Genomic DNA, 113,471 nt, shown 5'->3' with positions numbered 1-113,471 from the left:
CGCCCACGAGCCGACCGTCTCGGTCCACACCGAACGTTTCTCGCCGCTGCCGGTGCAGCAGGGCCGCCCGTTCCGGATCCGGTTGCGGCGCAGCGGTCACACCGTGGACGTGGCCGCCGACGAATCGGCCCTGGCGGCCATCGGCCGGGTCCTGCCCGACGTCGCCTATTCGTGCCGGCAGGGATTCTGCGGCACCTGCGCGGTGACCGTGCACGCCGGCGCGGTCGACCATCGCGATCGGCGGCTGAGTCCCGCCGAACGCGAGACCACCATGCTCACCTGCGTCTCGCGCGCGGCGGGCGACACTCTCGAACTCGACCTGTGAGCACGAGACCGGTTGTTTCGGGCAACGACGCCCGCACCGAAAGGAATTCGACGATGGCAGTATCCGAGAGCGCCCCCGCCGAACACACGCCGATCGCGGTGATCGGCGCCGGAGTCGCCGGAATCGGCCTCGCGGTGTCGTTGCGCGCGGCCGGATTCGAGGACTTCCTGATTCTCGAACGCGCCGACGATCTCGGCGGCACCTGGCAGGCCAACACCTATCCCGGCTGCGCCTGCGATGTGCCCTCGCACCTCTACTCCTATTCCTTCGCGCCGAATCCCGACTGGTCGCGCACCTACGGACGCCAGCCCGAAATCCTGGGCTATCTGCGCGATGTCGCCGAGCGCCACGATGTGGTGCGGCACATGCGTTTCGGCACCGATGTGGTGCGCGCGCAGTGGGACGAATCGCGGCGGCGGTGGCTCGTGCGCACCGACCGGGGAGTGCTCAGCGCCGATGTACTGATCTCGGCGGTCGGCCCGTTCAGCGAGGCGAAGATCCCGAATATGCCGGGGCGCGAGACCTTCCGCGGCACCCAGTTCCACTCGCTGCACTGGAATCACGAGCACGATCTGACCGGCGAGCGCGTCGCCGTGATCGGCACCGGCGCCTCCGCGGTGCAGTTCATCCCCGAGATCGCGCCGAAGGTGCGACGGCTCACGGTCTTCCAGCGCTCCGCCCCGTGGATCGTCTCCCGCCTGGATCGGTCCACCCTCGGCGTGGAGCGCGCGCTGCTACGCCGGGTGCCGCTGCTGGGCACCGCGCTGCGGGGCGCGTACTACGCGGGTATCGAGAGCTTCGGACTGGTCGGATTCGTCGACCGTCGCTTCCGCCATCCGTTCCAGGCGCTGTCGGGGATGCAACTGCGGCGCCAGGTCCGCGATCCGGCCCTGCGGCGGAAACTGACCCCGGACTACATGATCGGATGTAAGCGCGCGATCTTCTCCGACGCGTACTATCCGGCCCTCACTCGCGACAACGTCGACGTGGTGACGGAATCCATCGCCGAGATCCGCCCCGGGTCGATCGTCACCACCGACGGTGCGGAACATCCGGTCGACACCATCGTCTGGGGCACCGGGTTCGGCGCGATACCGAAGCTCTACGACCGGATCGAAGGCGTCGGCGGACTGACCGTGGCCGACCACTACCGTCGCCGGCCCAGCAGCTATCTGGGCGCGGCGATCGCGGGCTTCCCCAATATGTTCCTGACCCTCGGGCCGTTCGGCGCCGCCGGGAACCAGTCCGCGATCTTCATGATCGAATCGCAGATCGCCTACATCGTCGACGCGCTGAAAACCCTGCGCGACAACGATGTCGACCGCGTCGAGGTCCGCGCCTCGGTGCAGGACCGGTTCCTCGACGAGATGCGGCAGCGCAGTCGCGATACCGTGTGGCTGGGCGGCGGCTGCGACAGCTACTACACCACCGACAAGGGCGAGAACGCCGGGCTGTATCCGAACTGGAGTTTCGAATACCGCCGCCGCGTCGCGAGTTTCGACGCGGACTCCTACCTGCTGTCGCGCCACGTAGCGGATCCGACCACCGCAGAGATGAGCAGTATCCGATGATCACAGGACCGTTCGATATGGTGCGCACGCTGCTGGCCCCGGTGCTCGGCGGAGGTGAGCGACTCGACGTGCGCGACAAGGTCGTGGTGATCACCGGCGGCGCCGCCGGCATCGGCTACGAGCTGGCCCGGCTGCTCTACGACCGCGGCGCCTACGTCGCGCTGTTCGATATCGACGCCGAGGCCGTGCGCGCGGGCGCGGCCGCACTCGGCATCCGGGCCGTCGCGATCGCCGTCGACGTGGCCGACCGGGAGGGGGTGCGGCTGGCTGTCGGACAGGTCCGGGAGAACTTCGGGCGCATCGACGTGGTGGTGGCCAACGCCGGCGTGGTCCCGCGCCCGGCCACCGTGCGGCTGCTCGATCCCGAGGAATTCGACCGGGTGCTGGCGATCAACCTCACCGGCGCCTTCAACACCGTCCAGCCCGCGCTCGACGACGTCATCGCGGCGCACGGTCACGTCGTCGTGGTCTCCTCGTGTGCCGCGTTCGCACCCGGAATGGGCGGTTCGCCGTACATGGTGAGCAAGGCCGGGGTGGAACAGCTCGGGCGCGCGCTGCGGGTGGAACTCGGCGGAACGGGCGCCTCGGCCGGAATCGCCTATTTCGGCGTGGTGGAGACGGCGATGACCCACGACACCCTGGACGAGGACGAGCTGGGCGCCGAATTCGGTGCGCTGCTGCCTTGGCCGCTGAATCAGCGCATCACCGCCCGGCGGGCCGCCGAGGTGATCGCCGGTGCCATCGAACGCCGGTCCGCGCGCACGGTGGCGCCCGCGGGGTGGGAGCCGTATGCCCTGCTGCGGGGCGCGGTGAACGTGGCCCTGGATCACAAGCTGAGCGTCGACGAACGGGTGCGCTCGCTGACGCAGCGGCTCGAACAGCGCATCCTCGCAGATCGCGGCCGGTAACCGGGTTCGCAAATCTGAGAGATTTCAAAGGATCGGCACAGCCTCCGATCAGGACCGATCGGCACCATGGAACCCGAGGATCCACTCGGGGAGATGAGGTGTGCGATGGTCGATATCGAGATCACGGGTACGACGGTGACCGTCCATGTCCGTGGCACGCACCGTTTGCTCTCGCTGTGCGAACGGGTGCGCTTCGACCTGTCCCACGTCGTGGCCGTCGCGCCCGCCGAGGTCGATCTGCGGCCGCCGTGGATGCGCGCGCCCGGCACCTTCTTCCCGGGCGTGATCGCGGCCGGTGTCTTCCGCGGCAAAGGCCGCAAGGAGTTCTGGGATACCCGCTTCGACGGCCGTGGGGTGCGGATCGAACTGACCGGCACCGAATTCAGCCGGATCGTCGTCGACGTGGAGGAGCCGGACGAGATGCGCCGGATGCTGGCGCGCGCCGCTGCCGCCTGAGTCCCCGCTCGCGCGCCCCGAACGGGGTGAAACACGCTGCCTCACAGCCCATTGCGACACGCCGAATCGGCGTGCCGCGCGCGACACGCCGAATAAGTCTGGCATTGGGGCTAATCCGCAGTTTCGCAGATGGCGGTTCATCGACTATGAATGGCATGTGCCGTTCCCACTTCGTGAACACTTGCCGGCCACCGTATCTCACCGGGCGGTGGTCTAGTTGACCGTCGAACACCCCGGAGAAGATGAGGTCAGGCAGCTCGCGCGACGGGTCGAGAAGGCCCGCGGGCGGCTTGCGTACCAGTTCGATCCGGCGCTGACCGAGGCCCTCTCCGAGAACGAGCTGCAGGCCGAACGTGAACTCGCGGAGAAGATCCGCGAGCAGGAACGCGAACAGCGCTGGAAAAATGTACAGGCGGCGGCATCGACGTCCGACCGCGCCAGGCAGACCTCCGAAGCGATCGCGAAGGCCGATATGCGAGATCTGTTGATGGCCCGCAAGGCAATTGCGGCGCAGAGACGAGAATCCAGCCCGCACGCCAAGGTGGCGTCGCTGTATCGGCATCGCGCCTGGTCGATGCGCGCTCTCGCGGGTGTGGTCATCGCCGGCATGCTGTGGTCGGCCGTCAACGTCCAGCACAACATCGCTCCCGGGGGTCCCACCGATCCGCTGTACTGGTTCAGCTACCTGCTCGAAGGCATGATCAGCGTCTGCCTGGTCATCATCATGATCGGCACCAACAAGGTCGCCGAATGGGGCATCCTGGAGAGCCGCCGCCAGGTCGCGCTCGCCGAACTGGCCCTGCTGGCGCTGACCGTCGGCCTCAACACCTACCCGTACCTGCGCAGCGGCGACTGGTACAACGTCGGCGTGCACGCCGTGGCGCCGGTGATGATCGGTGTGGCGCTGCTGGTGCACGACGCGGCCAGCCAGCGCTACGGCCAGGCCATCACCCAGGCCACCGATCAGATCCGCGATCTGCCCGACCCGGCCGAACAGATCCGCCGCAGCATGCCGACCTTCGTCAGCTTCATCCGGCAGTCCGCGCCCGATACCCGCCCGGCCCCGATGGCCGCGCTGCCGGGCGCCGGCGACACCGCCACCGAGGCGCCGGCCACCGAATCCGCGCGCACGGTGGAGACGGTCGATCCGATCGTCGAGCCGGACATCTGGACCCCGAAGAAGTCCTCGGGTCGCCGGTCCGATACCGACGCGGCGGATTCGGTCGCCGACGGCAAGGCGAGCAAGGCCCCGAAATCCGAGGCCGCGGACGACGACTCGGATCCGCTGAGCGCCTACGACACCGGCCAGTTCCGCATCGCGGACAGTCTCGAGCAGGAACTCGAACAGATCCGTGCCGAGCGGAAGGCGGCCCGCGCCGCGAAGCAGCGCGCGGCCTCCAACGGCTCGATCATCGACTGATCCATACCCCGGTACGTCCCCTCGTACCGTCTGCACAACAGCCCGGCGCGACCAGCGCCGGGCTGTTGTCGTTCCCGACCGGCGTGGCATGGGTCACAACCGGCCGCCTCCGGCTACAGTGCCTGCGGTCAGCGCAATCATTGCCGGCGTTTTCGGGTTTCGTGGGGAAGTTCGAGGAGGCGTGGTGAGTATCCGCAAGCAGGCGCTCGGGTTCGGCGCATTCGCCATCGTCTCGGTTCTGGTCACGGTGGTGATCTGGAATACGCTGGCGCGCACGGTGAACGGCCCCACCGACCGTTATTCGGCGATCTTCAGCGATGTGCTCGGGCTGCGGCCCAACGACGACGTGCGCATCGCCGGTGTGCGGGTCGGCAAGGTCACCGCGATCGGCTTCGACGTCAACCCCCAGACCAACAAGCATCTGGCGAAGGTGACCTTCGAGGTGCAGCGCGATCAGCACCTCTACAGCGACACCAAGGCGCTGGTCCGCTATCAGAACCTGATCGGTCAGCGGTATCTCGCGCTGGCGCCCGGCACGGCGCCGGATTCGCGCCTCCTCGCGGCCGGTGGGCGGATCCCGCTGGAACGCACCGAGCCCTCCTTCGATATCTCGGCGTTCCTCAACGGTTTTCAGCCACTGTTCGAGAATCTGCTCCCGGAGCAGGTGAACGACCTGTCGACGACGTTGATCCAGGCGCTGCAGGGCGACGGGGTGTCGTTGTCCGCCTTCATCACCCAGGCCGCCGCACTGGCCACCGACTTCGAGCGGCGCGACGCGATCCTGAAAGACATCATCACGAACCTGTCCGGGGTGATGTCGGGCCTGGCCCGGCGCAGCGACGAACTGGAAACCCTGATCACCCAGACCCGCGCGCTGATCAGCGGCCTCTACGACCAGGGGCAGTCGCTGCTGGCCTCGACGCAGCAGATCGCCGGTGCCACCGATAGTTTGGTGGCGATGGTCTCGCAGGTGCAGCCGAAGCTGGCCCCCGCGCAGAACTCCACCCGGGACGCCCTGACGCTGCTGATAAACAACGGCGCGAAATTGGATCAGGCCGCGATCGATCTGCCCGGAATCCTCTCCGATGTCGGCAAGTTCTCCGGGGACGGGACCTACGCCACCGCGTATCTGTGCTCCCTCGACATCTCGCTGTACGGCATCCTGTTTCCGCGTGGATTGTTCTCGCAGATCGGCGGGCACAACCAGTCGGCGGTCTGCCGCCCCTGACCCCATGACGCCAACGGGCCCGGCTCCGAAGCAGGAGCCGGGCCCGTTGTTCGTGCGCTCAGGCGCGACTGCGGATCGCCTTGTAGATGACCAGAATGATCACGGCACCGACGATCGCGCCGAGGAAAGTGTGCTGGACGGGCGGGTGGACGCTGAACTTGTGCGGGGCGAAGACCAGACTGCCCAGGGTCCCGCCGACGTAACCGCCGACGATGCCCAGCACGATGGTCAGAATCCAGCCGAAGTTCTCCTTACCGGGAACCAGGAGGCGAGCGATCGCACCGGCGATGAGGCCGATGATGATCATCGTGATGATACCCATGGTGAATCTCCTTGCGGGCAACCTGTAGGGGACCCGACGGTAGCAGGGGAAAGGGCCTGTTCGCAGGCACACGACGTCGCCCCAGGCGAATTCGCGCCCGAGGCGAAGGGTGGGCCGGCCGATTACAGGTCGACGGGAGTTTTCTTGGCCACGCTGCGGACCTCGACGGCGTAGATCATCTCCATCACGCCCATGAAGATCAGCCACCAGCCGACGACCAGTGCCAGCACGGTGATCGAGTGGATGGGCCAGACCACCAGTGCGATACCACCGATCAACAGCAGGATGCCGAAGAAGATCGACCAGCCGCGACCCGGAACCCCTTGCGGCGTTTCGGCTCCCGCGACCATGGCGGCGATGCCGCGGAACAGCCAGCTGATGCCGATCCACAGGCCCAGCAGCACCAGGGAGTTGCCGATGCTGCGGAAGGCGAAGAAGGCGAGGATGAACGACAGGATGCCGCTGATGAGGGTCAGCACCCGGTAGCCGGTGCTGACGTGTGGGCCGAAGGCGGCGATCAACTGCAGAATTCCGGAGATCAGCAGGTATACGCCGAACAGAATGCCGGCCACGGCGAGCGTCGGACCGGGCCAGACGAGCACGATAATCCCGACGATCACCGACAGCAGGCCGATGACCAGCAATGATTGCCATGCGCCACGGGCCAATTGGTGCAATGGCCCCACGTAAACTCCCTCTTTGCTGGTTGTCATGTGGGCAGGATAAGTCCAGTGGATGTGATAGCGGGCAATTAACCAGTATCGAACGAGTTACGGTGTGCGAGTGGGAGCGGCAGCGGGGATGGCGAGAATTCGCGCCGCAAGGCCGCCCGATGCACGAAATCGGCGCAGCGCCCCGCCCCGGCGGGAGTTTTCGCATCGGCCGGTGCGCTGGATAGCCGGATATGCCTCCCGGATCACACCCTGATCGAGCGCGGGCCCGCAGTCCCGCGGTCGAGACCCCTTACCGGGAGATGGAGTGCTCATGATTCTCGTAACCGGATCCACCGGAACCGTCGGACGTGCCGTGATCGATCACCTGCTCGCCGTGGGCGAATCGGTCCGTGCCCTGACTCGTCGTCCCGCTGCCGCCGCGTTGCCACCGGATGTGGAGGTGGTCGGCGGCGATCCCGGGCGACCGGACACGTTGACATCCGCCCTCCGCGGTGTCTCCCGGGTGTTTCTGCTGTCGACCGGCCCGGATCTCGCCGAACACGACCGCAATATCGCGACCGCGGCCGCGCGGGCGGGGGCCGAGCGCATCGTGAAGCTGTCCTCGGGGCGCGCCGGCGATGCCGAGGCGACCGATCCGATCCCGGCCTGGCATCGCGCCGGTGAGCGTGCGGTTGTCGACAGCGGGCTCGCGTGGACGATCCTGCGCCCCTTGGGCTTCATGTCCAACGCTCTGCACTGGGCGCCGACGGTCCGCGAGCACGATACGGTCTACGCGCCCTACGGACACGGGCGTATCGCGGTGATCGACCCGGCGGATATCGCCGCGGTCGCCGTCGCCGCACTGGTCGAGGCGGGGCACGACGGCCGTATCCATACGCTGAGCGGGCCGCAGGCGCTGACGCCGGGGGAGCAGACCGGGATTCTGTCGGAGGTTCTGGGGCGGCCGCTGCGCTATGTGCCCACCGAACCGGCGCAGGCGCATGCCGCCCTGCTCGCCGCCGGGGTCGACGAGGTCATGGCCGACGCGATCATGGCGCTGCGGGCCACCGCGCTGGATTCGTTCACCTCGGTGATCCATCCGGGGGTTGAGCAGATCACCGGCCGCCCCGCCCGCACGTTCCGGGAATGGGCCCTCGACCATCGCGCCGACTTCGAATAGGCCACGGCCGCAACGGATCCCCGTCGTCCGCGCCGGTCGTCGGCGGTCGGCGCGGCGGCGATGGATAGGCTGGGTGCGGGTATCGACACCTGTCCACCGCTGCGCAGAATCGAGGCGTCATGGAACTGAGTCTGCACTACTGGAACTTCTCGACTCCCGCCGATCCGGCGCGCACCGCCGGTGCCATCGCGGAGACCGCGCGGATCGCCGAGGAGGGCGGTTTCACCGAATTCACGGTGATGGATCACTACTTCCAGATGGAACACACCGGGGTGGCCGAGGAGCCGATGCTCGAGGCCTACACGACCCTGGGGTACGTCGCCGCGCTGACCGAGCGGCTGCGCCTGGCCGTGCTGGTGACCGGGGTGATGTACCGGCATCCCGGTCTGCTGGCCAAGATCGTCACCACCCTGGATGTGCTGTCGGGCGGGCGAGCCCAGCTCGGTATCGGCGCCTCCTGGTACGAGCGGGAGCAGCGCGGGCTGGGGGTGCCGCTGGTGCCGATGGGGGAGCGCTTCGAACGACTCGAGCAGACCCTGCAGATCTGCCTGCAGATGTGGAGCGACGACAACGGCCCGTATCACGGTACGCACTACCGGTTGGACGAAACACTGTGTGTACCAGCGCCGTTGAGCCGTCCGCGGCCGCCGATCCTGATCGGTGGTGGCGGCGAGAAGAAGACCCTGCTGCTGGTCGCCCGCTACGCCGACGCGTGCAATCTGTTCGCCTCCTCGCCCGAGGACGTCGCGCACAAACTCGACGTGCTGCGCGCGCACTGCGCGGCGGAGGGACGCGATTACGACGCGATCCGCAAGACCGCCACCTATATCGGCCCGGTCGTGAACGATCCGGACGCTTTCGTCGCCGATGCCGAACGCTATGCGGCACTGGGGATTACGCAATTCGACATCATGCCCGACCGTGATCCGGTCGAATACGCCGAACGCGCGGCGGAGCTGGTGCCGCGGCTGCGTTCACTCTGATCCGTTCACCCCGATCCCTTCACCGCGATGCGCGGCCGTAATCGCCGAAGGCCGGTTCCAGCAGATCGAAGATCCGCTCGGCCTCGGCGGTGACGGTGGCCGCGACATGGTGGCGCGAGGCGCCGGAGAGTTGTAGCTGCTGAATCCGCTCGAACAGCAGTCGGCAGGCCGCCGCGAACTGGGCGGCGGCGGCCCGCCGCAGCAGATCGTCACCGGGCAGTACCTCGGCCAGGGCCTGTTCGCGCAGTTCGTGGAGTTCACGCATCCGCGCGGTGAGCGTAGGGCTGCCGGCGAGCATGCGGCTGAACTCCGGTCCCGAGAAGCCGAGGTCGGCGGCGTGATCCTGTGCCGCGGTACGGAACCGGCGGCGCAGCGCGTCGAGGGCCGATTCGTTGGCGGCGCGGGCGGTCACCGCCGCGGCGAGGGCTCCGACGAACTGTTCGTGATAGTCCAGCGCCAGATCCTCCTTGCGGGGGAAGTAGTTGGTGACGGTCTTCTTCGCCACCCGTGCGGCCTCGGCGATCTCGGCGATCGTGGTCGCCTCGAATCCGCGCTCGATGAACAGCCTGGTCGCGGTGTCGGAGATCTCCTGGCGGGTCTGCTGCTTCTTGGTCTCCCGCAGTCCCGGGGGTGCGCTGGTCATGGACCAAAATATTACCACCGACATAAAAATCGCCTTGACGTACGTTGAGACTTCCGCCTAATCTTACGTCGGTAGTAAGAATTCGATGAGGCTGCCCGGCAACCGCTGCCGGGTCATCCGAGTCTCAGTCGCGGCCGCATGCCGCCCCGGTCGAAAGGCGCTGTCAGTGCGCGCAATTCAGTTCACTCCCGACGCGGATCGCCTCGCCCGTGCCCGGATCGTGGAGATCGAGCGTCCCGTGCCCGGCCCCGGGCAATTGCTGGTCCGCACCGCGTTGACCGGGGTGAGTGTCGGCCTGGTGCGGATGCTGCGGGCCGACGCCTCGGCGAATCCCGGCGGGGAGATGGTCGGAACGGTGGTCGCGGTGGGCTCCGGCCTCGAAGAATCCTGGATCGGCGCCCGCGTGGGTGGGGTGGTGTTCGCCTCGTTGTATGCCGAATACGTCTGTGCCACACCGGCGATGGTCACCGAGATCCCGGCCGGAGTGCCGGCGGCCGATGCCCTGGCGGTGGTGCGTGGCGGCCTGGTCGCGATGGGCGTGGTGCACGCCGCGAAATCCGTTGCGGGCAGCGCGGTTCTGATCACCGCGGCCGCCTCCGGGGCCGGACATCTGGCGCTTCGGCTCGCCCGGGCGGCCGGAGCGACCCGGGTGGTCGCCGCGGTCGGATCGGCCGGCAAGTTCGATTTCGTGCGGGAGTGCGGCGCCGATGCCGCGGTGACCTACGACCGTCCGTGGTCCGAGACCTTCGATATCGTGCTCGACGGTGTCGGTGGTGACCTGGTGCAGCGCGGGGTGGACAGCCTGGGACCACACGGCACGCTGGTCGCCTTCAGCGCGGGGGGCGGCGCGGTCGATACCTCCACGCTGCTGGGTGAACTCAAAACGGTCACCGGTTTCTCGATGGGATTGTTGTCGCGGACCGAGCCGCAACTGATCGAGCGGTATCGGGCGCAGTTGTGGAAGCTGTTGGAGGAGAACATGTTACGGCCGCATGTGGAGGTGCGTGACTGGGCCGAGCTGGATGCCGTCGTCGATCTGATCGCGACCCGCCGCACCGTGGGGCGGATGGCGATCAGCGCCGGACCCGCCCCGTGGTGAGCCCGCTAGCTCACAACACCGCTTGGGTCTGGGTGACCTTGCCGACGAGTTTGCCCGCGTCGTCATGGATTTCGGTCTCCACCACGATGAAACTGCGCCCCGCGTGCAGCGGCGTCGACGAGGCCACCGCGTAACCGGACCGTACCGCCCGCAGGAAGTTCGTCTTCGACTCCACGGTCGTGGTGCCCTGTTTGCCCTCCGGCAGATTCAGGTACGCGCACACCGCGCCGGTGGCGTCGGCCAGCGACATCAGCACCCCGCCGTGCAGGACGCCGCCCAGCGTGCACAGGCTCTCGTCCCATGCGAGCCGGCTGCGCACCAGCTTCGGCCCGTGCTCGAGCACCTCGACCCCGAGCTTCTCGGTGAACGGCATGGTGCTGTGGAACAGCCGGGTTCCTTCGGTATCGATCATGATGTCGAGCTTGCCGGTACGCGTGCGCGAGGTCCATTACCTTCGGGGTAACGATCGCGGGCGGGCCGCATCGGCCACCAGTTCAGCGGGCCCATCAAGCGCACCAGCGCCGGCACCAGCAGCATCCGCACCAGCGTGGCGTCGATGATCAGCGCCACGATCATGCCGAGGCCGAGGAATCGCATCGGGGTCAGCGGGGACAGCGTGAAGGCGCCGGTGATGAACACCAGAAGCGTTGCGGCGGCGGTGATCACGCGGGCGGTGCGAACCGTGCCGGTGCGGACCGCGGACACGGTGTCGCAACCGGCGTCGCGGGCCTCGACCATGCGCGAGAGCAGGAAGACCTCGTAGTCGGTGGAGAGACCGAAGACGACGGCGATGATCAGCACCATCATCCCCGCCGAGAGCGGTCCCACGCTCACGTGCAGCAGGTCGGCCAGATGGCCCCGGCAGAAGATCCAGGTCAGGATGCCGAAGGTCGCCGCCAGGCTGAGGAAGGCCAGCAGTACCGCCTTGACCGGCAGCACCGCCGAGCGGAACGCCGCGCCGAGCAGGATCAGCGTGGCGAGCACCATCACCGCGATCATCAGCGGCATCCGGGAGGTGATGGCCGCGACGCTGTCCACGGTGGCCGCGGTGTCGCCGCCGACCTGGATGTCGACACCGTCGGGTGGGTCGAGTTCCCGTATACGCGTGACGGTTTCGGTGGCGGCGGGGGAGCGATCGGGGTCGTCCAGCGCCGCGTGCAGCACGACCGCGTCGTCCACCGTGGCGAGTCGCTGCACGTCGTGCACACCCGGGACCGCGCCGAGCGCGCGGATCGCGGCGGCCGTGGGCCGGGAGTCGGGTGGGGCGCCGTCACCGCGCAGCAGGACGGTCGCGCCGCTGCCGGCCTCCGGGAACCGGGTGGCGAGTTCGTCGACGCCGGCGCGCACGGCATTGCCCGCAGGCAGGGCCGTGTGGTCGACATCGCCGAGGCGGACGCCGAGCACCGGGGTGGCGAGTACGAGCAGCAGTCCGCCGACGGTGACTGCCACGACTCCGGGCCGGCGCACCACCGCGTCGACCACCCGGCCCCACCACCGCTCCGCGCGCCGCTGTCCGCGGTCGAAGGCGTCGCGGCGCCAGCTCCAGGCGCCGACGCGGTGACCGAGCAGTGCGAGCGCGGCCGGCAGAACGGTCAGTGACAGCCCCGCGGCCAGCAGTACCGCCGCGATGGCCCCGAAGCCCAGCGACCGCAAGACGGCCTGCGGGAAGACGAACGTGCCGGCGAAGGCGCAGGCCAGCAGCAGCGCCGAGAATCCGACGGTGCGACCGGCGGTGGCCAGGGTGCGGGTCACCGCCTCGGGCACCGCGGCACCCGCGGCGAGTTCCTCCCGGAATCGGGTGACCACGAACAGCCCGTAGTCGATGGCCAGGCCGAGCCCCAGCAGCGAGGCCACGTTCACGGCGAACACACTCACCTCGGTGACGTGTGCGATCACCCCGACCGCGCCCAATGAGCCCACGACGGCGAGCACACCCACCAGCAGCGGCAGGCCGGCGGCGACCACCCCGCCGAACACCAGCACCAGAATCGCCAACGTTATCGGTAGCGAGACCGATTCGGCGAGAACGAGATCGTGGCGGGACTGGCGGTCGATCTCGTCGGCGAGTGCGCTGTAGCCGGTGAAGCGCACCGAGACGCCGGGAACGGTCAGCGCCGCGGCGATATCGTGGTAGGCCGCGATGCGCCGATTGTCGTCACCGGCGGCGAACACCACCGCCAGCCCCTGCCGGCCGTCCGCCGACCGCAGGAAACCCTGGCGCGGTGGGGCGTTGTTCCAGTAGGTCTGCACCGGCTGGGCCAGCAGCGCCGGATCGATGTGGTCCACCGCCTGCTGGACGCGCGGGCCCAGTGCGGTGAGGTCCTGTCCGTCGGGCGCGGTGTAGATCGCGATCACATCGGGGTTCTGCCGGCCCAGATGCGCGGTGACGACCCGGTCGACGAGCGCGGATTCGCTTCCGGGATCGGCGAATCCGGCCGCGCTCACTCGCTGCTGGACGTCGGCGCCGAACAGTCCGCACACGATCGCCACACCGATCGCCGCCAGCAGAACCAGTGTCGGGCGGGTACCGACGATCCGCGCCCAGCGCGTCATGCGAGGACCGAATCCGGTTGCGGCAGGCCGCTTTCCAGTGTCGCCGCGATGCGGTCCAGTAGCGTTTCGAGCCGATCCTCGATGCCGTGGCCGTTGCGCGCGGAGACCGTCAGCTCGGTGCGGCCGCCGGCCTCCACCATCGCGAACAGCAGCGGCATCGCGACGCTGTGCTGCGGCAACACCCGCACCGACGTGGGCGACCAGCCGGGCACCGCCAGTTCGCTCGGATCGAAGCGGCCCATATGCGAGACCGTCGCCGAGGCGAGGTTGCGCCCGAAGCGTGCGCCGAGCGCGTTGGTGGTCCGCAGAATGGTGCGGCCGACGGCATGCGGCGCGTTGGCGATCGCGCTGGCAGCCAACTGGTTGAGTTCGGTGCGTTCCCGCAGACCCGCGCGCATGTCTTCGCGCACCTGCCGCCAATCCTGGTCGGGCCGGATGTCGAGGAACAGCGGCAACGCCAGATTCGCCGTCGACCGCAGTTGGGGGTCGTGGCGGCGCAGATCGACCGGCACCATGATCCGCTGCGTGCTGCCCGCGGCGTCGGCCAGCAGCGCCGACACTCGCGCCACCGCACCGGAACCGGTGGCGGCGATACTGCGGTGCCGCAGCAGATGCCGGGGGCTGCCCACCTCCTGACGGCCGTGACCGACCGCCGCGCGGAAGCGGGGAATCATCGCGGTGGGGCGGCCGGGTGCGCCGAGGCGCCGTACCAGTTCCCGGTCGGCGACCGGGTCGCGCAGTTCCTCCGGCTGCTCGCCGCGCAGCGCGGCGAGGACGTTGCGGGCCCACAGCACCATGCCCATCCCGTCCATGACGCCGTGGAACACCCGGAAGATCACTGTGACCGGGTCGCCGGTCAGCAGCAGCACCTCACAGGTGGTCTCCGGGGTGGGGCCGATCGCCGACGCGAGGACCGGATCCGCCTCGAGGCGGCCGTAGTTCACGACGTGACCGGGAATCTCGCGCACGGCGGGCGGCACACCGGTGTCCACCCAGTACTTGCCCTCGCACCGCAGCCGCGCGCCCGGGCAGGCGGCGGCCGCGACCGCGACCGCCCGGCGCAACCGCTCCGCGTCGAGGGTCCCGGTTCCCGGAATCGCCAGTTGCATCAGAAACGGCGGCGCCATATCCCGCATCGGGAAGTACATGCGCTCGGTGGGCGAGATCCGCCGCCGGAAGACGGTACTCATGATCGGCTCCTGACTATGGGTTATCGCAGCTCGCGGGTGAGTTGCTCGATACCGCCCTCGGATTCGAGCCAGGACAGGAACCGGGCCAGGCCCTGTTCGCGGTCGATGATCGGCGCGTAACCGAAATCCCGTGCCGCCGCGCCGGTGTCGTAGGTCGCGGTGCGAGTCAGCAACGCCACCACATAGCGCGACAGCGGTGGCGACCAGCGCCGTGCGATCGCCGGTACGCGCCAGACGGTTTCGATCACCGAGACGGCGGCCGCCAGCACCCGAGGATCGGGTCGCCGGCTGGGCGCCGGGTAGCCGAGCCCGCCCGCCACCTCGGCGAGAAAGGCCCACACGTCGGTCCTCTCCGCGTCGGCGACGAAATAGGCCTTGCCGCCGACCCGGTCGGAGGTGGCGGCGCCCAGGCATGCGTGCACGATGTTGTCGACATGGCACAGCGACGCCTGGACCGAGCGGCCGAACGACAGATCGGGCAGACGTCCCTGCGCGGTCCGGCCGAGCAGGCGCACGATCGGCCCGGAGCGGTCGCCGGCTCCCCAGATCGCGCGCGGCCGCAGCGCGCAGGTGGTGAAACCCGCGGTGTCGGCGGCCAAGACGGCGCGCTCGGCGGCGGCCTTGGTCTCGGAGTAGAGGTTCAGATAGTGGCGCGGATACGGCACCGATTCGTCGATGTCGATCTGATCGCCGCCGTCGCGATCCATCAGGGCGCTCGGGCTCGAGATGAACACGAATCGCGTCGCGCCCGCGGCCCGGGCGGCGCCCAGCAAAACTTCGGTGGCGCGCAGGTTTTCGGCGCGAAACTGTGCGCGGGTGCCGCGCTCGTCGACGCGGGCCGCACTGTGGAACACCACATCGACTCCGGCGCAAGCGCGTTCGAGCGACGCTTCGTCGGTGAGGTCGCCGAAGGCGACCCGCACACCGTCGAGATCGGGCAGATCACCGAGGTTGCTGGTGCGCCGCGCGAGCACGGTCACCTCGTGGCCGCCCTCGCGTACCAGGCGGCGGACCAGCGCGCCGCCGAGAAATCCGGATGCGCCCGTGACGAGTGCCTTCACCGTTCGTTCTCCTCGAAAGATGCCGTGCCGCAAACTATTTCGGTACGCCACCAGGTGAGCCCGAACAGCTGCGTCATGAGGGCCGTGTGCAGGCGGGAGCGGCCGCTGCCCCGTGCGGCGCGTAACGCGACCGGAATCTGGGCGGCGTGCACGCCGATGCTGAGCACCGCGTCGATCCACCACAGGGTTCGCAGCCAGCGGCGGCCGGAGTCCCGGATCGCCGGACCGGCCAGCAGAAACAACCACCCGGCAATCGGAATGCACCGCAGTGCCACGACTTTCATCGTCATCGTGCCGCCTTCGCGGTCTGCCGGGTCGCCCACACCGCGAGCTGCTCGCGCCCGATCTTGGCGTTGTGCCGGATATCGACCGGGAAGTTCGGATGGAACAGGAAGTCCGAAATCTTCGTGGTGAGCTCGAATTCCGCGCCACGGGCGCGCAACGCGGCGGTCACGTCGTCGCGGTCGGCGTCCGCGCGCAGTTCCACACACAGCACGGGGCGCTGCGCTCCGGCCGGGCCCACCCCGACCAGCGCCGTGCGCGCCACACCGGCGACGGCGTTGAAGATCTGTTCGACCTGCACCGTGAACATCGGCCCGTCGGCGGTGCGTACTCGCTGGGATTTGCGCCCGCAGAACCAGATTCGTCCCTGATCGTCGATCCACGCCAGATCGCCGGTGCGATGCCAGACGGTCTCGCCGTCGACGATCTTGCCCGTCGCGTTCGCCGCGGCGGGCCAGTAGTAGCGGGTGCTCACATTCGGCCCGGCCACCACCAGTTCGCCGATGCCGCCGGTGGCCATCACGTCGCCCTCGCGAGCCTGCGCGTCCGCCCAGGTGGGCAACGGGTCGTCGGTGATCGCCACGATGCGCGCCCGCACCCGGTCGGCAGGGCGGCCGATGCAGGTGCCCGCACCGGCGCGGGCGCGTCCGGACAGGCCGTCCAGCAGCTCACGCGATTCGATCGTCGACATCGGCAGTGCCTCGGTGGATCCGTATCCGGCGTAGACCAGCACATCCTCGTCGAGCACCGCGCGCAGGCCGGCGATACACCAGTCCGGGACCGGCGCGCCCCCGGAGTAGATACTGCGCAGCGTCGGCAGCCGGGTGCCGGTCTGTTCGAGATGCCGGAGCAGCGGGATCAGCACGGCGGGGGAGGCGAACATGGTGCGCACCCCGAATCGGCCGATGGCGTCGGCCACGTGTGCCGGATCGGTCGAACCCACCTTGCTGGGGATCAGCGGCGGCAGGACGCACTGGGAGCCGAGCAGCAGATCCAGGATGCCGACCAGCGGCAGCGTGATCAGCGAGGTCTGCGGGGGTACGTGGCCGCGCGCGGCGTGGACCTGCTCGACCATGGCCGACAGATTGCCGTGGGTCATCTCCACGGCCTTGGCGGGTCCGGTGCTCCCGGTGGTGAAGGCGATCATCAGCAGGTCGCCCTCGGGCGCCGGCGTGCGCTCCGGCGCGGTGCCGGACGGGCGGCGACCCCAGCTGCCGAAGGTCGCTCCGCCCCAGAACCACCGCCGCCCGACCGTGACCGCGACCCGGACCCCGCGGAAGTAGCGGCGGAACAGCACTCGCGCCGCATGCGCCTGCGGAATGCCGATGAACGCCTCCGCGTCGGCCGCCTGCAGGCACCGCAGCATCCGGCGCAGTCCCATGCCCGGATCGATGACCACCGGAACGGCCCCGATCTTCAACAGGCCCAGCATGATCGCGTACAGCTCCGGCCCGGGCAGCACCAGCACGATCGTGCGTGTTCCGCTGCCCACGCCCGCGGCGGTGAGCCGCTCACCGATCGCGTCGGACCAGCGATCCAGGTCGGCGTAGCTCAGCCGCCGATAGTGCGGTGTGGGCGTGTGCCCGGCGTCGGCGAAGTACACCGCGGTGCGGTCCGGTGCCGCGGCGGCGACCACGCGGAACCGGTCGACCGCGCGCCAGTAGGTACCGCTCACGCCGCCGCACCGGCCGCGACCGGCAGGCGGTACATCGCGGCCGCCGCCGACGGTCCCGCGCCCGCCGCGACGAACAGCACGGTGTCGAAGCCGATGAGCGAATCCTCCTCCACCGCACGGTGATAGGCCAGCGGCAGCGAGGCGGTGTGCGGATCGCCGGCGGACAGGTCGGGGGTGCGGACCGCGCCGATACCGAGGGTGTCCGCCAGCAACAGCGGGAACTTCGGGGTGGGCGTGGACGCGATGAGAACCGTTGCGGCGGGATCGATTCCGTCGGCGTCGAGGGCGCGCCGTCCGGCGTCGGCCGCGATCTCCAGCAGCCGATCCTCGAATCCGGGTTCGCGTTCCACCGTCATCAGTCCGCGTCCGGCGGTACCCATCGTGGTGACGTCGACATACGACTGCACCGCGGGGGAGCCCGAACCCGCGACGGTGTGTACGCGGCCGAAGCCCACCGGCTCGTCGGTGTGCTCGAGCAGCAGCGCGGCACCGGCGGTGGCGTAGGGGAATTCGTCGTCGGCCGCCGATCGGGCGAGCGACGGATGGGTGTCCCCGGAGACGATCAGGACATGGCCGGACGCGGCGGTTTCGAGAATCGACTGGGCGACCTGGACCGCGTTGAGCACACCGGTGGCGCCGTTCATCAGGTCGAACGAGAACGAGCGCGGATCGCCGAACCGGTAGTCCAGTCCGATCCCCGCCTCCTTCTGGATCAGCGCCGACACCGCCGGTTCCACGGTGTTGGAGTCGCGGAAGATGCCCGCGTTGATGAGCACCCCGACCTGCTCCGGCGCCACCCCGGCGCGTTCGAGGCTGCGCCGCGCGGCGCGGCCACTGTGCTCGACGATGCTGAACGTGTCGCTCTCGCGACTGATTCCGGTGGATGTGATGGCAACGCCCATGACCAGTACCTCAGACCTTCAGAGACGAAATCGTGGTGGACAGGAAGCCGCCGACCACGCCGGAGGCGGCCGGAACCATCAGCAGTTTCGAGCCGGCCGGGATCTCCCCGCGGCTCAGATGGTCGTGCAGCACGATGAAATGCGAAGTGCTCGAGGTGTTCCCGTATTCGGTCAGCACATTGAGGTCGGGCGGCATCGGGGCGCCGAATTCCCGTTCCGCGATGGCGTTCATGTACGGGATCGCCGCCGCGCCGAACTGATGATGGATGACGAAGTCGAAGTTCTCCTCGGCGAACGTGGTACCGCGCTTGTCGTAGAACATGCGCTGGGTGTCGGTCCACAGCAGGAAACGCGCTTCGTTGTGCATCTTGCGGTTGTCGGTATAGAGCGCGACGCCCTGGGATTTGTCACTGGGCATGCCCAGGCACAGGTGGGAGAACTCCGAGGCGGTGACCAGCTCGATGTAGTCGATGCGGTCGGCTTCGTCGACGGAACGGTCGAGCACCACAGCGGCCGCGGAATCCCCGACGGTGAGCGACGCGAATTGCAGATCGTATTTATCGGAAATTTCGCGCACGGCGGTATCGGCGATCGGAGTAATGGCTTCGCCGCTCACCACTATGCCGTTGCGCACCATTCCGGATCGGATCATCCGATCGAGAATGTAGGTTCCGCTGAGCATTCCCGCGCAGGCATTGGAAAGGTCGAAGGTGATCGCGTTCTGCGCGCCGATCCGTTGTGCCAGAGCCGACGCGAACGACGGCTCCATATATATTTTGTCGGCATCCTTGCTGCGGGTGATGGAGGTGGAGATGACCACTTCGATCTCCGGCCCGGAGTACTGTGACCTGGATAAACACTCGTCCAGTGCCTTGCCGGCCAGGACGAACGAGTCCTCGTAGGATTCCGGGCGAGTGTCGTGAACGCGGCGTTCGCGCACACCTGTGATCTTTTCGAGATCGAATGCCGGTGGTACGGCGAGGCGCGATATCAATTCCTCGGTGGTGACCCTTTTTTCGGGTAGATATGCGCCGATCGCTTCGAAACGAGAATGCGGCACGCCGCCTCCTGAATTGACATGACGAATGCTTGCGGAATTTGTTCGGGACGTGATGCTACCCGAGAGTAACTAGCGCATTCTTGATCCGCATCTCGACGCTTCGGTGGAGTGGTGGCGGAGAAGACGTATTTGTGACAGCAAGTCGCAGCAAGTAGTAACTACTCAGCTATCGATGGGTGTCGGCTCTACGACGGAATTTTGCCGCAGCGGGGAGCGCGCCGAGCATCCCGCTAACTCGCAGAGTGTCGAATTGTTGGTGAAACTTCACATCAGTCGGCGCCGTTGATTGTGAGAGACCTCACCGACTGCGGGGCCGCCGGGACCCGGCTCAGCCGAGCCGAGCCATGACCGCGCGGGGCAGTCGCGGCAGCACGAGGTTCAGTGCGCGCCAGGGCCATTGCGGCACACAGGCGCGCACCGGCTCGGCCTCGATCGCGGCGACCATCGCCGCCACTCCGCGCTCGAGCGGAACGATCAACCGCGCGTCGTCGGCGCGTGCGGACATCTCGGTGGCGATGAAGCCCGGCTGCACGGTGGTCACCGCGATCGGGCTGCGGCGCAGTTCGATCGCCAAACCCTCACCGAGCGCGGACAATCCGGCCTTGCTCGCCGAATACGCGGCCTTCTTCCCGGGCAGTCCGCGCACCGCGCTCATCGACGAGATCAGCACCAGATGTCCGGCGCGCTGTTCGCGGAAGATCTGCAGTGCGGCCTCGGCCTGAGCGAGCGCGCTCACGAAATTCGTTGTGGCCGTGGCGATATTGGCAGCCGCCCGGCCGGTGCCGAGGGCCGCGCCCTTGCCCAGGCCGGCGTTGACGATCACCCGATCGAGTCCGTCGAACTCGTCGCGGAATTCCCCGAATACGCGGGGGACCGCCTCGTGATCGTCCACATCGAGCGTCCGCAGCGAAATCCGGATATCGGGATGTGCCGCCAGCAATTCGTCCCGCAGTGTGCGCAGGTTCTCCATGCGGCGCGCACACAGCGCGAGATCGCGTCCGCGCGCGGCGAACTGGCGGGCCATTTCGGCTCCCAGGCCCGCACTCGCGCCGGTGATGAGAATTCTGCGCCTGGTCATGGCGCCCACCCTAGTGCGGCGCGGCCGCGTGATCAGGAAATCCGGCGGGCTCCCGCGGCGGGTACGGCGACGAAGAATCGCGGTGCCGAGAAACCATCGTCGCGAAATCGCCGCCGGATGGCCGCCGCGATCGAGTCGGTGCGGTCGGTATCGGTCACGGCGATGATGCTGCCGCCGAAGCCGCCGCCGACCATGCGCGCACCGTGTGCGCCCGCGTCGAGCGCGGCCGCCACCGCCGCATCCAGTTCCGGCGTCGAGACCTCGAAATCGTCGCGCAGCGAGGCGTGGGCGCTGGTCAGCAGCGGCCCGATCGCGCGCGGATCGCACCCGTCGCGCAGCAGTCCGACGACGGTCAGCACCCGGGCGTTCTCGGTGACGACGTGGCGGGCGCGCCGCCGCAGCACCGGATCCGTCAGTCGCTCGGTTTCCGCCGGATCGGTGACGGCCCGCAGCGAATGGACGCCCAGGGCGTGCGCGGCCTGCTCGCATTCGCGCCGGCGCCGGCCGTATCCGCCGTCGGCCAGCCGGTGCGGGGTGTCGGTATCGGCCACCAGCAACTGCAGCCCGGCCCCGGCGAGATCGAAGGGAACCTGGGCGGAGTCGCCGGTGGCGAAGTCGAGGAACAGGGCGTGCCCCGCCGTGCAGAGCAGCGACGCGGACTGGTCCAGGGTCCCGGTCGCGGCGCCGACGTACGAGTTCTCCGCGGCGCGCCCGATGTCGATCAGCTCCGCACTGTCGGCGGCTATCCCGAACAGATCGCGAATCGCCAGTGCGACAGCGCATTCCAGCGCCGCCGAGGACGACAGTCCGGCGCCCACCGGCACCGCCCCGTCGATCTCCAGCACCACCCCGGACAGTTCGTGACCGCGGCGCCGGTATTCGTGCACCACGCCCAGCGGATAGCGGGCCCAGCCGGTGACCGCGGATTCGGCGAGTCCGTCGAGTGATTCGCGAACCTGCCCGGCGTGCTGTTTCGAACTCACCCGCACCGCGCCGTCCGTGGTGACCTCGGCGGTGCAGGTCACGACCTGCGGCAGCGCGATCGGCAGTGCGTAACCGTCGTTGTAGTCGGTGTGCTCGCCGATGATGTTGACCCGGCCGGGTGCCACCCATACCCCGCGCCCGGGTGGCGCGCTCACCGCACCTCCCGCAACTCGGCGGCCACCGTCTCGGGGGTGGTGTCACTGATGAACACGTTCATCCCCGATTCCGAACCGGCCAGATACTTCAATTTGCGCGCCGTCCGCCGGATCGAGAACAGCTGCAGGTGCAGCCACCAATCGACGCCGGGCACAACGGATTTCGGTGCCTGATTCCACGCCGCGACATAGGGCATGGGGGTGTCGAACCGGCGCGCGAAGCGTTTCTGCACATCCAGGTAGAGATGTGCGAAACCGTCGCGCTGGGCATCGTCGAGATCGGGGATGTCGGCCACCCGGCGGTGCGGAAAGAGCTGGACCTCGTAGGGCCAGCGGGCGAACGGCGGTACGAAGGCGGTCCACTCCTCGTTCGCCGCGACCACCCGGATCCCGGCGGCCCGCTCGGCGCCCAGCAGATCGCCGAACAGATTGCTGCCGTGCGCCTTTCGGTGGCGGGCCGCGTTGGCGACCATCGTCGCCGTGCGCGGGGCAGGGAAGGGGTAGGCGTAGATCTGGCCGTGCGGATGCGACAGCGTGACGCCGATCTCCTCGCCGTGATTCTCGAAGCAGAACACCTGGGCCACTCCGTCGAGCGCTCCGAGTTCGGCACTGCGCTGCGCCCAGGTGTCCACCACCAGGCGTGCCCGGCCCGGATCGAGCTGGGCGAACGAACTGTCGTGGTCGCTGGTGAAGCACACCACCTCGCAACGGCCGAACCCGTTGCGCAGCAGCGTTTCCGGCGACCCTTCGACGTGGTCCGGAAGCGCGGCGCGGCCGGTCGACAGCGACGGAAAGCGATTCTCGAACACCACCACCTGGTAGTCGGTCTCGGGAATTTCGGTGGGATGGCCCGGGCGCGATGGGCACAGCGGGCACAGTTCCGCCGGTGGCAGGAAGGTCCGGCTCTGGCGGTGCGAGGCGATCACCACCCACTCGCCCAGCAGGGGATCGAAACGTGCCTGGGAATGCGTGCTGGTCCGGGGCAGGTCCCGGGTGTCGGCGGCGGTGCGCGGTACCGGATCGCTGTCGAAGTAGATGATCTCGCGGCCGTCGGCCAGCGACCGACGACTCACCACCGGACTCGGCCGCGCCATCGCATCCCTCCGCTCGATCCACCGGATCTCAGCGGACAGTAACACCGCGGACGCGGCCGGCGGCGGGTGCCGGATCCGGCGCGGCGCCTCCGATCGGAGGAACCACGCCGGATCGGCCTCGCTCAGTACTCGCTGCCGAACAGCCCTCCCGGCCCGTAGGAACCGGTCGGCGGCGGCGCCGGCATCATCACCCAGCCGCCGCAGTTGGCCGAGGCGAACGCGACATCCGACGATTTGATCAGCACCCGCACCGGAGTGGTGTGGGTGCGGTCGCTGGCGACGATGGCGGCGTTCGGGTCCGGCGGATCACCGGGTTCGGGGATCTTCCACAGGCGCTCCCAGGAACAGTCGTGCGCCGGGTCCGCCGGCCCCGCGGACTGATAGATACCGGGCGCGATATCGACCCCGACTCGGTAGATCCCGTCCCCGGGAATGGTCGTCGCCGGATCGGCGGCCGCGGTGCCTGATCCGAGCATCGTCACCGCGGACGCGACGGTCCCGGCGATCACAAACGTGCGTCCACGCACGGCGGTCCTCCTCGATCTCGCAGACGGCCGTCGACTATCGGGCGGCCGGAGAAGATCCCCGCATCTTCCGGGGCCTTGGTCTATCAGAATTCCGATAGGCGCGGACCGGATCGATGAAATATCTGGAGATTCGACAACGCCCGGCGAGCGGCGTGCGGGAGGTCCGGAAATGCCGTCGCTGAACGTCCCCGCGGGATCCCCTCGCGCCCACGGGGACGGCACCCACATGCGGTTCGACCGCCGAGGTGCGAGATGGGAACGTACTGCAGCGTCGAGAGTGAGTGCAACACAACGGTATTTCAGAATTGAATTACTCTGGCGAATCATCCCGATTCAGCATTCCGGTTTTTTCGCTCGCGGGCCTGGATATCGGCGGATTACGCGGAAGTGAACGGCGGCAGCGACATTCGGGCAATGATGCGCATTCGGTTCGGATCCCGCCGCATGTGGTCAGCGACACAAACCTGCCGGTTGTTCTGCGACGCCAGCGGTCCGGGCAGCGGTGAGATAGCTCTGAAATGTCCGTTTCTCGCCGGGGTTGACATCGGATTCGCCGTGCGACCGGCGTGTCTGCGGAAATGGCGTGTCACTACTGCTCTGATAGGGGTAACGGTTCAGTAACTGAGCTTGCGCATGTGATGCTGCCGTTGCAACAGTGAACCACTGGGTTTGATGTTACTAGTGGGAAGGGAGGGGTGTGCCCGTCCCGGGTGCGCCGTCCGAACATGAACCATCCACGCATCATCAAGACCGGAGTCAGGATCGCCGTCGCCGCCGTCACCACGGCCGGTGTGCTGGCGCCCGCCGCCGCTCTCGCCGCGCCGGCCGCGCCCGCAGATCCCGATATGTCGACCAGATTGGCGGGTAAGACGGTATTTCTGGATCCGGGCCATCAGGGCACGAACCACTCCGAAGACCTCGATCGTCAAGTGAACGACGGGCGCGGCGGCACCAAGGAGTGCCAGACGACGGGAATGACCAGCCGCGGCGGCGTGCCCGAGCACACCATCAACTGGAATGTGGCGCAGCTGGTCCGGCAGTCGCTCGAGGCGCTCGGCGCGCAGGTCGTGATGAGCCGCCAGGACGACACCGGCTGGGGCGGATGCGTCGACGAACGCGCGGCCGCCGCCAACAACTCCGGCGCCGCGGTGGCCGTCAGCATCCACGCCGACGGCGCACCGGAACAGGACCACGGATTCCATCTGATCGTGCCGCAGTTGCCGGTCCCGGACGCCAAGGCGAATCAGGCGCAATCCGGTCCCGGCCAGGTCGCCACGAACGCCGTGCGCGACGCCTACAAACAGGCCGGATTCACGCCCGCGAATTACGCCGGCGCGGTCGACGGTCTGCAGACCCGGTCCGATATCGCGGGTCCGGCGCTGACCGAGGTGCCCGATGTCTTCATCGAAATGGGCAACGGCGCGAATGTCGACGACGCGAAATTGCTCGAGCAGCCCGACGGGCAGCTCAAACACGCCATCGCGATCACGACCGGGCTGGTGAGTTATCTGATCGGAGTGGCCCCGGGCGGTACGTCCCCGGCCGCATCGCCGGCCGACAGTCCCGCGAGCGCGCCGCAGGCCGGTGCGTCGGAGAGCACCACGTCGCCGAGCACCACCCCGCAGAGTCCGGCACCACAGAGTCCGGCACCACAGAGTCCGGCACCGCAGAACGCCGTGCCGGAGAGTGCGTCCCCGCAGGGATCGACGACGCAGAATTCCGGTACCCAGAACTCCGGCACCCAGAATTCGGGCGCTCAGAGTTCGGGCGCTCAGAATTCGGTTGCACCGCAGCAGAATTCGGCAACCGACGCGTTGCGTGGCGCGCCGAACTCCGGCACCACGCCGTCCGCGCCGGCCACCACGCAACCGGGTTCGGATCCGGCAGGCGCTCCGGCCGGCACCTATCACACGGCGCCGGGGACCTATTCGACCACCGATCCGGGCACGTCCGGGGCCTCGCCGCAGACCTCGACGGCACCCGGAACCGACGGCACCCAGAAGACGCCGCAATCCGGTTCCGCCGCCGGTAATCTCGCCACCACCGCGATGCGGCTGCTGCTGCCGCTGGCGAAATCGCTGGGCCTGGGCGACGGTGCGCTCGATTCCGAACTGGTGAATCTCGCCTACACCCTGGTCTCCACCCTCCTGGGGCCGAGCAAGTAATCGGTCCCGTTCGTGCCCGCCCCTCCGCACGAAGGGGCGGGCACGTCCTCGTCCGGGCCTGGGTAAGCTCGGCCGAATGGATCGGCGCATACCTGTTCTGGTGGTCGCGGGATTTCTGGGAGCCGGTAAGACCACGCTGCTGAACCATCTGCTGCGGCGACGCGAGGCCCGGATCGGGGTAGTGGTCAACGATTTCGGTGCGGTGAACATCGACGCGATGCTGGTCGCGGGCCAGGTGGACGCCATGGTCTCGCTGGGCAACGGCTGTGTGTGCTGCGCGGTGGACGTGACCGAACTCGACGAGATGTTCGCCCGGCTCGCCGAGCCGCGCCACGGCATCGACGTGATCGTGGTGGAGGCCAGCGGCCTGGCCGAACCCCGCAATCTGATCCGCATGGTCATCGGCAGTGACAATCCGCGCATTCGCTACGGCGGACTGATCGAGGTCGTGGATGCCGAGCATTTCGACGACAGCCGCGCCCGCCATCCTGAACTGGCCAAACATCTACGTCTGGCCGATCTGGTCGTAGTGAACAAGGCCGACCGGGTACCGGCCGCACGGCTGGACGCAGTGCGCGCCGAGATCGAGCGAATCACCGCGGGGGCGCCGGTCTATGCCACCGCGCACGGCCGCATCGATCCGCCGCTGCTGTTCGATGTGCCCGAACGCGGCGAATCGACGGTCGCCCGCCAGCTGTCGTTCGACGAACTGCTCGACGATCACGATCACGACGAACCCGGCCACCACCATCTGCACGACGGCTACGACAGCGTATCCTTCACCACCACAACCGATCTCGATCCGCGCCGTCTGGTGGGCTTCCTCGAGGATCCGCCGCCGGGGTTGTTCCGCGCCAAGGGCGCCACCGCCTTCGGCGTGGGCGGTGAGAGCCGAAAGTTCTTGCTGCACATGGTCGGCCGGCATCTGGTCTTCGAGCCGGCGGCGTGGTCGCGCGGCGAAACCCGCGAAACCCGTTTGGTGCTCATCGGATCCGGACTCGATCCGGAATCCGCGACCGCCCGTCTGCACGCCACCACCCACACCGGACCGGAACCGCTGGACGAACAGGTGTTGCTGCCGGTGTGGCGGTATGTGCCGAGGGGCGACACGGATCGGAGTGGCTGAAAATCAGAGCGCGTGAATATCGGGCGCCATCTCGATCAGGCGTTCCAGGCGCGGCGGGGTCCATGGCCCGTCCGGTCCGAGAATCACGTGGTCCATTCCCGCGGCGGCCAGAGTTTTCAGATGCTCCAGCACGGGTCCGTGACCCGCGTCGATATCCAGGGCCGTGGTGACGGTCTTCTCGATCGTGGCATAGTCGCGGCCGATCTCGTCGCACCGGCGCCGCAGCACCGTGAGTTTGTGCGCCAGATTGTCGGCGTAGCCGGTACCGGGGAGGTCGAAGAGATTGCAGGCGTCGGCATATCGCGCCACCAGCGGCAGGGTTTTGCGTTCGCCGCTGCCGCCGATCAGGATCGGCGGATGCGGGCGCTGGATCGAATTCGGTGAATTGAGCGGCCGCGCCAACTCGTAATGGTTGCCCCGAAAGGGCGTCTCGTCCTCGCTCCACATGCGGTGTGCGATCTGCAGGAGTTCCTCCAACTGTTCGAAGCGTCGCGGTAGGCGCGGGAACGGAATGCCCAGACCCTCGGCCTCGAACGTGGTGCGTGGTCCCATCGGTTCCGGGTCGAAGGGCGCCCCGGCGCCGACGCCGAAGATCAGGCGGCCGCCGCTGAGTATGTCGAGGGTGGTCGCGGATTTGATCAGCACGCCGGGGTGGCGATAGGGCACCGCCGTGACCAGGGTGCCGAGCCGGATGCGGTCGGTGATTCCGGCGAGAAATCCCAGCGCGGCGTAGGCCTCGAGCATGGGCGACTCCGGCGGATGCCCGCTGATGCCGATCTGGAAGAAGTGGTCCATCACCCAGAGGCTGTCGATCCCCGACGCGTCGGCGGCCTGCGCGAGGTCCGTGACCGCCGAACCGATGCCGCTGCCCGGGATAGGCCAGGAGAAGTCGGTGAGCGCGATGCCGATGTGCACGTGTGTCTCCCGTTCAAAGTTATTAGCCGGGCAACGACTATAACGTGAGTCGGCTAACGAAAACAACACCTCTACGCTGAACACACCATGACCGACGACGACTTCCAGACCGCGTTCTGGTCCACCAAACACGCCCTCGCCGTGGCGGCGGCCGCCGCCTACGCCCGGCACGGCGTGTACGAGGGCCAGCAGTTCATCCTGCGACAGCTCTGGCAGGAAGACGGTCTGACGCCCGGTCAGGTGGCCAAACGACTCGGCCTGGCGACGCCCACGGTCACCCGGGCGACCACCCGGATGGAAGCGGCCGGACTGGTCCGCCGTGAACCGCATCCCACCGACCGCCGACTGGTCCGCCTGCATCTGACCGCGCGCGGGCGCGACCTGGAGCACGAGATCGAAGCCGAGAGTGCGCGGCTCACCGAACGGGCGCTGACATCGTTCAGCGCCGCCGAACGCGCCGCGCTCTTCCGGGCGCTGCGCCGCATCGAAGCGAATCTCACCGAGACCGCGCCCGCGACCGAGGCGAAACCCGGCCGGCAAGCACGCTGACTCCGCCTACCTAGCCGCAGGCGTTGACCCACTCGGACATGCCGTCGGCGAACAGTTGGCGCTTCCAGATCGGCACCTCGTGCTTGATGCGGTCGACCAATTCCGCGCACGTCTCGAAGGCCTCGCGGCGGTGCGGTGCGGCGACCGCCACGGTGATCGCCAGATCACCGACGGTCAGCGCGCCCACCCGGTGCACCGCCGCGACGGGCAGGCCGGCGGACTTCCCGACCTCGGCACACACCCGGGCCAAGAACTTCTCCGCCTCGGGGTGGGCCGAATACTCCAGGGCCGAAACCGCCTGTCCGCCATCGTGATCGCGGACCTTGCCGGTGAAGACGACGACCGCGCCGTGTTCGGGTCCGGTGACCGCGCGCTCGACCTCCTCGGGCTGCAACGGCTGATCGCTGATGCGGGTGAGCGGCGTGTACTCACTCATGGCGGCCTCCTCCGGCGACCTGGGCCAGCAGATGATCCAGCAACGGTTCCAGGACCGCGATCCCGTCGCGGACCCCACCCGGTGAACCGGGCAGATTCACGACCACCGTAGTGCCGGACAGGCCGGCGACGCCACGGCTCAAGGCGGCCAACGGAAATGCGGCCGTGCCGCGCTGGCGGATCAGCTCGGCCACGCCCGGCAATTCCCGATCCAGCACCGCCAGCGTCGCCTCCGGAGTGGCATCGGAGGGCGAGGCGCCCGTACCGCCGGTGGTGATCACCAGTCCCGGCGCGCCGTCGAGGGCGTCGCGCAGGCCGGCCGCGATCTCGGCGTCGGCGTAGACCAGCGGTCCGCGTACGGAAAAGCCCAGTCCCGCAAGCCATTCCGTCAGAACCGGACCGGTCTTGTCGACCCGGGTACCGGCCGCGACGCCGGTCGAGGCGACGACCACGACCGCGGTCCGGGAGCCCTCGCCGGAGTGCGTCGCGCCGTACGCCGCATCGCCGTGATGTCCGCCGGGGGCGGGGTGCGCGCTCTCGGGCGATTCCGCCTGCTGCCGGGCCGGCTGAACCTCGGGCGTCCGATGTGCGTGGCGTTGCCGGTGTTCCGTGGGCGCCACGGCTTTCGGTTGCGGCGGAGCTCCGGCCGCGGGGTGGTCGGTGTGGGCGCGGTCGTGTGCAGCGCCGGTGGCCGGCTCCCGGTGTGCGGGCGCGTCGAGATCCGGTGTGGGTGCGGCGAACGAATCAGCCGATACCGCACCATCTTCGGGCCGGGTGGCATCCGGCCGTTCCCAATGACCGCGCTTACCACCGTCTTTCGTCAGCAGGCGCACACCGTCCAGCACGGCCGCCGGATCCACCGCCTTCACCATGTCGTGCAGCGTGAGGCCGGCGATGGCGACCGCGGTGAGCGCCTCCATCTCGACGCCGGTGGGGCCCTTCGTCTTCGCGCGCGCTTCGATCGTGATCGCGGACTCGGCGAAACCGAAGCGCACATCCACCGACGACAGCGCCAGCTGATGACACAGCGGAATCAGCTCCGAGGTCTTCTTCGCCCCCGAGATACCGGCGATGCGGGCCGTCGAGAGCACATCGGCCTTCGGCAAGTCGTCGGCGCGCACCAGCGCCACCACCTCGGGCGTCGTCCGCAGCAGGCCGGCCGCGACCGCTACCCGTGTCGTCTCGGCCTTGGCGCTCACATCGACCATGCGCGCCCGGCCTTCCGCATCGACATGCGACAAGGTGCCGGCATCAGGCAGTTCGTTCACAGTTCGCGCACCCTCACCAGCGAACCGGCTGCCACAGTGGTGACCTCGGCCGGGATCTCGATCAGAACATCGGCCTGGGCCATGGCCGCCACCAGATGCGACCCGGGGCCCGACACCGAACGCACCCCCGCACCTTCGCGCCGGCCCCGCAGGAACTGGCGCCGGCCCGCCGGGGAACGCACCGGATCCAACAGCGCCACCTCGTAATTCGGCACCGGGGCCAATCCGCTCAGCTGCCGCAGGATCGGCCGCGCGAACACCTCGAACGACACCATCGTGCTCACCGGATTACCCGGAAAACTCAGAATCGGAATCCCGTCGACCACACTGACGCCCTGCGGACCGCCGGGCTGAACGGCCACCGAACCGAACTCGCCGCCGAAATCGGCCAGCACTTCCTTGACCACTTCGAAATCGCCCTGCGACACCCCACCCGAAGTGAACACCACATCCGCGGCCGCCGTCGCGACCGACAACTTGCGGCGGAACTCGCCCGGATCGTCGCGGCTGTGCGAAACATCCACCACGTCGATTCCGTTGGCGCCCAAGGCAGCAGCCAGCGCGATGCCGTTCGAGTTGTAGATCTGACCAGGACGCAACGCGACACCCGCCGATACCAGCTCGTCGCCCGTCGTCAGGACCGCCGCCCGGATCCGCCGCGCCGCCGTCACCGAGCTGATCCCCACCGCCGCCAGCGCCGCGATCCGATGCGGCGACAACAACGACCCGGCCGCCACCAGTAACTCACCGCGGCGGATATCGGTACCCGCCTCGCGCACGAAATCGCCCGCGTTGCGGCCGCGTTCGATCGACACCCCGCCGTCGACGGCGCGGGTGTCCTCCACCGGCACCACACAATCGGCGCCCGGCGGAATCGGCGCGCCCGTCATCACCTTGACCGCCGCCCCGTCCGGCAATCGGTCCGGGCCGCCCTGACCGGCGGCCACCACGCCGGCCACCGGCAGCGTCACGGGCGTCACCGCTACCGACTCCGCCCGGACCGCATAGCCGTCCATCCCCGAATTGCGGAATACCGGCAGATCCAGCGGCGACCGCACATCCTCGGCCAGCATCCGCCCCCGCGCCCCGTGCAACGCCAACTGCTCCACCTGCCGCGTCGCCAGCGGTCGCAGCAACTGTTCGATCCGCTCCCGATGATCCTCGACGGACCGAGCCACAGTCTTGGCAGGCTGACTCATAGACGTCAGCCTAGCTCTGTCTTTGGCCTCCGCTTCGCTGCGGCGGGTCTCGGCCCTCTGGGCCGAGACCGTCGGCGGTTCACCCCTGCGGGTGGGTGCGGATCGGGTGATCGGCCTCCGCGTTCGCTTGCTCCGGGGTGCTCGGCTACCTCACAGGTGGTGACTTGCGGGACGTGAGGTGGGGGTGGCCCGCATAATGGAGGAGTGACCGTCGTTCTCATGGGGATTCCCGCCGTCCGGGGCGGGCGGCCCTCGCTGGACGGACGGCCCGACACGGACCTGCTCGTCGACAGATTCGGGCGTACAGCCCGGGATCTGCGCGTATCGATCACCGAAAAGTGCTCGTTGCGTTGCACGTACTGCATGCCGGAGGAGGGGCTGCCGGCCATTCCGGCCGACGAATTGCTCTCGGCCACGGAGATCGTGCGTCTGGTGGAACTCGCGGTGCGGCGGCTGGGTGTCCGCGAGGTGCGCTTCACCGGCGGCGAGCCGCTGATGCGGCGCGATCTCGAGCAGATCATCGCCGGATGTCATGCCGCCGTTCCCGACACACCGCTGGCCATGACCAGTAACGGCGTCGGGCTGGAACATCGCGCTCGCGCGCTGGCGGCCGCGGGACTCGGCCGGGTCAACATCTCCCTCGATACCGTCGACCCCGCCGGATTCGCCCGGCTCACCCGCCGGGATCGGCTCGGTTCGGTGCTGACCGGCATCCGCGCCGCCCATGCCGCCGGGCTCTACCCGGTCAAGGTCAATGCCGTCCTGATGCGCGAAACCCTTTCGGGTGCGGTCGATCTGCTGCGGTGGTGTCTGAACGAGGGATGCGAACTGCGCTTCATCGAGGAGATGCCGCTCGACGCCGATCACGAATGGGCGCGGACCAACATGGTCACCGCGGCCGAACTGCTCGACGTTCTCGGCACGGCCTTCACCCTCACCGAGGCCGGGCGCGCCGACCCGTCCGCCCCGGCGGAGACCTGGCTGGTGGACGGCGGTCCGGCCACCGTCGGCATCATCGCCTCGGTCACCCGCCGATTCTGCGGCGACTGCGACCGCACCCGCCTGACCGCCGACGGCATGATCCGATCCTGCCTGTTCAGCGACCAGGAATATGATCTGCGTTCACTGCTGCGCGCCGGCGCGAGCGACGACGAACTGGCGCGGCTGTGGCGCGGCGCGATGTGGAACAAATGGGCCGGGCACGGCATCGACGCCGCCGATTTCGTTCCCCCGGAACGAACGATGGGAGCCATCGGTGGTTGAGGTCAGATATTTCGCCGCGATCGCCGACGCGGTCGGCAAATCCAGCGAACATCTCGACCTGCCCGAGTCGGCAACGGTCGGTGATCTGCGCTCCGCATTGCGCTCGGCCTACGGCGCCGACCTGGATCCGATGCTGAAGGTCTGCGCGTACCTCGTCGGCGAGGAACTCACCCGCGACGACAACACGCGCCTGACCGCCCGCGTCGATGTACTACCACCGTTCGCGGGCGGCTGACGGGCGGATCAGCTCTCTTTCCACCACGTGTCCAGCGGCGACACCGGAACGGTGCGCTTGTGCCTGGTGTTGCGGTAGATCTCCTCGACGCGCTCGGCGACCTCCGGTGAGACGTCCTTACCCTCGAGGTAGTCGTCGATCTGGCTGTATTTCAGGCCCAGCGCCTCTTCGTCCGGCAGGGCCGGGCGGTCGTCTTCGAGGTCGGCTGTGGGGACCTTCTGCCACAGCCGCGGCGGCGCGCCCAGCTCCTGCAGCAGCGCCGCTCCCTGCCGCTTGGTCAGGCCGGTCAGCGGAGTGATGTCGACGCCGCCGTCGCCGTACTTGGTGAAGAATCCCGTCACCGCTTCGGCGGCATGGTCGGTGCCCACGACCAGTAGATTCAGCTGTCCGGCAACCGCGTACTGGATCACCATGCGCTCGCGGGCCTTGATATTGCCGCGGACGAAATCGCGCAACTGGGCCTGTTCGCCGAGCAGCTCGCGCACACCCTCGGCGGTGGCGGCCGCCACCGCGTCGGCGCCCGGTTTCACATTGACCTCGACCGAGCGGTCGGGTCGGATGAAATCCAGTGCCACCTCGGCATCCTCGGCATCGGCCTGGGTGCCGTAGGGGAGCCGGACCGCGACGAATGTGGCATCTCGGCCACGGGACCGCAGCTCCTCGGCGGCGAGCTGGCACAGTTTGCCGGTCAGCGTGCTGTCCTGACCACCGCTGATGCCGAGCACGAAACCCGTTGCCGGCGTGGAACTCAGATAGTCGGCCAGGAATTCGACGCGGCGTCGCACCTCGACCTTCGGCTCGATCCCGGCCGCGACACCCAATTCGGCGATGATCTGTTCGCGCAGGTTCCCCATGGGGCCACTCTACTGGGCGGGCGCCACGAGTGCGCGCACCACGTTTTCCCAGTGGTCGGCGATCTGTTCGGGACGATAACCCAGGACCCGCAGTTGATGGAGCACCAGGCCGGCGTCGAGGATGGCCAGCAGTGTGTCGGCCGTCAGCGCGATATCGCCGCCCACCTCGAGCTGCCGAAGCAGCAGCGAGACATGGGTTTTCGAGATGTTGTACGGCGCGCTGGCGTAGCGGCCGGATTCGTCCGCTGCGCGGCGCATTTCGCCCTCCACCTCGATCCCGGCCAGACGGGCGCGTCCGTAGGCGATCAGCCGCTGCAGCGGCGGGGCGCCCGGTCCCAGCGGAGGCGGCCCGAACATGAACCCCGCCTGCAGTTTCTGCTCGGACTGGTCGAGCAGCGCCAGCATGAGACCGGAGCGATTGCCGAATCGCCGGAACACGGTGCCCTTGCCGACGCCCGCGCGTTTCGCGACCGCGTCCATCGTGACGCCGTCCGCGCCGAATTCGCGGACCAGTTCCTCGGCGGCGTCGAGCAGCAGTTGCCGGTTGCGTACGGCATCGCTGCGTTCGGAGTGCTCGGCCACCGGCAGCGCGGTGGTGATCGAGGACGGCGGCAGTTCGATGGCCACGGCCTCCAGCGGCAGTGTGCCGGGACGCGGCACGGCGGCGAAAACCGGATCCGAGGCGGGCGGATCGGATGAATGGGACGAATTCGACGGCGGCGAATCCGGAGTGTCGCAGTTCACAGTTCGGTTACCCCATGACCCGGGAATGAAAGCGGACCGTAGTCCGGTTAACGTGTCGTGAAAGCGGAAGCCACCGCCGCCCCACCGCACAAGGAGTGATCATGTCACAGACTCGCATTCTGGCTCTCGTCGGCAGCTTGCGTGCCGGTTCGATCAACCGGCAGCTGGCCGAGGCCGCCGCCCAGACCGCACCGGAAGGTGTCGAGGTCGATATCTACGACGGTCTCGGGAATATTCCTTTCTACAACGAGGACATCGACGTACCGGGTCAGGTGCCCGCGCCGGCGCAGGCGCTGCGTGACGCCGTCGCCGCCGCCGACGCGCTGGTGCTGTTCGTCCCCGAATACAACGGCACCATCCCGGCCGTGCTCAAGAACGCCATCGACTGGGCCTCGCGTCCCTACGGCGCGGGTTCGATCAAGGCCAAGCCGGTCGCCGTGATCAGCGCCTCGATCAGCCAGAACGCCGCGAAGTGGGCGCACGGTGACACGGTGAAGGCGGTCGGCGTGGCCGGCGGCACCGTCGTGGAGAGCGCGCACCTGCACTTCGGCACCATCGGCCAGCGCTTCGGCGAGGCCCATCCGCGCGAGGACGCGGAGGCTCTGACCCAGCTCGCCGCCGCGATCACCGAACTGGTTGCCGCGCGGGAATCGGTCAACGCCTGAGTGTGAGACGGTATCCGGCTCGAGCTTTCGAGGGGTCGCACCCGACGGTGCGGCCCCTCTGTGGCGTTGGGGCGGTCATCGGTCGGGCTCGACGTGACGGGCGTCCTAACGGCCGCGGCACCCGGCTCTATAGGATATGAAAACCATTTCCAATAGGAGGTCGTCATGAAGGTGCGGAACTCGCTGCGTTCGCTGAAGGACAAGCCGGGCGCCCAGGTGGTGCGGCGCCGTGGCAAGACCTATGTGATCAACAAGAAGGAGCCGCGGTTCAAGGCTCGCCAGGGCTGATCCGGTCCGGCGCCGACACGCCGAAGAAGCATGGCAGGGTGCCGCGTTCGTTCTCCGGAACGGGCGCGGCACTCGGCTGTTCCGGGTGTGTCGCAGTGGGCATGTTGAGGTCGGCGTGACCGATGTGACCAAAGATGGCAGTGGGTTTGCTGAGAAAGAGCTGGACATGAAATCGTGATCTGCGCCACTGTCGTGTCGGGTTGCGAATCGACTGTCCTGGTACTTACGGACGTCGAATTTCATCTTTGTGGTTCGCAACATGTCGTGTCGTAGGAATCTGTCGGCCACTAGGTGTAGTGTCTTGAGCGCTGGAAGGAGAGACGAACTCCGAGCCGATCATCACCGTGTGATCGCCGGGGGTGTCCCTACTTCCAGAGGTTTGCGCAGTACCGGATGGATCGTGCTCAGTACGGATGCTCACAGCAGATGGCGTACCGATTCAAGGCTGCATCGGATAAGGCAAGGAGAGAGGGTCACCCATGAGTATCACGGTCTACACCAAGCCCGCTTGTGTCCAGTGCAACGCCACCTACCGCGCGCTCGACAAGGCCGGTGTGGAGTACGAGGTCGTGGATATCTCCGAGAACCCCGAGGCCCGCGACTACGTGATGGCGCTGGGTTATCTGCAGGCCCCCGTCGTCGTCGCCGGCGACGAGCACTGGTCCGGTTTCCGTCCGGACCGCATCAAGTCCCTGGTGACCGCCGCGGCCTGATCCGCTTCGGTCGCCGTTCGTCCGACGTGGGAAGGGGAGCGGGATGGCTGGGTTGTCCGGGGAAGGGACCCAATCGACACCCGCTCTGGTCTACTTCTCGAGCGCGTCGGAGAACACGCACCGCTTCGTCGAACGGCTGGGTTTGCCGGCCGTTCGCATTCCGCTCCACACCGCCGATTCGCTGCGCGTCGACACGCCGTATGTGCTGATCTGCCCCACCTACGGTGGCGGCCGGCACGTGTTCGACGCGCAGCGCGGCGAGGGGGCAGCCGGTCGTTCGGACAAGGAATTCGTGCCCAGACAGGTGGCGAAGTTCCTCAACGATCCGCATAATCGTGCGCTGTTGCGCGGGGTGATCGCGGCCGGCAACACGAACTTCGGCGATACGTATTGCTATGCGGGAGAGGTCATCTCGCGCAAATGCGGGGTGCCGTACCTGTATCGCTTCGAACTGATGGGAACCGCCGAGGACGTCGAGCGCGTCCGAGAGGGATTGGGATTGTTTTGGCAACGACAACAGCACCGGCCGGAAAGACGGCCCGCCTAGAGCGCCCGGTCAGCACCGAGACCTCGACCGAGGGCTTGGACTACCACGCGCTCAACGCGATGCTGAATCTGTACGGACCCAACGGTGAGATCCAGTTCGACAAGGATGTCGCCGCCGCTCGGCAGTACTTCCTGCAGCACGTCAACCAGAACACCGTCTTCTTCCACAACCTCGACGAGAAGCTCGACTACCTCGTGGAGGAGAACTACTACGAGCCCGAGGTGCTCGACCAGTACAGCCGGGCCTTCGTCAAGAAGCTGTTCCAGCAGGCCTACGCCAAGAAGTTCCGGTTCCCGACCTTCCTCGGCGCCTTCAAGTACTACACGTCCTACACGCTGAAGACCTTCGACGGGAAGCGCTATCTGGAGCGGTTCGAGGACCGGGTCTGCATGGTCGCGCTGACCCTGGCCGCCGGTGACGAGATCCTCGCCCGGCAGCTCGTCGAGGAGATCATCGACGGCCGCTTCCAGCCGGCCACGCCGACGTTCCTGAACTCGGGCAAGAAGCAGCGCGGCGAACCGGTCTCGTGCTTCCTGCTGCGCATCGAGGACAACATGGAGTCCATCGGGCGCTCCATCAACTCGGCGCTGCAGCTGTCCAAGCGCGGCGGCGGAGTCGCGTTGCTGCTGAGCAACATTCGCGAGCACGGCGCGCCGATCAAGAAGATCGAGAACCAGTCCTCCGGCGTCATCCCCATCATGAAGCTGCTCGAGGACTCCTTCTCCTACGCCAATCAGCTCGGCGCGCGCCAGGGTGCGGGTGCGGTGTACCTGCACGCGCACCACCCCGACATCTACCGCTTCCTCGACACCAAGCGAGAGAACGCGGACGAGAAGATCCGCATCAAGACGCTCTCGCTGGGTGTGGTGATTCCCGACATCACCTTCGAGCTGGCGAAGAAGAACGAGGACATGTACCTGTTCTCGCCCTACGACGTCGAGCGCATCTACGGTGTGCCGTTCGCCGATATCGACGTCACCGAGAAGTACTACGAGATGGTCGACGACAAGCGCATCCGCAAGTCGAAGATCAACGCCCGCGAGTTCTTCCAGACCATCGCCGAACTGCAGTTCGAATCCGGCTACCCCTACATCATGTTCGAGGACACGGTGAACCGGGCCAACCCGATCAAGGGCAAGATCACCCACTCCAACCTGTGCTCGGAGATCCTGCAGGTCTCCACGCCGTCGGTGTTCAACGACGACCTGTCCTACGCGAAGGTCGGCAAGGACATCTCCTGCAACCTGGGCTCGCTCAATATCGCCAAGGCCATGGACTCACCGGATTTCGGGCAGACCATCGAGGTCGCGATCCGGGCGCTGACCGCGGTCTCGGATCAGACCCACATCTATTCGGTGCCCTCGATCGAACAGGGCAACAACGAATCCCACGCGATCGGGCTGGGCCAGATGAACCTGCACGGGTATCTGGCGCGCGAGCGGGTCCACTACGGATCCGAAGAAGGTGTGGATTTCACCAACATCTACTTCTACACCGTCGCCTACCACGCGGTGCGGGCGTCCAACAAGCTCGCCATCGAGCGCGGCACGGCCTTCGGCGGTTTCCCGGAATCGAAGTACGCCAGCGGCGAATATTTCGACAAGTACACCGAACAGGCATGGGAGCCGAAGACCGACCGCGTGCGGGAGATCTTCGCCGAGGCGGGCGTGCACATTCCGACCCAGGAGGACTGGCGCGAGCTGAAGGCCTCGGTCATGGAGCACGGCATCTACAACCAGAACCTGCAGGCGGTGCCGCCGACCGGATCGATCTCCTACATCAACCACTCCACCAGCTCGATTCACCCGGTGGCGTCGAAGATCGAGATCCGCAAGGAAGGCAAGATCGGCCGCGTCTACTACCCGGCCCCCTACCTGACCAACGACAATCTCGACTACTTCGCCGACGCCTACGACATCGGCTACGAGAAGATCATCGACACCTACGCCGCCGCCACCCAGCATGTGGACCAGGGCCTCTCGCTGACCCTGTTCTTCAAGGACAGCGCCACCACCCGCGACGTCAACAAGGCCCAGATCTACGCCTGGCGCAAGGGAATCAAGACCCTGTACTACATCCGCATCCGCCAAATGGCTTTGGAGGGTACGGAAGTGGAGGGCTGCGTCAGCTGTATGTTGTGAGGATTGCGCCACGGGCGCCCCGGTTCCGGCCGGGGCGCCCGTCGGCGTTTCCGGACCTCGGTGTCGTTCGGTTCGTAGTTGGGCGTGCGGAGGAGTAGCATGCAGGCGGGCGCTGTGCGCCCCCGCGTCGGCCCGGCAATGGTGCAGGTCACAGCGGTGCCGATCGGCATCGGACGCGAAATTCTCTGACGGTGAAGTGCTGGCGATGAGGAGGTGGGTGGCTGTGCGTAGCGAACCCCCGAGTCGAAGGCCGCGCGGCGCCGTCCTCCTGTTCTGCCGGTAGAGCTTTCGGTGGCGAGGTCGGTGCCTCGCGGTGTGATCCGTGACCCCGTACCCACTCGCAGTATGCCGAGGTTCTGTCATGTCGACCGATCTGTTCTTTGCCGCGCCCGCACGCCCTGATGTCCCGGATGACGGACACGTGGCGACCCCTGTGCCGGCCGATTCGGCGGTCTGCGGTGCCGCCACCGCCGAAACGACTGTCGCCGAACAGCATTCGGATCACGTCTCGCTTCGCGACCTCATCGACGACCGCCGCGTCGACGCCGCGCTGAACTGGTTGGACGACCACGCCCCGCATCGGATCGCCGACGAACTCGCGCGCATGGACGCCGTGCACGCCGGCATCGCGTTCCGGCTGCTCGACAAGGACCGGGCGCTGGCGGTGTTCGAGGAGCTCGAGCCGGTCGACCAGCAGCAGATCCTGTCCGGAATGCGCGATCAGAGCTTCCGGGAACTGGTCGAAGGCATGGATCCCGACGACCGGGCCCGGATGCTGCGCGAGGCTCCCGCGACGGTCGCGAAGAAGGTGCTGGCCGGGCTGAGTCCGCGCGAACGGCGGATGACCGCGGCGCTGCTCGGCTACCCCGAGGGGTCGGTCGGTCGCTATATGACGCCGGAAGTCGTTGCGCTGCACTGTGATCTGACCGTCGAACAGGCGCTGCGGGTGGTTCGCACCAAGGGCACCCATGCCGAGACCGTGTACACGCTGCCGGTGGTGGACGGCGGTCGCCGGCTCACCGGCGTGGTCGAGATGCGTGAACTGGTCCTCAGCGATCCCGGCGCGATGCTGACCGAACTCGTGGTCACCGCACCGGTTTTCGCCCGCGCGACCGATGCCGCGGAGAAGGCGGCGCGGCTCATGCGCGAGACCAACCTGATCAACCTGCCGGTCGTCGACAGTGAGGATCGGCTGGTCGGACTGCTGACCATCGACGACGCGGTCGAGGTCATCGAGGCCGCCGACAGCGAGGATATGGCGCGGCAGGCCGGTGCCAGCCCCTGGTCCGGGCACTATATGGCCGCCGGTGTATTCCAGCTGGCCCGCTACCGCGCGATGTGGTTGCTGTTGCTGCTGGTCGCGGCCACCCTGACGGTCACGGTCACCGACGCGTTCGAGGCGACGCTGGCCCAGGCCGCGAATCTGGCGCTGTTCATTCCGCTGCTGATCGGCGCGGGCGGCAATGCCGGTGCGCAGGCGGCGACCTCGTGCGTGCGGGCCTTGGCCGTCGGCGAGGTGCGGGTATCGGATCTGCTGAAGGTCATCTGGCGCGAATGCCGGGTCGGATTGGTGCTGGGCTCGATGCTCGCGGTGGTCGGCATGGTCATCGGCGCGGCGTTCGTCGGCGCGCAGATCGCACTGGTCGTCGGCATCACCCTGGTGATCATCTGTGGCTGGGCCGCGACCATCGGCGGCACGATGCCGTTGCTGGCCAAGAAATTACGCATCGACCCGGCGGTCATCTCCGCGCCCATGGTGACGACGCTGGTCGATGCGACCGGGCTGATCATCTACTTCACGACCGCGAAGCTCGTACTGGGGATCTGAGCCGGAACCGCGCACTCAGGGAGCAGATACAGGGGCACCCGGCGAGGTTGGCGTCGAACAGGTACCGAATGGCTTTCTATCGGTAGCAAGCCATTCTCCCCGCCGGTGAGACTGTCTCCACGCGAAGTGATCGAGGCGGAGTGCCTCGACTCCGCGGCTGGAGAAAGTGGGAAAAGCACATGGGGACATACGTTTTGGTGCCCGGCGGTTGGAAGGGTTCCTGGTCGTTCGAGACGGTGGTTCCGTTCCTGGAGCAAGCCGGTCACACCGTCCACGCCCTGACCCTGACCGGTCTGCGGCCGGACGACGACGCCGCGACGGTCGCGACGACCACCCTCGACACCCACGCCGACGACGTCGTGCGGTTCCTCGACCGTGCCCACCTCACCGACGTGACGCTGGTCGGTCACAGTTACGGCGGAATGGTGATCGCCGCGGCCGCCGACCGCGCCGGCGGCCGGATCTCCCGCCTGGTGCATCTCGACGCGTACGTCCCCCGCGACGGCGAATCGTGCTGGTCCGCGACGAACGACCACTTCCGCCAGGTCTTCGCCGCCGGCGCCGCGACCACCGGCTACGCCGTCCACCCACCCGGCAACGGCGACCCCCGCCGCCGCCCCCACCCTCTCGCGTCCTTCATGCAGACGGTCCGGCTCACCGGCGCATTCGCCCGAGTCCCGCGCCGAGAGTTCGTCTACTGTTCGGGCTGGGAAGACACCCCCTTCGCCGGCCTCCGCACCCGCCTGCAAGCCGACCCCGAATGGCTGGTCCACGACCTCCCGACCGGCCACGACGCCATGCACGAGGCCCCGCAGGCCGTGGCCGAACTGCTGCTGAGCGAGTGAGCGCGGCTCGTCCGGGTGAACTTTTCGTGCAAACCTCCGTGCCAATGTGAGAAATCTGCGCAAGCCGACGAGGTTTGCACGGTTAGTGCACACCACATCCCGGGCGTGGACCGCGATGGCAAACTTTCGGCATCATTGCTGCGGCCGTGGGGCGGCAGTAGCCTGTGCATCGCGCGCTCGTCATTCGCTCGCGGCCGCGGTGTGGAACTTCCCACCCCGGAACGCATTTGCCCAGGATGTGGGAGACACAAGCCCTTGTGCTGTGCTGAGCGGAGGCCCACTAGGAGTAGTGTCCGAGCGTACAATGACCGGCGAAGCGGGAAGGGTGAGTGAGCGGGCGTGAAGCTGATCGATCGAGTGTCTGCGATCAACTGGAATCGGGTGCCCGACGAGAAGGATGCCGAGGTCTGGGACCGGCTCGTCGGCAACTTCTGGTTGCCGGAGAAGGTTCCGGTATCCAACGACATTCCGTCGTGGAACACGCTGAACGCGCACGAGAAGCAGTTGACCATGCGCGTGTTCACGGGTCTGACGCTGCTGGACACCATTCAGGGCACGGTCGGTGCGGTGAGCCTGATCCCGGATGCGCGGACTCCGCACGAAGAGGCGGTGCTGACCAATATCGCGTTCATGGAGTCGGTGCACGCCAAGAGCTACAGCTCCATCTTCTCCACGCTGTGCTCCACCCGTGAGATCGACGACGCCTTCCGCTGGTCGGAGGAGAACCCGAACCTGCAGCGCAAGGCCGAGATCGTGCTCGAGTACTACCGGGGCGACGAGCCGCTCAAGCGCAAGGTGGCCTCCACGCTGCTGGAGAGCTTCCTGTTCTACTCCGGTTTCTACCTGCCGATGTACTGGTCCTCGCGCGCCAAGCTCACCAACACCGCCGACCTGATCCGCCTGATCATCCGCGACGAGGCCGTGCACGGCTACTACATCGGCTACAAGTATCAGAAGGGCTTGGAAGACCTCACCGGCGCCGAACAGGACGAGCTCAAGAACTACACCTTCGAGCTGCTGTTCGAGCTGTACGAGAACGAGGTCGAATACACCCAGGACCTCTACGACGAGGTCGGCCTCACCGAGGACGTCAAGAAGTTCCTGCGCTACAACGCCAACAAGGCGCTGATGAACCTCGGCTACGAGGGGCTGTTCCCGCGCGACGAGACCGACGTCAACCCGGCGATCCTCTCGGCGCTGTCCCCGAACGCCGACGAGAACCACGACTTCTTCTCCGGCTCCGGTTCCAGCTACGTCATCGGCAAGGCGGTCAACACCGAAGACGAGGACTGGGAGTTCTGAGTTTCGCTCTCGCGTGACAACCCGGGCGTATCGCATTGCGTACGTCCGGGTTTCGCTTATGTAGGGGAGGCTCCGTGTGCCGGCCGACTTCTGGGGCGGATGGGGCCGTTCAGTGCTTCGTCGGATCGAGAGCTTCCGCGCACGTGGTCAGGTCTCGGTGCAGGCGTTCTGCGTTGCCTGCGGGCAGAGCCGCGATCATCCGGCCTTCGACCTCTGCGACGACGTGACTGGCCCGCGCGAGCAGGCGGGCGCCCTCGTCGGTGAGTCGGGTCGGTAAGGCCCGTCCGTGCGGTGCGGCGGATGGGCGTTCCAGGAGACCGCGATCCTCGAGTCCTTGCAGCACCGTATGCATGGATTGGCGTGTGACGAACGCGCCGCGAGCCAGCTCCGCGGCGGACAGCCCCGGTCGCTGACCCAGCAATTCGAGGCATGCGTATTGCGGCACGCTCAGGCCCAACGGCCGCAGGGCGGTATCCATGGCGCCGCGCAAAGCCGCGGCGGCCTGTTTGAGGACATAACCCACGGACGAATCGAGGTCCACCTTCTCTTGCGGCATGTCAGGATTCTGACATACTCTTCTATGTCAGAACCCTGACATAGAAGGAGAAGCCCAATGTCTACTGTGACCGGACCCGACTTCATCGCCCTGCAGGTGCGTGATGTGGATGCGGCGGCCGAGTTCTACGAGACGCATCTCGGATTGCGCCGCGCTCCGGCGAGCCCGCCCGGCGCGGTCGTATTCGACACGGCCCCGGTGTCTTTCGCGGTGCGGACGCCGCTGCCCGGGGTCGATCTCGATGCCGTCGCGCCGCGCCCGGGCGCCGGGGTCGCACTGTGGCTGCACGCCGGCGACGCGCAGCAAGTGCACGATCATCTGGCCGCGGCCGGAGTCTCGATCCTCGCCGCACCCGCGGATGGCCCCTTCGGCCGCACCTTCACCTTCGCCGATCCCGACGGATATGCCGTCACCATCCACGACCGCGCCTGAGGTGGGCGACATCCCGAGGGCTCTGCGGTGGGCGGAGGCTTCGGTCGCTGCCGACAGCTGGGATCGGTCAAGTGCGCTGGGGTGGAAGGAGATTCGGTGCCCGGCGGGGCGGTGTATCGTCGGTGGCCCGCTCGATTCGTTCGACCAAATCGGTGTAGTCGACCGGGACGGTCGTATCGACGACGACGACCGGAACGAGGTGCAAGGGCGTCGCCTGTTCCGCCCAGACGTCCCACTGGGTGCTCAGGCGTTCGCCGTCGTGGAAGAAGTCGGCGCGACGCCGCCGCGTGTAGCGGGCCCTCGCGACGTGCGCCGGGACGTCGCACCACACTTCGACGGCCCGGTCCGCACCCACCTTCTCGATACCGGCGCGGGCGAATTCCCGGTCTCTCGGTGCGAACCACCAGGAATCGATGACCACCGAGGCGGGGATCGTCCGCGCCAGCGACCACACCGCGTCCATCGCGATACCGCCCAGATCCGTAAGGCCGGCCGGGTCCTCGACGCAGGTCGCCAGCGCCTCCTTGACCGCGTCCTTCGAGAGGAACCGGGCGCCCGATACCTGCGCCAGCGCTCGCCCGACGGTCGATTTGCCGGCACCCGGAAGACCGTTCACCAGGACGAGAAGTGTGCCCACCCGGCCCATCATGACGTGGCGGACGCGGTATGTCCCGCGATGTGGTGGGTCGGGTGTCGATCGGGCCGACCGCTCGGTATTATTCGAATATGTGTTCGAGTTCCGGTGAGGGTGTGTCGTCGGAGCAGGCGGCCGATGGGTTCTCCGGCCGGGCGCCGCGACGGCTTCCGGAGGATGTTCCGCGGACCGAGGGGACCGAACCGCAGCTGCAGTATCCGAACGAGGCCGGCTATTACTACCGGGTGCTCGTGCAGCCGCCGAAACCGGTGTGGGTGCGGTTGGACGCGATTCTCATCCGGGATCCGGGCACGCCCCGGCACGTCAACGGGGCGGGGCTGGATATGACGGGGGAGCGGCCGGGGACATTGACGCACTGGGTGCCCTCATTCAGCGGCGAGTGGCTGGGCCGGGTGAATTTCTCGGTCTGTTATGCGGACGGGCGGACGCCGCTGCATCTCACCGACCAGTTGGTGCCCGCCTACGCGCTCCGCCCACGCGCGGCCGCCGACGATCCGCGCCGACCACCGGCGGGCCGGCCGAACACGTCGTCGCGTATCGAGCGCCGGGCGGGCGACGCGGACGGTCGCTGAACCGCGGCCGACGCATGCCGCATCGGCCACGGCGCGTCATCGGCTCAGTCCGTCACATACCCGTTCAGCGTCTTGCGCAGGTCGTCGAGGATGGCCCGCGCCGCGGTGAGTCCGGAACCGTGCCAGAGGTCGTCCTCGACGGCGAAATCGCGTTTGTCGACGATCGCGCCGAGCTTTTTCCAGTCGTCGCTCTTCATCACCGATTCGCCGTGGCTCCTACCGTCGGGGCCGTCGAACATCAGATAGATGATGTCGCCCTCGATCTTGTTGCGGTCGCTCTCGGTGGCGAGGCTGTCCACCGTGAACGAGTGATCGCGCTGGGCGCCCGGGCGCTGCACGCCGGCGTCGGCGAGTACCTGTCCCGCGAACGTGTCGGTGCCCTGGACCTGAATATCCTTGGGGGAGAAGCGGATCACCGACGCCTGCGACAGGTTGGCGGCGATCGAGGCCCCGGTTTCGCGGGCGTCCGTGCGGTAGTCCGCGAGCGCCTTCGCGCCCGCCGAACCGCGACCGAGGGCCTCTGCGTAAGCGGTGAAATCGTCCTGCCAGCCGCGCTGTTCGACCAGGACGGTCGGGGCGATCCCGCGCAGCGCGGCGAGATCCCCGTCACCCGCGGCGCCGAGGATCAGATCCGGTTGCAGCGCGGAGATTTTGGCCGTGTCCACCGCCCCGGAGGTCCCCACGCCCGGGATCTTCAGGACGCCGGTGCCCAGATAGTTCGGCTGCGGCGCCGGTCCGGCCGCGGTGGTCGCGCCGACGACCCGCTCCCACAGGCCCACCGCGCAGACCGCGTCCAGCGCCGCGGTATCCAGCACGACAATGCGTTTCGGATCCGCGGGCACCTGGGTCCCCGCCACCGTGTGGGTGCCCGAGGCCTGGTCGGGGGCGCTGGGCAGGGCGCAGGCGTGAGTGGTGTCGCGCTCGATGCCGACCACGCTCGCGCCGGCGATATTGGTGGTGGTCCGGACGATCGAACTCGACGCGTCGTCGCCCCCGGTGCCGCAACCGGTGACCAGGACGGCCACGGCGCCCACGGCCGCACCGCCGAGCGCGAGCCGGCGCGCACTGGTGCGCTTGCGGGTCTTGGGCTTTCGGGTGGAGACGCGTTCGCTCACCGGCATGCAGCGTAGGGTACATGCGCCCACGTGCAGGATGATTGCGGCACCGTCCCCGCGGCGAATACGACACAGAGTAGGACCCCGTCGGACGCCTGCGACGCCACGGTTTACGATGCCTCTAGCGCAAGCCACCGTCGTTTCGTCATGCGCCGGAACGCACGAGCGTGCGAAACGAGCAGAAGGCACACCTTCAGGAGGATCAGTGACTGCTGTAGAGCCCCAGCCAGTCCCCAAGCTGGAAGCGACACGGCCGTATCCGGCACGACTGGGCCCGAAGGGTTCGTTCATCTACAAGGCCGTCACCACCACGGACCCGAAGGTCCTCGGTGTGATGTACCTGGTGACCGCGATGTCGTTCTTCATGATCGGCGGTCTGATGGCCCTGCTGATGCGTGGTGAGCTGGCTCGTCCGGGTCTGCAGTTCCTGTCGCCGGAGCAGTTCAACCAGCTGTTCACCATGCACGGCACGATCATGCTGCTGTTCTATGCGACCGCGATCGTGTTCGGCTTCGCCAACATCGTGCTGCCGCTGCAGATCGGTGCGCCCGACGTCGCCTTCCCGCGTCTGAACGCGTTCAGCTACTGGCTGTACCTGTTCGGCGCGACCATGGCGACCGCGGGTTTCATCACCCCCGGTGGCGCCGCCGACTTCGGCTGGACCGCCTACACCCCGCTGTCGGACATCGTGCACTCCCCGGGTGTCGGCGCCGACCTGTGGATTCTGGGTCTGGCCGTTTCCGGTCTGGGCACCATCCTCGGTGGTGTCAACATGCTGACCACCGTCGTCTGCCTGCGCTGCCCGGGTATGACCCTGTTCCGGATGCCGATCTTCACCTGGAACATCGCCGTCACCAGCGTCCTCGTGCTGCTGGCCTTCCCGCTGCTGACCGCCGCGCTGATGGCGCTGGCCTACGACCGTCACCTGGGCGGCCACATCTACGACCCGGCCACCGGCGGTTCGCTGCTCTACCAGCACCTGTTCTGGTACTTCGGCCACCCCGAGGTGTACATCATCGCGCTGCCGTTCTTCGGCATCGTGTCCGAGATCTTCCCGGTCTTCAGCCGTAAGCCGATCTTCGGTTACACCACCCTGGTCTACGCGACCCTGGGCATCGCGGCGCTGTCGATCGCGGTGTGGGCGCACCACATGTACGCCACCGGTGCGGTGCTGCTGCCGTACTTCTCGTTCATGACCTTCCTGATCGCGGTTCCGACCGGTGTGAAGTTCTTCAACTGGATCGGCACCATGTGGAAGGGGCAGTTGACCTTCGAATCACCGATGTTGTTCTCGGTCGGCTTCCTGGTGACCTTCCTCTTCGGTGGTCTGTCGGGCGTCATCCTGGCCAGCCCGCCGCTGGACTTCCACGTGTCCGACACCTACTTCGTGGTCGCGCACTTCCACTACGTGCTCTTCGGCACCATCGTGTTCGCCACCTTCGCCGGAATCTACTTCTGGTTCCCGAAGATGACCGGCCGCATGCTGGACGAGCGCCTGGGCAAGTGGCACTTCTGGGCCACCATGGTCGGCTTCCACACCACCTTCCTGGTGCAGCACTGGCTGGGTAACGAGGGCATGCCGCGTCGTTACGCGGACTACCTGCCGACCGACGGTTTCACCACCCTGAACACGATCTCCACGATCGGCGCCTTCATCCTCGGTGCCTCGACGCTGCCGTTCATCTGGAACGTCTTCAAGAGCTACCGCTACGGCGAGGTCGTGACCGTGGACGATCCGTGGGGTTACGGCAACTCGCTGGAGTGGGCCACCACCTGCCCGCCGCCGCGGCACAACTTCTACGAGCTGCCGCGGATCCGCTCCGAGCGTCCGGCGTTCGAGCTGCACTACCCGCACATGGTGGAGCGCATGCGGGCCGAGGCGCACGTGGGCTGGGGCTCGAAGTCCCATCACGTGGCCGAGCTCGAGAAGGTGCCGAGCTAGTACCCCGCATCGAGTAGCGAAGTCCCGGCGCGGCGGCCGTCCAGTGCGACGGCCGCCGCGTTCGGCGTTTCGGGGGTGCCGCGCCGGGCCGGAGGGTGTGGCGGTGCCTCCGGGTGACCGGTGCGCGCCGGTGGCCGCACCCGACCTGAGAGAATGTTCGCTGGCCGTCGGCGCACCGCGATCGCCGGCGCGAGGAGCTGTGACGAAGAGATGGAGTTGCGCGTGGGCACGTCCGAGTCCGATCGTGGCACCGCCACCGAGACGACGGTGCTGATCACGGTCACCGGACCCGATAAACCGGGCGTGACCTCGGTGCTGCTGGCGGCGCTGTCCCGGCACGGCGTGAGCCTGCTGGATGTGGAGCAGGTCGTGATCCGGGGCCGGCTGACCCTCGGTGTGCTGGTGACGAGCCCCGGCGATCCGGAGGACCTGCAGGATCAGCTCGAGGACGCGATGGCGACGGTCGGCATGCAGGTCGATGTCGAGATCGGCGCCAACTCGGTCTCCGGGGCGCCGCTGTCCACGCACGCGGTGGTGGTGCTCGGCAGCCCGGTGACCGCTCGCGCGTTCAGCACGATCGCCCGCACACTGGCCGCGCAGGAGGTCAACATCGACTCCATCCGCGGCATCGCCGACTATCCCGTGACCGGCCTCGAACTGATGGTCACCGCACCGGCCACCGAGGACCCGCTGGCCGAGACCCGCCTGCGCACGGCGCTGGCCGAGGTCGCCGCGAAGGAGAAGGTCGACGTCGCCGTCGAGCGCGCGGGTCTGGCCCGGCGGGCCAAGCGGCTCATCGTCTTCGACGTCGACTCCACCCTCATCCAGGGTGAGGTGATCGAGATGCTGGCCGCGCACGCCGGTGTCGAGGAGGAGGTCCGCAAGGTCACCGAGGCCGCGATGCGCGGGGAGATCGACTTCGCCGAATCGCTGCGCCAGCGCGTCGCCACCCTCACCGGACTGGACGAGACGGTGATCGATCAGGTCGCCGAGCGGATCGAACTGACCCCCGGCGCGCGGACCACCATTCGGACCCTGCGCAGGCTCGGATTCCGCTGCGGCGTGGTCTCGGGCGGCTTCCGCCAGGTCATCGAACCGCTGGCGCACGAGCTCGAATTGGATTTCGTGCACGCCAACACCCTCGAGGTGGTTGACGGCAAGCTCACCGGCCAGGTCATCGGCGAGATCGTCGACCGGCCCGGAAAGGCGGTGGCGCTGCGGCGTTTCGCGGCCGAGGCCGGTGTGCCGATGGAACAGACCGTCGCGGTCGGCGACGGCGCCAACGACATCGACATGCTCAACGCGGCCGGCCTGGGTATCGCCTTCCAGGCCAAGCCCGCACTGCGGGAGGTCGCCGACACGGCGCTGTCGCACCCGTTCCTGGACGCGGTGTTGTTCATCCTCGGTGTCACCCGCGACGAGGTCGAGGCCGCGGACGCCCGCGACGGTCTGCTGCGTCGGGTACCGCTGAGCTGATGACCGAACCCGAGCTCGACGCGCCCGGCCCCGGCGCCGCACCGCCGCTCGTGCTGGATTCCGGTTTCCGCGCCCGGCATGCGGAGCTGGCGCTCGGCTACGGTGGCGGCGGCGATCCGGACGATCCCGCGCAAGTGCAGGCGATGCAGATGGTCCTGCACATTCCGAAAGCCGAACCGCCGCTGCGCAGTGCGGTGCTGGAGGCGGCCGCGGCTGCGGCCGTCGCGCTGTGCCTGGATCCACGCGTCGGCCCGGGCGGGGAATGGGAGCCGCGCTATCTCGCGTGGAAGCGGTCGCGGATCCGGAAGGTGGCGCGGCGAGCGCGGGGTGCGCAGTGGATCTCGGCCGGCGATGTCGAGGGCATCACGATCGACGTGGGTGGCGCCCAGGCCCGCGCCCTGGTGCCGAGCCCGGTGGGCGAGGTCGACCCGCGCATCCGCAAACTGCAGATCGGTGGGACCGACCTCGAACACGACGAACCCGGCCCGCCCGATCCGGAATTGCCTGTGCTGTGGGTCAATTCGGCCCTGGGTATGACCGTCGGCAAGGCGGCGGCGCAGGTCGGTCACGCGAGCATGTTGCTGGCCGGTGCGCTCCCGGTGCAACAGGCCTTCGCCTGGGCCGAGCATGGATTCCGCTGCGCGGTCCGTGACGCGGAGCCGGAGCACTGGGCCCGGCTGTGCGCCCGGGTGAACGGCGGCGCCGGGCCCAAGACGATCGCCGCGGTGCGGGATGCCGGATTCACCGAAGTGGCGCCGGGTTCGATGACGGTGATCGCGGTGGCACCGTAGGGTGCTCAAACGTGCGGAATCTCACTGCGGCAATGGCAGATTCGGATCGTGAGGGAGCGGGAGGCCGACTATGACGGATAGCGTGCACACCGACCACGTTGGCAACGGATCGAGCGCGTCGGCAAAGATGGAGCTCGTGCCGCAACCGGATCCCGATCTGCTCATCGACTTCAACGAGGTGACCGTCCGGCGGTCGGGCCACACGCTGGTGGGTCCCGTCACCTGGCAGGTGGAGCTCGACGAACGCTGGGTCGTGCTCGGCCCCAACGGCGCCGGGAAGACGTCGCTGCTGCGGATGGCCGCCGCCGAGCTGTATCCGACGTCGGGGTCGGCCACGCTGCTGGGCGAGGTGCTCGGCAAGACCGACATCAGCGAACTGCGCCCGCGCATCGGCTTGTCGTCGGCCGCGGTGGCCAGTCGGATCCCGGTGGAGGAGAAGGTGTCGGATCTGGTGGTGTCGGCGGGGTACGCCGTGATGGGCCGCTGGCGCGAGCGCTACGACGAGGTCGACACCGATCGCGCCGTCGACATCCTGGAAAGCCTGGGCGCCGAACACCTTTCCGACCGCGCCTACGGAACCCTGTCCGAGGGCGAACGCAAACGCGTCCTCATCGCCCGCGCCCTGATGACCGATCCCGAACTGCTGCTGCTCGACGAACCGGCCGCGGGCCTGGATCTGGGTGGCCGCGAGGAACTGGTCGAGCAACTGGGCGATCTGGCCGCCGACCCGGATGCTCCGGCGACCGTGCTGGTCACCCATCACGTCGAGGAGATTCCGCCCGGTTTCACCCACGCGCTGCTGCTCAACGAGGGCGATGTGATCGCCCAGGGCCTGCTCTCCGATGTGCTGACCGCGGAGAATCTCAGCGAGGCCTTCCGCCAGTCCATCGCCCTCGATCGCATCGACGGACGGTATTTCGCGCGGCGCTCGCAACGCTTCGGCCGCCACCGCGCCTGAACCCGGGCGCCGGCGCCGCTTTCGGACACCTGCTGCCGATCGGAACCGAGCGCGCGTTATGGTGCGATCGTGAGTGAATCTGTTGCGGAAACCCCGGCCGAACCACCGGCGCCGAAGGGCGCTTCGACCGTAGTGCTCGTGCGTGACGGCGCATCCGGTCCGGAGGTTTTCCTGCAACGACGGGTCAAGGCGATGGCCTTCGCGGCCGGCATGACGGTCTTTCCCGGCGGTGGTGTCGACCCCTCCGACGCCGATGCGGAAATCGGCTGGGCCGGGCCGGACCCGACCTGGTGGGGGCAGCGTTTCGGGGTCGACCGCGCTCGCGCGCAGGCACTGGTGTGTGCCGCGGTCCGGGAGACGTTCGAGGAATGCGGTGTGCTGCTGGCGGGCCCGACCGCCGACACCGTGGTCTCCGACACCGTCGCCTACCGCAGTGCCCGGGAGAAGCTCGAGCGCCGCGAGCTGTCGTTCGGCGACTTCCTGGCGAACGAGAAGCTGGTCCTGCGTGCGGATCTGCTGCGCCCGTGGGACAACTGGATCACCCCGGTGGTGGAACCGCGCCGCTACGACACCTACTTCTTCGTCGCGGTCCTGCCCGAGGGGCAGCGCGCCGACGGCGCCACCACCGAGGCGCACGACGTCGCGTGGCGGACCCCGGCGCAGGCGCTGGATCGCTGGCGGGCCGGCGAGGACGTCTTGCTGCCGCCGACCTGGACGCAGCTGAGCTCGATCGCCGAATTCGCCTCCACGGCAGAGATTCTCGCGGCCGACCGCGCGATCAGCCCGATCATGCCGATCTTCGAACCGGTCGACGGTCAGCCGATGCTGCAGTTTCCGAACAACACCCGCTATTTCGCCGATATGCCGGACGCGTCCCGGCTGCAGGGTTCGAAGCGAGACTGAGCCCGCGCGCACATCCCGACGTCCGGTGCGTCCCGCCGCGCACAGTAGGCTCGCCGCCGTGGCCGAATTCGTGACCGTGGACCGTGTCGAGGCGGGAATCGCCGTACTGCGTTTCGCGCGGCCGCCGCTGAATCTCATCGATCTGCAGGCGGCGCTGGAACTCGAGGCGGCCGCCGACGCCCTCGCGGCGGATGACGAGGTGCGGGCCGTGATCGTCTACGGCGACGAGCGAATCTTCAGCGCGGGCGACGACGTCGACGAACTCGCGCGCTGGACGCCCGGGCAGGCCGGCGCCGTCGCCGCCGATCTGCAGCAGGCGCTGGGTTGTCTGGCCCGGATTCCGCAGCCGACGATCGCCGCCGTCACCGGGTACGCGGTCGGTGCGGGACTCGAGCTCGCTCTCGGCGCCGACCGCCGGTTGATCGGTGACAACGTGAAGCTGGGCTTGCCGCAGATCCGGGCGGGCCTGATCCCGGTGGCCGGTATCCGCCGGCTGGGGCTGCTCGTGGGCCCGGGCCCGGCCAAGGATCTGGTGTACACCGGCCGCTATGTCGATGCCGAGGAGGCGGCGGCGATCGGGCTGGTCGACGAGGTGGTCGCCCCCGACGACGTCTTCGGTGCGGCGCTGCGATGGGCGCGGCAGTTCACCACCGGTCCGGCCCGCGCGCTGGCCGCCGCGAAACGGGTCTTCGAGGCCGGTCCGCACGGCCTCGACCGCGCCCGCGCGGAGTGGGCGGAGCTGTTCGGCACCGAAGACCGCAGCGTAGGAACACGTTCTTATTCGGCGTCCGGTCCGGGCGCCGCGGAATTCCTGGGCCGCTGACCCACTCCGTGTGATCACTCGATACGCTGTGCGACCATGACCGCACGTCTTGACGACCCCGCGCCGAACCCGCACGCCACCGAGGCCGAGGTCCAGGCCGCGCTCACCGACAACAAGCTCGCGCAGGTCCTCTACCACGACTGGGAGGCGGAGACCTACGACGACAAATGGTCCATCTCCTACGACGAGCGGTGCATCGAGTACGCGCGCGGCCGCTTCGACGCCGTCGCCCCGAATGCGCCGCTGCCGTACGAGCGGGCCCTCGAACTCGGTTGCGGCACCGGTTTCTTCCTGTTGAATCTGATGCAGGCCGGGGTGGCGAAAACCGGTTCGGTGACCGACCTCTCGCCGGGCATGGTCAAGGTCGCCACCCGCAACGCGCAGAATCTGGGGCTGGATGTCGACGGCCGCGTCGCCGACGCCGAGACCATCCCCTACGAGGACAACACCTTCGACCTGGTCGTGGGACATGCTGTGCTGCACCACATTCCGGACGTGGAGCAGGCGCTGCGGGAATGCCTGCGGGTGCTGAAGCCGGGCGGCCGCTTCGTCTTCGCCGGTGAGCCGACCACCATCGGCAACTTCTACGCCCGCAAACTGGGCCAGATCACCTGGAAGGTCACCACCGAGGTGACGAAGCTGCCGTTCCTGTCCGACTGGCGGCGACCGCAGGCCGAACTGGACGAGTCGTCGCGGGCCGCGGCCCTGGAGGCCGTGGTCGACCTGCACACCTTCGATCCCTCCGAACTCGAGCAGATCGCCCGCAGCGCGGGCGCGGTGCAGGTGCACGCCGAGACCGAGGAATTCGCCGCCGCGCTGTGGGGCTGGCCGGTGCGCACCTTCGAGGCCGCGGTGCCGGAGGAGAAGCTGACCTGGCGCTACCGGATGGCGCAGTACAAGGCGTGGCTCGGTCTGAGCAAACTCGACGAGAAGGTGCTGCGCCACGTGGTGCCGCGCCAGTTCTTCTACAACGCCATGATCACCGGCGTGAAGCCGGGTGCCGCCGGAAAGTAGTGGGCGGCAGGCTGTTTCGCACCGGTCGGGGCCGCGCTGATGGGATATTCGTTCACCTCGCGAGACGTCGACTATCTGGACAGTGCGGCCGGCCGGGACGCGCTGTCCGCGGTCGGAGAACGTGCGCTGACGCCCGCGACGATGCTGCGGGATCTGGATACCCTGCGGCGCGACTACGGCGACCGGACGGCCGCACTGGTGGAGACCGTGCGGCTGCGCCGGCGCGCGGCGGCCAAACTCGACGACGCGGCCGGGTGGCTGTTCACCGACGACGCCCTGCAACAGGCGACGCCGAGTCTCGTGGCGCGGCATCGGGCCCGGCGGCTGGCGGGGCGTGCCGTGCACGACGTCACGTGCTCGGTCGGCGCGGAGCTGGCCGCGCTGCGGCGGGAATGCCCGGCGGTGCTCGGCAGCGATCTGGACCGGGTGCGACTGGCGATGGCCGCGCACAATCTGGCGGACGCGCCGAATGTCGCTCTGCTGCAGGCCGACGCGCTGCGGCCGTGCAGTACCGGCACCGTGGTGATCGCCGATCCGGCGCGGCGCGCGGGAGGCCGGCGCACCCACGATCCGGATCGGCTGCAACCACCCTTACCGCAGCTGCTGGCCGTCCATCGTGACCGCGATCTGGTCGTGAAATGCGCTCCCGGACTGGATTTCGACCGTTTCGCGCTGCGGCGGTCGGACGCGCAACCCCTGCCCGCGCGAGTGGACCGGACGGCGGCCGACGGTTATGAGGGGCTCTCCTGGGACGGTGAGGTCGAGGTGGTCTCCCTCGACGGCGCCGTGCGCGAAGCCTGCCTGTGGTCGCGCGGACTCACCGAATCCGGGGTGACCAGACGGGCGACGGTGTTGCGTAGCGACGGTTCGTCGTGGTCGCTGACCGATGCCGAGCCCGACGACCTTCCCGAACGCGAGCCCGGAACCTGGCTCGTCGACCCGGACGGCGCGGTGGTCCGGGCGGGCCTGGTCCGCCATTACGCCGCGAGATACGGCCTCTGGCAACTGGATCCGCGCATCGCCTACCTCACCGGCGACACCGTGCCGCCGGGGGTGCGCGGGTTCCGCGTTCTGGATCGGCTGGAATTCCGGGAGAAGGCGCTGCGCGCCGAACTGCAGCGCCGCGACTGCGGTCCGCTCGAGATCCTGATCCGCGGCGTCGACGTCGATCCCGATGCGCTGCGGCGCCGGATCAAACCCCGGGGCAGCACCCCGCACACCGTGGTGATCACCCGGATCGGCCGGACCGCAACGGCATTCGTCTGCGAAACCCCGCCCGCCCGGTGAGCTCGGCGGTCAGCGGTCCGGAGTGAAGGCGAACAGTTCGCCGATCCGGGTGCCGACCACGACCTGACCGTCGGGCCCGATCGCGGTGGACACCGTCGTACCCTGCGCACCGGGCAGTGGGGCGGAGGCGATCGTCTTACCCGACTTCGTGTCGAAGGTCAGCAGATGCAGCGCCTCACCCATCGGCACCACCACGTAGCCGGTGTCGCCGGCGGTCTGCACCGGACGGCCGCGCAGGGTGAGATCCTTGCGCTCCCAGGCGATATCGACCCGGTCGCCGTTGTCGCGCAACGCCATCAGATGCCCGTCGTCGCCGGCCGGAATCAACAGGCCGTCGAGCAGGGAGATGCCGCCGCGCGGAGTGAAGCCCAGCGGCTGCGTCCACTTCGTGTGGCCGTCGGCGGTGTCGACGGCGAGCAGCCGTCCGCTGTTGTCACCCACGTACAGCGTCTTCCCGTCCGACGACAGTGCCGGGCTCGTCGCGCTGCCGTCGGTGAGGATGTCGACGCTCCAATCCTGGGTGACCTTCTTGTCGGCGTAGTGCAGCGCCACCAGGGATGCCGCAGGGGCACCGGTGCGCCAAGCGGTCAGATAGAAACGGCCCGAATTCGGGTCGAGCGCAGACACATTCGCCACCGCGCACTGCGGACCACCGACGGCGCAGTCGTCGATGCCCTGCCCGTCCGGCGGGCGCGTGACATTCGGGTGGGCGAGGAAGTCGGGGTCGCCCAGCACCTGATAGGTCGACACCTCGCGGTCGCCGGTCTGGCGGTCCAGGACGTCGACCTGACCGGACTGCGACACCGACAGCACGGTGCCGTCGTGGGTGAACTGCACCGAGACCGGAACGCCGGCAACGGGAGTGCGCCAGCGCGGTTGCCCCAGCGGGTTGAACGAGAACACCGCGCCGTCGTCACCCACGTACACATTGCTCGCCCCGTCGACGGCCGAGGCCGCCGCGACGGCATCCGGTCCCAGCGCATTGCAGAAGCGCTTGCGTCCGGTGGGCATCTGGAACGAGAAGATCATGCCGGTGGTCCCCGGCTTGCCGACACAGTCGGCGGTGGTGCGGGAGGTGACGAACAGCTGGCCGTCCGGGCCGATCGTGGTCGCATTCGCCAGCGGGCCGCCGATCGGCCGCGACCAGCTCAGACTCAGATGACGGGCGCCGGTGACCGAACTCGCGCCGCTGTTGCGGCCGTCGTGGAACGCCGACTGCCAGCCCTTGCCGGAACCGACCTTGATGTCGTCGATGGTGCTGCTGCCGCATCCGGTCAGCATCAGTAGGCCCAGGGTGCCCACCGCCGCGATCACGCGCCTCGGGGCGCCTCCCCGAATCACCGAGTGGCGCAAGATCGTCGGGTGGTGTCCGCCGCGGTCGTGCTCGCTGCGCTCGGGTCGCCGGCTGCCGCTTCGCACCTGCTGGACTCCCATCTGTTCGTAACGGGCCTGCACGAGACTAGAACATTCACCGCCGTGACAGCGGGCTGGGTGAGAATGCGACCGGCCCCCCGGCCGCGCGGGAGTGTCGGCGACCCGATTTCCCGGGGCGCAAGCGCGCGTCCGCGGCGCGAAAGTACGCTGGTACCTCGATCAGGTGACCACCGAGGTAACCGTCGCCCGAGGAAAGGGAGCTGGCCCGTGACGAGCATGTGGGGCGCACCGTTGCGTTCGCGTTGGCGGGGTTCGCGCCGCCGGGATCCGGAGCAGGCGCGCTTTCTGACCGTGGCGTCGCTGCGCTGGGTGCTCGCCAATCGGGCATACACGCCGTGGTACCTGGTGCGGTACTACCGGCTGTTCAAATTCCGGCTGGCGAATCCGCATATCGTGCTGCGCGGCATGGTCTTTCTGGGTCGCAATGTCGAGATTCACGCCACCCCGGAGCTCGGCCGCATGGAGATCGGCAAATGGGTGCACATCGGCGACGGCAACGCGTTGCGCTGCCACGAGGGTTCGCTGCGCATCGGCGACAAGGTGGTCTTCGGTAAGGACAACGTCGTCAACACCTATCTCGATATCGAGATCGGCGAATCGACCCTGGTCGCGGACTGGTGCTACATCTGCGATTTCGACCATCGGATGGACGATGTGACGATGCCGATCAAGGATCAGGGCATCGTGAAGAGTCCGGTCCGCATCGGCCCCGACACCTGGATCGCGGCCAAGGTGACCGTGCTGCGCGAGACTCGGGTCGGCCGCGGCTGCGTGCTCGGCGCCCATGCCGTGGTGAAGGGTGAGATCCCCGATTTCAGCATCGCCGTCGGCGCTCCGGCCCGGGTGGTCAAGAACCGCAAGAAGGCCTGGGACGACGCCGCCGAGGAGCGGGCCCGGCATGCCGCCGCCCTGGCCGATATCGAACGCAAGAAGGCGGGAGTCGGCGCCGGATCGGACTGATCCGGCGAACTCGCGTTGCTGTCGAAGACCTACCGACTCGGCAGCGTGCGGGGCAGCCCGAACCACGGCAACACGGTGCTCTCGAATCGGGCCATGGCGCTGATGCGCTCACCGGTGAGCGACAGTACGTACAGCCCGGTCCCGTGACTGCTGCCGTCCGGCCCGCGCAGGTAGGCGCCGAACGCCGGCTGGCCGTTGGCTCGCGTCGGCACCAGGTCGAACCGCCGCCCCGCGGCGAAGATGCCAGCGCAGAAGCGGGCCGCCAGGTCATGACCGACATATTCGAACGGGATCGGCGGCATCGAGACGAAGACGTCGTCGGTCAGCAGTCGCACGAGCGCGTCCACATCGGCGGACTCCCAGGCATGCGCGAATGTCGCCACGATCGCCGCCTCGGCAGCCGACCCCGGCTCCGGTGCTCGCGCGCTCGGCCGGCGGCGTTCGAGTGCCGCGCGGGCGCGGGTGAGCGCGCTGTTGACCGAGTCGACCGTCGTGTCCAGCATCCGGGCGGTCTCGTTCGCACGGAACCCCAGCACATCGCGCAGCACCAGGACCGCGACCTGGCGCGGTGGCAGCAGCTGCAGCGCGGTGACGAATGCCAGCGAGACCGATTCGCTCTGCTCGTAGCGCGCTTCCGGGCCGGGCGGCGACTGGTCGAGCAACGCGTCGGGGTAGGGCTGTAACCAGACGACCTCCCCGAGCCGGGACGGTTCGGGCGGTTCCACATTCGGGACGTTCCACTCCTTCGCCTGCCGGCGGCTCGACGCACGGCGGGCGTTCAGACACCGGTTGGTGGCGATCCGATACAGCCAGGTGCGCAGCGAGGCCCGCCCCTCGAAAGCGCCGATGCCCTGCCAGGCGGCCAGTAGCGTGTCCTGCAGAGCGTCCTCGGCGTCCTGGAACGAGCCGAGCATCCGATAGCAGTGCACCTGCAATTCCGCCCGGTACGGTGCGGTCAACGCCCGGAACGCGTCACCGTCGCCCGCTCGCGCCTTGCCCATCAGGTCGCCGGTCGCCATCGGGTCACCTTCTCTCTCCGTCATGGCACCTCCACCGAGTATGGACACCGCGGCGGCCACGAACCTGTCGGTCCGGCGGCGACCAGTTGGGCGGTGCCGCCGTGTCTGTCTTCATGGCAGTCCCGCCACCGAGCAGAGGAGCCCGTCATGGGAAAGATCGTTGTCTTCGAGAATGTGTCACTCGACGGAGTGACACAGGACCCGACCGGAGAGGAGGGCTTCAGCGGTGGCGATTGGCGCGCCGCGCTGTCGCCGGAGGACCGCGCGGAGTGGGCGCGGCTGATCCAGGACGATGTGCTGGAGGCGCAGGCGCTGCTGCTGGGACGGCGCAGCTACGAATACTTCGCCGCCCGGTATCCGCAGCGCACGGGCGCGGCCGCGGACCGGATGAACGGGATGCCGAAATACGTCGTGTCCGCGACGCTTTCGGATCCCGAGTGGAACAACTCGACGGTGCTGCGCGGCGATCTCGCCGAGCAGGTGTCGAAGCTGAAGTACCTGGTCGACGGCGACATCAGGGTCTACGCCAGCACCGAACTGGTCCATGCGCTGACGGCACGCGGCCTGGTCGACGAGCTGCGACTGGCGGTATTCCCGGTGGTGATGGGCGAAGGTAGTCGGCTGTTCGAGCCGGCCGGCGACGCGGTGCCGGTATCGCCGCGACCGCTGCGGCTCACCGCCGTTCGGACGATCGGCGCGGGGCTCGCCCACCTCACCTACCGCTGCCTGCCGGACGCATCCGCCGAATAGCCACGCGGCCGGGGCGGCCGAACCGAGGGCTTCGGTGTCGGTGGCGCCGGGTAGCCTTCGGCCCATGAACCGGTATGCGGCCTGGTTGCGGGGGATCATGCCCAGCAACCCGAATATGCGCAACGAGAAGGTGCGGGCGGTCTTCGAGGGGCTCGGCTACGAGGGCGTCGGGTCGGTGCTGGCGAGCGGGAACATCGTCTTCGGCAGCACCGAAACCGATATCGCCGCAATGGAATCGCGTATTCAGGCGGCGTTGCGGGCGGAGCTGGGCATCGCCGGCGGCACCATCATCCGCAGCCGCGACGAACTGCGGAAACTGGTCGATTCGGATCCCTTTCCCGGCCTCACGCACTCCCGCGGCACCTACCTCACCGCGACGTTCGTGAAGGACCGCGCGGGCTCCGCACCGCCCGAACTCCCCGGCGACCTGGCGTCGGCCGTGCGGATCGTGCGCTTCGACGAACCGGCGCGGGCCCTGCTGGCGGTCATCGACAACTCCGTCGCGGGGACTCCCAATCACATGGCGTGGATGGAGACCGTCTACGGCAAGGACATCACCACCCGCACCTGGCTCACGGTCCAAAAAGTGCTCGCCAAGCTGTAGTTTTTCCTTCCTGAGGTCTTGACTGGAGAAAAATCAGGAGGAGACTTGGTGATACACCGGAACACCGGAAATCACCACGTAGTCGGACGAGACGTCGGACGACTCACGAGATGGTTTCCAGGATCTGGCCAGGCCCCCGGCAAGCCAGTCGAATATCCCGAACGATCAGCGACGACTGAAGTTCAGGTATCGACGGAGACTACCGGGGACTGCTCTGTCCGGGGGGATTCAGCCGAGAGTCATTGCCGCGCGGACCTGGTCGGGGTCGAGCGCGCTGCCCGGCAGGGGATGGGCGGCCTCGGCGCGTAAGCCGTCGAGCAGGACCGTCAGATGCCGGCGCCACGCCTCGGGTGCGACGTCGCGCACGCCGTCGGTAGCGCGCACCACCGACCACAGCAGCAGACCGAGATCGGTTTCGGTGATGTCGCGACGCAGCTGCCCGGCCTCCTGCGCGCGGGCCACCAGTTGCCGGAACAGGGTGTGGCCCTGATGTTTCGCCACCTCGATCGGACTGTCGGCGGGCAACGAGTACACGCAGATATCGGTGAAGCCGCGATCGTTGGCCTGCCACTGCGCCAGCTTCGTCAGATGGTCGACCAGGCCCGTCCAGGGGTCGTCCGCCCGCAGCGCCTCCTCCGCGCTGCGGCCCGACGCCACGACCAGGTCGAGTAGCGCGTCGTCGATCAGCGCTTCGCGGGTGGGGAAGTGGTTGTAGAGCGTGCCGATGCTGACTCCGGCGTCGCGCGCGATCTGATTCAGCGAGGCGTCGAGGCCCTCGGCCGTGAACCGCCGCCGGGCCGCCGCGGCGATCTTGTCCCGATTGTCCCGGGCGTCACGACGCCGCGGACGCGCGCCGGCGGTCGCATCCCCGGTAGTCGCCACCTTCTCCGCCATGGCCTCACCCTAACAACTTGAAAACCCACTCGATTTGACCTTAACTTGAGAGGGCGCTCAAATTGAGTGCCCTCTCAAATTATGGAGGTTCGGTCATGCCACATCTGGCAGTGTTCGGTGCGGGTCCCGCGCTCGGGTTGTCGGCGGCGCTGCGTTTCGGCCGTGCGGGGTATTCGGTGACGGTGATCGCGCGCAACCCCGAGACACTCGAACGGTTGCGGGCGCGCCTGGCGGCCGAGGAGATCGAGGTGGATGTGCTGCTCGCCGACCTCGCCGACGACGCCCGGGTCGACCACGCACTCGCCGAAGTGCAGGCGGCGCACGGGCTTCCGGACGTGGTGATCTACAGCCCGGGTGATGTGAGCCGGCTACCGGTGGATGCGTTGTCGCTCGACGCGGACACCCTGCGCAGCTGGCTGCCGATCAACCTGACCACGCCGGTGCGCATCATGCACGCGCTACTGCCCGCGATGGCGGCCCGCGGCTCGGGCGCCGTGCTCATCGCTCAGGGGGGATCGGTGCGCGAACCGCAGGCGGCGCTGGCCAGTTCGAGCGTGCCGCAGTCGGCCTTGCTCAACTATCTGCACTCGATCGACCAGCAGGTCCGCCCGTGCGGCGTGCGGGTGGGCGCTCTGCTCATCACCCGCCTCATCGAAAACAGTGCGGCGCAACAGCTGTTCGATTCCGGCCGCTTCGCCACGGTGGAGCCGGGCGACATTCGGCGCGTACATCCCGATGTCCTCGCCGAGGATCTGTTCACCATGGCCACCACCGACGCGGAAGTAGAGCGGGCGGCCTGAGACTCCGATACCGCGCGTTCCGGCCCGCATCGTCGTCGCGGGCCGGAAGGTGGAACGTCGGCGGGGATGGGGCTAAGCCGCTTGCCGGTTCTCGGGAATCGTCGTCGCCTGCGGCTTGTCGCTCTCGTCGAAGCCCGGGCGGCCCGTGCCGATGAACGCCACCAGCCAGGACAGGACCGCGACGAAGCGGTTGCGGAAGCCGACCAGGTAGAACAGGTGGACGGCGAGCCAGGTGGCCCAGGCGATGGTGCCGGTGAACTTGACGCGGTCGTTGATTTTGGTGACCGCGCTGAACCGGCTGATCACCGCCATCGAGCCCTTGTCCCAGTACACGAACGGGGTACCGGGCTGCTTCTTGCGACGGATGATGTCGGCGACGTGGCGGCCCTCCTGCATGGCCGTCGGCGACTGGCCCGGATAGCCGTTCAGCGAGGTCATATCGCCGATGGCGTAGATATCGGCGTGCCCACCCACCGTGCAGTCCGGGTTGATGAGAAGCCGTCCGGCACGGTCGGTTTCGCAGCCGGTGGCCTCGGCCAGCAGCGTGGCGAATCCGCCGGCCGCCACACCCGCCGACCACACCACGGTCTCGGCGCCGATACCGCGCTCGACACCGTCCTTGGTCTTCACGGTCACCTTGCCGGCCTCGATATCGGTGACGAAGGTGTCCAGCAGGACCTCGACGCCGTTGCGGCTCAACGATGTGCGCGCATACTCCGACAGGCTGCCGCCGAACGGCGGCAACACCGCGCCGGCGCCCTCGACCAGCGTTACCGAAATCTCCTGGTGATAGTGGCGCTTCGCGAGCTCCTTGAGCTGGCCGGCGACCTCGACGCCCGTCGGGCCCGCGCCCACGACCACGAAGCTCAGCAGCCGTTCACGGGTTTCCGGATCGGCCTTCGCCGCCTCGGCGAACACGCGCTCGATCTGCGCCCGCAGCAATGTGGCATCGTCGATGGTCTTGAGCGAGAACGTCTTCTCCGCGAAATCGTCGCGGCCGAAATACGATTGGGTGGCCCCGGTGGCCGCGATCAGCGAGCCGTAGCGAATCTTGCGCGGGCCCTGCTCGGTGTCGTAGGTGAGTACGGCGGCATCGGCGTCGATATCGACGACCTTGCCCAGCCGTACATCCGAGCCCTTGTGCCGGCGCAGGATCTGCGCGATCGGCGGGGCGATGTCGGTGGACGGGAGCACACCCGTCGCTACCTGATAGAGCAACGGCTGGAACAGGTGTTCCGGCGTCGCCGAGATGAGCACGTAATTGATTCCCGATTTGCTGAGCTGCTTCGCGGCGGCGAGCCCGCCGAACCCCGAACCCACGATGACCACATCGGTGGTTTCGATTCCCGCATCCACGTGTTGCATGACAGCCTCCTTCTGTCATGAGTAAACGCGATTCATAGGCTGGATGTTTCGGGGGTCAGGGCGCATAATATTGATGACTCTTATCTAGATCATTCATGAATGGAGATCTTGATGGAACTGCGTCAGCTCACCTACTTCGTCGCGGTGTGCGAGGAGTTGAGCTTCAGTCGCGCCGCTGTGCGCTGCTTCATATCGCAATCGGCTATCAGTCATCAAATCGCGCGGCTCGAACATGATCTTGGTGTTCAGCTCTTCGAACGCTCCACGCGCTCCGTTGTTCCGACTGAGGCAACTATTCGGCTACTTCCCCTTGCGAAACAAATGCTGAGCCTCGAATCCGCTATTCGCGCAGCTGTACGGGACTCCGGACCGCGCATTCGCCTGGCGGCGAACATGTCTTTCGCAACAAGATCGCTATCGGCAATAGCCGGAGCACGCGAAGCGCATCCGGGTGCCGAAATCGAGTTCGTGATCAAGCCTTTCCGGCAGCGCATCGCCGCGGTCGCCGATGGCGACTGTGATCTTGCTCTCATCAGAGGCAGTGTCGAACAGCCCGGTCTCACGGTCGAACAGCTGTGGGTGGAGGACCTCGTCATCGCCGCCTCGACGGCCCACCCGCTGGCCGGCCGCGGTGATGTGACATTGGCCGAGTTGGGGAAATATCCGCTGCTGCTGCCCCCGGAGGCGGAACAGGTGCTGCTGCACAACGTCGTCCGGCACGCGTTCGCCGAACTGCCGACCCGGCCCAGCTACGGTCCGCCGATCCCCCCGGATCACACCGCGACGATGGAATTGATCAACCGGCCGGACGCCTGGACCATCCTGTACGCCGACAGCGCCACCGAAGGTATCGCCACCCTGAAACTCGCGGGCCGGCCGCTGCGCATTCCGGTATCGGCCGTGCTCCGCAGCGATATCCGGCGCTCGCCGATCCTGACCACCCTGCTGGCGGCCCTGCACAGCTCCTGATATGAACAACGCCGCACCGGAGGCCGGTGCGGCGTTGCTCGGGTCGGAAACGTTCAGGATCGCGGTTCGAGCCGGTGGAACAGGAACTCCACCAGCGTGATCAGCGAGCGCAGGCAGGTGCCGCGGTCACGGGCGTCCAGCGCGGTGAGCGGGGTGCCCGGTTCCAGATCGAGCGCATCGCGGATCTCGCTGAGCGGGAAGCGATGCGCACCGTCGAACTCGTTGATGGCCACGGAATACGGCACGCCGCGTTCCTCGAGGATGGACAGCACCTCGTCGGCCTTGTCGATGCGTCGGGTGTCGACCAGCACCAGCGCACCGAGTGCGCCGTTGGCCAGCTCCTCCCACAACGGCAGGAATCGGCGCTGCCCCGGGGTACCGAACAGATACAGCGCCAGTTGCGGATTGAGCGTGATGCGCCCGAAATCCATGGCCACCGTGGTGGTCTGCTTGCCCGGGAGTCCGGCCATATCGTCGATACCGACACTGGCCTCGGTAATGGTCTCTTCCGTGCGCAGCGGACGGATCTCCGAGACGCTGCTGACGAACGTGGTCTTACCGACGCCGAAATTGCCTGCTACCAATAGCTTCACCGAGCGCGTGACCGTTTCCGGTACATAGTCGACCGTACGGTCGGTCACAGCGGCGGGTCGTTCGGACAGGGCAGTCGGGCGCTCAGACGGCGAGAGCGCGGAGCCCATTCAGTACCTCCTCGAGCAGGGCGACCTCCGGCACATAATCCGCCGGGGTCGGGTTGACCAGATGGCCGCTGTCGAGCAGGTCCGATACCACGATCTTCACTACCGAGGGCGGCAGGTCGAGATATGCGGCCACCTCGGCGAGCGACAGTGCAGCGTGCCGACTACAGACGTTCAAAACCCGGCGCGCGTCCGGACTGGCACCGGGCGTCGGATCCTGTGCTGCCACAACAAGTGTCACCAGGTCGACCGAACGACTCGCACGGGTACGTCCGCCCGTGCGTACGTAGGCACGGACCAGGTCGGGATCGCGCCGGTGCTTGCTCATGCCCGATCGCTACCGGGCCTGTGGCGGGGCAGGCTGCCGAGTTCGCGGCCGACTCTGACGGCGAGTTCGTTCATCCGGTGCGCGACCATGCTGACGTCGACGTCGGGCATGGTCGAGACGCCGATCAGGGCGCCCTCACCGGCTGCGGTGATGAAGATCATGCCCTCGTCGTACTCGGTCATGTTCTGCCGCACCGTATTCGCGGGGCCACAGAATTCGCTGAGGGCCTTGCCCAGGGATCTGAGGCCCGAGGCCGCCGCGGCGAAGCGCTCGGCGTCGTCGAGGGAGATGGCGCCGACGTGGGCGATGCGCAGGCCGTCTTCGGACAGTAGTACGGCGAATCGGACGCCGGGAACGGTCAGATCCTCGAGCATCCACGACAGCTTGTTGTCGCCGTCGGTCACGGTGGTGCCGGGTGTGGCCATCAGGATGTCATCCCTTCGGAGTTGTCATGTGCGGCTGCACGTCCGCTGGTGGAACCGGTCTGCCAGGCTTCGGCGATATCGACGCGGGGCAGGCCCGTATCGGTATGCGGCTGTCCGGTATCGGTGCGGGGCCCGCGGGCGGAGGCGGGCAACGCCACGCTGCGCCGCCGCCGGCGCGGCAGCCCGCCCGGCGTGATCTCGTGCACCGTGGACGACTGACCGGTCGGTGTCGGGTCCGCGGCCGGCAACGGTTCGGCCTCGGCGACCGGGGCGGCCGGCGCCGGGGCGAGGCTCACCGGTGCGGGGCTCACCGGTGCGGGGGCGGCATTGCCGCTCGCGACCGCGGCGGGTGCCGCGGCGACCTCGATCGGTGTGGAAATCGGTGGGGCCGTGACGCTTTCGAGGTTGTCGGGCCGGGCGGCCAGCAGCCCCTCGGGTACGTAGACCATCGCGCGCATACCACCGTAGATATTGGGGCCGTCGATGTACACGGTGAAGCCGTAGCGGCGGGCCAGCGCGGCGATGCCCGGGAAACCCACCCGCGGGGTCGGGCCCAGCTGATGGATGTCGACGGTGCGCTCGCCGGCGAGGACCTGGCGGGCCTCTTCCATCTGCTCGGGGTTCATCCGCACACCGGCGTCGTCGATGATCACCGTCAGGCCGTGGTGGCCTTCCTGGAAGGTGACGTCCACGAACGAGGTCGGCGGCGAGTACCGCAGCGCGTTGTCGAGCAGCGTGGCCAGCGTGTGCACCAGCGGTTCGACCGCACGGCTGATGATCACGCGGTCGAGCTGCTGCGGCCGGATCCGGGTGAAGTCGCGGACACGGCCGATCGCGCCGCCGACGATGTCGGTCAGCGACTGCTGCGGCCAGCGGCGGCCGGGCAGACCACCACAGACGATCACGTACGACTGCGCCTGGCGGATCATCTGCTGGACGCTGTGGTCGATGCGGATCAGCGTCTCGTAGACGTCGTCGCCGCGGTGCTGGCGCAGCGCGGCGCTCACCACCTGGCCGACGTCGGCGCCCAGGCTGACCACGGAGGTACCGAACGCGCGCACCGCGGCGCTGGTCGCCTCGCGGGAGGCGTTCTCGACCTGTTCGCGGATGCTGGCCTCGGTGGCGGAGATCGCCTGCTGCTTTTCGTATTCCAGCTCACGGCTGGTGCGTTCGTGGGTTTCGGCGGCCACTCGGTGCAGGTCGTCGGCGTAACGCTCGGTCAGCCGCTGCAGCAGCTGGGCGAAGCGAGAACCGCCGCGGTCGATGGCGGGCAATTCGACCGTCGATTCGGCGCGGCGCACCGAGTCGGCCACCAAACCCATTGTGGTGCTCGTGAAATGTTCGAGCTCGTCCTCGTGGGCGCGCAATTCCGCCTCGGCACTGCGGGCGCGGGCGCGCTGCTGCGACGCGTAATACGCGGCATACAGAGCTCCCGCGATCGTCAGTATCAGAATTGCGGCGAGGATCCACGAAAGAGTCACGGCGGTAGCTTGATTCATCAGTTCCCTCGGTGCCGGATTTCCGGCCGCTTCGTCCTTCCCTACTCGACGACCGCGAACGACGCGGCCGGGATAACACTCAGGTCGGACGGCGGGAACGCGGCAGGCAGGATGATACTGCACCTAACCTGAATGGGACCTCGAAGCGCTTACCGGACAGGCGAATTCACCATCGACCTACCGGTGGAGGATCCCGATCGGCCCCAGCACCCGACGACAGCAAAGATAGCAGCAATTCCGGGTGGCAGCGACCGATTCGTTATCTACGGCTCGGTAGGGAATATGTTCATCGCCGGTGTTTCGGACTCGGCGGGTTCGCCGGGCCTCGATTCACCTCGAAAGACGCCGCGACGGCGTGCAGCGCGGTGCCAACGGCGAGGTGTAACCGCAGGTCTTCGTGTGCGTGATCATCGACGGCCCAGGATATTTCCGCCATTGCCCGCAGAAACGCCCACCGCCACGGCTAGCGTTCGGCGGCAACGATATTGTCCAGGCGGGTATCGCGATCGACGACGACCAGCGGTTCTCGCGGCCGGGACAGTTCGTCGCATCGCGCGATCGCGGCGGGGAGCGCAAGCGGATTACCGCGTGCCCGTGGGGGTTCCGGTTGATGTTCCCCGGCGCGTGGTGAGGGTCGCCTCTAGGCTTGGCCCGTGGGAAACGAGCACGTGCGGGCCTCGGACGCGGACCGGGAGAAGATCGTCGAGCGATTGCGCTCGGCGATGAACGAGGGGCGATTGAATCTCGCCGAATTCGACGACCGGGTCCAGCAGGTCTATGCCGCGCGCACTTATGGGGAGTTGTCGCCGATCCTGTCGGATCTGCCGGCGGTGCGGGAGCAGCCGGGTGCCGCCCGGGCCGGGCGGGTGCCGCCCTGGGTGCTGATCATGTGGACGCCGTGGATCTTCGTCAACATCCTGTGCGTCGTGATCTGGCTGGCCACCGGCGCCGGATACTTCTGGCCGTTCTGGGTCGAGGTGCCGTGGGGGCTCGCGCTGTGCATACCGACCGTCATCGGCATCACCGTCGGCAGGAACCAGGCGCCGCGTCCGCCGGACTGAATCCGCGAACGCAGACGGCTCGCCGAACCGATACCGCGAGGTACCGATTCGGCGAGCCGTACTCCCTGCAGGGGTTTCGATCAGCCCTTGTGGGTCTTGACCGCCTCGGTCAGCTGCGGCGCGACGTTGAACAGGTCGCCCACGATGCCGTAGTCGCTGATCTCGAAGATCGGCGCTTCTTCGTCCTTGTTGACGGCGACGATGGTCTTCGAGGTCTGCATGCCGGCGCGGTGCTGGATCGCGCCCGAGATGCCCAGGGCCACATACAACTGCGGCGACACGGTCTTACCGGTCTGGCCGACCTGGAACTGGCCCGGGTAGTAGCCCGAGTCGACGGCGGCACGCGAGGCGCCGACCGCGGCACCCAGCGCGTCGGCCAGCGGCTCGACGACCTTGTGGAAGTTGTCCTCGCTGCCGACGCCGCGACCACCGGAGACCACGATGGTGGCCTCGGTGAGTTCCGGACGGTCGCCACCGGCGACGGGCTCGCGGGAGGTCACCTTGGTGACGCCCTCTTCCTGAGCCGGAACCTCGACGGTCACCTTCTCGCCGGCGCCGGCCTGCGGGGCCGCCTCGATCGCGCCCGGGCGCACCGAGATCACCGGCACGTCGCCGGTGGCCTTGGCGTCCACGGTGAACGCGCCACCGAAGATGGAGTGCACGGCGGTGCCGTCGGACTTCACGTCGATGACGTCGACCAGCAGGCCCGAGCCGATGCGGGCGGCGAGGCGACCCGACACCTCCTTGCCCTCGGCGGACGCGGCGACCAGCACGGCGGCCGGCGACGCCGACTCGACCAGACCGGCCAGCACGTCGACCTTCGGGGTGACCAGGAAGCCCTCGACGTCGTCGGACTCGGCGACGTAGATCTTCTCGGCACCGGCCGAGGTCAGCGCGTCGGCCAGCTTGTCGGCGGTACCGGGCGCACCCAGCACGACCGCGGCGGGGGTGCCCAGCGTGCGGGCGGCGGTGAGGAGTTCGGTGGTGACCTTCTTGGGGGCACCTTCGGCGTGCTCGACGAGCACGAGTACTTCTGCCATGTTGCTTCTCCTGAAGTCTGTGGTGATTGCGCTCGGTGGGCTCAGATGACCTTCTGGCCGATGAGGTACTGGGCGACCTGGTTGCCGCCCTCGCCCTCGTCGACGACCTTCTCGCCCGCGGTGCGCGGCGGCTTGGGAGTAACAGCGGAGACTGCGGTGCCCGCATTGCCCACACCGACGGTCGACGGGTCGATGCCCAGGTCGGCCAGGGTGAACGTCTGCACTTCCTTCTTCTTCGCGGCCATGATGCCCTTGAAGGAGGGGAAGCGGGGTTCGTTGATCTTCTCGGTGACCGAGACGATGGCGGGCAGGTTCGCCTCGAGCTTGAACACGCCCTCGTCGGTCTCGCGCTCGCCGGAGATCTTGTCGCCGTCGACGGTCAGCTTGCGCAGGTGGGTGAGCTGCGGGATGCCCAGGTACTCGGCGATGATGGCCGGCACGGCGCCGGCGCGGCCGTCGGTGGCCTCGTTACCGGCGATGACGAGCTCGATGCCTTCGATCTGGCCCAGCGCACCGGCGAGCACCCACGCGGTCTGCACGGCGTCGGAGCCGTGGATCGCGTCGTCCTTGACGTGGATGGCCTTGTCGGCACCCATGGACAACGCCTTGCGGATGGCCTCGGTGGCACGCTCGGGACCCATGGCGAGAACGGTGACCTCGCCGCCCTGGGCTTCCTTGATCAGCAGAGCCTCTTCGACGGCACGCTCGTTGATCTCGTCCAGGATCGCGTCGGCGGCCTCCCGGTCGAGGGTGTAGTCACCATCGCTGAGCTTGCGCTCGGACCAGGTGTCGGGAACCTGCTTGATCAGTACGACGATGTTCGGCATTGGTCTTCGTCGACCTCCTGTTCTGGTGGCACGTGAGGTGGGGTCGCACGATCGGGTGGCCGTACGTCCACATGAAAAGCTCCGTCACATCTAAAGCTCCGACCGGGAGATTACCCTACATTAAGTTACTCACGGGTAACTTAGGGTGTGATGTTCTCCATGGCCGGTCCGGGCGCCGGTGTGATACAGGCAACCGCTAACGTCGATCCAATGAGTGAGGCTGTCGTCTCCCCGGTGAGCGGGGAGTCTGCCGGGGTGGAGTCGCTGCCACTGACCGGCGAACGGACCGTGCCGGGTATCGCGGAGGAGAACTACTGGTTCCGCCGACACGAGATCGTCTACGCGCGCCTGCTCGAACGCTGCGGCGGGGCAACGGTTCTGGAGGCCGGTTCCGGCGAGGGCTACGGCGCGAACATGATCGCCGATGTCGCCACCCGGGTGATCGGGCTGGACTACGACACCAGCGCGGTGGAACACGTGCGCGCGGCCTATCCCCGGGTCGAGATGATCCAGGGCAATCTCGCCGACCTGCCGCTCGACGACGCCTCGGTCGACGTGGTGGTGAACTTCCAGGTCATCGAACATCTCTGGGATCAGGGTCAATTCCTGCGCGAATGCCTGCGGGTGCTGCGTCCCGGCGGGCAGCTGCTGATCAGCACGCCGAACCGGATCACCTTCTCGCCCGGGCGCGATACGCCGTTGAACCCCTTCCACACTCGCGAACTGAACGCCGCCGAACTCGCGGAACTGCTGGAGCAGGCCGGATTCCGCGTCGACGTGATGGCCGGTGTCCATCACGGCCCGGCGCTGGTCGCCCTCGACGAACAGTGGGGCGGCTCGTTCATCGACGCGCAGATCGAACGGGCGCTGGCCGGTGAGCCCTGGCCCGCCGAACTCACCGCCGCGGTGGCCGGGGTGCGCACCGACGATTTCGAGCTGCGCCCGGCGCCCGGGCCGGTCGTCCCGGCGTGGGATCCGGATATCGATGCCAGCCTGGATCTGGTCGCCATCGCGGTGAAGCCGTGAGCGATTCGCAGGCGGTGCCCGGCCGGTTCAGCCTGGTCCTGCATTCCCATCTGCCCTGGCTGGTGCATCACGGCCGCTGGCCGGTGGGTGAGGAATGGCTGTATCAATCGTGGGCGGCGTCCTATCTGCCCGTGGCCCGGGTATTGAGAACCCTTGCCGCGGAAGGCCGTTCGCATCTGCTCAGCTTCGGCATCACACCGGTGCTGGCCGCGCAGCTCGACGATCCGCACGCGCTCGCGGCCATGCACCACTGGCTGGGCAACTGGCAGATGCGTGCCGACGAGGCGTCGATGGCCGGCAAGCGCGAACTGGGCGGCTACGAACACGCACTGGCCGCCGAGGCGCTCGCCGATTTCGAGCAGCGGTGGCGGCACGGCGGCTCGCCGGTGTGGCGGGAACTGATCGACGCCGAGACGATCGAACTGCTGGGCGGTCCGCTGGCGCATCCGTTCCAGCCGCTGCTCGATTCCCGCCTGCGCGACTTCCAGTTGCGCGAAGGTCTGGCCGATGCGCGGCATCGCTGGGGACACACCCCGGCGGGGATCTGGGCGCCGGAATGTGGCTTCACTCCGGGGATGGAACAGGGCTATGCCGCGGCGGGTGTGACGCATTTCATGGTCGACGGTCCGGCGCTGCGCGGCGACACCACCCTCGGCCGGCCCGTGTGGGACAGCGATGTGGTCGCGTTCGGACGGGATCTGCAGGTCAGCTATCGGGTGTGGTCGCCGAAATCGGGCTATCCGGGCCAGGCCCACTACCGCGACTTCCACCACTACGACCACGAGACCGGCCTCAAACCGGCGCGCGTCACCGGCAAGCAGGTCGCCGGTCCGGACAAGGCGCCCTACGATCCCGCGGCCGCCGCGGCGGCGATCGAACGCGATGTCGCCGATTTCGTGGCGACCGTGCGCGAGCGGCTGATCACCGAATCCGAGCGGATCGGCCGGCCGGCGCTGGTGGTGGCGGCCTTCGACACCGAACTGTTCGGCCACTGGTGGCACGAGGGGCCGCAGTGGCTGGAACAGGTGCTGCGCGCCCTGCCCGAGGCCGGCGTCACCGTCGGCACCCTGGCCGATGCCCGGGCGGACGGATTCGTCGGCGCGCCGGTCGAACTGGCCGATTCGTCGTGGGGGTCGGGGAAGGACTGGCGGGTGTGGGCCGGCGATCAGGTCCGCGACCTGGTCGACCTCAACGCCGAGATCGTGCGTGCGGCCCTGGACACGCTGGACAAGATGGCCGCGCAGTCCGACGGTCTGCGTGATCCGGTCGCCGATCAGCTGCTGCGCGAGGCGATTCTGGCCGTGTCCAGCGACTGGGCGTTCATGGTCAGCAAGGACTCCGCGGCCGGATACGCCCGCGATCGCGCGCATCAGCACGCACACGCCGTCCGCGAGATCGCCGCGGCCGTCACCGCGGGCCAACTCGCCAAAGCACGGCAGTTGGCGGCAGGATGGTACGCGGCCGACGGATTCTTCCCCGCTCTCGACGCGCGACGACTCGACGCACGCGGTACGGACATCCCCGCAGTCGGTCACCGCTCGGCGGGAGCAACAGAAGGACCGGCATGAAGATCTTGATGGTGTCGTGGGAGTACCCACCGGTAGTTGTCGGTGGGCTCGGCCGGCACGTCCATCATCTGGCCGTCGAACTGGCGGCCGCCGGTCACGAGGTCGTCGTTCTGGCGCGCCGGCCCATGGGTACCGACGCCACGACGCATCCCACGCACACCTTCATCGAGGAACGGGTGCTGGTGGTCGCGGTCGCCGAGGATCCGCCCGCCTTCGACTTCGGCGAGGACATGCTCGCCTGGACCCTGGCCATGGGACACGCGATGGTCCGCGCCGGGATCGCGCTGAGCAAACCGGGTATCGCCGAGGGCTGGACGCCGGATGTGGTGCACGCCCACGACTGGCTGGTCGCGCATTCGGCGATCGCCCTGGCCGAGTACTACGACGTGCCGCTGGTCTCCACCATCCACGCCACCGAGGCCGGCCGGCACAGCGGCTGGGTCTCGGGCCGGGTCAACAAGCAGGTCCATTCGGTCGAATGGTGGCTGGCTCGCGAATCCGATGCCCTCATCACATGTTCGGCCTCGATGCAGGACGAGGTGGAAAAACTCTACGGCCCCGAACTGGTGCCGGTGACGGTGATCCGCAACGGAATCGACGTGGGGGCGTGGACATTTCGCGATCGGGCGCCGCGGTCGGGCCCGCCGCGACTGCTGTATGTGGGCCGGCTCGAATACGAGAAGGGCGTGCAGGACGCCATCGCCGCGCTGCCGCGCATCCGGCGTGCGCATCCGGGCGCCACGCTGACCATCGCGGGGGTGGGCACGCAGTTCGAATGGTTGCGTGAGCGCGCACGGGTACACCGGGTGGCGCGCGCGGTGAATTTCGCCGGGCGCCTGGACCACGCGGAACTGCTGGGCTGGCTGCACGGCGCCGACGCGATCGTGCTGCCCAGCCGCTACGAGCCGTTCGGCATCGTCGCCCTGGAGGCCGCGGCGGCCGGAACGCCGCTGGTGACCTCCACCGCGGGCGGGCTCGGTGAGCTGGTGATCGACGGCGTCACCGGGGCCTCGTTCGAACCGGCGGATGTGACCGGGCTGGTCGAGGCGGTGACGGCCGTTCTCGACGATCCGATCGCGGCGCAGCAGCGCGCCTACGCGGCCCACGATCGGCTGACCGCCGATTTCGCCTGGGATGTGGTCGCGGCGGAGACGATTCAGGTCTACCAGGCCGCCAAGCGCCGGGTCCGCAATCCGCTGGGCCGCCCCGTGATCACCGAACGCCCACTGCCGGAACGGGATCCGAACAACCCGTTGTGATCGGCCGGGTCGCGGCGGCGGCTGCCGGGCGGCGAGGGCAGAATTTTCGGTATGGCTGTTCCGACGACTCGACTGCTGGTGCTGGCCCTGGTGCGGCTGCTGCAACCCGTGCACGGTTACGACGTGCGACGTGAGCTGCTGTCCTGGCATGCCGACGAATGGGCCAACGTCAAACCCGGCTCGGTCTACGGTGCGCTGAACACCCTGCAGCGCGACGGGCTCATCGCCGTCGAGGGCGTGGGCCAGGACGGCGCGCGACCGGAGCGGACCTCGTATCGGCTGACGTCGGAGGGGGAGAAGGTGCTCGCGGATCTGATCCGGGAGGGCCTGTGGTCGGCCGAGCAGCCGAAACATCCGTATCACGCGGCGGTGGCGTTGTTCCCGTTCGCGCCGCGGGGCGATGTGATCGCGGCATTGCGCAGCCGCATCCTGAAGTTCGAGGCCGATCTGGGCTACTTCGAGCGGGAGGAGCAGCGGATCCTGTCCGGTAGCGGCGATCCGACCGAAACCGAGCCGTATCACGTGGCCGACGCTGTAGCGCTGGCCGCCGCCCATACCCGCGCGGACCTGGAATGGTCGCGAAAAACCTTGCAGCGCATCGAGAACGGCGAGCTGGATGTCTGGGCCTCGGCACCGTACACCCTCTTCGAGCACCCGCAGGGCGACGTCGGAGCCGCAGTTGATCAAGACTGAATAGTAAAGCTTGACTATTTGAGCCGTCCTTCCTACCGTGAGCGGTATGGAAACGACGGCTACCGTTCGTGACCGCACCCGCACCTCGGCGATCCGAGTGCGGGGGCTGGCACGGACGTTCACGACGAAAACGGGACCGGTGCAGGCCGTGAACGGCTTGGACTTCGAGGTCCGCGAAGGCGAGATCGTGGGACTGCTGGGTCCCAACGGCGCCGGTAAGACCACCACCCTGCGGATGATCGCGACGCTGCTCGCGCCGACCGCGGGCGAGGCGCAGATCGCCGACGCCGATCTGCGCCGGACCCCACGCGAGGTGCGCGCCCGCATCGGGTACGTCGCCCAGGGTGGCATGACGAACGACGAAGAGCTGGTGATCGACCAATTGGTCCTGCAGGCACGGCTTTTCGGGCTGAGCAAGGCAGCGGCGACCGAGAGCGCCGAACATCTGCTGCGGACGCTGGAACTCGACGGACTCGGCCGTCGCCGCTGCCGCGAACTGTCCGGCGGGCAGCGCCGCCGCGTCGATATCGCACTCGGCCTGGTGCATCGGCCGCGGCTGGTCTACCTGGACGAGCCGACCACCGGACTGGATCCGCAGAGCCGCGCGAACCTCTGGGACCACGTGCGGCGGTTGCGGTCCGAGGGCACGACGATCGTGCTCACGACGCACTACCTGGAGGAGGCCGACGCGCTGTGCGACCGCATCCTGGTCATGGATCACGGCGGCATCGTCGCCTCCGGTACCCCGGACGAGCTGAAACAGCGGATCTCCGGCGATGTGATCAGCCTCGACATCGCCGACGCGCAAGCGGATCTCGCGATCGAGATCGCCGATTCGGTGCTGGAGTTGCGCTCGAAACTGCGTGCCGACGGACTGGTGCATCTGACGGTGGCGCGCGGCGATGCCGCCGTGGTGCCGCTGCTGCGCGCACTGGACGAGCACGGCATCGTGCCCGGTGCGCTGACCGTGAAACGACCGAGCCTCGACGACGTGTTCCTCACCGTCACCGGGCGTTCGCTGCGGGAGGGGAAATGAGTTTTCTGCGGGAGACCGGGCTGGTGTTCTGGTCGCAACTGCGCACCCAGCTGCGCAATCCGGTGTGGGTGATCATCGGATTGAGTCAGCCCGTGCTGTACCTGGTGCTGTTCGGTCCGCTGGTGAAGGCGATCGCACCCGCGCTGGGCGCCGATACCGACCCCTGGAAGGTGCTGACGCCGGCATTGGTCATTCAGGTCGGGCTGTTCGGGTCCATGTTCGCGGGGTTCGCGATGGTGCAGGAACTGCGGGCCGGCGTGATCGAACGCCAGCGCGTCACCCCGGCCAACCGTGGCGCACTGCTGGTGGGCCGGGTCCTCAAGGATATGGTCGTGCTGATCGTGCAGGCACTGGTCCTGGTCGCGGTCGCGATGGCGGCATTCTCGTTGCGTCCCAACGCTTTCGGGCTGATCGCCTCGGTGCTGCTGATCTCGGTGATGGCGGCCGGGCTGGCTTCGGGGTCCTATGCGCTGGCGCTGTGGGCGCGTTCGGAGGACACCCTCGCCTCGGTGCTGAACAGTGTCTCGGTGCCACTGATGCTGCTGTCGGGCATCCTGCTGCCGATGAGCCTGGCGCCGCACTGGCTGCGGATCGTCGCCGACATCAATCCGTTCCAGCACACCGTCGAGGCCGCGCGGGCACTGTTCCGCGGTGACTTCGGGGTCACCGAGGTCTATCTCGGTACCGGCCTGACGGTGGCGGTCGCCGTCGCGCTGATGGTGGTCGGCGCGCGCAGCTTCGCCCGCGAGAACGCCTGAACCGCTACTCTGCTCACTGCCGCCGCGCCGATGCTTCGGCGCGGCGGTTTCGCCGCGCGGGCCAACTCGGGGGAACGACGCAGTGAACGTTCGGTGTGACGGGGATCTCGTTCACCGGACTGGCATTCGCTCGACACTCGAACGTCGCCGCCTCGCCGAATCGGACTGGCTTCATCGACACCATGACGCCAACGTCCGTGCTGAACCCGACCCGCACGACAGGCCCAGGGGTGGCGGCGCCACAGTACTCCCTGGTTGTGTCCTCCGATCTCGACCATCGCCGCGCCGCGCAGCGGCTGCGCTACCGGGTGTTCGCCGGCGAACCCGGATTCGACATTCCGTTCAGCGCCGAGGGCCTGGACGCCGACCGGTTCGACGAGCACTGCGACCATCTGCTGGTCCGCGACGAGGCCTCCGGCGACTTCGTCGGCTGCTATCGGATGCTGCCGCCGGACAAGGTGAGCGCGGCCGGCGGGTACTACACGGCGACCGAATTCGATCTGAGCGCCATGGATCCCGAGGGACGCCGGATCGTCGAAATGGGCCGCGCCTGTGTGGTTCCGGACCATCGCAACGGCTCGGTGCTGACGCTGATGTGGGCCGGAATCCTGCACTACATCCAGCTCACCGGCTACGACTGGGTGATGGGCTGCGTCTCGGTGCCGATGCGCGACACCTCCGCCGATCCGCCCGGCGCCAACGTGGCCGCGGTCCGGGACCTGTTGCTGAGCAAGCACGCCGGCGATCCGGCCCGTCGCGTGCGCCCCTACCGCCCGGTCGTGGTCGACGGCCGCGGCCTCGACGAACTGGCCGCCCCGGCCCGGCCGAAACTTCCGCCGCTGCTGCGCGGTTATCTGCGCCTGGGCGCCGAGATCTGCGGTGAACCGGCCCACGACCCGGATTTCGGCGTCGCGGATTTCGTCGCCCTCCTGGGCCTGGAAACCATCAACACCCGCTACCTGGAACGCCTGCGGAGCGCCGCGGGAGCCATGGACGCTCGTGCGGCGGAAGGCACAGACGCCCGCGCATCGGAAGCCGATGCCGCGCGGGCCCGCGATACCGGCGGAGGAACACGATGACCGAGACAACGGATTTACGAAGCGACACAACTGTTCTCGAGCCCGCCACGCCGATATCGGTCGAACGAACCGCGGCAACAGCGGCCGATGCGCCGGCGGTCCATGCGTGGATGCCCGCGAGTCCGTGTGGGGCCGGCTGTGTGGCGGTGCCCGATACCGCGGGTGCGCTGCGATGTGTGGTGCGGGTGCTGGGCGTGGTGGGGTTGCTGGTGGCGTTTCCGGTGGTCAACGTGGCGACTCCGCCCGCCCGCCGGACGGGGCTGCATCGGTGGTATGCGCGGGCCGCATTGCGTTGCTGCGGAATCGGATTGCGGATCGTCGACGAACGCGGTGCCGGAGGACACGGCGCGGCAACCGATACCCGCCCGCGCGAAATCGACGGCGCCGCGGCGGATTCCGGGCGTGGTCTACTGGTGGTGGCCGGGCACGTGGGATGGGCCGATGTGCTGGCGTTGGCGGCGGTCTCACCGATGGGCTTCGTCGCCCGCGGTGATCTGGTGTCGTGGCCGGTGCTGGGACAACTGGCCCGGCTCATGCGCGTGATCCCGATCGATCGGCAGCGGTTGCGGCAGTTGCCCGAGGTGATCGCGGCGATGTCGGTGCGGCTGGCGGCGGGGGAGCGGGTCGGCATGTTCCCCGAGGGCACCACCTGGTGCGGCCGGGCCCACGGCCGGCTGCGGCCCGCCCTGTTCCAGGCCGCGGTCGACACCGCCACACCGGTACAGCCGATCCGGCTGCGTTATCTGGACCACACCGGCGAGACGTCGACGGTCCCCGGCTTCGTCGGCGTGGACACCTTCATCGACTCGGCCCGCCGCGTCCTGCGCGCCAAGGGCGTCGTCGCCGAACTCGTCCTGCTGCCGATCGAGGAACCGGGCAGCGACCGCCACGACCTGGCCGAGCGCTGTGATCGCGCCATCCGCGGCCGCACCGAAGTGCGTATCGACGCCCACGCGACGGCCATCGGCACCGGCCCTACCCGCGAGATCGTCGTCGCCGAAGCGGCCTCCTGACCGCCCGGGAGATCGACCGGCGCTCAGTCGTGCGGGATCAGGCGGTGGGCGGTCAGGACGATATGGTCGACGCGAGTGCGCAGGGCGGTGTTCTCGCCGTTCAGTCGGCGGAACTCGCGCATGAACTGCGCGGCCAGATCCCGCAGCTTGGTGTTGGTCTCCTGGGAACGCCAGCTCAGCACGCGGAACGCCTGTTCGGGGCTGATGCCGTAGGCCAGCGTCAGCGCGCCCTTGGCCTGTTCGATCACCGCGCGCGACTCGATCACCTCGGGCAGCACCTCCGACAGCGCATCGTTGCGCTCCTCGGCGATCGTCTCGGTGACGTCGACGAAATATCCACTGGCTCCGACCACCGTGCCGTCGTCGCCGGTGAGCTGTTCGCCGACGACGATGATCTCGTGGGTGTCTCCGCCGGTGTCGACGATGCGGTGCTGACCGCAGATCGGCTCGCCGGTTTTCACCGAGACCGCGATGCGGGCCGCCAGTTCCTCCCGGTCGTCCGGGTGTTTGTGCGACATGAGCAGTTCGGTGGTGGGTTCGGTATCGGCGCTCGGATACCCGTACATCTGCGCCGCCTCGTCCGACCATTCCCAGCGCTGATCGGCGAACCAGAATCGGAACCAGCCGACATGATCGCAAGGTTGTGTGCCGAGCACGCTCGTCAAGGGGTCGAGCGGCGCGACGCGCGGCGACTGTTCCGTACTCACCTTCACAGTATCCGCTGTGTTGCGGTCGGTCGTTACACCAGGTCGGACGGGATGTGACGTGCCCCGCGCGCGTTATCTGTTTGGTATGAGGGTTTCGGGGCATCTTTTCGTCGGTACACAGCACATCCAACTCGAGAGGACCGGGACAGTCGTGGTTGCGTTGCTCATGGTGATCGGCTCGGTATCACTGATCGTCATCGCGGTGCATGCGGCGGTGGTCGCGGTGTGGACGGCGAAATTGCGCCTTCGGCGCACCTCCGCCGCCCTGCGCGCGGCGGCGCCTCTCGTTGCGAAAACTGTTGTCCAGCAGCCTCTTCTCCGGCCTCGGGCCGGTGCCGACGCGACGTCCTGATCGTGGCCTGCCCCCCGGTGCGCGCAGCGTGTTCGGCCGGGGTCCGATAGGATCGGCAAGCCTCACGGTCGAAAAACGGGCCGCTGAGCAAGTCGGCGTGCGCTCGGGCCGCCACTTCGTTGATCGGAGGCAGCATTGTCGAAGCGTGCCGTCCCAGGCACGGTTGCTGTTCCCTCGTCGCGGTCCGATGTAGCCGGTGCGCTGCGGGCCGACACCGTGCGCATTCGTCGCATCGACGGCGCTCCGCGGCCCCGCACGGTCGCGGTGACGGAACAGACCCCGCGGTTTCGCGATGTATCCAGCCGTTCCGCGGGCCACTCGTCCGAGGGGCCGAAATCCGCATCCGTTCGAGACGCGAGCAGCGGCTCCACCGTGCGGCCACCCCTCGACGGCGTCACGCCGCTGGGCACGGCGTCGCCGCTCGGGCAGACGATCCTGCTGGTCGAGGACGACCCCGGTGATGCCCTGCTGGTCGAGGAACTCGTTGCCGACGGGGCGCCCGGCGTGCGCCTGGAACATGTGCGCTCACTCGCCGAAGCGGGTGCGTGGCTGGCCGCGGGCCTGCCCGACTGTGTGCTGCTCGATCTGAATCTGCCCGACTCCCACGGCCTGGACGCGCTCGCGCGGTTGCGGGAATACACCGATCAGGTCGCTGTCGTGGTGATGACCGGCCTGGACGAAGAACAGACCGGGCTGGCCGCGATGGCGGCCGGTGCGCAGGACTATCTGGTGAAGGGCCGGGTCGAGCCGGAGTGGTTCGGCCGAGCCGTGCGCTATGCGATTCAGCGCAAACAGGCCGAGCGCACCACCGCGGCCCTGCGCGCGAGCACCATGCGCGCCCAGGAGAACGCGCGCCTGGAACGCGGACTGCTCCCCAAACCGCTGTTGCGCGGCGCGCCGATCGTCGATGTGGTCTCCCGGTATCGCCCCGGTCGCGCGCATTCGCTGCTCGGCGGCGATTTCTACGACGTCGTCCAGGAGGCCGACGGTACGGTGCACGCGCTGATCGGCGATGTGGCCGGTCACGGCCCGGACGAGGCCGCGATCGGCGTGGGCCTGCGATTGGCTTGGCGCACACTGGTATTCAGCGGTATCACCGGACCTCGTCAGCTGCGACTGCTGGAGGAGGTGCTGGTCGCCGAGCGCACCGGCCCGCAGACGTTCGCCACGCTCACCACGCTCTACGCCCCGCCCGGTCGCGGTGCCGTCGAGGTGATCCGGGCCGGTCACCCCGGCATGCTCGTCCATTCGCCGACCGGCACGGAATGGCTGGAGGTGCCGGGCGGACCGGCCCTGGGCTTCATGCCGGGGCGCGCGGACTGGCCGGTCACCGAGGTGACCGTTCCCGCCGGGACCGGGCTGGTGTTGTTCACCGACGGCCTGTTCGAGGTGCGCACCGGCACGGGTGACTGGCTCGGTGAGGACGGCCTGCTGGCGATGGCGAAGGGCGTGTCGGTCGAACAGCCCGCACGCTATCTCGATGAATTGCTGGGTCAGGTCGAATCCGCGGCCGCCCCGGCGGGCGGACTCGACGACGATCTGGCGATCGTCTATCTGCGCTGGCACGGGGGTGAGCAGATCCGGTGAACGACGTCCGACACCGCGACGGGATCGTCGGCCGGCTCACCGCGCAGACGTGGTTTCAGCTGGTCCTCGCCCTGATGCTCGTGGTGGTGATCGCCGGTGCGATCGCCGCCGCGCAAGTGATATCCCGCACCGACGCCATCGAAGACCGGCTGCTCGATCGTGCCCAGCCCGCCGCGACCGAGGCATATCGCCTGCAGGCGGCCCTGATCAACCAGGAAACCGGCCTGCGCGGTTACGCGATCTCGGCCGACGAGCAATTCCTGCAGCCCTACAACAAGGGCGTCGCCGACCAGACGGCCGCCGCGGCACGGTTGCGTGAGGTGGCCGCCGGCCACACCACGCTGCTCGATGATCTGGACGCCGTCGAGGCGGCCGCGCAGCGCTGGCGCACCGAATACGTGCAGCCGATGATCGCGGCGGCGGGCAAGGTGTCGCCGGCCGAATCCGCCGCCATGGTCACTCGGGGCAAGGCCCTGTTCGACGAGATACGCAAGAAGTTCGCCGTGCAGAACGCGGATTCGGCGGCCGCGATCGCCCGGGACCGCCACGACCTGGACCACGCGCGCACCCTGCGCGACGGTGTGCTGATCGCGGTGGTCGTCCTCATCCTGCTTACCGGCCTGGCGCTGACCGTGCTGATCCGGCGGCTGGTCGCCCGCCCGCTCGACGAGCTCACCGAAGCGTCCCGGCGGGTGTCGGCCGGCGAATTCCATCATCGCATCGAGGCACACGGGCCGGCCGACCTGGCAACCGTCGCCGAAGCGGTCGAGGAGATGCGCGTGCGCATCGTCTCCGAACTGGGGTCCTCGCGCGCCCAGGAGGAACTGCTCGCCCAGCAGGCCGACGATCTGGATCGCCAGACGGTGCAGCTGCGCCGCTCGAATGCCGAGCTGGAGCAGTTCGCCTACGTCGCCTCCCACGACCTGCAGGAGCCGCTGCGCAAGGTCGCCGCGTTCTGCCAGCTGCTGGAGAAGCGCTACGGCGATCAGCTCGACGAGCGGGCCAAGCAGTACATCGATTACGCCGTCGACGGCGCCAAGCGGATGCAGCGGCTGATCAACGATCTGCTGACCTTCTCGCGCGTGGGCCGGGTGATCGAGGGCAACGAGATCGTCGCCTTGGACTCGACGTTGAATTCGGCGCTGGACAATCTGTCCGGCGCGATCGAGGAATCCGGCGCGGTGGTCGAGCGCCCGGAGCAACTGCCCGACGTGGCGGGCCAGCCGACACTGCTGACGATGTTGTGGCAGAACCTCATCGGCAATGCCGTGAAATTCCGGACCCCGGGAACCACGCCGATGGTGCGCATCGAGTGCGAGCCGGGCGATCACCCGGACCAATGGCGATTCTCCGTGTCCGACAACGGGATCGGCATTCCGCCGGAATTCGCGGACAAGGTCTTCGTGATCTTCCAGCGTCTGCACAACCGGGAGGATTACACCGGCACCGGCATCGGCCTGGCGCTGTGCAAGAAGATCGTCGAGTACCACGGCGGAGACCTGTGGATCGACACCGAATACACCGGTGGCGCCCGGTTCTGCTTCACGATGGCGACGCAGGCCGCCGCACCCGCATCCACCGAACTCGTATCCGAAGGAGCCGACGCATGACCGCACCGGTGAGCCAGCCCATCGACATCCTGCTCGTGGAGGACGACCCCGGCGACGAGCTGATGACCCGGGAGGCGTTCGAGGACAACAAGATCGGCAATACACTGCACGTCGCGCGCGACGGCCAGGAGGCGCTCGACTTCCTGTACCGGCAGGGGGAATTCGCGCAGGCGCCGCGGCCCGATCTGATCCTGCTCGATCTGAACCTGCCGAAATACGACGGCCGCCAGGTTCTGGAAAAGATCAAATCCGATCCGGACCTCAGCCATATCCCGGTGGTGGTGCTCACCACGTCGGCGGCCGAGGAGGACATTCTGCGCAGTTATCGGCTGCACGCGAACGCCTATGTGACCAAACCGGTCGACCTGGATCAATTCATCGCCGCGATCAAGCACATCGACGAATTCTTCGTTCAGGTCGTCCGGTTGCCACGTCAGCGATGAAGCCGGCGAGAAACGCGTCCGGCGGGCGCCGGATCAGGCCGAGGTGGTCTGCTCCGGCGCGGCCAGCGCGTCGGCGACGGTCGGGAACAGCCGCAGCAACGCGTCCAGCGCGGTCACCTCGATCGGGCGCCGCACCGCGGGCGACGCGACCACCCGCAGGCCTCCCGTCGCGGTGGACTGCGAGGTGGCGAGCAGCACGCTCAGCCCGGCCGATCCGAGGAATCCGACCTCGGTCATGTCCAGCACCACGGCGGCGGGCTCGGCCTGTAGCGCCCGGTCGAGGGCCGATTGCAGCTCCGGCGCGGAGTTCATGTCCACCTCACCGGCCACGGTCACGACCACGGCCGAACCTTCCGTGCGCTGCTCGGTGCGCAGCAGCGGCGACACCCGTTCGCCGCTCATCGGGCCGACCCCAGCGCGAGGCGATTCGTACCGCATTTCGCCACTTCGATACCTCCGGCGTATTTCGATCTGCGCCGCTGTCCGCGGCGTGGCGACGATTCGCCGCTGACCAACATACCCGTTTCGGCGAGATCCGAGCGGAGACCGGCACCGCGATCGGAAGGCGTCCGCCGGGCGCTCGCGTACGCTGTGAAATCGTTTCGCGGCACGATATTTGGGAGCAACGAATGGGCATGGTCGAGAAAGTGTCCCCGGACGCGGGGACCACTGCGGTCGGATTCCAGGTGCCGGCCGACGCGGCGCAATTGATGATGGTCCGGGCATTGACCGAAACCGTCGCTCTGGTCGCCGATTTCGGTATCGACGAGGCCACCGATATCCGTCTGGCCGTCGACGAGGTGGTCAGCGCACTGATCGTGGACGCGGCCGCCGAATCGGTGATCGATTGCACCTTCAGCGCGACCGACACCACCATGGACGTGCGCGTATCCGCCGTCACCACGACCGCCGGCGGCCCGGACACCAACAGTTTCGGCTGGCATATCGTCTCGACGCTGACCCAGTGGGTGAAGACCGAGAGTTCGGACTACGACGCATCCGTGGGCGGGCACCCGACCGTCGTCGAGTTCCGCTGGGCACGTGGCGGAACCGATGTCGACTGAGCACGGTTCGGGCACCGCGCGCCATCCCGACGGCTACGACGACGTCGCACCGCTGTTCGTCGAGCTCGCCGCACTGTCCGCCGACGATCCGGAGTACGACCGGCTGCGCGAGCGAATCATCAACCGGTGTCTGCCGCTGGCCGAGCACATCGCGCGCAAGTTCAGCGGGCGCGGCGAGAACTTCGAGGATCTCCTGCAGATCGCCCGGGTCGGCCTGGTCGCGGCCGTCGACCGGTTCGATCCCACGCAGGGCTCGCCGTTCCTCGCCTTCGCGGTGCCGACGGTGATGGGCGAGGTGCGCCGCCACTTCCGCGATCACACCTGGGCCCTGCGCGTGCCCCGGCGGATCAAGGAGATCCAGACCGCGCTGGGACCGACCGTCGAGACGCTGTCGCAACGGCTGGGCCGGATGCCGCGGGCGCGGGAGATCGCCGAGGAGATGGACGCCGATCTGGGCGAGGTGACGCAGGCGCTGATCGCCCGCAACGCCTACCAGACCCAATCGCTGGACACGCCGACCTCGGAGGACGACAGCCGCGGGAATGCGATCCTCGACACGCTGGGCGACGTGGATCCGACCTTCGGCTCGATCGACGACACTCTGACGGTGAAGCCGCTCATCGACGCCCTGCCGGAGAAGGAGCGGTACGTGCTGACCATGCGTTTCTTCGGCGGGATGACGCAGGAACAGATCGCGCGGGAACTCGGGTGTTCCCAGATGCAGGTATCGCGGATTCTGACCAGAACGCTCAAACAGCTGCGCGAGAAGGCGCTGCGCGACTGAGTCGGCCGACGGCGCCGCATGGCGTGCGGGAAAGGGGGTATCGCGGATGCCGAGGAGATCATCGAGTGGAGATCATCGGTTGCGATCGGAATGAGGACATGAGCGGATTTCCAGATCCCCCGGGCGACCCCGCCCCAGGGCCCGCGGTACGCGAGCCGCACCCGTTACGGGTGGCCCCCTTCGAGGCGAATTTCCCGTCGCAGGCCGACCGGATCGCCGAGGTGCGCCACGATCTGCGGGCCTGGCTCGAGCGCGGGGGAATCGGCTCGGAACAGATCTACGATCTGTTGCTGGCGGTGGACGAGGCGTGCACCAACGCCGTGGAGCACGGTTACCGCGAGGGCGCCGGCATGGTGAGTCTGCGTGGGGAGATCAGCGGGTCGGACCTGTATTTGACCATCGTCGACCACGGCAGCTGGGAACCCCGTCCCACGGTTCCGGATCCTGTGCGCGGGCGGGGACTGGCGATCATGCGCGCCCTGGTGCGTGACGTCGAGATCACCACGGGCGCCGACGGTACCCGGGTGGCGATGCGCGCCGAAATCGTCTCGGCGCCAACGGGGTCCGAGTCGACCGCGGGGTACGACCGGGGGTAGTCCGTTAATCCGCTCGGGGAGCGGGTATGCGGTATGCAGAAGGCGGGCGAGGCGAGCGTCGCGGCGGGATTTTTCGGGCCGCCACCGGGGTTGTACCGGTGCGAGACTTGGGGCGGGGACCCGATTCGAAGGAGGAAGCGTGACCGACACGCGCACGGCGATTCTGGCAGGCGGATGCTTCTGGGGTATGGAGGAGCTGATCCGCAAGCAGCCGGGTGTGATTTCCACGCGCGTCGGATACACCGGCGGGCGCAACGATCACCCCACCTACCGCAACCATCCGGGGCATGCCGAGGCCGTGGAGATCGTCTACGACCCCGCGCGCACCGATTACCGGGCCCTGCTCGAGTTCTTCTTCCAGATCCACGATCCGTCGACGAAGGACCGCCAGGGCAACGACATCGGCAGCAGCTATCGGTCCGCGATCTTCTACCTCGACGACGAGCAGAAGGCGGTCGCGCTGGACACGATCGCCGATGTGGACGCCTCCGGGCTGTGGCCGGGCAAGGTGGTCACCGAGGTGACCCCGGCGTCCGATTTCTGGGAGGCCGAACCGGAGCACCAGGACTACCTGCAGCGCTATCCGAACGGCTACACCTGCCACTACCCCCGGCCGGGCTGGAAGCTGCCCAAGCGCGCCGCGACCCCGCAGTAGGCCGGCATGTCGGACCGCACTCGTCGCTCACGTATCGGCAATCCGCTCTCGGCCCTGGGACGCGCGATCGCGCGCATCCCGTGGGTGATGCGCACCGGTCCGGTCGTCATCGTGCTGGAACGCGTGATCCGCCGGCTCACCGGCGGCCGGCACGGCGTACTCGACCTGGCGGGCCTGCCGTCGATGGAGTTGACGGTGCGCGGACGTAAATCCGGATTGCCGCGGACGGTGTCGCTGCTGTACGTACCGGACGGGCCCGAGCGGTATCTGCTGATCGGGTCCAACTGGGGGCGGCCGGAACATCCGTCCTGGTCGGCGAATCTGGCCGCCGCCTCCGACGCCGAAATCCACAGTGGCGGTAGGCGAATCAAGGTGCGGGTCCGGCATCTGAGCGGATCCGAGCGGGAGGACGCCTGGGCTCGCGCGGTGGCCTATTGGCCGGGATACACCATGGAACAGCGTCTGGCGGGCACGCGCCGGTTCCGGCTGTTCGAATTGACGCCCATCTGAGCCGCGTCCGACGGTGCGCACCGGCCGGTTTCGCTCCCGCGGCGAGCCGGCCTGCTGGACAATGGGGCCGAGCCGACGATGTGCGGCCCGGCCCCAGACACCGCCGGAACGCACGGTGCGGACCGAGCGGCGACGGGTGAGATGCGGATGCGATCAGGACAGGACAGTGCTCTGCTGCGGCGACGCGCGGCACTGGAACGGCAGTGGGCGCGCTGGGTTCCGGAGCGCGAGGCGCCCGAATCCGATGCGGCGCAGCCCCGGCCCGATGTGGCGCAGTCCTGGGTGCGGTCCCGAGCGTTCGTCGACCCCGCCACCGACTGCGCTCCCGCGGTAGCCGGGGACGTCGCGTCGACATGGGCCGATTCGCCGCTGTTCGGGCCCATCGCCGAACTCTCCGATCAGTTGCACAGCATCACCCACGACGCCGGATTCGTCGCCGCCGTCACCGACGAAGCGGGAACCATTCTGTGGTCCGACGGCGGTCAGGTGATGCGACGGCGTGCCGAGCGGGTCGGCTTCGCCCCCGGCGGTCGCTGGGACGAGAACCACATGGGCACCAACGCGCTGTCGCTGGCATTGCACACCGGCCGCCCCAGCAGTGTGTTCTCCGCCGAACATCTGGTCGAGGCGTTGCACGGCTGGGTCTGCTACTGCGCGCCGATCCGCGCGGCCGACGGCCGGCAGCTCGGCGTGCTGGATCTGTCCACCACCTGGGATCGCTCGCATCCGCTGGCCATGTCGACGGTGTTGTCGCTCACCGCGGCCGTGGAAGCGAAACTGCAAGGCGGCGTGACGAATACGGCCGCGGGTGTGCGGCTGGAATGTCTCGGCGGTGCCGGACTGACGCGGGGCGGGCGGCCGCTGCGACTGCGCCGGCGGCTGCTCGAAATCCTCACCCTGCTGGCCCTCGAACCCGACGGCTACACACCGGAACGGTTGCAGCTGGCCGTCTACGGCGACCGGCCCACCGGCTCCAGCACGCTCAAGGCCGACGTCTCGCATCTGCGCCGCGCCACCGGCGGCGATATCAGCAATCGTGTCTATCGGCTGACCACACCGGTCTCCTGCGATGCCACCGACATGCTCGCCGCCCTGGCCACCGGGGACACCGCCACCGCCGTGCGGCTGTATCGCGGCCCGCTGCTGCCGGGCTCGCAGACACCGGGCATCGTCGAGTGGCGCGAACACCTCGAGGTGGGCATCCGCACCGCGGTCCTGTCGGCCGGCGAGGCCGAATACGCCCTGGATTACGGCGCGAAAGCGCCCGGCGACATCGAGATCCACGAACACGCGCTGCGGCTGCTGCCCGCCCGCGACGCGCGCCGCGCGGTGGCCGCCGCGCGTCTGCACAGCGCACTGCGAAGCTGATCGGACACAGCGGAGCTGATCGGACACTGCGGCGCTGATCGGCACTGCGAAGCTGATCGCGACGCGCCCGCCGCATTCAACCTTGTGCCAACCCTCGCGGCCCATAGTGGTCCACATCACGGCGAGCCCTGTCGTGATGCGACCCTTCGTGACTCATCGAGGAGCACCCGTCATGATCTACGCCAAGCCCGGCGCCGAAGGCAGCATCGTCTCCTACGCCGACCGCTACGACAACTTCATCGGTGGCGAATGGACGGCACCGGTCGAGGGCAGATACTTCGAGAATCCGTCGCCCGTCGACGGGGAAACGTTCTGTGAGGTGGCCCGATCCTCGGCCGCCGACGTGGACTCGGCGTTGGATGCCGCGCACGGCGCCGCCGACGCGTGGGGTGCGACCTCGGCCGCCGATCGCGCCAACATCCTGAACAAGATCGCCGACCGCATCGAGGCGAATCTCGACCAGCTGGCCGTCGCTGAAACCTGGGACAACGGTAAGCCGGTGCGCGAAACCCTGGCCGCCGACCTGCCGCTGGCCGTGGACCACTTCCGCTACTTCGCCGGCGCCATCCGCGCCCAGGAGGGCGGCGTCAGCGAGATCGATGCCGACACCATCGCCTACCACTTCCACGAGCCGCTGGGTGTGGTCGGTCAGATCATCCCGTGGAACTTCCCGATCCTGATGGCGACCTGGAAGCTGGCGCCGGCGCTGGCCGCCGGAAACGCGGTGGTGCTCAAGCCCGCCGAGCAGACTCCGGCCTCCATCATGAAGGTGGTCGAGCTGATCGCCGATCTGCTTCCGCCGGGAGTTCTCAACGTGGTCAACGGTTTCGGCGTCGAGACCGGTAAGCCGCTGGCGTCGAGCCCGCGGGTGGCGAAGGTGGCGTTCACCGGCGAGACGACCACCGGCCGGCTGATCATGCAGTACGCCAGCGAGAACATCATCCCCGTCACCCTCGAACTGGGCGGCAAGAGCCCCAACATCTTCCTTCCCGATGTGATGGCCGCCGACGACGCGTTCCTGGACAAGGCGGTCGAAGGCTTCGTGATGTTCGCGCTGAACCAGGGCGAGGTGTGCACCTGCCCGTCGCGCGCGCTGATCCACTCCTCCATCTACGACGAGTTCATGGCGCGCTGCCTGGAGCGGACCAAGGCGATCGTCAGCGGCAATCCGCTCGACAGCGAGACCATGATCGGCGCGCAGGCCAGCAACGACCAGTACGAAAAGATCCTGTCCTACATCGACATCGGGCGCAAAGAGGGCGCCGAGGTGCTCACCGGCGGCAGCCAGCGCAAGGTCGACGGCCTGCCGAACGGTTTCTACGTCGAGCCGACGGTGCTGAAGGGCACCAACGACATGCGGGTGTTCCAGGAGGAGATCTTCGGCCCCGTCGTCGCGGTGACCACCTTCGATTCGACCGAGGAGGCGCTCGCGATCGCCAACGACACCCTCTACGGCCTCGGCGCGGGCGTGTGGAGCCGCGACGGCAACACCGCCTACCGACTGGGCCGTGGCATCAAGGCCGGCCGGGTGTGGACCAACTGCTACCACGCCTACCCGGCGCATGCGGCCTTCGGCGGCTACAAGAAGTCCGGTATCGGCCGCGAGAACCACCGCATGATGCTCGATCACTACCAGCAGACCAAGAACCTGCTGGTGAGCTACTCGCCGAACAAACTCGGCTTCTTCTGATGGGTACCCGCGTCGACCTGACCGAGGCCGCGCAGACGTTGCTGGACACGCTGATTCGTCAGCACGGCCCGGTCATGTTCCATCAGTCCGGCGGGTGTTGCGACGGCAGCGCGCCGATGTGCTTCCCGCGCGGCGAATTCCGCGTGGGCGCCTCGGATGTGTTGCTCGGCCGGGTCGGCGCCGATACCCCGTTCTGGATGAGCGCCGACCAGTACGAGTACTGGAAGCACACCTATCTGACCGTGGACGTGGTTCCCGGGCGGGGGAGCGGGTTCTCGCTCGAAGCCCCCGAGGGGGTGCGGTTCCTGATCCGGTCCCGGCTGCTCACCGATGCCGAAGTGGCCGAACTCGATTCCGGACCGCCGCCGCGCACCGGGGCGGACGCGGCGAGTTGACGAATGCCGCCGGCGGAGGCGGATCCGCGGGCCCACACGGCCCGCAGATCCGCCTCGCCGCGGTGCGTGCGGCGTATCCTGGCCGGGATCGTCCCGCCAGTATCCGTATCGAGGTGCCGCTCGACAACAGTGCCCGGCCCGCGGCATCGGTGACGAGAGGGGCCGCATGTCGGCGCGTACGGCATTGTTCATCACCTGTGTCAACGACGTCATGTATCCGGGAACCGGCCGGGCGGCGGTGGCGCTGCTGCGCCGGCTCGGCGTCGAGGTCGACTTCCCGATGGCCCAGAGTTGTTGTGGCCAAATGCATGCCAACACCGGCTATCGGGCCGATACCGCGAAGATGGCCCGGCATTTCGTGTCGGTGTTCGGTGACTACGACCGGATCGTGGTGCCGTCGGCCTCGTGTGGCGCGGCGCCCGGCGAGTTCTACCGTGTGGTGGCCGAGCAGGTCGGCGACGCCGCGCTGGCCCGCGATGCCGAGACGCTGCTCCCCAGAATCCGGGAATTGACCGAATTCCTCACCGACGACCTGGGTGTCGTCGATGTGGGTGCCTATTTCCCGCATCGGGTGACCTACCATCCGACCTGCCATTCGCTGCGCGTGCAGCGCATCGGCGACCGCCCGTACCGCTTGTTGCGCGCGGTGGCCGGACTGGATCTGGTCGATCTGCCCGCGGCCGACGAATGCTGTGGATTCGGCGGCACCTTCTCGGTGAAGAATGCCGCCGCCTCCGGCGCGATGAACGCCGACAAGGCCGCGCACGTGCGCGAGACGGGCGCGAGTGTGGTGACCGCCGTGGACAATTCGTGCCTGATGAATATCGGCGGGCGCCTCGCCGCCGACGCGACTCCGGTGCGCGATCTGCATCTGGTGGAAATTCTGGCGCGCACGAAGGCCGACGGCCCGATGCCCGGGCTGCCGGTGGTCGCGGAAGCCCGCTCATGAGTGAGAGTTTCGTGGGGTGGCCGCCGTTCCCGCAGGCCGCGCGGACCGCGACCGCTGACGACCAGCTACGCGCCAACGTGCACCGTGCCACCCACACCATCCGCGCCAAGCGCGACGCACTGGTGGCCGAACGACCGGACTGGGAGGAACTGCGCACGTCCGCGGCCGCGGTCAAGGACGATGTGCTGCGCCGTCTCGACACCTATCTGGAGCGCCTGGCCGATGCGGTGGAAGGCGCCGGGGGAGTGGTGCATTGGGCGACCGACGCCGCCGAGGCCAACACCGTGATCACCGAATTGGTCCAGGCGACCGGCGAGAAGGAGATCGTCAAGGCCAAATCCATGCTGTCGGAGGAGATCGGCCTGGGCGAGGCGCTCGCCGCGGCCGGAATCGACACCCGCGAGACCGATCTCGCCGAGATCATCCTGCAACTGGGCGACGATCTGCCCTCCCACATCGTGGTGCCGTCGATGCATCTGAACCGCAGCCAGATTCGCAACATCTTCCGCCGCGAGATGGGCAAGCACGGCCGTCCCGCGCCGGACGATCTGACCGACGATCCGCAGGCGCTCGCCGATGCGTCCCGGCTGCATCTGCGGGAGAAGTTCCTGCGCGCGAAGGTCGGCATCACCGGCGCGAATTTCCTTGTCGCCGAGAGCGGAACGGTGGTGATGGTGGAGTCGGAGGGTAACGGGCGGATGTGCCTGACCCTGCCGGAGACGCTGATCACGGTGGCAGGTATAGAGAAGGTGATTCCGAGCTGGCGCGATCTGGAGATCTATCTGGAGTTGCTGGCCCGCAGCGCGACCGGCGAGCGGATGTCGCCGTATGTGTCGACCTGGACCGGCGTCACCGCCCAGGACGGTCCCTCGGCCTTCCACCTGGTCCTGGTGGACAACGGCCGAACCCGCGCCCTGCGCGACGAACTCGGGCGGGAAGCGTTGCGCTGCATCCGCTGTGGCGCGTGCATGAATATCTGCCCGGTCTACGAACGCACCGGCGGACAGGCCTACGGTTCGGTCTATCCGGGGCCGATCGGCGCCATCCTCAACCCGTTGCTGAAGGGCGCCGACGATCCGCAGACCGCCTCGCTGCCGTATGCGTCGGCGCTGTGCGGGGCCTGCGACGACGTCTGCCCGGTCCGCATCGATATCACCGGGAATCTGCTGGCCCTGCGCCATCAGGTGGCCGAGGGCGAGGCGGGGGTGAAGCATCGGGTCGAGCGGGCTGCCTTCGACGCGATGGCGGGATTCATGAGCCATCCGGCGCTGTGGGGCGCGGCCGTGCGCTCGGCGGCGCGCATCGGCGTGGCGGTCCCGAAGCGGCATCTGCCCGGTCCGCTGGGCGGGTGGACCGACAGCCGGCGGGTACCCGACATCCCCGCCGAATCGTTTCGCCGCTGGTGGGCGCGCACCGACGGGGGCCGCTCGTGAATGCGCGGGAGACGATTCTGCGACGCGTCCGCGAGGCGATCGGCGAACCGGCGGACGCGGTCACCGTGCCGCGCGACTATCTGCGGACCGCGCCGGGAGTGGACCCCGACGATCGCGCCGCGATTCTGGAGTTGTTCGAACAGCGACTCGAACGCTATGGCGCACAGGTGCATCGGGCCACCCTGGCGGGGATCGCCACGACCGTGGACCGGGAACTGCGGAACGCGTCGGCGCGGGTGGTGCTGACGCCGCCCGGACTGCCGGACATCTGGACGGCCCTGTGGGCGGACCGCTCCGAGCACCGCATCGTGACCGACGATCCGCCGCTGACGACGCTCGAACTGGACGAGGTCGACGCGGTCGTGACCACCTGCGCCGCCGCGATCGCGCAATCGGGCACGATCGTCCTCGACGGCGACGCCGGACAGGGCCGCCGCGCGCCCACCCTCGTCCCGGACTGTCACGTGTGCGTGGTCCACGCCGAGCAGGTGAAAACCGCACTGCCGGAAGTCGTTCCGCGTCTCGACCCGCGCCGGCCGACCACCTGGATCAGCGGTCCGTCGGCCACCGTGGATATCGAGATGACCCGCGTGCAGGGTGTGCACGGGCCCAGGCGATTGATCGTGATCCTGGTCGAGTGAGAGCGGAGAGGCGGTGGTCGATCGGTGCTCGCCGGCGGGGACGTGGGTTCGGCCGCGGTGAAGGAGGTGTCCGGTGACGGCCGGGGTGACGGGGACGGGTGAGCTGGCGGCGCGGATCGTGCGGGCGGCGGAGCAGGCGGGCGGGCGCCGGTACCTGGTCGGCGTCACCGGACCGCCGGGAGCCGGAAAGTCCACACTGGCACAGGGTTTGGCCGATGCGGTGCGGCACGCGGGAGTGTCCGCCGAGGTGGCGGGGATGGACGGATTTCATCGGAGCTCGGCAGAGCTGCGTGACTGCGGCGCGCTCGGTCGCAAAGGGCAGCCCGACACCTTCGATGTGGCGTCGTTCGTCGCGCGGCTTCGGAGGCTGCGCGACAGCGCGATCGGTGTGCCGGTGCCGTGGCCGGTCTACGATCGAGCCCGCCACGACCCGATCCCCGATGCGGTGACCTTCACCGGCGAACGGGTCGCGATCGTGGAAGGGAACTACCTTCTGCTGGATCGGCCGGGATGGCGGGAGGTGCGGGAGTATCTCGACGAGGTCTGGTACCTCGATGCGGAGGAATCGCTCATCGAACACCGCCTGCTGCGCCGGCATCGGCGCGGCGGGAAATCACCGGATCGCGCACAGGCCATGGTCGCCGGCAGTGACCTGCCGAATGCCCGTCTCATCGCGCGGACCGCGGACCGAGCCGATCTCGTGCTGCGCGCGGTCGCCGGCGGCTACCGTATCCGCCCGGTTCGGTGAATCTGTCCGGCGTGCGTCTGACCGACTGATTCGTCGTGCGACTCCAGCGTGTCCCGGCGAACCGCAGCCCGATCACCTCATTCGGCCAACTCACCGAGTCGATCACCCCATGCGCGAGTACCGAAGAACCGGCACGACAGGGTGGCGACCGCGGCGGCGCGGGTCAGCGCGTCGACGACGTCGTGGCCGCGCGAGTGGTACGCGCAGAACGCGCCGTGCAGGATGTCCCCGGCGCCGAGCGTATCCGCGCGATCCACGTCACCCACCGCGATCTCGCCCCGAACACCGTTGGCGGAGTACAGGATCGGTTGCTGCCCGCGCGTGACGGCGACCGCGGGGATCCCGATCCGGTGCAGGTGGCCGAACACGTCCTGGCAGTCCGGCGGCGCGAACGAGGCCGAGCAGATGGCGATGTCGACCAGCGGCAGCAACTGCGCATGTTCCGGCTTCCAGCGGCCCCCGTCGAGCACCACCGGAATTCCCGCAGCGCGCGCCACCCGCGCGATGCCGAGGGCCAGTTCGATGTGATGTCCGTCGACGAGCACCACCGGCGCTTCCCGGACGAGGGCCGCGCATTCGTCGTCGAACGACGCCTCGATGCCCGAACCGTCCAGCGAGACAACGGTTCTCGTCCCGGCACCGGCCGCGACGACGATGGACGAGATCGGCGGCGGGTCGGTACGCCGCGCCGTGGTGTCGACGAGTTCGACACCGTGGGAGCGCAGATCGTCGCGGATCAGCGCGGTGAGCGGATGCTGTCCGACGGCGGTGAGCAGCCGGGCGCCGCCGGTCAGTATCGCGCAGGCGACCGCGGCATTGGCAGCCGGTCCACCGGCGCCCAGAAATTGGTCGCGCGCACGGGTTTTGGTGTCCTCGGCCGGATAGGCGTCGACGGCGTAGGAGAGATCGACGGTGGTGAGGCCGACGAACAACGGAACGCTCATCTCATCCCTTCCGCGCCGGTCCGGCCGGACGCATCAGGAGCGGGGCGACGAACCGCTCCACCGTCCGGCGTTCCGCGGCGGCATCGGGCAGCGGCCAGGTGAGCAGCGACAACACCACCCGCACGATCCACTCCGCGGCATCGTCGTCCCCGGCGATTCCGGTGAGTGCGGTGGCGATGCCGCGCAGTTCGGGCGTGGCCACCACGTGGTCGCCGGTGGCGCCCGCCCCCGCCAGGAACGCCGAGAGCGTGGGTTCGGCGCGAATCGCCGCGAGCGAGGCGAGGACGGCCTCCACCGCGCGCCGCCGGCCGCGCAGCGGTGCCACGGTCGCCGCCACCCGTTCGGCGATATCCCGCGCCGCCGTCACCGTCACGATCCGGACCAGCTCCGGCTTCCCGCCGACGTGCCGGTACACGGTGGCGCGGGAGCAGCCCACGCGTTCGGCCACGTCGTCGATGCTCACCCGGTCGATTCCGCGTTCCAGGAACAGGTCGGCAGCTGCCGCCTCGATGCGGGAGCGGGCGACGGTGCGCCGCACCCCGCCCGCGAGCCAGTCGACGTCGGTGGTGCGCATCGCCGGACATGATCCCTTCGGTCTACGGTGTCTCGTAGCGAGACGAGACAGGGAGATTGTCTCATGAGCAAGCGCCGCCTGTATATGCGATTGAAGTGCGCAAACAGCGGCACTCCTACCCGCTGGGGAGAACTGGCGGTATGAGCGACCGTCGCCATCGTGTCTCATCGCGCGACGCTGATCGACACTTGTCTCCACCGCGCGCACGGGGAGCGCAAGGACACCCGTCCCCCGCGGAGGGCTCGATCGACGCGCCGAACGCCGAAAGCGGCGGGTGCGCATTAGCCTGGAAGTTGCCAGGCCGGTGTGAACGATCGCGACCCCAGCTGCTCGACCGAGAGGAAAAGCGCTATGAAGGCTCTGCAGTACGTCACCGTCGGTGCCGAACCGGAGGTCCGCGAAATTCCCACGCCCGAGCCCGGCCCGGGTGAGGTGCTGCTGAAGGTCAGCGCGGCCGGGGTCTGCCATTCCGACGATTTCGTGATGTCGTTGCCCGCGGAGGCCTTCACCTATCCGCTGCCGCTGACACTCGGACACGAGGGGGCCGGGACGGTGGCCGCGCTGGGCGACGGTGTGCGCGGCCTGGATCTGGGCACCAGCGTGGTGGTGTACGGACCGTGGGGCTGCGGCACCTGCTGGTTCTGCGCGCAAGGTCTGGAGAACTACTGTTCCCGCGCGGCCGAACTGGGCATCTATCCGCCCGGTCTGGGGGCGCCGGGAGCCATCGCCGACTACCTGATCGTCGATTCGTCGCGCCATCTCGTTCCGATCGGGGATCTGGATCCGGTGGCGACCGTTCCGCTCACCGATGCCGGTCTCACCCCGTATCACGCGATCAAACGGTCGCTGACGAAGTTGCGTCCCGGCTCCTGGGCCGTCGTCATCGGCAGCGGCGGACTGGGCCATGTGGCGATCCAGTTGCTGCGCCACCTGTCCCCGGCACGCGTCGTCGCGCTGGACGTCAGCGACGACAAACTGGAATTCGCGAAATCGGTCGGCGCCCACGAGGCGGTGCTGTCGAATGCCCAGGCCGCCGGCAACGTCCGCAAGATCACCGGCGCGGCGGGCGCGAGCCTGGTGCTCGATTTCGTCGGATATCAGCCGACCATCGATATCGCGATGGCCGTCGCCGACGTGGATTCCGATGTGACGATCGTCGGTATCGGCGACGGAAAGTCCGCGGCGCGTATCGGTTTCGGCGTCAGCCCGTACGAGGCGACGGCCACCGCCCCGTATTGGGGTGCGCGCAGCGAGCTGATCGAATTGATCGATCTGGCGCACGAGGGTGTCCTCGACATCGCCGTCGAACGGTTCACACTCGACGACGCGCCCGAGGCGTATCGCCGGCTCGCGGCGGGCACCTTGCGCGGACGCGCCGTCATCGTGCCCTGAGCCCGGCTCCTCGCTAATAGCCCTTCGCGGGACGACGGGCATCGGCCTGCTGCACGTTCGACGTCAGATTCGAGCCGTCCCGCGAGACGTGGTAACGGTCCATCACGTAGTTCATGCTCGCCGCGATATTCGCCTCCGGATCGGTGATCTCGGAGGAGGTTCCGGCGACGTGATACGCCTCGAAGGTGCTGGGAATGGTCTGGGTGAGGCCCTGCGACGGATGGCCCGCGGCCGCGTTGGAGTCCGTCGTGTTGATGGAGCCGGTGTTGCCGCTCGATTCCCGTTTGATCAGCGTCAGATAACCTTCGGTCCACCGCGCGCGGGCGGCGGGATCGGTGATTCCGAGGCGGTCCAGCGCCTTTCCGATGTAGTACTCGAGTTCCTGATCATCGAGGTGCCGGCCGGGGCCGCCGCCGCTCGAGCTCACCGGCTGGGTGTATTGGCGGTCGTAGCTGCCACTGCTGTTCGGCGGAACATAGCTGCTCGGCACGGGACCGTAGTTGCCGCCACCGCCGCTGCCCTGCGGCTGGGTGGGAATTCGGGTGGAGTTCTCGTCGTGGAGTTTGTGCGCCTGGGAGACGACGAGATCGGCGTGTTCCACCGCCTTGTCGATCTTGTCGATCAACGACAATTGCAGGGCCACACTGGGATGCGGGGCGACACCGCTGAGAATTCCGGTGATATCGGTTTCGAGTTGTTTGACCGCGGCGCGGGTCTCGTTGGCGATGCCGGCCGAATTCTCGGCGATATCGGACATCATGGTGTCCAGCGAGTTCCACTCCTCGTTGTATTTGCGGATCTTCTTCTGCCGATCGCCGTAATCGGCGACCATCTCGCCGGTGATCGTCTCGGTCGGTTTGTCCGTCGCGGCGAGACTCGCCATCACGACCTTCTTGGCGTTGCCGTCGCCGAGGCCGTTCAGCAGCGCCTCCAGCACCTTCTCCAGGCGGCTGACGGCCGCGTTCAACAGCGGTGCGTCGGTCACCCGGGGCAAACTCACCGACTCGGTCATGACCCACCTTCCGCCACAGCCTGTCCGGGCCCCGTGTCGCCGCCGACTTCGCGCTGCGACAGGCGTTCGCCGGAAGCATAGGTTCGTGACCGGGTCCTGCTATTCCCGCCGTTGGGAGGGCGCGGCTATCGGCGCGGGTGCGGGCGCAGGCGCAGCCCGGCCGGTTTGAGGGTCAGCGTCTCGCGCACGTCCAGCCGGTAACCGGGTTCGGGTTCCAGATCGAAGCGGTGCAGGATCGCGGCCAGGGCGACCATCGTCTCGTGCAGGGCGAACTGCCGCCCGATGCAGGCGCGGGGACCGGTGCCGAACGGTTTGTACACGCGTGGCCCCAAAGTACGAATGTTGTCCGGCAGGAAGCGGTCCGGATTGAATTCCCCGGCGTCGGGCCCCCACGCCGGATCGCGGTGCGCGGCCTGCAGCAACACCAGCACCCAGTCCTTGGCCGCGATCCGGTAGCGACCGGAGCACAGGGTGGTGTCCTGTTTGGCGCGGCGGAAATAGCCGGGTGCGGTCGGCCAGAGCCGCAGTGTCTCGTCGACCACCCGGCGCAGACCGCGCAACTTCGCCACCTCCTCGAAACCGATGGCGGGGGCATCCGCCGTGGGCCATCGCTCGTCGATCTCGGATCGCACCTGCTGTGCGATGTGCGGGTGGGTGGCCAGGTAGTGCAGCGCGAAAGCGATGGTGTTGGCGGACGTTTCGCTACCGGCGATGAGGAAGGTGAGGATCTGATTGCGAATATTGGTGGCGTCCAGCCGCTCTCCGGTATCGGGATCCGCGCCGTCGATGAGCAGATCCAGAATGTCCTCGGACACGGCGTGCGGCTGCGCTCGTCGCGCCTCGATGATCGCGTCGACCACACCGTGCGCATGTGCCAGATCCGCGCGGTGGCGGCGGTACTGCGCGCGGCGGAACAGGCGCTCGAACCACGGCAGGACATCGGTGCGGCGATTGGCGTAGGTCAGCTCGCGGACCATCGCCGCCACGAACGGATCGGCCGCGGAATCGGTCAGGGCGCCGAACGAATGCGAGAACCCGGCGCGCGAGATGATTTCGAAGGTCAGCGTATTCGTCGCGGCGGGAATGTCGATCCAGGACGAGTCCGTGGCCCACCCGGCGACCAATTCGTTCACCACGGCGACGATCGTGGCGTGGTAGTTCGCCATCGCCGTCTTGGTGAACGCCGGCAGCAGAATGTTGTGCGCCTTGGCCCACGTGGGTTCCCGGTTGAAGGCGGTGAACAGTCCGTCGCCGGCCAGGGGCCGCAATTTCATCAGCGAATGGCCGATGTGTTTCTCCCACACCCGCTCGTCGTTGACCTCGTCGATGGCCTCGGCGCCGGTGACGATGATCGCCGGATAGCCGAACAACTTCTGCTCGAACACGGGTCCGAGTTCGCGGCCCTGTTCTGCCAGCCGCTGGCACGGCTTCGCGAAATCGGTGGTCAGCACGTCACCGAGCAGCGGCAGTCGCCACGGCGGATGCGGCAGCGTGTGGGTGGACGTGGTGTCGGTGCGGACGGTCATCAGGCGTTCTCTGCTTCCTGCGCGGCGCGGTGGAGGGTGCGGGGACGGTCGGCGAAGCGGGTGGCGGCGGGCCACCACCGGGAGACGCGGAGCAGTTCGTCCACCTCGTCGTCCAGGGTGGCCGAATCCGAGACCGGTGTCGCCGCGGCACCGCCGGGCGGATCGCCGGTGCGGGAGCGTTCGCGGGCGGCGAGCGCCAATTGCAGGGCGTATCCGGCCGGCTCGGCATCGCGCGGCGGAATACGTTCGGCCGCGGCGAAATTCGCGAACTCCGCCGGATCCACATCGGCACAGTAGGGACGCAGCTCGAGGATCGCGTCGCGGATCTCGACCGTGGTGCGGTGCAGGCGCAGCCGGGTGATCCGGCGCGAACCGGGTTCCATCGGCAGCCGGCTGTCGGGAAACATCGTGGTCATCGACTCCCACAGCGGTCGCAGCCGCCGCCACCGCCGGCCGGTGGCATCGAAACCCACCACCCCGAGCAGGGCCTCGACGACCGGTGCCGACGAGACGATCGCGATCACCGTCGCGATCCAGAAGAAATTGCGGGAATTGGTGCGCAGGCGGTAGTCCACCGAATCCAGCACGCCGATCTGCTGCACCAGCGCCAGCCCGGTCGCGATCGCCGTGGTCACCCCGATCGCCGCCCCGGCCAGCGCTATTCCCGCGAGCACCACCTTCTCACCGCGGGTGACGCCGTGCTGGCGATATTCCGACCAGCAGCGAGCGATCATCCGGACCGCGAGAAACAGCGGCAGAATCGAGAAGGCCAGCCAGACCATCACTTCGGCCCAGCCGCCCGACACCTCGACCGGCCGCTGCTCGCGGCGGGCGCGGGTTCCGGCGGCCAGGATCGCGATCGACAGCGCCGCCGCGATCAGGTGATACCGCCATTGCCGGTTGCGCACTTCCCGGGCGGCGTGACCGGACAGCAGATCGATGACGCACAGGAACGGTGCGATCGAGACGACGATGGTGCACAGCGAAATCTGTTGCACCGTGGTCACGGTCGTGGGCGCGACGGCGACGATCGCACGCTGTGCCACGTCCTCGCGCAGCACCTGGGTCGCCGCGATGATCGTCAGCGTCGAGTTGAGATACCGTTCGGCCGCGGTGTCGTCGAACCACACCCACCGCGCCGCCACCACCAGTACGGTCGCGACGATGACCGGCCAGGCGATCACCACCGGCACCGACGAGGTCATCGCCCCTCGAACAGCACGTTGCGCAGGCTCTGCCCGCGACGACCGGCGGTCGCCGAGACCATGACCATGCTCGCGAACAGTTCGGCCTCCCGTTCGGGTCCGCTGCCGTATCCGGACCGGCCCAGGACCGCGCGTACCGTGTCCGGGTCGATATCGGGCAGCACCGCGCCCAGAGTGGAATCGCAACCGCCGCCGGGTGTTTCGCGATCGTGCCCGAGCACCATATGCCCGATCTCGTGACACACGATCTGGTCGATGTGGTACTCCGAGGTGGCGTCCTCGTGGATGATCACGTCGTCGTCCTCGCGCACCAGCCACAACCCGCACGGGCTGTCGATCACATCGTGCATGGCCATCGGAATCAGGGTGATCGGGCGCCCGCGGGCGGCGGCCACCGCGGCCACGAAGGCAGTGCGATCCCAGGGATCCGGCACCGGCAACCGGTCGAGCACCTTCTGGATCCGCCTGGCCGATGCCCCCATGGTTACGGTCCGTCCTGGTCTTCCCGTTCGTCCCCGTCGACCGGGGGCAGATTCTCCAACTCCCGCGCGCGGTCCACGATCGACGCGATACTGGACAGAGTCCGCGGTGTCAGCCCCGACGCTCGCAATGCCAGATTCCGCACGCCCGCATCCTTCATAGCCTGTAACAGGCTCAGCTGCGAGTCGAGCGCCGCATCGGTGCCGTTGTCGAGCAGATAGGACGGGGGCACTCCGAAGAACTTGGCGATCGCGCGCAGGTGGGCGACCGTCGGATTCGACTTCACCCCCGACCGCAACTGCCACAGATAGGCCGCACTGATCGAGGTGCCGGTGGCCTTCGTAATCGCCTCGGCGGCAGCCACATTCGACAAGGGTGGCTCGGACGGTGGGTGCATCACCGCGAGCAGGCGATTGATCTTGGCGGCCAGCTCGGTCGGCTCACCATCGGCGCGCGGCGCAGTGTCATCGGCGCGCGGCGTAGCGGTCGGGTCCTCGTCCACGGCCCTCCCTGGCGAGTAGAGGCGGATTCGACAACAGTACATGAGCCGACGATTGACATATACCAGCGTTCATGACACCGTCATGGGCGTCTACGTGAGTACACGTTGGGACACAACGTGTTCACTGGCGAGGAGGGGGAGTCAGTGCACACGCCGACGGGCCGGCGCCGCTGCGTGCGGCGGGCCGGTCGCGGCGCTCCGGTCGACGATGCCCGGAGCGCTCCGGAGTTCTTCGCTGCGATGTTCTACTCCGTCGCGCATTTGGACCATTTGTTGAACGGTCCCGATACCCCGTAGTTGTCCTGTGCGCTGCTGACGGCCTTGGATTCGGCCTCTTCGGCGGTAGTGCCCCAGGTGGAGGCCCAGCCGTTGTTCTGGCCGACGACCACCGCGACGCAGGCGTTGCGCGCCCACGCCGCCGGTTGTGCGCAACCGGGGCAACGGGTTTGGACCTGGTTGGTGGCGTCGTCGGAGCTGATCGTGCTGCGCGCCCAGGTCACCTTGCCGGTGTCGGCGTCGTAGCCCGCGGCGATCCAGACATCGGCCGGTGTGGCAGGAGGTGGCGGGGGAGCGTAGCGGGTGGTTTCGCGGGTCGTGGGTGCGGTCGAGGTCGAATACGTCGGCGAGGGCCGGGTGGTCGTCGACTGCTGGGCGGCCGCATCGGTATCGCTGTTCTTGTTGTGGTTGTGCACCACGATCACCGCGACGACCGCGCCCAGCACGAGGACCGCCGCGACCACTGCCGCGACGATCGCCAGCACCTTGCCGCCACCCGAATTCTGCTGCGGTGCACCGGGATACGGGTAGGGCTGCCCGCCGTACTGCGGGTCCGGATACGGCTGCGCATACTGTTGCCCGCCCGGATATCCGCCTTCGGGATAGCCGCCCGGCGGATATGCCTGCCCGTACATCGGGGGCTGATTCGGATCGCCCGGATACGGCACTCCGGCGGGATATCCCTGTCCCGCATGGACGGTGGGATCCTCGGACCCGGGTGGCGGGCCCGGTTGCCCGCCCGGATACGCCTGGGTCGGCGGCGCCTGCTGTCCGGGGTAGGCCTGGGTCGGCGGGGCGGGCTGTCCCGGATAGGCCTGGGTGGGCGGAGCCGGTGGCTGCGGCACGGGGCCGCCGGGCTGCGCGCCGGGATCCGGCACGCCACCGGGGTAGGCCCGGGTCGGCGGCGCCGGGGGCGGGCCCGGCTCGCCGGACGGCGGCTGCTGCGGGGAATCCGGGCGATCGTCGCTGGCCATCGCCCTACCGCACCCGGCTCGTCGAAATGCGCTGTGTCGTGGTCGGTATCGACATCGACCGTGCCCCCGTCCCTACTGTGAATCGTATCGGCGAGCCACTGTAGCGCATACCCATGACGTCGAGATTGCCCGAAATAGCATTCTCTAATTGGGAGAGCAAGATTGCCGTACCCACTATTCTGAGAAGTCGGAGCCTGAGACCGGGGACGCCCGAGAGGACACATCGTGACCGTGCACGCCGACGACCACAGACAGCCGCGCTACGACTTCGATCGCCATGCGCCGCAGTACCGCGACAACTTCGACGCGATAACCACGGACATGCACCGGCAGTGCCCGCTGGCCTGGTCGCCGACCTACGGCGGGCACTGGGTGGCGGCCGGCAGCCGGGAGGTGTTCAGCCTCGCGCGGTCGGAAAACGTGTCCAGCGACCATGATCCGAACGGGGAGCGCCGCGGCTACCGCGGCATCACCATTCCGTTCCCCGAGACCGGGAACGCCATCCGCAACGGCATCCTCGAAATGGATCCGCCCGAACAGCGGCTGTGGCGCCAGGCGCTCAATCCGTATCTGTCGCCGGCGGCGGTGCAGCGCTGGGTGCCGTTCGTCGACGAGGTGGTCCGTGCGAGCCTCGACGATCGGATCGAGAGCGGGCGGATCGATTTCGTCGACGATCTGGCCAATATCGTGCCCGCCGTCCTCACCCTGGCGATGCTGGGTATACCGCTGCGTAAATGGCAGCTGTACTGCGAACCCGCGCACGCCTCGGTCTACACCCCGCCCAATTCCCCCGATATCGAGCGGGTTCGGCGTCAGCACGAGGCGATGGGGCTGGATCTGCTGATCAACCTCACGCAAGTGCGGGAGCATCCGCGTCCGGGAATCATCGAGGCGCTGACGCGGCTCGAGATCGACGGGACCGCGCCGCCGGATATCGAACTGCTGGGGATGCTGGGCCTGCTGATCGGCGGCGGCTTCGATACCACCACCGCGCTGACCGCCCATGCGCTGGAATGGCTCTCGGAGCATCCGGATCAACGGGAGATCCTCAGCGCCGAGCGCGAGTTGCTGTTGAATTCGGCGACCGAGGAATTCCTCCGCTACTTCACTCCCGCACCCGGCGACGGCCGCACCATCGCCGCGGATTGCGAGTACGCGGGCATCCGGCTGGAGGAGGGGGAGCGGCTGTGGCTGTCGTGGGCGATGGCCAATCGCGATCCGGAATTGTTCCCGGATCCCAACACCCTCGATCTGGACCGGAAGGGCAACCGGCACTTCAGCTTCGGCCTGGGTGTGCACCGCTGTATCGGATCCAATGTGGCGCGCACGGTATTCAAGCGCATGCTGGTCGCGGTGCTCGATCGGCTGCCGGATTTCCGGTGCGATCCCGGCGGCGCGGTGCATTACGACACGATCGGCGTGATCCAGGGCATGCGCCACCTACCGGCCACGTTCACACCCGGCCGCCGGCTGGGGCCGGGGCTCGAGGAAACCTTGGAGACCTTGCAGCGGCTCTGCGATGAGAATCGCCTGGCCGAACCGGTCACCGTCCGGCGCGACGGCGCCGATCTCTGAGCGCGTAAGGCATTGCGGGCCAGCCCGGTTCACCACCCGAACCGCTGCCGCACAGACGCCCGTCCCGTAGCGGGACGGGCGTCGCTCGCGCTCGCTACCGGATGATCTGCCCGCCGTCGACGTTGAGGATGTGCCCGGTGACCCACGCCGCGTCGTCGGACAGCAGATACAGGCACGCCCCCACCAGATCCTGCGGGGTGCCGATCCGCTTGAGCGGCAGGCGATTCACCATGTCGTTCACGATCGAGCCGGGAGTGACGGTCTGCGTCGCCTCGGTGTTGATCGGCCCCGGCGCGATGGCATTGATCCGGATGTTGGATCCGCCGAGTTCGACCGCCAGCTGCTGGGTGAGGCTGTTGACCCCGGCCTTGGCGAGACCGTAGAAGTTCGAATACACCCATGCGGCGGTGGAGGACTGGTTCACGATGGACCCGCCGCCGCCCTTCGACATGTGCTGCCACACCGCGCGGGTCATGTTCAGCGCGCCGTCGAGGTTCACGCTCATGAACTTCTTGTAGTAGTCCCACGGCACCGTCAGCAGCAGGTCCAGCTTCATCCCGCCGTAGATGGCGGCATTGTTGACCAAGTGGTTGATCGCGCCGAATTCGTTGTGCGTGTAGTCGGCCAGGGTGGTGACCGATTCCGGATCGGAGACGTCGACGGGATGGAAGACCGCGGTGCCGCCGCCGCTGCTGATCTCCTCGGCGACCTGTTTTCCCTTGTCCGCGTTGAGATCCGCGACGACGACGGTGGCGCCCTCGCCGGCCAGCGCCTTGGCGTATTCGGCGCCGATGCCCTGCGCCGCGCCGGTGACGATCGCGACGCGATCGGTGAAACGAGCCATGAGTTGTCTTCTCCTGTCGATGATCCGCGACGAGGTCGCGTGCTGTCTATTTCTGCGCGGTGGCGATCAGCTTGGTCTCGAGGTACTCCTCGAATCCGGCCACACCGAGTTCGCGGCCGATGCCGGACTGCTTGTAGCCGCCGAACGGGGCGTCGGCGCTGTACCAGATGCCGCCGTTGACGCCGAGGGTTCCGGTCCGAACACCGTTGACCACGTGGTCGATTCGCGCCTGGTCGGTGCCCCACACCTCGCCCGAGAGCCCGTAGGGCGATTCGTTGGCCAGCCGGATGGCGTCGTCGTCGCCGTCGTGCGGAATGACCACCAGCACCGGGCCGAAGATCTCCTCCTGGGCCGCGGTCGAGGTGTTGGACAGGCCGCTGATCAGAGTGGGTTCGATGAAGTAGCCGCGCTCGCGATCGGGACTGCCGCCGCCGGTGACGATGGTGCCGCCCTCGGCACGTGCGATATCGATGTAGCGCTGCACCCGGTCGCGCTGCCGCGCCGAGATGACCGGTCCGCAGACGGTACCCGGTTCGTTCGGATCGCCCGGGACGATGCCGCCCATCGACTTCGCCGCCGCCGCGACCGCGGTGTCGTACTGCTCGCGCGGGACGAGCAGGCGGGTGGTGAGCGCGCAGCCCTGTCCGGCGTGGACGCAGACGGTGAAGCCCGCGTAGCTCGCCGCGGCGGCCACATCGGTGTCGTCCAGGACGATGAAGGCCGACTTCCCGCCGAGTTCGAGGAACACCTTCTTCAGGCTCTGCGCCGCGCCGGCCATGATGGTCCGGCCCGTCTGTGTCGACCCGGTGAACGAGATCATGTCCACCCGCGGATCGGTGACCAGCTGGGCGCCCAGCTGGTGGTCGTCGGAGGTGACGATATTGATCACGCCGGCCGGAATGTCGGTCTGTTCGGCGATCACCGTACCGACCAGCGCGGCGGCCCAGGGGGTGTCGGGAGCCGGTTTGAGCACCACCGTGCACCCGGCCGCCAGCGCGGGACCGAGCTTGGCGAAGTTGATCTGATGCGGGAAATTCCACGGCGTGATGGCGCCGACCACACCGATCGGCTCCCGGCGCAGCGTGCGCGCCGTGGGAATTCCCATCGGCTTCGCGACGCCGAGATCGCTGACCCACTCGTAACTTTCGGCCAGATCGGCGAAATAGCCGAGATCGCCGATCGGGCCCTCCAGTTGCGGCCCGCTGGTCAGCATGCGCGGGGCGCCCACCTCGGCGATGGTGATCTCGCGCAGCTCCTCGATGTTGTCGCGCAGCGCGTCGCGCAGTTGCCGCAGGCAGCGGGCCCGCAGCGCGTGATTGCGCGACCATTCGGTGTTGTCGAAGGCCGCGCGGGCGGCGGCGATGGCCGCGTCCATATCGGCGGCGTCGGCGTTGGCGGCCTGGCCGAGGACTTCCTCGGTCGCCGGATTGACCGTCGCGAATACCCCCGCGCCGCCGGCGACCAGTTTGCCGTCGATCAGAAGCCGGGATCCCTCGCCAGGGGGGAGCAGTTTCGTCATTCGCCTCTCCGATAGGGCTGTCTGGACACCTGTACGGAATATAGTTTGGACGGAGCTGTGAATACAAGAACGTGTTGCAGAGTGATCGAATCGTGAGAGGCGGGTACCGGCGATGACCGGAGATGCGGCGGTGGCCGGCAAGGCGGCGATCGTGGTGGGCGGCGGCAGCGGTATCGGCCGGGCCGTCGCCGTCGAACTGGCGCGTCAGGGCGCGGGCGTGGTGGTCAACTCCCGGGCCGAGGCGGCGGTGGACGCGGTCGTGGACGAGATTCGCGCGGCGGGCGGCCGCGCCGTCGCGGTCGCGGGCTCGGCCGCGGACGAAACGATCGCGGACGCCCTGGTCGGCCGGTGCGTCGAAAGTTTCGGTGCCGTCGATGTTCTCGTCAACTGTGCCGGGATCGCCGAACCCGCGCACTCCTCGATTCTCGACATCTCGACCGCGGACTGGCGCGCCCAACTCGATTCGCACCTCACCACGGTGTTCAACACCTGCCGCGCGGTGGCGCCGCTGATGGTGGCTCGCGGCGCGGGTTCGATCGTCAACACCGGCTCGTTCGCCTATCTGGGTGACTACGGGGGCACCGGCTATCCGGCCGGAAAAGGCGCGGTCGCGAGCCTGACGCTGGCCATGGCCGCGGAACTGAAAGAGCACGGCATCCGGGTGAACGCGATCTGTCCGGGGGCCAGGACGCGGCTGTCCACCGGACCGGAATACGAGGCGAAGATCGCCGAGCTACGCGAGCGCGGCCTGCTCGACGAGTTCACCGCACAGTCGTCACTGGACGCTCCGCCGCCGGAGCACGCCGCCGCGCTCTATGTCTATCTCGCCTCCGGCCTCGCGACCGCAACCGGCGAAATCTTCGTTGCCGCAGGCGGATTCGTCGGTCGCTTCGCGCGGCCGAAGCTCGAGTCGATCGGCTATCGCGACCATACCGATACCCCGCCGTGGACGGTGGCCGAACTACAGCCGCTCCTCGGTGAAGGGGCGTGAGAAGGGTGGCGGCGCGGCTGTTCATGGTGGCGCGTCCACCCTGCCCAGAGCGCTCGCCCCATTGTCCGGATTCCGGTCCGGTGGTAGCGTCCAGACACATGTCCAGTCCTGTGTCTCGGTTGGCGGTGTGCGGATGAGGCTCGATGTGAACGCGTTATATTTCGAGAGGTGGGTGTGATGACTGTGGCATCTGCGCAACCGGTCGTATTCGATCCCTACGACTACCGGTTCCACGAGGATCCGTATCCGGTCTATCGGCGGCTGCGCACGGAGGCGCCGCTGTACTACAACCCGGACCTGGACTTCTGGGCGCTCTCGCGCCACGCCGACGTGACCGCCGCATTCCGCGACGCCGCCCGTTTGTCCAGCGCCAACGGCGTCTCCCTGGATCCGGCCGCGTGGGGTCCGCACGCGCACAAGACCATGTCGTTCCTCGCCATGGACGATCCGCGTCACCTGCGCATGCGCCAGCTGGTCAACAAGGGCTTCACCCCGCGCCGGATCGCCGGTATGGGCGAGCGGATCCGGGAACTCACGCTGCAACATCTCGAACCGGCGCTCGAGCAGGGCAGTTTCGACTGGATCGAGGACTTCGCGGGCAAGCTGCCCATGGACGTCATCTCCGACATGATGGGTGTGCCGGAACCCGATCGCGCGGAGATCCGCCGCATGGCCGATCTGGTGGTGCACCGCGAGGAGGGCGTCCTCGACGTGCCGGAGGCGGCCATCGAGGCCTCGCTGAATCTGGTCGTCTACTACTCCGACATGGTCGCCCAGCGTCGCCGCAGCCGCACCGAGGATCTGACCTCGGCGCTGCTCGACGCGGAGATCGACGGCGACAAACTCACCGACGACGAGATCATCGGCTTCATGTTCCTGATGGTCGTGGCCGGCAACGAGACCACCACCAAACTGCTCGGAAACGCGCTGTACTGGGCCGGCCGCAATCCCGAACAGTTCGCCAAGGTGGTCGCCGACGGCGATCTGGTGCCGGACTGGGTCGAGGAGACGCTGCGCTACGACAATTCGAGCCAGATGGTGGCGCGCTCCTCGGTCGTCGACGTGCCGTTCGAACACGGGGTGATCCCCGCCGGTTCGAAGGTGGTGTTGCTCATCGGCTCCGCCAATCGCGACGACGCGGTCTTCACCGACGGAGATCGTTACGACATCGAACGCACCGACAAGAGCGCGCTGGCCAGTTTCGGCGGCGGTGTGCACTTCTGCCTGGGTGCGCATCTGGCCCGCTTGGAAACCGTGGTCGCGTTGCGCGAGTTCGCCTCCCGCGTCCGGGAGTACTCGATCGACGAGTCCGCCATGGAGCGGGTGCATTCGACCAATGTCCGGGGGTTCGCGAAACTCCCTGTCACCGTGGAGGTTTCGTAATATGCCGCGCTTCGATCCGCATCCGGATGTGCGACCGGTTCTGATCGCGGGGGCGTCGTCGGGAATCGGCGCCGCGACCGCGATCATGCTGGCCGAGGCCGGATTCCCGGTGGCGCTCGGTGCGCGCCGGGTGGAGACCTGCCGCGAGCTCGCCGACAAGATCACCGCCAACGGCGGCACGGCCTTCGCGGGCTCGCTCGACGTCACCGACGACGCGTCGGTCGACGCCTTCGTCACCGCCGCCGAGGACGCACTCGGGCCGATCGAGGTCGCGGTATCCGGCGCCGGGGACATCGAATTCGGGCTGGCCTACGAGATGGACCCGCAGACCTTCCTGAAACAGGTCGACGTCCATCTGGTGGGTGCGCAACGGCTGGCCCACCGCATCCTGCCCGGCATGATCTCCCGGCGCCGTGGCGATTTCGTCTTCATCGGCTCCGACTGTGCCGACCAGGTCCGTCCCCGCAACGGCGCCTACAACGCCGCCAAGACCGGACTCGAGGCGATGGCCCGGCAGCTGCGGATGGAGTTGGAGGGCACCGGTGTTCGCGCCTCGATCGTCCGGCCGGGCGCGACCCAGACCGGCATGGGGATGAACGCCGCCCCCGACCAGGTCGGACCGCTGCTCGACGACTGGGTGAAGTGGGGCTTCGCCCGTCACCCCTTCTTCCTGCGGGCCTCCGACCTCGCCGCCGCGATCGCCGCGGTCGTGAACACACCGCGCGGTGCGCATCTGGTGTTGGTCGAGGTGCAGCCGGAAGCCCCGCTGCGCGAATCGGATTCACCGGAGCAGGAGCAGAGCTGATGCGTATCGAGGTGGATCTGGACCTGTGTCAGGGCCACGCGATGTGCCAGGCCGAGGCGCCGGACTACTTCGACGTGCCCAAACACGGCAAGGTCGAGATCGTGCGCGCGGAGGTGGACGAGGCCGATCGCGCCGATGTGGAGAACGCGGTGCGCTACTGCCCGACTCAGGCCCTGTCGATCGTGCGGGACCAGTGATGGGCGCGGCCGGCCGGGAAGGGGAGCACTCGTGATCAAGGTGGTTCAGTGGGCGACCGGCGGCGTGGGCCGCGCCGCGATCGAAGGCGTCCTCGACCATCCGGAGCTGGAACTGGTGGGCGCCTGGGTGCACAGCCCCGACAAGGACGGCGTCGATCTCGGCACCCTGGTGGGTCGCGACCCGATCGGCGTCACCGCCACCACCGATGCCGAGGCCCTGCTCGCCCTCGACGCCGACTGCGTGGTCTACAGCCCGGTCTTCGCCGACACCTCGGTCCTGCGCGCGATCCTGCGCTCGGGCAAGAACGTGGTGACTCCGCTGGGCTGGTTCTATCCCCGGCAGCGCGACCGCGAGAAGTTCGACGCGGTCTGCGCCGAGGGCGCAGTCACGTTGCACGGCACCGGAATTCACCCCGGCGGCCTCACCGAACGGTTGCCGTTGGTGGTTTCGGCGCTGTCGGGTTCGGTGACCGGGGTCCGGGCCGAGGAATTCTCCGATATCCGCACCTACGGCGCCCCGGATGTGGTGCGGCACTGGATGATGTTCGGCGCCGATCCGGACAAGGCCCGACAGAGCACGGTCGCGGCGATGCTGGCCGGCGGATACAGCCAGTCGGTGTGGATGCTCGCCGACGAACTGGGCTTCGACCTGGATCCCGATATCCGCGCCACCCACGACATCGCGGTCGCCACCGCGCCGATCGAGTCACCGATCGGCATCATCGAGCCGGGACAGGTTGCGGCCCAGCACTTTCGGTGGGAGGGCACGGTCGACGGCGAACCGGTGATCACGGCGGCGGTCAACTGGTTCATGGGTGAGCGGGACTTCGACCCGGCGTGGAGCTTCGGGCCGAACGGGCAGCGGTTCGAGGTCGAGGTGCGCGGCGACCCCGGCTGTGTCCTGACCCTGTCCGGGCTGCACGCCCACGATCCGGCCGAGGGGGCCCGGCGCAATCCCTCGATCGTCGCCACGGCCCTGAACTGTGTGAACGCGATCCCGTATGTCGTCGCGGCCGAACCGGGTGTGCGGACCTATCTCGATCTGCCGCTGCCGGCCGGGCGGGCCGCGCCGCATCTGCATCGTGACCGGAGAACCGAGGTGAGCGATACCGGCGAATAGCGTTGGGCGATGCGCGTCCGGACGATCGGGAAATCCCGTCGATCGGGCTGTATTTCGTATGCTCGAAATAGTTTTGTCATAACTTCTGTTTTTCCGGAATGCGCGCGTCCGCAGCCCTTTTCCGCTGCAGTGCAACGTGTTCTAATCAAGGAAGAACACGTTTCGAAAAATCCATGATTCGCAGTGCAGCGGACACGAGGAGGAACTGTGGCTGCTCCGTCGATACCGGCCGGATTCGATTTCACCGACCCGGAACTGTGGGCCGCGAGAAGTCCGGTCGCAGAATTCGCGGAATTGCGGCGTACCGCGCCGGTCTGGTGGAACGCCCAGAGCGAGGAGCAGGCCTACCCGTTCGAGGACGGCGGCTACTGGGTGGTGAGCCGCCACGAGGACATCAAGGAGATCTCCCGCCGCTCGGACGTCTTCTCCTCGGAGAAGAAGGGCTCCATCATCCGGTTGCCCGGATTCGCGACGCCGGAGCAGTTGTCGGTCACCAGTGCATTGCTGGTGAACATGGATCCGCCCAAGCACACCAAGATCCGCCGCATCATCTCGAAGGGCTTCACCCCGCGCGCGGTCGAAAGCCTGCGCGCGGCATTGACCGAGCGGGCCGAGCGAATCGTGCGCGCGGCCAAGGAATCCGGCGGCGGCGATTTCGTCGAACAGGTGGCATGTGAATTGCCGCTGCAGGCCATCGCCGAACTGCTGGGCGTCCCGCAGGACGATCGGCACAAGCTCTTCGACTGGTCGAATCAGATGCTCAATTACGACGACCCGGAGTACGGCGATTCCGCGGTCGCCTCGGCCGAAATTCTCGGCTACGCGTGGAATATGGCCGAGGCGCGCCGGACGGAACCGGCTGGCGATATCGTCAGCCAACTGGTCAGCGCCGATATCGACGGCGAGGCATTGGGTTCGGACGAATTCGGATTCTTCGTGATTCTGCTCGCGGTCGCCGGAAACGAGACCACCCGTAATGCGATCACCCACGGGATGAAGGCTTTCGTCGATCATCCGGAACAGTGGGAGCTGTACCGCCGGCAGCGCCCGCGCACCGCGGTCGACGAAATCGTCCGCTGGGCGACTCCGGTCACCGCGTTCCAGCGCACCGCGACCGAGGATGTGGAACTCGGCGGGCAGCTGATCAAGGCCGGCGAGCGGGTCGGATTGTTCTACAGCTCCGCCAATTTCGACGAGTCGGCCTTCGACAAGCCCTTCGACTTCGACGTACTGCGCGACCCCAACCCGCATCTGGCCTTCGGCGGCACCGGCGCGCACTTCTGTGTCGGCGCCAACCTGGCCCGCCTGGAAATCGACCTGATGTTCAACGCCATCGCCGACGTCATGCCCGATCTGCACCAGATCGCCGATCCGCAGCGCCTGCGCTCGGGCTGGATCAACGGCATCAAGCACTGGCAGGTCGAATACTCCTAGACCCGGGGCAAGGGTAGGGGACAACCGAGGGCCGCACGATCATTCGTGCGGCCCTCGGTCGTGTCATTGGCTCGCTCGACCCAACCGGCGATCCGAGCCAGGTCCGACCGGTGGTTCAGCCGTAGTGGCACACGTAGTGCAGCGTCTGCCCGACCTCGATGTCGAACGAGCTGTCGCCGGGTACGGAGAACGATTCGCCGCCGCGGTAGGTCGTCGGCTCGGTCTCGCCGGGCAGGGTCACGGCGCACTCACCCTCCACCAGCTCCATGATCTCCGGCGCGCCGGTGTTGAAGGTCAGGGTCGCGGGCTGGATCACGCCGACCGACTTCTTGGTGCCGTCGGGCAGCGTGAGGCTGTAGCTCACGCACTTGCCGTCGAAGTACACATTGGCCTTGGTGGCCACGCTGACGTTCTCGAACTGCGACATGGTCTCTTTCCCGGAGATGAGGTGGAGCAGTCAGCCTACTGTCGCGCCCTCCGCGCTCTGTTCGGGAGGCTCGGGACGCGGGTCTCGTGATCTGAACGTGATCCGCGATACAGAATCCCCAACTGTGTGCCAACACACAGTTTAGCGAGGATCTCCCGGTCGTCCGGGGGAAAGTTGGGTGCTCGCGCCCTTCTTTCGAATGTGTGTTCGTTGCACCCATGATGCATGAGCGTTATCGTCTTGAGATATAACCGGCTCGCCCGATTCGGTTATGTAATGCGAATCGCGCATTCGTGTCTCCCAATTGAAACCGTCGTCATACTCGGCCGCGCCTTCGGAGCGAAAGCCCGTCGGCGGACCGAACGCGGCAGGACGTACGCCTGACCTATGTCGAGGCGCGGCACATCGCGGCGCCTGCGGTAGTTCAGCCGTTCCAGATCACGTCATCCCCCAGCACCTCGTGCAGAGGCGAGTTCGTTGCGATCCCGCCTGGTCGCGCGCTACCCGCCGCATGCCCGAGCCCGGCCGAACGGTCAAGAATAAGGAATCACATCGCATGTCTTCGAAACCCGCGCGCCGCACGTCGGTGACATCACTCGTCCGTACCGCCGGTGCCGTGGCAGCGGCCGCCGCCGCGGTCGCGGCCATCACCACGGCGGCCGGCGTCAGCGAGTCGGCCAAACCAGACGCGGTCGCGCT

General features: G+C 68.0%; 117 protein-coding genes (1 of these 117 running past the window's edge). 70 read left to right on the top strand and 47 right to left on the bottom strand.

The features are described from left to right. From NK1_RS18310 to NK1_RS18285, 6 genes are all read left to right on the top strand, one after another. Positions 1–325, top strand: the end of a protein-coding gene (locus NK1_RS18310; protein WP_063010164.1) for a PDR/VanB family oxidoreductase. The gene continues 767 nt to the left of window position 1, outside the view; only the last 325 of its 1,092 coding nucleotides appear in the window; its start codon lies off the left edge, out of view; it ends in the stop codon at positions 323–325. A gap of 53 nt (positions 326–378) precedes the next feature. Beyond that, positions 379–1,896 (top strand): flavin-containing monooxygenase, encoded by a 1,518-nt coding sequence (locus NK1_RS18305; protein ID WP_063010162.1) that lies wholly within the window; start codon positions 379–381, stop codon positions 1,894–1,896. Then, positions 1,893–2,804, top strand: coding sequence for a short-chain dehydrogenase/reductase (locus NK1_RS18300; RefSeq protein ID WP_310402141.1), 912 nt, complete (start codon positions 1,893–1,895; stop codon positions 2,802–2,804). The genes NK1_RS18305 and NK1_RS18300 overlap by 4 nt, the downstream gene beginning before the upstream one ends. Before the next feature lie 105 nt (positions 2,805–2,909). After that, entirely contained in the window at positions 2,910–3,260 is a 351-nt protein-coding gene (locus NK1_RS18295) for a hypothetical protein (protein WP_063010245.1), read from the top strand. Between the two features lie 217 nt (positions 3,261–3,477). Beyond that, positions 3,478–4,680 (top strand): hypothetical protein, encoded by a 1,203-nt coding sequence (locus NK1_RS18290; RefSeq protein ID WP_063010160.1) that lies wholly within the window; start codon positions 3,478–3,480, stop codon positions 4,678–4,680. A gap of 184 nt (positions 4,681–4,864) precedes the next feature. Continuing rightward, positions 4,865–5,908, top strand: coding sequence for an MCE family protein (locus NK1_RS18285; protein ID WP_063010243.1), 1,044 nt, complete (start codon positions 4,865–4,867; stop codon positions 5,906–5,908). A 58-nt stretch (positions 5,909–5,966) separates the two neighbouring features. On the opposite strand, the gene NK1_RS18280 is transcribed toward NK1_RS18285, so the two are convergent. Together NK1_RS18280 and NK1_RS18275 are read right to left on the bottom strand one after the other, a co-directional pair. Further along, complete coding sequence (locus tag NK1_RS18280; RefSeq protein ID WP_036505761.1) at positions 5,967–6,230, bottom strand: GlsB/YeaQ/YmgE family stress response membrane protein; 264 nt, start codon at positions 6,228–6,230, stop codon at positions 5,967–5,969. Positions 6,231–6,352: 122 nt separating this feature from the next. Continuing rightward, positions 6,353–6,943 carry an HdeD family acid-resistance protein gene (locus NK1_RS18275; protein ID WP_063010158.1) on the bottom strand — a complete coding sequence of 197 codons (591 nt, stop codon included), beginning with the start codon at positions 6,941–6,943 and terminating at the stop codon, positions 6,353–6,355. A gap of 271 nt (positions 6,944–7,214) precedes the next feature. Here NK1_RS18275 and NK1_RS18270 point away from each other — a divergent pair, with 271 nt between their 5' ends. Next, positions 7,215–8,063 carry an NAD(P)H-binding protein gene (locus NK1_RS18270; protein WP_063010156.1) on the top strand — a complete coding sequence of 283 codons (849 nt, stop codon included), beginning with the start codon at positions 7,215–7,217 and terminating at the stop codon, positions 8,061–8,063. Between the two features lie 119 nt (positions 8,064–8,182). Then, positions 8,183–9,046: an LLM class F420-dependent oxidoreductase gene (locus NK1_RS18265; RefSeq protein WP_063010154.1), complete on the top strand. Its 864-nt coding sequence runs from the start codon at positions 8,183–8,185 to the stop codon at positions 9,044–9,046. A 19-nt stretch (positions 9,047–9,065) separates the two neighbouring features. Here the strand turns inward: NK1_RS18265 and NK1_RS18260 are convergent, their stop codons facing one another. Next, entirely contained in the window at positions 9,066–9,689 is a 624-nt protein-coding gene (locus NK1_RS18260; RefSeq protein ID WP_063010152.1) for a TetR/AcrR family transcriptional regulator, read from the bottom strand. A 166-nt stretch (positions 9,690–9,855) separates the two neighbouring features. Between NK1_RS18260 and NK1_RS18255 the strand changes: the two genes are divergently transcribed. Continuing rightward, complete coding sequence (locus NK1_RS18255; protein ID WP_063010150.1) at positions 9,856–10,788, top strand: quinone oxidoreductase family protein; 933 nt, start codon at positions 9,856–9,858, stop codon at positions 10,786–10,788. Between the two features lie 10 nt (positions 10,789–10,798). Here the strand turns inward: NK1_RS18255 and NK1_RS18250 are convergent, their stop codons facing one another. The 12 genes from NK1_RS18250 to NK1_RS18195 all read right to left on the bottom strand — a co-directional run bounded on the left by NK1_RS18250 (position 10,799) and on the right by NK1_RS18195 (position 23,349). Continuing rightward, complete coding sequence (locus NK1_RS18250) at positions 10,799–11,200, bottom strand: PaaI family thioesterase (protein WP_062999728.1); 402 nt, start codon at positions 11,198–11,200, stop codon at positions 10,799–10,801. Continuing rightward, positions 11,197–13,341 (bottom strand): MMPL family transporter, encoded by a 2,145-nt coding sequence (locus tag NK1_RS18245; RefSeq protein ID WP_063010148.1) that lies wholly within the window; start codon positions 13,339–13,341, stop codon positions 11,197–11,199. The genes NK1_RS18250 and NK1_RS18245 overlap by 4 nt, the downstream gene beginning before the upstream one ends. After that, the gene (locus NK1_RS18240; protein WP_063010146.1) at positions 13,338–14,531 is read right to left on the bottom strand and encodes a hypothetical protein; all 1,194 of its coding nucleotides are present in this window, start codon (positions 14,529–14,531) and stop codon (positions 13,338–13,340) included. Before NK1_RS18240 ends, NK1_RS18245 begins: the two co-directional genes overlap by 4 nt. A 20-nt stretch (positions 14,532–14,551) precedes the next feature. After that, positions 14,552–15,592, bottom strand: coding sequence for an NAD-dependent epimerase/dehydratase family protein (locus NK1_RS18235; protein WP_084461155.1), 1,041 nt, complete (start codon positions 15,590–15,592; stop codon positions 14,552–14,554). Further along, positions 15,589–15,882, bottom strand: a complete 294-nt coding sequence (locus tag NK1_RS18230; RefSeq protein ID WP_063010241.1) for a hypothetical protein — start codon at positions 15,880–15,882, stop codon at positions 15,589–15,591. Before NK1_RS18230 ends, NK1_RS18235 begins: the two co-directional genes overlap by 4 nt. Continuing rightward, positions 15,879–17,549, bottom strand: a complete 1,671-nt coding sequence (locus tag NK1_RS18225; RefSeq protein ID WP_063010142.1) for a fatty acid CoA ligase family protein — start codon at positions 17,547–17,549, stop codon at positions 15,879–15,881. The genes NK1_RS18230 and NK1_RS18225 overlap by 4 nt, the downstream gene beginning before the upstream one ends. Continuing rightward, positions 17,546–18,451: a beta-ketoacyl-[acyl-carrier-protein] synthase family protein gene (locus NK1_RS18220; protein ID WP_063010140.1), complete on the bottom strand. Its 906-nt coding sequence runs from the start codon at positions 18,449–18,451 to the stop codon at positions 17,546–17,548. Before NK1_RS18220 ends, NK1_RS18225 begins: the two co-directional genes overlap by 4 nt. A gap of 10 nt (positions 18,452–18,461) precedes the next feature. Further along, positions 18,462–19,511, bottom strand: coding sequence for a 3-oxoacyl-ACP synthase III family protein (locus tag NK1_RS18215; RefSeq protein WP_063010138.1), 1,050 nt, complete (start codon positions 19,509–19,511; stop codon positions 18,462–18,464). Positions 19,512–19,839: 328 nt separating this feature from the next. Next, complete coding sequence (locus tag NK1_RS18210) at positions 19,840–20,589, bottom strand: SDR family oxidoreductase (RefSeq protein ID WP_063010137.1); 750 nt, start codon at positions 20,587–20,589, stop codon at positions 19,840–19,842. A 32-nt stretch (positions 20,590–20,621) separates the two neighbouring features. Continuing rightward, positions 20,622–21,728 (bottom strand): galactokinase, encoded by a 1,107-nt coding sequence (gene galK / locus NK1_RS18205; protein WP_084461153.1) that lies wholly within the window; start codon positions 21,726–21,728, stop codon positions 20,622–20,624. Beyond that, positions 21,725–22,786 carry a galactose-1-phosphate uridylyltransferase gene (galT, locus tag NK1_RS18200; RefSeq protein ID WP_063010237.1) on the bottom strand — a complete coding sequence of 354 codons (1,062 nt, stop codon included), beginning with the start codon at positions 22,784–22,786 and terminating at the stop codon, positions 21,725–21,727. The genes galK and galT overlap by 4 nt, the downstream gene beginning before the upstream one ends. A gap of 158 nt (positions 22,787–22,944) precedes the next feature. After that, positions 22,945–23,349: an Rv1352/Rv1906c domain-containing protein gene (locus NK1_RS18195; RefSeq protein ID WP_063010136.1), complete on the bottom strand. Its 405-nt coding sequence runs from the start codon at positions 23,347–23,349 to the stop codon at positions 22,945–22,947. Positions 23,350–24,074: 725 nt separating this feature from the next. Between NK1_RS18195 and NK1_RS18190 the strand changes: the two genes are divergently transcribed. Both NK1_RS18190 and NK1_RS18185 read left to right on the top strand, forming a co-directional pair. Beyond that, complete coding sequence (locus NK1_RS18190; RefSeq protein WP_063010135.1) at positions 24,075–25,514, top strand: N-acetylmuramoyl-L-alanine amidase; 1,440 nt, start codon at positions 24,075–24,077, stop codon at positions 25,512–25,514. A gap of 76 nt (positions 25,515–25,590) precedes the next feature. After that, entirely contained in the window at positions 25,591–26,640 is a 1,050-nt protein-coding gene (locus tag NK1_RS18185) for a CobW family GTP-binding protein (protein WP_063010134.1), read from the top strand. Between the two features lie 3 nt (positions 26,641–26,643). On the opposite strand, the gene NK1_RS18180 is transcribed toward NK1_RS18185, so the two are convergent. Beyond that, entirely contained in the window at positions 26,644–27,555 is a 912-nt protein-coding gene (locus NK1_RS18180) for an LLM class F420-dependent oxidoreductase (RefSeq protein WP_063010133.1), read from the bottom strand. Between the two features lie 87 nt (positions 27,556–27,642). On the opposite strand from NK1_RS18180, the gene NK1_RS18175 reads away from it, so the two are divergent. Continuing rightward, entirely contained in the window at positions 27,643–28,104 is a 462-nt protein-coding gene (locus NK1_RS18175) for a MarR family winged helix-turn-helix transcriptional regulator (protein WP_063010131.1), read from the top strand. Positions 28,105–28,114: 10 nt separating this feature from the next. Here NK1_RS18175 and NK1_RS18170 read toward each other — a convergent pair whose 3' ends face one another. Genes NK1_RS18170 through NK1_RS18160 form a run of 3 tightly spaced genes read right to left on the bottom strand, consistent with a single transcriptional unit; the run spans position 28,115 to position 31,006 of the window. Further along, a complete protein-coding gene (locus tag NK1_RS18170) occupies positions 28,115–28,540 on the bottom strand; it encodes a molybdenum cofactor biosynthesis protein MoaE (RefSeq protein WP_063010129.1) in 426 nt (141 codons plus the stop codon). Continuing rightward, positions 28,533–29,747 carry a bifunctional molybdenum cofactor biosynthesis protein MoaC/MoaB gene (gene moaCB / locus NK1_RS33850; protein ID WP_063010235.1) on the bottom strand — a complete coding sequence of 405 codons (1,215 nt, stop codon included), beginning with the start codon at positions 29,745–29,747 and terminating at the stop codon, positions 28,533–28,535. Before moaCB ends, NK1_RS18170 begins: the two co-directional genes overlap by 8 nt. 56 nt (positions 29,748–29,803) lie before the next feature. Next, positions 29,804–31,006, bottom strand: a complete 1,203-nt coding sequence (locus NK1_RS18160) for a molybdopterin molybdotransferase MoeA (protein ID WP_063010127.1) — start codon at positions 31,004–31,006, stop codon at positions 29,804–29,806. A 204-nt stretch (positions 31,007–31,210) separates the two neighbouring features. Between NK1_RS18160 and moaA the strand changes: the two genes are divergently transcribed. Together moaA and NK1_RS18150 are read left to right on the top strand one after the other, a co-directional pair. Beyond that, positions 31,211–32,269 carry a GTP 3',8-cyclase MoaA gene (gene moaA / locus NK1_RS18155; RefSeq protein WP_063010125.1) on the top strand — a complete coding sequence of 353 codons (1,059 nt, stop codon included), beginning with the start codon at positions 31,211–31,213 and terminating at the stop codon, positions 32,267–32,269. After that, positions 32,262–32,504: a MoaD/ThiS family protein gene (locus NK1_RS18150; protein ID WP_063010123.1), complete on the top strand. Its 243-nt coding sequence runs from the start codon at positions 32,262–32,264 to the stop codon at positions 32,502–32,504. The genes moaA and NK1_RS18150 overlap by 8 nt, the downstream gene beginning before the upstream one ends. Before the next feature lie 8 nt (positions 32,505–32,512). On the opposite strand, the gene nadE is transcribed toward NK1_RS18150, so the two are convergent. Both nadE and NK1_RS18140 read right to left on the bottom strand, forming a co-directional pair. Then, the gene (nadE, locus tag NK1_RS18145) at positions 32,513–33,358 is read right to left on the bottom strand and encodes an NAD(+) synthase (RefSeq protein WP_063010121.1); all 846 of its coding nucleotides are present in this window, start codon (positions 33,356–33,358) and stop codon (positions 32,513–32,515) included. A 9-nt stretch (positions 33,359–33,367) separates the two neighbouring features. Beyond that, positions 33,368–33,979: a TetR/AcrR family transcriptional regulator gene (locus tag NK1_RS18140; protein WP_439955948.1), complete on the bottom strand. Its 612-nt coding sequence runs from the start codon at positions 33,977–33,979 to the stop codon at positions 33,368–33,370. Between the two features lie 224 nt (positions 33,980–34,203). Here NK1_RS18140 and NK1_RS18135 point away from each other — a divergent pair, with 224 nt between their 5' ends. The 8 genes from NK1_RS18135 (at position 34,204) to nrdF (ending at position 42,431) form a co-directional block, all read left to right on the top strand. Further along, entirely contained in the window at positions 34,204–34,767 is a 564-nt protein-coding gene (locus tag NK1_RS18135) for an NAD(P)H-dependent oxidoreductase (protein WP_036504175.1), read from the top strand. 165 nt (positions 34,768–34,932) lie between these two features. Further along, on the top strand, positions 34,933–35,055 hold the full coding sequence (gene ykgO / locus NK1_RS18130; protein ID WP_036504093.1) for a type B 50S ribosomal protein L36: 123 nt from the start codon (positions 34,933–34,935) through the stop codon (positions 35,053–35,055). A 479-nt stretch (positions 35,056–35,534) separates the two neighbouring features. Next, positions 35,535–35,768 carry a redoxin NrdH gene (locus NK1_RS18125; RefSeq protein WP_030515663.1) on the top strand — a complete coding sequence of 78 codons (234 nt, stop codon included), beginning with the start codon at positions 35,535–35,537 and terminating at the stop codon, positions 35,766–35,768. A 43-nt stretch (positions 35,769–35,811) separates the two neighbouring features. Beyond that, positions 35,812–36,315 (top strand): class Ib ribonucleoside-diphosphate reductase assembly flavoprotein NrdI, encoded by a 504-nt coding sequence (nrdI, locus tag NK1_RS18120; protein ID WP_051756104.1) that lies wholly within the window; start codon positions 35,812–35,814, stop codon positions 36,313–36,315. A 35-nt stretch (positions 36,316–36,350) separates the two neighbouring features. Continuing rightward, positions 36,351–38,456, top strand: coding sequence for a class 1b ribonucleoside-diphosphate reductase subunit alpha (gene nrdE / locus NK1_RS18115; protein ID WP_218023140.1), 2,106 nt, complete (start codon positions 36,351–36,353; stop codon positions 38,454–38,456). 421 nt (positions 38,457–38,877) lie between these two features. Next, positions 38,878–40,284 (top strand): magnesium transporter, encoded by a 1,407-nt coding sequence (gene mgtE / locus NK1_RS18110; RefSeq protein WP_245660634.1) that lies wholly within the window; start codon positions 38,878–38,880, stop codon positions 40,282–40,284. Positions 40,285–40,463: 179 nt separating this feature from the next. Then, positions 40,464–41,129 (top strand): alpha/beta fold hydrolase, encoded by a 666-nt coding sequence (locus NK1_RS18105; RefSeq protein ID WP_063010117.1) that lies wholly within the window; start codon positions 40,464–40,466, stop codon positions 41,127–41,129. Between the two features lie 339 nt (positions 41,130–41,468). Next, entirely contained in the window at positions 41,469–42,431 is a 963-nt protein-coding gene (gene nrdF, locus NK1_RS18100; RefSeq protein WP_063010115.1) for a class 1b ribonucleoside-diphosphate reductase subunit beta, read from the top strand. 109 nt (positions 42,432–42,540) lie between these two features. Here nrdF and NK1_RS18095 read toward each other — a convergent pair whose 3' ends face one another. Next, positions 42,541–42,987 carry a MarR family winged helix-turn-helix transcriptional regulator gene (locus NK1_RS18095; protein ID WP_063010113.1) on the bottom strand — a complete coding sequence of 149 codons (447 nt, stop codon included), beginning with the start codon at positions 42,985–42,987 and terminating at the stop codon, positions 42,541–42,543. Between the two features lie 57 nt (positions 42,988–43,044). Between NK1_RS18095 and NK1_RS18090 the strand changes: the two genes are divergently transcribed. Then, positions 43,045–43,419: a VOC family protein gene (locus tag NK1_RS18090; protein ID WP_063010111.1), complete on the top strand. Its 375-nt coding sequence runs from the start codon at positions 43,045–43,047 to the stop codon at positions 43,417–43,419. Positions 43,420–43,486: 67 nt separating this feature from the next. On the opposite strand, the gene NK1_RS18085 is transcribed toward NK1_RS18090, so the two are convergent. Beyond that, positions 43,487–44,056, bottom strand: coding sequence for a P-loop nucleotide/nucleoside kinase family protein (locus NK1_RS18085; RefSeq protein ID WP_167354272.1), 570 nt, complete (start codon positions 44,054–44,056; stop codon positions 43,487–43,489). Positions 44,057–44,145: 89 nt separating this feature from the next. On the opposite strand from NK1_RS18085, the gene NK1_RS35305 reads away from it, so the two are divergent. Further along, positions 44,146–44,646, top strand: a complete 501-nt coding sequence (locus tag NK1_RS35305; protein ID WP_063906037.1) for a hypothetical protein — start codon at positions 44,146–44,148, stop codon at positions 44,644–44,646. 44 nt (positions 44,647–44,690) lie between these two features. On the opposite strand, the gene NK1_RS18075 is transcribed toward NK1_RS35305, so the two are convergent. Then, on the bottom strand, positions 44,691–45,767 hold the full coding sequence (locus NK1_RS18075) for an ABC transporter substrate-binding protein (RefSeq protein ID WP_063010107.1): 1,077 nt from the start codon (positions 45,765–45,767) through the stop codon (positions 44,691–44,693). A 199-nt stretch (positions 45,768–45,966) separates the two neighbouring features. Here NK1_RS18075 and ctaD point away from each other — a divergent pair, with 199 nt between their 5' ends. The 8 genes from ctaD to NK1_RS18035 all read left to right on the top strand — a co-directional run bounded on the left by ctaD (position 45,967) and on the right by NK1_RS18035 (position 54,955). Further along, on the top strand, positions 45,967–47,703 hold the full coding sequence (ctaD, locus tag NK1_RS18070; RefSeq protein WP_063010105.1) for an aa3-type cytochrome oxidase subunit I: 1,737 nt from the start codon (positions 45,967–45,969) through the stop codon (positions 47,701–47,703). 222 nt (positions 47,704–47,925) lie between these two features. Further along, on the top strand, positions 47,926–49,179 hold the full coding sequence (gene serB / locus NK1_RS18065; RefSeq protein WP_036504167.1) for a phosphoserine phosphatase SerB: 1,254 nt from the start codon (positions 47,926–47,928) through the stop codon (positions 49,177–49,179). Beyond that, entirely contained in the window at positions 49,179–49,970 is a 792-nt protein-coding gene (locus NK1_RS18060; RefSeq protein ID WP_063010103.1) for a peptidyl-tRNA hydrolase, read from the top strand. Before serB ends, NK1_RS18060 begins: the two co-directional genes overlap by 1 nt. A gap of 127 nt (positions 49,971–50,097) precedes the next feature. Next, the gene (locus NK1_RS18055; protein WP_063010101.1) at positions 50,098–50,928 is read left to right on the top strand and encodes an ABC transporter ATP-binding protein; all 831 of its coding nucleotides are present in this window, start codon (positions 50,098–50,100) and stop codon (positions 50,926–50,928) included. A 69-nt stretch (positions 50,929–50,997) separates the two neighbouring features. Then, positions 50,998–51,831, top strand: a complete 834-nt coding sequence (locus NK1_RS18050) for an NUDIX hydrolase (protein WP_063010099.1) — start codon at positions 50,998–51,000, stop codon at positions 51,829–51,831. Between the two features lie 58 nt (positions 51,832–51,889). After that, positions 51,890–52,654 (top strand): enoyl-CoA hydratase-related protein, encoded by a 765-nt coding sequence (locus NK1_RS18045; protein WP_063010097.1) that lies wholly within the window; start codon positions 51,890–51,892, stop codon positions 52,652–52,654. A gap of 36 nt (positions 52,655–52,690) precedes the next feature. Further along, positions 52,691–53,668: a class I SAM-dependent methyltransferase gene (locus NK1_RS18040; RefSeq protein ID WP_039779972.1), complete on the top strand. Its 978-nt coding sequence runs from the start codon at positions 52,691–52,693 to the stop codon at positions 53,666–53,668. 39 nt (positions 53,669–53,707) lie between these two features. After that, the gene (locus NK1_RS18035; protein ID WP_063010095.1) at positions 53,708–54,955 is read left to right on the top strand and encodes a class I SAM-dependent methyltransferase; all 1,248 of its coding nucleotides are present in this window, start codon (positions 53,708–53,710) and stop codon (positions 54,953–54,955) included. 9 nt (positions 54,956–54,964) lie between these two features. Here NK1_RS18035 and NK1_RS18030 read toward each other — a convergent pair whose 3' ends face one another. Next, positions 54,965–56,269, bottom strand: coding sequence for an outer membrane protein assembly factor BamB family protein (locus NK1_RS18030; protein WP_245660632.1), 1,305 nt, complete (start codon positions 56,267–56,269; stop codon positions 54,965–54,967). Between the two features lie 336 nt (positions 56,270–56,605). Between NK1_RS18030 and NK1_RS18025 the strand changes: the two genes are divergently transcribed. Next, positions 56,606–57,349 (top strand): acyltransferase, encoded by a 744-nt coding sequence (locus NK1_RS18025; protein ID WP_174372322.1) that lies wholly within the window; start codon positions 56,606–56,608, stop codon positions 57,347–57,349. Between the two features lie 29 nt (positions 57,350–57,378). On the opposite strand, the gene NK1_RS18020 is transcribed toward NK1_RS18025, so the two are convergent. Beyond that, a complete protein-coding gene (locus tag NK1_RS18020; RefSeq protein ID WP_063010093.1) occupies positions 57,379–58,368 on the bottom strand; it encodes a sigma-70 family RNA polymerase sigma factor in 990 nt (329 codons plus the stop codon). Between the two features lie 147 nt (positions 58,369–58,515). On the opposite strand from NK1_RS18020, the gene NK1_RS18015 reads away from it, so the two are divergent. Further along, complete coding sequence (locus tag NK1_RS18015) at positions 58,516–59,118, top strand: dihydrofolate reductase family protein (RefSeq protein ID WP_063010091.1); 603 nt, start codon at positions 58,516–58,518, stop codon at positions 59,116–59,118. Positions 59,119–59,182: 64 nt separating this feature from the next. Further along, positions 59,183–59,722 carry a DUF1697 domain-containing protein gene (locus NK1_RS18010; protein ID WP_063010089.1) on the top strand — a complete coding sequence of 180 codons (540 nt, stop codon included), beginning with the start codon at positions 59,183–59,185 and terminating at the stop codon, positions 59,720–59,722. A 228-nt stretch (positions 59,723–59,950) separates the two neighbouring features. On the opposite strand, the gene NK1_RS18005 is transcribed toward NK1_RS18010, so the two are convergent. Continuing rightward, positions 59,951–60,616, bottom strand: coding sequence for a TetR/AcrR family transcriptional regulator (locus NK1_RS18005; RefSeq protein ID WP_063010087.1), 666 nt, complete (start codon positions 60,614–60,616; stop codon positions 59,951–59,953). A gap of 95 nt (positions 60,617–60,711) precedes the next feature. Here NK1_RS18005 and NK1_RS18000 point away from each other — a divergent pair, with 95 nt between their 5' ends. Further along, a complete protein-coding gene (locus NK1_RS18000; protein WP_063010085.1) occupies positions 60,712–61,416 on the top strand; it encodes an SDR family NAD(P)-dependent oxidoreductase in 705 nt (234 codons plus the stop codon). A gap of 72 nt (positions 61,417–61,488) precedes the next feature. On the opposite strand, the gene NK1_RS17995 is transcribed toward NK1_RS18000, so the two are convergent. After that, a complete protein-coding gene (locus NK1_RS17995) occupies positions 61,489–62,781 on the bottom strand; it encodes an NAD(P)/FAD-dependent oxidoreductase (protein ID WP_063010083.1) in 1,293 nt (430 codons plus the stop codon). Positions 62,782–62,892: 111 nt separating this feature from the next. On the opposite strand from NK1_RS17995, the gene NK1_RS17990 reads away from it, so the two are divergent. Then, positions 62,893–63,750 (top strand): LysR family transcriptional regulator, encoded by an 858-nt coding sequence (locus NK1_RS17990; protein WP_063010227.1) that lies wholly within the window; start codon positions 62,893–62,895, stop codon positions 63,748–63,750. A 53-nt stretch (positions 63,751–63,803) separates the two neighbouring features. Here NK1_RS17990 and NK1_RS17985 read toward each other — a convergent pair whose 3' ends face one another. Genes NK1_RS17985 through NK1_RS17970 form a run of 4 tightly spaced genes read right to left on the bottom strand, consistent with a single transcriptional unit; the run spans position 63,804 to position 66,682 of the window. Next, positions 63,804–64,451: a GTP-binding protein gene (locus tag NK1_RS17985; protein ID WP_083871019.1), complete on the bottom strand. Its 648-nt coding sequence runs from the start codon at positions 64,449–64,451 to the stop codon at positions 63,804–63,806. Next, positions 64,426–64,776, bottom strand: a complete 351-nt coding sequence (locus NK1_RS17980) for a DUF742 domain-containing protein (RefSeq protein ID WP_036504052.1) — start codon at positions 64,774–64,776, stop codon at positions 64,426–64,428. The genes NK1_RS17985 and NK1_RS17980 overlap by 26 nt, the downstream gene beginning before the upstream one ends. Beyond that, positions 64,773–65,201, bottom strand: a complete 429-nt coding sequence (locus NK1_RS17975; protein WP_051024835.1) for a roadblock/LC7 domain-containing protein — start codon at positions 65,199–65,201, stop codon at positions 64,773–64,775. The genes NK1_RS17980 and NK1_RS17975 overlap by 4 nt, the downstream gene beginning before the upstream one ends. After that, a complete protein-coding gene (locus NK1_RS17970; protein WP_281189161.1) occupies positions 65,201–66,682 on the bottom strand; it encodes an ATP-binding protein in 1,482 nt (493 codons plus the stop codon). The genes NK1_RS17975 and NK1_RS17970 overlap by 1 nt, the downstream gene beginning before the upstream one ends. 421 nt (positions 66,683–67,103) lie before the next feature. Between NK1_RS17970 and NK1_RS17965 the strand changes: the two genes are divergently transcribed. Then, positions 67,104–67,331: a hypothetical protein gene (locus NK1_RS17965; protein WP_063010079.1), complete on the top strand. Its 228-nt coding sequence runs from the start codon at positions 67,104–67,106 to the stop codon at positions 67,329–67,331. A gap of 22 nt (positions 67,332–67,353) precedes the next feature. After that, the gene (locus NK1_RS17960; RefSeq protein ID WP_063010077.1) at positions 67,354–67,761 is read left to right on the top strand and encodes a DUF1707 domain-containing protein; all 408 of its coding nucleotides are present in this window, start codon (positions 67,354–67,356) and stop codon (positions 67,759–67,761) included. A gap of 80 nt (positions 67,762–67,841) precedes the next feature. Here NK1_RS17960 and NK1_RS17955 read toward each other — a convergent pair whose 3' ends face one another. Together NK1_RS17955 and NK1_RS17950 are read right to left on the bottom strand one after the other, a co-directional pair. Then, positions 67,842–68,801, bottom strand: a complete 960-nt coding sequence (locus NK1_RS17955; RefSeq protein ID WP_036504049.1) for an electron transfer flavoprotein subunit alpha/FixB family protein — start codon at positions 68,799–68,801, stop codon at positions 67,842–67,844. A 41-nt stretch (positions 68,802–68,842) separates the two neighbouring features. Beyond that, positions 68,843–69,628, bottom strand: coding sequence for an electron transfer flavoprotein subunit beta/FixA family protein (locus NK1_RS17950; RefSeq protein WP_063010075.1), 786 nt, complete (start codon positions 69,626–69,628; stop codon positions 68,843–68,845). A gap of 210 nt (positions 69,629–69,838) precedes the next feature. On the opposite strand from NK1_RS17950, the gene NK1_RS17945 reads away from it, so the two are divergent. The 8 genes from NK1_RS17945 to NK1_RS17910 all read left to right on the top strand — a co-directional run bounded on the left by NK1_RS17945 (position 69,839) and on the right by NK1_RS17910 (position 78,060). Then, entirely contained in the window at positions 69,839–70,654 is an 816-nt protein-coding gene (locus tag NK1_RS17945) for a class I SAM-dependent methyltransferase (protein WP_063010073.1), read from the top strand. Then, positions 70,651–72,222, top strand: a complete 1,572-nt coding sequence (locus NK1_RS17940) for a 1,4-alpha-glucan branching protein domain-containing protein (RefSeq protein ID WP_063010071.1) — start codon at positions 70,651–70,653, stop codon at positions 72,220–72,222. The genes NK1_RS17945 and NK1_RS17940 overlap by 4 nt, the downstream gene beginning before the upstream one ends. Next, positions 72,219–73,481: a glycosyltransferase family 4 protein gene (locus NK1_RS17935; protein ID WP_036504044.1), complete on the top strand. Its 1,263-nt coding sequence runs from the start codon at positions 72,219–72,221 to the stop codon at positions 73,479–73,481. The genes NK1_RS17940 and NK1_RS17935 overlap by 4 nt, the downstream gene beginning before the upstream one ends. Positions 73,482–73,532: 51 nt before the next feature. Then, complete coding sequence (locus NK1_RS17930; protein WP_051024832.1) at positions 73,533–74,174, top strand: PadR family transcriptional regulator; 642 nt, start codon at positions 73,533–73,535, stop codon at positions 74,172–74,174. Positions 74,175–74,220: 46 nt separating this feature from the next. After that, entirely contained in the window at positions 74,221–75,210 is a 990-nt protein-coding gene (locus tag NK1_RS17925) for an ABC transporter ATP-binding protein (RefSeq protein ID WP_063010069.1), read from the top strand. Continuing rightward, positions 75,207–75,968 carry an ABC transporter permease gene (locus NK1_RS17920; protein WP_063010067.1) on the top strand — a complete coding sequence of 254 codons (762 nt, stop codon included), beginning with the start codon at positions 75,207–75,209 and terminating at the stop codon, positions 75,966–75,968. The genes NK1_RS17925 and NK1_RS17920 overlap by 4 nt, the downstream gene beginning before the upstream one ends. A 182-nt stretch (positions 75,969–76,150) precedes the next feature. Next, positions 76,151–77,047 carry a GNAT family N-acetyltransferase gene (locus NK1_RS17915; RefSeq protein WP_084461163.1) on the top strand — a complete coding sequence of 299 codons (897 nt, stop codon included), beginning with the start codon at positions 76,151–76,153 and terminating at the stop codon, positions 77,045–77,047. 110 nt (positions 77,048–77,157) lie between these two features. Then, a complete protein-coding gene (locus NK1_RS17910) occupies positions 77,158–78,060 on the top strand; it encodes a lysophospholipid acyltransferase family protein (protein ID WP_063010065.1) in 903 nt (300 codons plus the stop codon). A gap of 23 nt (positions 78,061–78,083) precedes the next feature. Here the strand turns inward: NK1_RS17910 and NK1_RS17905 are convergent, their stop codons facing one another. Next, entirely contained in the window at positions 78,084–78,767 is a 684-nt protein-coding gene (locus tag NK1_RS17905) for a PAS and ANTAR domain-containing protein (RefSeq protein WP_245660630.1), read from the bottom strand. A 724-nt stretch (positions 78,768–79,491) separates the two neighbouring features. Between NK1_RS17905 and NK1_RS17895 the strand changes: the two genes are divergently transcribed. The 3 genes from NK1_RS17895 to NK1_RS17885 all read left to right on the top strand — a co-directional run bounded on the left by NK1_RS17895 (position 79,492) and on the right by NK1_RS17885 (position 82,759). Then, positions 79,492–80,706 carry a PP2C family protein-serine/threonine phosphatase gene (locus NK1_RS17895; RefSeq protein ID WP_245660628.1) on the top strand — a complete coding sequence of 405 codons (1,215 nt, stop codon included), beginning with the start codon at positions 79,492–79,494 and terminating at the stop codon, positions 80,704–80,706. A gap of 74 nt (positions 80,707–80,780) precedes the next feature. Then, a complete protein-coding gene (locus NK1_RS17890) occupies positions 80,781–82,316 on the top strand; it encodes a sensor histidine kinase (protein WP_063010221.1) in 1,536 nt (511 codons plus the stop codon). After that, positions 82,313–82,759 carry a response regulator gene (locus NK1_RS17885; protein ID WP_036504039.1) on the top strand — a complete coding sequence of 149 codons (447 nt, stop codon included), beginning with the start codon at positions 82,313–82,315 and terminating at the stop codon, positions 82,757–82,759. The genes NK1_RS17890 and NK1_RS17885 overlap by 4 nt, the downstream gene beginning before the upstream one ends. 33 nt (positions 82,760–82,792) lie before the next feature. Here NK1_RS17885 and NK1_RS17880 read toward each other — a convergent pair whose 3' ends face one another. Beyond that, complete coding sequence (locus NK1_RS17880) at positions 82,793–83,161, bottom strand: STAS domain-containing protein (protein ID WP_063010064.1); 369 nt, start codon at positions 83,159–83,161, stop codon at positions 82,793–82,795. A gap of 233 nt (positions 83,162–83,394) precedes the next feature. Between NK1_RS17880 and NK1_RS17870 the strand changes: the two genes are divergently transcribed. The 12 genes from NK1_RS17870 to NK1_RS17815 all read left to right on the top strand — a co-directional run bounded on the left by NK1_RS17870 (position 83,395) and on the right by NK1_RS17815 (position 93,592). Next, positions 83,395–83,823 (top strand): ATP-binding protein, encoded by a 429-nt coding sequence (locus NK1_RS17870; protein WP_036504134.1) that lies wholly within the window; start codon positions 83,395–83,397, stop codon positions 83,821–83,823. Further along, positions 83,813–84,607 carry an RNA polymerase sigma factor SigF gene (locus NK1_RS17865; protein ID WP_063010219.1) on the top strand — a complete coding sequence of 265 codons (795 nt, stop codon included), beginning with the start codon at positions 83,813–83,815 and terminating at the stop codon, positions 84,605–84,607. The genes NK1_RS17870 and NK1_RS17865 overlap by 11 nt, the downstream gene beginning before the upstream one ends. Positions 84,608–84,705: 98 nt before the next feature. After that, positions 84,706–85,203: an ATP-binding protein gene (locus NK1_RS17860; protein ID WP_157104329.1), complete on the top strand. Its 498-nt coding sequence runs from the start codon at positions 84,706–84,708 to the stop codon at positions 85,201–85,203. Between the two features lie 139 nt (positions 85,204–85,342). Then, positions 85,343–85,858: a peptide-methionine (S)-S-oxide reductase MsrA gene (gene msrA, locus NK1_RS17855; protein ID WP_063010061.1), complete on the top strand. Its 516-nt coding sequence runs from the start codon at positions 85,343–85,345 to the stop codon at positions 85,856–85,858. 6 nt (positions 85,859–85,864) lie between these two features. Continuing rightward, positions 85,865–86,368 (top strand): nitroreductase family deazaflavin-dependent oxidoreductase, encoded by a 504-nt coding sequence (locus NK1_RS17850; protein ID WP_063010060.1) that lies wholly within the window; start codon positions 85,865–85,867, stop codon positions 86,366–86,368. Positions 86,369–86,515: 147 nt separating this feature from the next. Further along, the gene (locus NK1_RS17845) at positions 86,516–87,736 is read left to right on the top strand and encodes a sigma-54-dependent transcriptional regulator family protein (protein ID WP_157104328.1); all 1,221 of its coding nucleotides are present in this window, start codon (positions 86,516–86,518) and stop codon (positions 87,734–87,736) included. Positions 87,737–87,908: 172 nt separating this feature from the next. Continuing rightward, positions 87,909–89,426: an aldehyde dehydrogenase gene (adh, locus tag NK1_RS17840; protein WP_063010056.1), complete on the top strand. Its 1,518-nt coding sequence runs from the start codon at positions 87,909–87,911 to the stop codon at positions 89,424–89,426. After that, the gene (locus NK1_RS17835) at positions 89,426–89,821 is read left to right on the top strand and encodes a DUF779 domain-containing protein (protein WP_063010054.1); all 396 of its coding nucleotides are present in this window, start codon (positions 89,426–89,428) and stop codon (positions 89,819–89,821) included. Before adh ends, NK1_RS17835 begins: the two co-directional genes overlap by 1 nt. Before the next feature lie 166 nt (positions 89,822–89,987). Further along, positions 89,988–90,770, top strand: a complete 783-nt coding sequence (locus NK1_RS17830; protein ID WP_063010052.1) for a (Fe-S)-binding protein — start codon at positions 89,988–89,990, stop codon at positions 90,768–90,770. Further along, positions 90,767–92,203 (top strand): LutB/LldF family L-lactate oxidation iron-sulfur protein, encoded by a 1,437-nt coding sequence (locus NK1_RS17825; RefSeq protein WP_063010050.1) that lies wholly within the window; start codon positions 90,767–90,769, stop codon positions 92,201–92,203. The genes NK1_RS17830 and NK1_RS17825 overlap by 4 nt, the downstream gene beginning before the upstream one ends. Further along, positions 92,200–92,844: a LutC/YkgG family protein gene (locus NK1_RS17820; protein WP_063010217.1), complete on the top strand. Its 645-nt coding sequence runs from the start codon at positions 92,200–92,202 to the stop codon at positions 92,842–92,844. Before NK1_RS17825 ends, NK1_RS17820 begins: the two co-directional genes overlap by 4 nt. Before the next feature lie 73 nt (positions 92,845–92,917). Continuing rightward, the gene (locus tag NK1_RS17815) at positions 92,918–93,592 is read left to right on the top strand and encodes a nucleoside/nucleotide kinase family protein (RefSeq protein WP_218023137.1); all 675 of its coding nucleotides are present in this window, start codon (positions 92,918–92,920) and stop codon (positions 93,590–93,592) included. Between the two features lie 77 nt (positions 93,593–93,669). Here NK1_RS17815 and NK1_RS17810 read toward each other — a convergent pair whose 3' ends face one another. Both NK1_RS17810 and NK1_RS17805 read right to left on the bottom strand, forming a co-directional pair. Further along, on the bottom strand, positions 93,670–94,536 hold the full coding sequence (locus tag NK1_RS17810) for a PfkB family carbohydrate kinase (RefSeq protein ID WP_063010048.1): 867 nt from the start codon (positions 94,534–94,536) through the stop codon (positions 93,670–93,672). A 1-nt stretch (position 94,537) separates the two neighbouring features. Then, complete coding sequence (locus NK1_RS17805) at positions 94,538–95,110, bottom strand: TetR/AcrR family transcriptional regulator (protein ID WP_063010046.1); 573 nt, start codon at positions 95,108–95,110, stop codon at positions 94,538–94,540. A gap of 351 nt (positions 95,111–95,461) precedes the next feature. Between NK1_RS17805 and NK1_RS17800 the strand changes: the two genes are divergently transcribed. Continuing rightward, positions 95,462–96,502 carry an NAD(P)-dependent alcohol dehydrogenase gene (locus NK1_RS17800; RefSeq protein WP_063010044.1) on the top strand — a complete coding sequence of 347 codons (1,041 nt, stop codon included), beginning with the start codon at positions 95,462–95,464 and terminating at the stop codon, positions 96,500–96,502. A gap of 13 nt (positions 96,503–96,515) precedes the next feature. Here the strand turns inward: NK1_RS17800 and NK1_RS34595 are convergent, their stop codons facing one another. The 6 genes from NK1_RS34595 to NK1_RS17770 form a co-directional block, all read right to left on the bottom strand. After that, positions 96,516–97,514, bottom strand: coding sequence for a transglycosylase SLT domain-containing protein (locus tag NK1_RS34595; RefSeq protein ID WP_063010042.1), 999 nt, complete (start codon positions 97,512–97,514; stop codon positions 96,516–96,518). 125 nt (positions 97,515–97,639) lie between these two features. Next, positions 97,640–99,040, bottom strand: a complete 1,401-nt coding sequence (locus NK1_RS17790) for a cytochrome P450 (protein ID WP_084461143.1) — start codon at positions 99,038–99,040, stop codon at positions 97,640–97,642. Next, on the bottom strand, positions 99,040–100,245 hold the full coding sequence (locus tag NK1_RS17785) for an MAB_1171c family putative transporter (protein WP_063010040.1): 1,206 nt from the start codon (positions 100,243–100,245) through the stop codon (positions 99,040–99,042). The genes NK1_RS17790 and NK1_RS17785 overlap by 1 nt, the downstream gene beginning before the upstream one ends. Beyond that, a complete protein-coding gene (locus NK1_RS17780) occupies positions 100,242–100,727 on the bottom strand; it encodes a hypothetical protein (protein ID WP_063010038.1) in 486 nt (161 codons plus the stop codon). The genes NK1_RS17785 and NK1_RS17780 overlap by 4 nt, the downstream gene beginning before the upstream one ends. 2 nt (positions 100,728–100,729) lie before the next feature. Further along, positions 100,730–101,227 carry a helix-turn-helix domain-containing protein gene (locus NK1_RS17775; protein WP_439955947.1) on the bottom strand — a complete coding sequence of 166 codons (498 nt, stop codon included), beginning with the start codon at positions 101,225–101,227 and terminating at the stop codon, positions 100,730–100,732. Positions 101,228–101,472: 245 nt separating this feature from the next. Further along, the gene (locus NK1_RS17770; RefSeq protein WP_063010036.1) at positions 101,473–102,477 is read right to left on the bottom strand and encodes a DUF4189 domain-containing protein; all 1,005 of its coding nucleotides are present in this window, start codon (positions 102,475–102,477) and stop codon (positions 101,473–101,475) included. A gap of 222 nt (positions 102,478–102,699) precedes the next feature. Here NK1_RS17770 and NK1_RS17765 point away from each other — a divergent pair, with 222 nt between their 5' ends. After that, a complete protein-coding gene (locus NK1_RS17765; RefSeq protein WP_063010034.1) occupies positions 102,700–104,052 on the top strand; it encodes a cytochrome P450 in 1,353 nt (450 codons plus the stop codon). Positions 104,053–104,146: 94 nt separating this feature from the next. Here the strand turns inward: NK1_RS17765 and NK1_RS17760 are convergent, their stop codons facing one another. Both NK1_RS17760 and NK1_RS17755 read right to left on the bottom strand, forming a co-directional pair. Beyond that, a complete protein-coding gene (locus tag NK1_RS17760) occupies positions 104,147–104,896 on the bottom strand; it encodes an SDR family oxidoreductase (RefSeq protein WP_063010032.1) in 750 nt (249 codons plus the stop codon). A gap of 46 nt (positions 104,897–104,942) precedes the next feature. Beyond that, positions 104,943–106,415: an aldehyde dehydrogenase gene (locus tag NK1_RS17755; protein ID WP_063010030.1), complete on the bottom strand. Its 1,473-nt coding sequence runs from the start codon at positions 106,413–106,415 to the stop codon at positions 104,943–104,945. 112 nt (positions 106,416–106,527) lie between these two features. Between NK1_RS17755 and NK1_RS17750 the strand changes: the two genes are divergently transcribed. From NK1_RS17750 to NK1_RS17725, 6 genes are all read left to right on the top strand, one after another. After that, positions 106,528–107,406, top strand: coding sequence for an SDR family NAD(P)-dependent oxidoreductase (locus NK1_RS17750; protein ID WP_063010028.1), 879 nt, complete (start codon positions 106,528–106,530; stop codon positions 107,404–107,406). Positions 107,407–107,583: 177 nt separating this feature from the next. Further along, a complete protein-coding gene (locus NK1_RS17745; RefSeq protein ID WP_063010209.1) occupies positions 107,584–108,789 on the top strand; it encodes a cytochrome P450 in 1,206 nt (401 codons plus the stop codon). A gap of 1 nt (position 108,790) precedes the next feature. Next, a complete protein-coding gene (locus tag NK1_RS17740) occupies positions 108,791–109,594 on the top strand; it encodes an SDR family oxidoreductase (protein ID WP_063010026.1) in 804 nt (267 codons plus the stop codon). Beyond that, positions 109,594–109,791, top strand: coding sequence for a ferredoxin (locus tag NK1_RS17735; RefSeq protein ID WP_062999594.1), 198 nt, complete (start codon positions 109,594–109,596; stop codon positions 109,789–109,791). The genes NK1_RS17740 and NK1_RS17735 overlap by 1 nt, the downstream gene beginning before the upstream one ends. A 31-nt stretch (positions 109,792–109,822) precedes the next feature. Continuing rightward, positions 109,823–110,911, top strand: a complete 1,089-nt coding sequence (locus tag NK1_RS17730; protein ID WP_063010024.1) for an NAD(P)H-dependent amine dehydrogenase family protein — start codon at positions 109,823–109,825, stop codon at positions 110,909–110,911. A gap of 207 nt (positions 110,912–111,118) precedes the next feature. Then, a complete protein-coding gene (locus NK1_RS17725; protein WP_063010022.1) occupies positions 111,119–112,345 on the top strand; it encodes a cytochrome P450 in 1,227 nt (408 codons plus the stop codon). Positions 112,346–112,460: 115 nt separating this feature from the next. Here NK1_RS17725 and ppnP read toward each other — a convergent pair whose 3' ends face one another. After that, entirely contained in the window at positions 112,461–112,772 is a 312-nt protein-coding gene (ppnP, locus tag NK1_RS17720) for a pyrimidine/purine nucleoside phosphorylase (protein ID WP_063010020.1), read from the bottom strand. Between the last annotated feature and the right edge of the window lie 699 nt (positions 112,773–113,471).

The sequence above is a fragment of the Nocardia kruczakiae NBRC 101016 genome, assembly GCF_001612965.1.
Classification (GTDB): domain Bacteria; phylum Actinomycetota; class Actinomycetes; order Mycobacteriales; family Mycobacteriaceae; genus Nocardia; species Nocardia kruczakiae.
This window is presented reverse-complemented; position numbering and strand designations above follow the sequence as displayed.

Coding starts and splice junctions, on each gene's coding strand:
- NK1_RS17800 (WP_063010044.1), top strand. CDS start 95,462: ATGAAGGCTCTGCAGTACGTCACCGTCGGTGCCGAACCGGAGGTCCGC.
- NK1_RS17935 (WP_036504044.1), top strand. CDS start 72,219: ATGAAGATCTTGATGGTGTCGTGGGAGTACCCACCGGTAGTTGTCGGT.
- NK1_RS17735 (WP_062999594.1), top strand. CDS start 109,594: ATGCGTATCGAGGTGGATCTGGACCTGTGTCAGGGCCACGCGATGTGC.
- NK1_RS17870 (WP_036504134.1), top strand. CDS start 83,395: ATGGTCGAGAAAGTGTCCCCGGACGCGGGGACCACTGCGGTCGGATTC.
- nadE (WP_063010121.1), bottom strand. CDS start 33,358: ATGGGGAACCTGCGCGAACAGATCATCGCCGAATTGGGTGTCGCGGCC.
- nrdI (WP_051756104.1), top strand. CDS start 35,812: ATGGCTGGGTTGTCCGGGGAAGGGACCCAATCGACACCCGCTCTGGTC.
- NK1_RS18125 (WP_030515663.1), top strand. CDS start 35,535: ATGAGTATCACGGTCTACACCAAGCCCGCTTGTGTCCAGTGCAACGCC.
- NK1_RS18250 (WP_062999728.1), bottom strand. CDS start 11,200: ATGATCGATACCGAAGGAACCCGGCTGTTCCACAGCACCATGCCGTTC.
- NK1_RS18060 (WP_063010103.1), top strand. CDS start 49,179: ATGACCGAACCCGAGCTCGACGCGCCCGGCCCCGGCGCCGCACCGCCG.
- NK1_RS18185 (WP_063010134.1), top strand. CDS start 25,591: ATGGATCGGCGCATACCTGTTCTGGTGGTCGCGGGATTTCTGGGAGCC.
- NK1_RS17860 (WP_157104329.1), top strand. CDS start 84,706: ATGAGCGGATTTCCAGATCCCCCGGGCGACCCCGCCCCAGGGCCCGCG.
- NK1_RS18015 (WP_063010091.1), top strand. CDS start 58,516: ATGGGAAAGATCGTTGTCTTCGAGAATGTGTCACTCGACGGAGTGACA.
- NK1_RS18040 (WP_039779972.1), top strand. CDS start 52,691: ATGACCGCACGTCTTGACGACCCCGCGCCGAACCCGCACGCCACCGAG.
- NK1_RS17760 (WP_063010032.1), bottom strand. CDS start 104,896: ATGGCTCGTTTCACCGATCGCGTCGCGATCGTCACCGGCGCGGCGCAG.
- NK1_RS18135 (WP_036504175.1), top strand. CDS start 34,204: ATGTCACAGACTCGCATTCTGGCTCTCGTCGGCAGCTTGCGTGCCGGT.
- NK1_RS17920 (WP_063010067.1), top strand. CDS start 75,207: ATGAGTTTTCTGCGGGAGACCGGGCTGGTGTTCTGGTCGCAACTGCGC.
- NK1_RS18105 (WP_063010117.1), top strand. CDS start 40,464: ATGGGGACATACGTTTTGGTGCCCGGCGGTTGGAAGGGTTCCTGGTCG.
- NK1_RS18035 (WP_063010095.1), top strand. CDS start 53,708: ATGGGATATTCGTTCACCTCGCGAGACGTCGACTATCTGGACAGTGCG.
- NK1_RS18000 (WP_063010085.1), top strand. CDS start 60,712: ATGCCACATCTGGCAGTGTTCGGTGCGGGTCCCGCGCTCGGGTTGTCG.
- NK1_RS18265 (WP_063010154.1), top strand. CDS start 8,183: ATGGAACTGAGTCTGCACTACTGGAACTTCTCGACTCCCGCCGATCCG.
- NK1_RS18010 (WP_063010089.1), top strand. CDS start 59,183: ATGAACCGGTATGCGGCCTGGTTGCGGGGGATCATGCCCAGCAACCCG.
- NK1_RS18280 (WP_036505761.1), bottom strand. CDS start 6,230: ATGGGTATCATCACGATGATCATCATCGGCCTCATCGCCGGTGCGATC.
- NK1_RS18075 (WP_063010107.1), bottom strand. CDS start 45,767: ATGCCGGTGAGCGAACGCGTCTCCACCCGAAAGCCCAAGACCCGCAAG.
- NK1_RS17785 (WP_063010040.1), bottom strand. CDS start 100,245: ATGACCTCGTCGGTGCCGGTGGTGATCGCCTGGCCGGTCATCGTCGCG.
- NK1_RS35305 (WP_063906037.1), top strand. CDS start 44,146: ATGTGTTCGAGTTCCGGTGAGGGTGTGTCGTCGGAGCAGGCGGCCGAT.
- NK1_RS17980 (WP_036504052.1), bottom strand. CDS start 64,776: ATGAGCAAGCACCGGCGCGATCCCGACCTGGTCCGTGCCTACGTACGC.
- NK1_RS17790 (WP_084461143.1), bottom strand. CDS start 99,040: ATGACCGTCCGCACCGACACCACGTCCACCCACACGCTGCCGCATCCG.
- NK1_RS18190 (WP_063010135.1), top strand. CDS start 24,075: ATGAACCATCCACGCATCATCAAGACCGGAGTCAGGATCGCCGTCGCC.
- NK1_RS17780 (WP_063010038.1), bottom strand. CDS start 100,727: ATGGGGGCATCGGCCAGGCGGATCCAGAAGGTGCTCGACCGGTTGCCG.
- NK1_RS18220 (WP_063010140.1), bottom strand. CDS start 18,451: ATGGGCGTTGCCATCACATCCACCGGAATCAGTCGCGAGAGCGACACG.
- NK1_RS17930 (WP_051024832.1), top strand. CDS start 73,533: ATGGCTGTTCCGACGACTCGACTGCTGGTGCTGGCCCTGGTGCGGCTG.
- NK1_RS17975 (WP_051024835.1), bottom strand. CDS start 65,201: ATGGCCACACCCGGCACCACCGTGACCGACGGCGACAACAAGCTGTCG.
- NK1_RS17950 (WP_063010075.1), bottom strand. CDS start 69,628: ATGCCGAACATCGTCGTACTGATCAAGCAGGTTCCCGACACCTGGTCC.
- NK1_RS17915 (WP_084461163.1), top strand. CDS start 76,151: ATGACGCCAACGTCCGTGCTGAACCCGACCCGCACGACAGGCCCAGGG.
- NK1_RS18160 (WP_063010127.1), bottom strand. CDS start 31,006: ATGAGTCAGCCTGCCAAGACTGTGGCTCGGTCCGTCGAGGATCATCGG.
- NK1_RS18210 (WP_063010137.1), bottom strand. CDS start 20,589: ATGACCAGGCGCAGAATTCTCATCACCGGCGCGAGTGCGGGCCTGGGA.
- NK1_RS18020 (WP_063010093.1), bottom strand. CDS start 58,368: ATGGCGACCGGCGACCTGATGGGCAAGGCGCGAGCGGGCGACGGTGAC.
- NK1_RS18300 (WP_310402141.1), top strand. CDS start 1,893: ATGATCACAGGACCGTTCGATATGGTGCGCACGCTGCTGGCCCCGGTG.
- NK1_RS18305 (WP_063010162.1), top strand. CDS start 379: ATGGCAGTATCCGAGAGCGCCCCCGCCGAACACACGCCGATCGCGGTG.
- NK1_RS17750 (WP_063010028.1), top strand. CDS start 106,528: ATGACCGGAGATGCGGCGGTGGCCGGCAAGGCGGCGATCGTGGTGGGC.
- NK1_RS17845 (WP_157104328.1), top strand. CDS start 86,516: ATGCGATCAGGACAGGACAGTGCTCTGCTGCGGCGACGCGCGGCACTG.
- NK1_RS17825 (WP_063010050.1), top strand. CDS start 90,767: ATGAGTGAGAGTTTCGTGGGGTGGCCGCCGTTCCCGCAGGCCGCGCGG.
- NK1_RS18025 (WP_174372322.1), top strand. CDS start 56,606: ATGTGGGGCGCACCGTTGCGTTCGCGTTGGCGGGGTTCGCGCCGCCGG.
- NK1_RS17910 (WP_063010065.1), top strand. CDS start 77,158: ATGCCCGCGAGTCCGTGTGGGGCCGGCTGTGTGGCGGTGCCCGATACC.
- NK1_RS18275 (WP_063010158.1), bottom strand. CDS start 6,943: ATGACAACCAGCAAAGAGGGAGTTTACGTGGGGCCATTGCACCAATTG.
- NK1_RS18295 (WP_063010245.1), top strand. CDS start 2,910: ATGGTCGATATCGAGATCACGGGTACGACGGTGACCGTCCATGTCCGT.
- adh (WP_063010056.1), top strand. CDS start 87,909: ATGATCTACGCCAAGCCCGGCGCCGAAGGCAGCATCGTCTCCTACGCC.
- NK1_RS18245 (WP_063010148.1), bottom strand. CDS start 13,341: ATGACGCGCTGGGCGCGGATCGTCGGTACCCGCCCGACACTGGTTCTG.
- NK1_RS17995 (WP_063010083.1), bottom strand. CDS start 62,781: ATGCAACACGTGGATGCGGGAATCGAAACCACCGATGTGGTCATCGTG.
- NK1_RS17885 (WP_036504039.1), top strand. CDS start 82,313: ATGACCGCACCGGTGAGCCAGCCCATCGACATCCTGCTCGTGGAGGAC.
- NK1_RS18095 (WP_063010113.1), bottom strand. CDS start 42,987: ATGCCGCAAGAGAAGGTGGACCTCGATTCGTCCGTGGGTTATGTCCTC.
- NK1_RS17865 (WP_063010219.1), top strand. CDS start 83,813: ATGTCGACTGAGCACGGTTCGGGCACCGCGCGCCATCCCGACGGCTAC.
- NK1_RS17990 (WP_063010227.1), top strand. CDS start 62,893: ATGGAACTGCGTCAGCTCACCTACTTCGTCGCGGTGTGCGAGGAGTTG.
- NK1_RS18270 (WP_063010156.1), top strand. CDS start 7,215: ATGATTCTCGTAACCGGATCCACCGGAACCGTCGGACGTGCCGTGATC.
- NK1_RS17945 (WP_063010073.1), top strand. CDS start 69,839: ATGAGTGAGGCTGTCGTCTCCCCGGTGAGCGGGGAGTCTGCCGGGGTG.
- NK1_RS17740 (WP_063010026.1), top strand. CDS start 108,791: ATGCCGCGCTTCGATCCGCATCCGGATGTGCGACCGGTTCTGATCGCG.
- NK1_RS18005 (WP_063010087.1), bottom strand. CDS start 60,616: ATGGCGGAGAAGGTGGCGACTACCGGGGATGCGACCGCCGGCGCGCGT.
- NK1_RS18055 (WP_063010101.1), top strand. CDS start 50,098: ATGGAGCTCGTGCCGCAACCGGATCCCGATCTGCTCATCGACTTCAAC.
- NK1_RS17755 (WP_063010030.1), bottom strand. CDS start 106,415: ATGACGAAACTGCTCCCCCCTGGCGAGGGATCCCGGCTTCTGATCGAC.
- ykgO (WP_036504093.1), top strand. CDS start 34,933: ATGAAGGTGCGGAACTCGCTGCGTTCGCTGAAGGACAAGCCGGGCGCC.
- NK1_RS18260 (WP_063010152.1), bottom strand. CDS start 9,689: ATGACCAGCGCACCCCCGGGACTGCGGGAGACCAAGAAGCAGCAGACC.
- NK1_RS17985 (WP_083871019.1), bottom strand. CDS start 64,451: ATGGGCTCCGCGCTCTCGCCGTCTGAGCGCCCGACTGCCCTGTCCGAA.
- NK1_RS18230 (WP_063010241.1), bottom strand. CDS start 15,882: ATGACGATGAAAGTCGTGGCACTGCGGTGCATTCCGATTGCCGGGTGG.
- moaCB (WP_063010235.1), bottom strand. CDS start 29,747: ATGGTCGATGTGAGCGCCAAGGCCGAGACGACACGGGTAGCGGTCGCG.
- NK1_RS18090 (WP_063010111.1), top strand. CDS start 43,045: ATGTCTACTGTGACCGGACCCGACTTCATCGCCCTGCAGGTGCGTGAT.
- NK1_RS17830 (WP_063010052.1), top strand. CDS start 89,988: ATGTCGGCGCGTACGGCATTGTTCATCACCTGTGTCAACGACGTCATG.
- NK1_RS18175 (WP_063010131.1), top strand. CDS start 27,643: ATGACCGACGACGACTTCCAGACCGCGTTCTGGTCCACCAAACACGCC.
- NK1_RS17770 (WP_063010036.1), bottom strand. CDS start 102,477: ATGGCCAGCGACGATCGCCCGGATTCCCCGCAGCAGCCGCCGTCCGGC.
- NK1_RS17745 (WP_063010209.1), top strand. CDS start 107,584: ATGACTGTGGCATCTGCGCAACCGGTCGTATTCGATCCCTACGACTAC.
- NK1_RS18170 (WP_063010129.1), bottom strand. CDS start 28,540: ATGAGTGAGTACACGCCGCTCACCCGCATCAGCGATCAGCCGTTGCAG.
- NK1_RS17810 (WP_063010048.1), bottom strand. CDS start 94,536: ATGAGCGTTCCGTTGTTCGTCGGCCTCACCACCGTCGATCTCTCCTAC.
- NK1_RS17890 (WP_063010221.1), top strand. CDS start 80,781: ATGCTCGTGGTGGTGATCGCCGGTGCGATCGCCGCCGCGCAAGTGATA.
- NK1_RS17925 (WP_063010069.1), top strand. CDS start 74,221: ATGGAAACGACGGCTACCGTTCGTGACCGCACCCGCACCTCGGCGATC.
- NK1_RS17805 (WP_063010046.1), bottom strand. CDS start 95,110: ATGCGCACCACCGACGTCGACTGGCTCGCGGGCGGGGTGCGGCGCACC.
- NK1_RS17955 (WP_036504049.1), bottom strand. CDS start 68,801: ATGGCAGAAGTACTCGTGCTCGTCGAGCACGCCGAAGGTGCCCCCAAG.
- NK1_RS17880 (WP_063010064.1), bottom strand. CDS start 83,161: ATGAGCGGCGAACGGGTGTCGCCGCTGCTGCGCACCGAGCAGCGCACG.
- NK1_RS18240 (WP_063010146.1), bottom strand. CDS start 14,531: ATGAGTACCGTCTTCCGGCGGCGGATCTCGCCCACCGAGCGCATGTAC.
- ppnP (WP_063010020.1), bottom strand. CDS start 112,772: ATGTCGCAGTTCGAGAACGTCAGCGTGGCCACCAAGGCCAATGTGTAC.
- NK1_RS34595 (WP_063010042.1), bottom strand. CDS start 97,514: ATGACCGAGTCGGTGAGTTTGCCCCGGGTGACCGACGCACCGCTGTTG.
- NK1_RS17835 (WP_063010054.1), top strand. CDS start 89,426: ATGGGTACCCGCGTCGACCTGACCGAGGCCGCGCAGACGTTGCTGGAC.
- NK1_RS17850 (WP_063010060.1), top strand. CDS start 85,865: ATGTCGGACCGCACTCGTCGCTCACGTATCGGCAATCCGCTCTCGGCC.